The organism is Loktanella sp. M215 (assembly GCF_021735925.1).
Taxonomy (GTDB): Bacteria; Pseudomonadota; Alphaproteobacteria; order Rhodobacterales; family Rhodobacteraceae; genus Loktanella.
Genome location: NZ_WMEA01000001.1, coordinates 798,831 through 911,693, shown reverse-complemented (window position 1 = coordinate 911,693; position 112,863 = coordinate 798,831). Strand labels below are relative to the sequence as shown.

Genomic DNA, 112,863 nt, shown 5'->3' with positions numbered 1-112,863 from the left:
GAACTGCTGATCTGCGGCCACCGCGGCTGGAACAATGCCGACGTCTTTGCCCGCCTTGATGCCGGTGTGCCGCATGTGAAAGAGGTCGCCGGCCTGAGCGACGGCGCCGTTGCCGCCCTGTTGCGCGGCGCGACCGGTTTGCTGTTTCCGTCACTGGCCGAAGGCTTCGGCCTGCCCCCGCTGGAGGCCGCGGCCCTTGGCACGCCCGTCCTCTGTGCCGATCTGCCCGCCTGCCGGGAACTGCTGGGCAACTGGGCCGTTTACGCGGACACCCAAGATCGCTATCTTTGGGAAAACGAAATCAAAAGGTTGTTGCAGTCATCAGAGGCGGTTTCCCGGCCCGCATTTACGCCGCCGGTCTGGTCAACACATTTCCAGACCGTCTTAGCGAAGTGTTGAGGAGGCCGGGCCGATGATACGCGACAATCATAGGGGTAGTGGTGCGGGTCTGGCAATCCTATAGGCTGAGATTGCAGCGGCGGCGCTGGCTGGCGCGCGCGTTCCGCAAGCGCAACGAACTGTTCGTCGTCGCGGACCGGACGGACCGGATCAAGCCGAACGACATCCTCGTGTTTTCCACCTTTCGCAACGAAGACGTGCGGCTGCCCTATTTTCTCGAGTATTACCGCAAGCTTGGCGTAAACCACTTCATCATGGTGGACAACGACAGTACGGACGGTGCCGCGGCCTACCTCAAGGATCAGCCAGACGTCAGCCTGTTCCACGCCAGTGCCAGCTACAAGCGCGCGCGTTTCGGCGTGGACTGGCTGAACTGGCTGCAGCGCAAATATGCCCACGGTCACTGGACGCTGGTCGTCGACCCGGACGAGCTGCTGGTCTATCCGTTCTGCGACACCCGGCCCCTGCGGGCGCTGACCGACTGGCTGGACGCCTCCTCGATCAAATCCTTCGGGGCGATGCTGCTGGACATGTATCCAAAGGGCCGTCTGGACGACATGCCCTACCGCCGGGGCAGCGATCCGCTGCGGATCGCGGAATGGTTCGACAGCGGCAACTACGTCATCCAGCGCAATCCAAAGTTCGGCAACCTGTGGATTCAGGGCGGCCCGCGCATGCGCTCGTTCTTTGCCGCCACACCCGACCGGGCGCCCGCCCTGAACAAGGTGCCGCTGGTCAAGTGGGACAAGAAATACGCCTATGTCAGCAGCACGCATATGCTGCTGCCGCGCGGGCTGAACCTCGTCTATGACGAATGGGGCGGCGAAAAGGCCAGCGGGGTGCTGTTGCACACCAAGTTCCTGTCCACCTTCACCGACAAGGCCAAGGAAGAGCTGGACCGCCGCCAGCACTATGCGAACAGCGTCGAATATCGCGCCTATGCCGCCGGGGACGACGCCAACCCGGACCTGTGGTGCAAATGGTCCGAACGCTACATCAACTGGCGCCAGCTCGAGATTCTGGGGATCATGTCCAAGGGTAACTGGGCGTGACGGTCGGCGTCGTCATGCTGGTCCACACCGACTTTAACCGGGCCGAACAATTGGCGCGGCATTGGGTGGACGGCGGTTGCCCTGTGGTCATCCACGTGGACCGGAACGTCGCGACCGACAAGTTCTCGCGGTTTCGTGACGCGATGACGGATCTGCCCGAGGTCAAGTTCAGCCGCCGCCACCGCTGCGAGTGGGGCACATGGGGCATCGTCGCCGGCACCCAGTCCGCCTGCGAGCTGCTGCTGGGGTCCTTCCCGCAGGTGCGCCACGTCTTTCTGGCCTCGGGATCCTGCATGCCGCTGCGCCCGGTGCGCGAGTTGCGCCGCTATCTGGACAGCCGCCCGCGCACCGATTTCATCGAAAGCGCCACGACGGCCGACGTGCCCTGGACCGTCGGCGGTCTGGATCAGGAACGATTCACTCTGCGTTTCCCGTTTTCGTGGCGCAAGAACCGGTTCCTGTTCGACCGCTACGTGTCCTTGCAGCGGCGTCTTCGGTTTCGCCGCAGCATCCCCGACGGCCTCGTGCCGCACATGGGGTCGCAGTGGTGGTGCCTGACGCGCCAGACCCTGTCCGCGATCCTGCAGGACCCGGACCGGCCCTTGTATGACCGCTACTTCTCCAAGGTGTGGATTCCGGACGAAAGCTATTTCCAGACCCTCGTGCGCACCTATTCGCTCAGCATCGAAAGCCGGTCGCTGACCCTGTCCAAGTTCGATTTCCAGGGCAAGCCGCACATCTTCTACGACGATCACCTGCAATTGTTGCGGCGCTCCGACTGCTTTGTCGCGCGCAAGATCTGGCCGCGCGCCGACCGCCTATATCAGGCGTTTCTGGTCGAGGATGCCGCGACCATGAAGGGAGCGGAACCCAACCCCGGCAAGATCGACCGCATCTTTTCCAAGGCGGTGGACCGCCGGACCAAGGGCCGGCCGGGGCTTTACATGCAAAGCCGCTGGCCCAACGCCGACTGGGGCAACGGCATCACCGCAGCGCCTTATTCCGTGTTCGAAGGTTTTTCCGAACTGTTCGAGAATTTCGAACCTTGGCTGGCCAAGATGACCGGCGCGCGGGTCCACGGGCATCTTTACGCGCCGGAACGGGCGGAATTCGACGGGCGCCAGGGCATTGTCAACGGTGCGCTGTCCGACAGTGTGGCACAGCGCGACATGAACAGTCAGATGTTCCTGACGAACCTGATCTGGAACACGCGTGGCGAACGGCAGGCCTTTCAGTTCGGCCCGCGCGATACCCAGACCATCAGTTGGATGCTGGCCAAGGATCCCAACGCGCAGATTTCCGTCATCTCGGGCTGCTGGGCTGTCCCGCTGTTCCGGTCGAACCGCAATTTCGCCGATCTGCGTAACGAGGCGGCGCAGTTCCAGCGGGTCGAAAACGAACACCTGTCGGCCCTGCGGTCGCCGTGGGCCAAGGCGCGGGTGCGCATCTGGACGATGGCCGATTTCATCGAATCCCCGATGGAGGCGCTGCAGACCATCGTGGACGAGATGACCGGCAACACCAGCCGCCGCCTGACGGAGGTGCCGCGCATGTACGATCTGAGCGGCTTTGGCCAGTTCCTGCAGAACCTGAAGAATCAGGGAATGCACCCCTACCTCATGGGCGATTTCCCGGTGCAGACGGCGCCGCTGAACCAGTCGCCCAAGCCCCGAAAACCATATCTGGTCAAATAAAGTGTCAAAATTCGATTACTTCGTCGTCTTCGCGGAAATGCGGACCGGGTCCAATTTCCTCGAAGCGAACCTGAACATGTTCGACGGCCTTGCCTGTCTGGGCGAGGCGTTCAATCCACATTTCATTGGCTACCCCAACAGCAGCGACGTGCTGGGCGTGACTCAGCCGGACCGAGAGGCCGATCCCCAGGCCCTGATCGACCGGATCAAGGCGGCCCCTGGCCTGAACGGGTTCCGGTTCTTCAACGATCACGACAGCCGCGTGCTGGACATCGCCCTGACCGATCCGCGCTGCGCCAAGATCGTGCTGACCCGCAACCCCGTCGACAGCTTCGTCAGCTGGAAGATCGCCAAATCCACCGGCCAGTGGAAGCTGACCAACGTCACCCACGCCAAAAGCCATCAGGTGCCTTTCGACGCAGCCGAATTCGAAGGGCACATGGCCGCGTTGCAGGCGTTCCAGACCCTGATCCTGAACACCCTGCAACGCAGCGGCCAGACGGCGTTCTACGTCGCCTACGAGGATTTGCAGGACATCGGGGTGATGAACGGCCTCGCCCTCTGGCTGGGCGTCGACAGCCACATCACGGCGCTGAACAAAAAGCTGAAAAAGCAGAACCCCGATCCGATGGCCGACAAGGTCGCCAATTTTGCCCAGATGGAACAGGCGCTGGCGCGGATGGACCGGTTCAACCTGACGCGCACGCCCAATTTCGAACCCCGCCGCGGGCCGCTGATCCCCACCTATGTCGCCGCCGCACACAGCCCGCTGCTGTATATGCCGCTGAAATCCGGGCCGACCGACGCGGTGCAGGACTGGCTGGCCGCGCTGGATCAGGTGGGCGTCGCGGACCTGAAAACCGGGTTCAGCCAGAAGACCCTGCGCGACTGGCTGCGCCAGCACGCGGGGCACCGCAAGTTCACCGTGGTCCGGCATCCCGTGGTCTGGGCGCATACGGCGTTCTGCGACCGCATCGTCGCCAGCGGCAAGGGCAGCTTTGCCGAGATTAGGGCCACCCTGCGCAAGGTCCACGGGGTCGAGGTGCCGGACGGCGGCCCGGTGCCCGAAACCGATGTCGTCTACGACATGAAGGCGCACCGCACGGCGTTCCTGTCCTTCCTGAAGTTCCTGCGCAACAACCTGTCCGCCCAGACAGCGGTCCGCACCGATGCCGCCTGGGCCTCGCAGCTTTCCCTGTTGCAGGGGATGGCCGATTTCGGTCTGGCGGACGTCATTGCGCGCGAACACACGCTGCGCGGCGACCTCGCCCGGCTGGCCGGTCAGATCGGGCGCACGACGATGCCACCGCTGTCGGAACGGACGGACCCGCTGTCCGCCCGTCTGGCGTTGATCTACGATGATATGGTCGAACAGGCGGCACAGGACGCCTATGGCCGCGATTACGAGGCCTTTGGCTTCGGTCCGCTGCGCGCCTGAGGCGGCGGGGGTCAGGCCGCCTGCGACGACCGGTTTTCCGTCAGGATCGCATAAAGCGTGGATGGATCATTGTTGGCCCGCAGCTTGGCGCAGATGTCGGGGTTGCGCATCGTGCGAGACACCAGTGCCAGCGCGCGCAGATGTTCGACCCCCGCTTCTTCGGGGGCCAGCAGGGCAAAGATCAGGTCGACGGGCTGCCGGTCGACGGAATCGAAATTCAGCGGCTTTTCCAGCCGCAGAAAGATGCCGTGCACCTTGTCGACATCCGACAGGCGGGCGTGGGGCAGGGCGATGCCATGCCCCACGCCGGTCGGACCCAGACCTTCACGCTCGATCAGCGCGTCGATCACGTCACCGGCGGGCGTGAGATAGGATTGTTCGGCCAATGCACCCAGATCGTGAAACAGTCGCTTCTTGCTTGTACAGCCGCCGAGGATCTTGACGGCGCCTTGCTTGAGGATGTCGGCCAGTTGCATCAATCCGTCCCTGTGTCAGGTCTTCGGTGGTCAGGCCGCGTCGTGCGGGTCGATCCAGCCGATATTCCCATCGTCGCGCTTGTAGACCACGTTGATGCGGCCTTGCTTTTCGTTGCGGAAGACCATGACGTGACTATTGGCCAGCTCCATCTGCATCACGGCTTCGCTGACCGAGATCGAGGGGATCTTTGCCTCTGTCTCTGCCACGATCACCGGTGCGTCGCTGACCTGCTCGTCCTCGTCGCTGTCATCCTTTGTTGCTGCAAGGATATACGACCCACCGCCCGAAACTTCAACCGGGTCGGGGCGATCACGCTGGTGATCCTTCAGCCGACGCTTGTATCTGCGCAACTGTTTGTCCATCTTCTCGCAGCAGGCGTCGAAGGCGGCGTAGATTTCCGGGTCCTTGCCCGTGGCCTGCACGGTCAGGCCCGTGGACAGGTGCACCACGGATTCCGCCACATGTTCGTGCCCGGATTTGGAGAAGACGATATAAGCCTCGGTGGGTCGTCCGGCGTATTTCGCCAGCGTTTCGCCCATCTCGGTTTCAACGTGGGTCTGCAGGGCCGCGCCGATGTCGATCTGTTTTCCGCTGATCTGATACCGCATGATCTCTCCTGTTCTGCTGGTATTCACGCACACCGGATCAAGGCAGCAAAGGCGCTGCCGGTTCCACGGTGAGGCGTCTGAAAGGATGAAGCCGCGTTGGTTGCCAAAGGCTTAATATTCCCGCCGGGCGCAGGCGCCGCGTCAGCTTTGCGATGGAAAAACGCAGGTTTCATCCCTCATATTCAGCGCCACAACGCAGCGTCTGTCAATGCCGGGTCAATTGACGCGGAATCCCTTGCCCAGATAGACCCGCTGCACGTTCTCGTCGCGGATCACCTCGTCGGTGGTGCCGCTCATCAGGACCTTGCCGTCGTTCAGGATATAGGCCCGGTCGACGATCTGCAGGGTTTCCTGCACGTTGTGGTCGGTGATCAGCACACCGATGCCGCGGTTCTTCAGGTCCGCCACAAGGTGCCTGATCTCGGCCACGGCAATCGGATCGACACCTGCAAAGGGTTCGTCCAGCAGCACGTATTTCGGCCCCGCCGCCAGACAGCGCGCGATTTCCGCGCGCCTGCGCTCGCCCCCCGACAGCGCCACGGCGGGCGCGCGGCGCAGATGCTCGATCGAAAATTCGGACAGAAGCTGTTCCAGCCGGTCCCGCCTGCGCTTCTTGCTGGGTTCCGCGATTTCCAGCACGGCCTTGATGTTGTCCTCGACCGTCAATCCGCGAAAGATCGACATTTCCTGCGGCAGATAGCCGATGCCGCGGGTGGCACGGCGGTACATCGGCATCGTCGTCACGTCTTCGCCGTCGACGGTCACCTGACCGCCTTCCAGCGTGATCAGGCCCGCGATCAGGTAAAAGCAGGTCGTCTTGCCGGACCCGTTCGGCCCCAGCAGGGCCACGACCTCGCCCTTGCCCAGATGCAGGCTGACGTCGCGGATGACGGGGCGCTTCTGATAGCTTTTGCGCAGGTTGGTGACCCGCAGGCCGCCGGTATCGGCGTCCACGCCAACGTCGCGGGGCATCAGTTGTTGCCGTCCTGCTGGAACACCGTCTTGACCCGGCCTGACATCTGCGCAGTGCCAGTGTTCAGGTTGACCACCATCGAATCCGACGACAACGCGCTTTTGCCCTGCGTCAGCAGCACCGCGCCATCCAGTGTCAGCATCCCGTCGGCAAGGTTGTAATCCGCGGTCTCGGCCTCTGCCGCCTCGGTCGCCGTGGCAAAGGTCACGCCGCCGCTGGCCTGCAGGCGTGTGATGTCGCCGCTGGTCGCGGCATAGGTCACGCGGACCTCGGGTGCCGCCAGCCGCAGGTCGCCCTGCCCGATCTTGACGTTGCCGCTGAACACGGCTGATCCTGTGTCCTGATCGACCTTCAGGTTGTCAGCGGTCACCTCGACCGGCGCGTTCGGGTCGGCGCGGATACCGCCAAGGTCGATGTTCGTCTGCGCCAGCAGCGGTGTCGCGCACAGCGTCAGGACGATGGCAAGGAATCGGGTCATGTCAGTTGTCCTTCGGTGTGGCGGCTGACGGGGTATATACCAGTTTCACGCCTTGGGTGAAATTCATCTGCTGCCCGGCGCCATCCTGCCCGGCGGAAAACGTCACCTGCCCGGCCTGCAACTGGCCAAAGGGGGCATGCACCTCCAACGGGCCGTCAGAGGTGACGGTGCCGCTGGTCATATCCGCGACAAGCCCCGCAGTTTCCATCGTATAGCCAGAGGAGGTTTCCACGCGCGCAAGCCCCGTCAGATGCGCGACCCGGCTGGTGGTATCGACCTCGCCACTCCCGGCGGTGACCCGCAGCGTGGTGCCGTCGGTCGCATCCAGCGACAGGCTGGGGCGGTCGATGCTGACCTGCGGGCCGCCCTGCGCGTCCGGACGGGCGGCGGTCGCGGTGATCTGGATGGTATCGCCGGCGTTCGTTAGCCCGGAAAACCGGGGGGCCGCGATCCGTTGTTCGGCGGCAGCGGCGTCGATGTCGGCAAAGGGAATCGTCTGGCTGCCGCGGTCGCCGCGGGCGAACAGGAACAGCGTCGACAGCAGCATCAGGGCCGCCAGCGGCAGCAGGATCTTCAGCCAGCCGACCAGTTGCGAATGAAAGTTCGATGCGGCGGCCATGGCCTCAGATTCCCTCGCGCGGCATCAGTGCGCGAACACGTCAGGCTCGGCCCAGCCCGCAAGGTCGAGGCGCGCGCGCGTCGGCAGGAAATCGAAACAGGCCTGCGCCAGATCGGTGCGCCCCTCGCGGGCCAGACGTTCCTCCAGCACGGCTTTCAGGCGGTGCAGGTGCAGCACGTCGGACGCGGCATAGTCCAGTTGGGCCGCCGTCAGATCAGTTGCACCCCAGTCGCTTTGCTGCTGGTGCTTGCTGATATCCACACCGACCATCTCGCGCAAAAGCTCTTTCAGGCCGTGGCGGTCGGTATAGGTGCGGACCAGTTTGGACGCGATCTTGGTGCACCAGACCGGCGTGCACAGTACACCGTAGGCGTTGTAAAGTGCCGCGATATCGAAGCGGCCGAAGTGGAACAGCTTGGTCACCGCAGGGTCCGCCAGCATCCGGCACAGGTTGGGCGCGGGCGCACGGTCGGGGGCGACCTGCACCAGATGGCAGTGTCCGTCGCCGCCGGACAGCTGGATCAGGCACAGCCGGTCGCGGCGCGGGATCAGGCCCAGCGTCTCGCAGTCGATGGCGACCACGGAACCCAGGTCCAGCCCATCGGGCAGGTCATCGTGGTAAAGATGGTTGGTCATGGGACGCGGCACCTTGGTCTGCATCCCTGTCAGATAGGCCGGGCGGGTCATGCCCTCAACCCCCTACGGCGCGGCGTGCCGCAGGCGGACGGTGGCGCGGATCGGCAGATGGTCCGATGCGGCGCGGGTCATGGCGGTGTCGAGCATGTCGATCCGGTCCAGCGACAGATCACGCGACAGGCCGATCCGGTCCAGCGGCGCCAGCCGCCAGCGCGCGTGAAAGGAATGGCCCGGCGAATGCAGATCGAAGACCTGCGACAGCGGCCCCAGCCCCCGGCGCGCCGACCATTCGTTCAGATCGCCCGCGACCACCGTCGGGATGTCGTCACCCGCAGCCATCCAGTCGACCAGCGCGTGCTGCTGGCCCTGCCGGGACCGGCGCAGCAAACCCAGATGCGCCCCGATCACGCGCAGCGGCCCCATCGGCGTGGTGACGACCGCCGTGACGGCGCCGCGCGGCTCCAGCCCCGGCAGGATGATCCGGTCCACCGACAGCACCGGCCAGTCGGGGCGCACGAGGATCGCATTGCCATGCCAGCCCAGACTGACGGCGCTTGTCGCGACCTCGACCGCCGACAGGCCGGTATCCCCGATCCGGTCGCGCGGCAGGGCAGAGGGGCGCTGCCCCAGCCGCAGATCCGCCTCTTGCAGGATGACGATATCCGCCTGCGCATCCTTCAGCACACTCAGGATACGGTGCGGATCGCGACGGCGGTCGGTCCCGATCGCCTTGCGGATGTTATAGCTGACGATATGCAGTCCGGCCCCCGTCACAGCATGGGCGCCCCGATGCGGAACAGGCCCTCGCTGATGCGGCGCAGGGCGCGGGCGTCCGGAATCCCCGTCGCGCAGTCGGCGGTCTTGCCGTTGAACCAGTCCGCAAGGCAGGCCACGCTGTCCCGATCGTGCAGGATCAGCGCATCCTCGAAATTCAGCAGCATGCTGCGCACGTCAAAGTTCAGCGACCCCACGTAGGCCGTATCGTCGATGATTCCCGCCTTGGCATGCAGCATGCCCGGTTGATACAGCAGAACGCTGCATTTGGCCCGCTGCAATTCGCGCATATAGGCCCCGCGGGCGAAATCCGCGATCCGCTGGTTCGACTTGCGCGGCATCATCAGCTTTACATCCACACCGCGCCGCCCCGCGATGGACAGCGCCTCGGCCAGCGTGTCGGTGGGCAGGAAATAGGGCGTGGCGATCCAGACCCGGCGGTTCGCCCGGTGGATGGCGTTCACCAGCATGTCGTGCAGCCCGTCGTGCCGCAGATCGGGCCCGGAGGGGGCGAGTTGCGCCACCGTCTTGCCAGCCCCCTGCGGCGGAACGGGCGCGACCGCGATCGGATCACCGCCGGTCCCGTCCCAGTCCGACGCAAAGACATCGTCAAAGCTGCCGACCGCCGGCCCGGTCAGGGTAAAGGCAAGGTCCGCCCAGACATCCCGACCGGTGCCAAGGTATTCCTCGCCCACGTTCATGCCGCCGCCGAAGACCTTGACGTTGTCCACCACAAGGATCTTGCGATGGTTGCGCAGGTTCAGGTGGCCCCGCATCGGCGGCTGCACGAAGGGTGAAAAGAAATGCACTTCGCCGCCGGCGGCTTCCAGTTGCTTCAAGGCGCGGCGCGGCGGGAAAAGCGTGCCAAGACGGTCGATCACCAGCCTGACCTTGACGCCGTTCTGCGCCCGTTCCGTCAGCGCTGCGACGAAATCACGGCCAATGGCGTCGTTGGCCACGATATAGAACAAGGCGTCGATCCGGGTCTGTGCGCCGCGCACGATGTCGAACAGGGCGGCTTTTGCCGTCTCTGGCCGGTCGAGCAGCGTGAAATCGTGTCCCGGCAGCGCCCCCGGCAGGTGATAGGACCGCAGGATTTCGTCGATGTCGTTCAGCGGTGCGCCGTCGGTCGTCTCGCGCAGGGTCAGCGCGCCGGGACCAGAGGCGCGTTTGCGCACGCCCAGGCCGACAAAGATCGGAATGGCAAAATAGGGGGCCACGATCAGGAACAGCAGCCAGGCCGCCGTGGATTGCGGCGACCGGCGTTGCTGCAGCAGGTAAGCCGCCGCCGCCAGCACCAGAAAGCTGATCAGAACGATTTCGGCGTGGGTCGTCAGCCAGCTCATGTGCGGCACGGTCTCCGGTGGTGGGGGGACTGTGTCACGGGTTGCGACGTTTTGTCCATGTGGGGGCCTAACGCCGCATGTCGCAAACGGGTCCCGCCCGTTTTGCCCGATCCCGCGACAGCGCATGATTGCCAGAGGCAGCGCCATACGGGGCCGTTCGTATCATGTCTGAAATTTCGCCAGGGCGAGCCTTGGCATGTTCTGGTCGGGCTGAGAGGATTCGAACCTCCGACCCCCTGCTCCCGAAGCAGGTGCGCTACCAGGCTGCGCTACAGCCCGACCGTGGCCGCGTCGTAACCCCGCCAGCGGGGTTTGACAAGTCTAATCGCTGTCGGTCCTGCGCGGTTCCGCAACCGGTGGCACGCGGCCCGGCAGGCCGCGCATATGGGGCCGGGCGCGGGCCGAGGGTGCGGTATCCGGCACCTTGCGCGGTTCGGGTGCGGCTGCGTCCAGTTCGCGCGGGCGCGGGCGCAGGAACGTGCCCGTCTCGAACCGGCCGCGGGTGCGCAGGACGGGTGTTCCGCTGTCCGTCGACCGGCTTTCCCGCAAGACGATGTAAAGGCCGGATGCGATGATGATCCCCGCGCCCAGCACCGTCGCACCGTCCGGCGTCTCGTCAAAGAACAGCATGCCGTAGGCGGTGGCCCACAGGATCTGGCTGTACTGCATCGGTGCGACGATGACCGCCTCGCCCGCCTTGTAGGCGGCGATGACCAGCAGGCCCGCGATGAAGGCAAAGACCGAAATCACCGCCAGCATCCCGATATGGGCAATCGGCATCGGCTGATAGACGAAGGCCAGCGCCGATCCCATGACGACGAAGTTGCCCAGCATCGGGAACAGCATCAGCACGACGGGCCGCTCGTCCGCGCCGATCTTGCGCACGATGATTGACCCCAGCGACCCGCCGATGGCCGACAGCAGCGCCGCCCCATGCCCCAGTTGCAGCACGGTGCTGCCGGGGCGCAGGACGACCAGCACGCCGACCAGACCGACCAGCACCGCCAGCCCCCGCCGCAGGCGCACGGTTTCACCAAGGATCGGAACCGCAAGGATCGTGATCAGCAGCGGCGAGGCAAAGAGGATCGCGTAGACCTGCGCCAGCGGCAGCACGGTAAAGGCGTAGAAGGCGCAGAACCCGGTCACGATGGCGGCAATGGTGCGCAGCAGCATCCACCACGGATGGCGCGGCCGCAGGGTGCCGGGATTATTGTCCCGCATCAGCGATACGGTCGCCAATGGAAAGGCCAGCGTCACCGAAAAGAACACGATCTGGATGGGCGAATAGCTTCCGCCCAGCACCTTGATCAGAACGTCGTGGGTGGCAAAAATGCCGAAGGCCAGCAGGGCCAGCAAGGCACCGCGCGCGTTAGAAGACATGATGGTGTCCGTCGGTTTGAAAGCAGGCCCTTGGTCGACCCTGCCGCCGGAATGGTCAAGACCGCGTCAGGACAGGGCGGCGTCGCCCGCCACCCTGCCTGTTATTTGTGCGTCTGCCTACAGGCTTGCGTCCAGCGCTGCCAGAATCGCATCGCCCATTTCGGTCGTGCTGATCGGTGTGCCGCCATCGGGGCCCAGCAGGTCGGCCGTGCGCGCGCCATCGGCGAGCACCTTTTCAACAGCCGCTTCCAGACGATCCGCCTCGGCGCCCGCGTCAAAACTGTAGCGCAGGGCCATCGCGAACGACAGGATGCAGGCGATGGGGTTCGCCTTGCCCTGCCCGGTGATGTCGGGGGCCGATCCGTGGACCGGTTCATACAGCGCCTTGGGCCGCCCGTTCGCCATCGGCAGGCCAAGGGACGCGGACGGCAGCATGCCCAGCGAACCGGTCAGCATCGCGGCAGCATCCGACAGCAGGTCACCGAACAGGTTGTCGGTCACGATCACGTCGAACTGCTTGGGATTGCGCACCAGCTGCATCGCACCATTGTCCGCATACATGTGGGACAGCTGGACGTCGCTGTATTCCTTCTCGTGGATCTCGGTCACGACCTGCCGCCACAGCACGCCGGATTCCATCACGTTGGCCTTCTCCATCGAGCAGACCTTGTTGCTGCGCCGGCGCGCCAGCTCGAACGCCGACCGCGCCACGCGGGCGATCTCGGATTCCGTGTAACGCTGGGTGTTCACGCCGACCCGCTCGTTACCCTCGACATGGATGCCGCGCGGCTCGCCGAAATAGACGCCGGATGTCAGTTCGCGCACGATCATGATGTCCAGACCCGCGACGATCTCGCGCTTCAGCGACGAGAAATCCGCCAACGCGTCAAAGCACTGCGCCGGGCGCAGGTTGGAAAACAGGTCCATCTCCTTGCGCAGGCGCAGCAGGCCGCGTTCCGGCTTCACGCTGAAATCCAGATCGTCGTACTTCGGCCCGCCCACGGCGCCCAGCAGGACGGCATCGACCTCTTGCGCCTTGGCCATCGTCGCGTCCGCCAGAGGCGTGCCGTGCTTGTCGTAGGCGCAGCCGCCGACCAGATCCTCGGTCACGTCGAAGGGCATGTCGCGCTTGTCGCCGTACCAGGTGATGATGCGCTTCACCTCGTTCATGACTTCCGGGCCGATGCCGTCACCGGCGAGGATGAGGAGGGTAGGGTTCGACATGCAAGGTGTCCTTGGCTGATGCGGTTGACACCGCGTAACGCCAAGGCCGCCGCGTTTCAAGTCACCGCCTCAGCGCCGCAGATCGACCCAGACCAGCCGGTGCGGCCCCGCCGTCTGCGCCAGCGCCGCATCGGGATCGGCGGGGTCGGGCCAGAAGACACCGGCACCGGTCACGGTCCATGTTGCGGCGGGCAGGGCATAGTCGACCCGCAGATTGCCGGGTGCGCCGTCCGGCCAGTCGGCGGTATCCAGTGCGGGATCGCCGCTTTGGTCCGGGTCGGCGGCAGCTTTGCCACCGGGACTGGCAGGCCGGGGGTCCGTCAGGCGCGGATCGGCCAGAAACGCCTGCATCGCGTCGTGCAGGCCCTCTCCGTCCGCGGGGTCCAGATTGGCGTTGCCCAGCACGACGAAATCCTGCGGCGCAACCCCGAACGCACCCTCCAGCACCTGCGTCCACAGCCGCAATTCATCGCGGTTGCGCAGCCCGTTGCGATCCTCGGGTCCGTCAAAGACCGGCGGTGTCGCGGAAAAGGCCATGATGTCCACCGGCCCGCCCGGCGCCAGCACGGGCACGATCCAGTGCCCGGTGGTGGACAGGCGCTGCACCGCCGCGACCGCGTCAGACCACAGCGGACCCTGCGGCAAGGTTGCCCCCGGCACGTCGCGCCACAGCAGGGTCGACAGGTCCTGCACCGCGTCTGCATCAATCGGCCAGTGCGACAGCAGACCCATGCCGCCGTCGCCGCTGAACTTGCCCCATCCTTGGGCATCGCGCGCCTCGCCGATGCGGCCATTGCCGTCCAGATCAAGGCCGGTCGCCATGCCGGAGTTGGGCAATAGTGCAAAGCTGTGGGCAAACCCCATGCGATCGGCCGTCGCCTGCAGCGCCACACCGTCAAGGTCGTAATCCACGTCGGTCAGCAGCAGGATATCGGGGTCCACCTGCGCCACGATCGCCACGGTCGCGTCGATCTGCGCGTCATCGCGCCCCAGATCGCGCAGCATCAGACCCGGTCCGTCGCGCCCCAGCGCTGCGGCAAATGCCGCGACACGCAGCTCTTCCGCGGGGGCCGCAGTGGCCGCAAGGATCAGACCGGCAACAAGCCCTCTGCCGCAGCCCGTGCGTATTCGCGCTTGCGCTGCCGGTGGATCAGCTGGGCGACACGGCTGAGCGCGATGCCACGCATCAACAGGCTTGCCGGCAGAAAGGCCCATGCGCTTACCATCCAGATCAGGGTCTGTGGGTCGTCCACGGTAATCGGCGTGACCAGGATCGACACCAGCTTTCCGATTGCAGGAAACACGAAGGGCAGCAGAAAGCCAAGTATCAGGTTCGACTGGCTGTCACGGTGCAGCCGTTTGACCACATCGCCGCCGCCGGTGGGATCGAACATCGGCATATTGACCCAGACATTGAACGCGCCGCTGCGCCGGGGCCAGTGATGGAACCGCAGCAGCAGACCGAAGATGGCGATCGACAAGAGCGACACCAGATAAGCCAGCCCCGCCGAGATCCGGATCATGTGCAGTGTCGCGGGACTGGTATCCGCTGGCATCATCAGCATGATCAGCCGCACCGGAGAGAACGCGAAATCCAACGATTCGCCGATCCGTTCGCCCGTCAGTTGCAGCACCTGCGTCAGTGTCGAAGGCGCCTCGTTGCCCCGCATGATCAGCGACAGCGCCAGCACGGTGGTAAAGAGGGCAACGAACCGCAGCCGGTTGAAGGGCGGCGCGCTGCGGAACTCGATAAAGCTGGGGCTGGCGACGCTGTATTCGACAAGGGTGAAGGCGGCGGCAAAGATCGCGACCAGCGCCACAATCTGCGCACCGTCCTTGCTCTGGTCCGGCAACAGGATCGAGGGTAAGGCAACAAGCGCAACCACCCACATTGCACGCAATACCGCTCCGGGGAGGGTCGAACTGATCGTCATAATTGCCTCTGCCCGGTCAGCAAGGGTACTTTGCCCTCGCTTTTTCCCGTCATCCTGCCGCGATTGTGTCGCGAACTGCCACTTTGTTGCCACGAATTTGCCCCGATTCAGATGCGACTTGCAACGTCGGGTTAACATTAGCGAAATATAACAGGCCGTTTTGCGACGCAGGTGGTGCGCGGTTGCAACCGTTTTGTGGCGACACTGCGGCAGCGTTGTGCTGCCCACAAGATGATGGGGCCAGCTTGCGCCGACCCCATACACGCCATTCACCTTTTGGTCAGGCGGGGTGTCAGACCCAGGGCCGTGCTGTGGCGGCCTGCTCCTCGAACGTCTTGATCGCGCCGACCTTTTCCATGGTCAAGCCGATGTCGTCTAGCCCGTTCATCAGGCAATGCTTCTTGAAGGCATCGACCTCGAAGTGGAAGACCTCGCCATCGGACGACGTGATCGTCTGCGCCTCAAGGTCGATCTCGATCCGCGCGTTGGATCCCTTCTCCGCGTCCTTCATCAGCACGTCAACCTGCTCTTGCGGCAACACGACGGGCAGGATGCCGTTCTTGAAGCAGTTGTTGTAGAAGATGTCGGCATAGCTGGGCGCGATCACACAGCGGATGCCGAAATCCTTGATCGCCCAGGGCGCATGTTCGCGGCTCGATCCGCAGCCGAAGTTGTCGCCGGCGACCAGAATTTCGGCCTCGCGATACTGCGGCTTGTTCAGGACGAAAGACGGGATTTCATTCCGGTCGTCGTCATAGCGCATCTCGTCGAACAGGTTCACGCCCAATCCCGACCGCTTGATGGTCTTCAGGAACTGCTTGGGGATGATCATGTCGGTGTCGATGTTGATCAGGGGCAGGGGGGCGGCAATGCCGCTCAGCTTGTCGAAGGTGTCCATTACATCATCTCCCGAACGTCAGTGAGGTGGCCTGTGATCGCGGCGGCGGCTGCCATCGCGGGGGACATCAGGTGCGTGCGACCGCCGCGGCCCTGACGACCTTCGAAGTTGCGGTTGCTGGTGGCCGCACAGCGTTCGCCGGGGGCCAGCTGGTCGGGGTTCATCGCCAGACACATGGAACAGCCCGCCATGCGCCATTCGAAACCGGCGTCGATGAAGATTTGCGCCAGACCTTCCTCCTCGGCCTGTGCGCGCACAAGGCCCGAACCGGGCACGACCATCGCGCGCGTCACGGTGATCTTCTTGCCCTTCAGGATCGCTGCCGCGGCGCGCAAATCCTCGATCCGGCCATTGGTGCAGGACCCGATGAAGACCGTGTCGATCTTGATGTCCGACAGTTTCATTCCTGCCGACAGGCCCATGTAGTCCAGCGAACGCTGTGCCGCATCCACCTTGCCGCCGGTGAAATCGCTGGCCGCAGGCACGGTCGCGGTGATCGGCAGCACGTCCTCTGGCGAGGTGCCCCAGGTGACGGAGGGTGCGATATCCTCGCCCTTCAGCGTCACGACCTTGTCCCAATGGGCGTCGTCGTCGGAATAAAGCGTCTTCCACCAGTTCATCGCCGCTTCCCACTGGGCGCCTTTCGGTGCGTGGGGACGGCCCTTGCAGTAGTCGAAGGTCTTCTGGTCAGGCGCGATCAGACCGGCGCGGGCGCCGCCTTCGATCGCCATGTTGCAGACGGTCATGCGGCCTTCCATCGACAGGTCGCGGATCGCTTCGCCACAATATTCGATGACATAGCCGGTGCCGCCGGCAGTGCCGGTCTTGCCGATGACGGACATGGTGATGTCCTTGGCGGTCACACCGGGCTTCAGCTTGCCGGTGATCTCGACCTTCATGTTCTTGCCCTTGCGCTGGATCAGCGTCTGGGTGGCAAGGACATGCTCGACCTCGCTCGTGCCGATGCCGTGGGCTAGCGCGCCGAAGGCACCGTGCGTTGCGGTATGCGAGTCGCCGCACACGACGGTCATGCCGGGCAGGGTCCAGCCCTGTTCGGGGCCGACGATGTGGACGATGCCCTGACGGACGTCGGACACGGGGTAATAGTGGATGCCGAATTCCTTGGCGTTGGTATCCAGCGCCTCGACCTGGATACGGCTGTCCTCGGTCATCGTCGCGGCATTGGCGCGGTCCAGCGTCGTCGGCACGTTGTGGTCCGGCACGGCGATGGTCTTGTCCGGCGCATGGACCGTGCGACCGGCCATGCGCAGACCTTCAAAGGCCTGCGGGCTGGTCACTTCGTGGACCAGATGACGGTCGATATACAAAAGGCAGGTGCCGTCCTCGGCCTCGTCGGCGACGTGGGCATCCCAGATTTTATCGTAAAGCGTCTTGGGGGACATAGGTCCTCTCCCATGAATAATGTGTGTGGGGCAGGCGGAAACAGGGCGCAGCTGCGCCCGCGCGCATCATAGATGGGCGAGGATCGTACGCGTCGCGCCAAAGAACCGCCAAGGCAGCCGTGCGCGATCGTCCATGTCGAATACCGGTTTCATGGCCAGTCAGATATACCCACAGGCCCTGTCCCGCAAGCGGAGTCGCAACGGTCAGGCCCACCACCGCCGCGCTTTGCGCAAAGCAGGTCAGCGATCATGCCGCACACGCGGGGGTTTCTTGCCGCTGGCGGGCATTGCATCCTACAACGGACAGGGACGCGGGGGATAAATCCGAATGGCATTGCACGAAGACCTGCTGGACACGACGCCCGACGCGCCGCTCGGCACACTCGTCGGTGTGTGGCACAGCCTTCTGGCACAGGCGGACAACGTCCTCGGCACGCTCTGGCGGCCCTGGGTCGGGTATCAGGTGCTGATCGCGCTGGCGATCTTTGCTGTGGCGCATGTGCTGCGCATGGGGCTGGCCCCCCGCCTGCACGCGTGGATGCGCGCCCGCGAAGGCTGGCCGATGTGGCGCATCCGCTGGCTGGTCGTGCTGCACAAGCGGCTGCGCAGTATCATCTTCGTCCTGCTGATCTGGCTGGTGATCGCCGCGATGCGAGAGGTGACATGGAACAGCCGCACCTATCAGCTTGCGATCATCGCGAACCTTGCGACTGCCTGGCTGATCGTGGCGCTGACCACGCGGCTGATCGCCAACCCCCTGCTGCGCAAGACCGTGCGCTACGGGGCGTGGATTTGGGTCACCCTGCGTATCCTCGGCCTGACCGACGCGTTCGAGCGTCTGCTGGACAACATCGCCTTTTCCATCGGCACCATGCGGATCTCGGCGCTGCTGGTGGTGCAGGCGATCCTGATCCTTGGCGTGCTGTGGGTCGGCGCGCGGTTCCTGTCGCGGACCGTGCGCAACCGGATCACCGGGAACGAGGATATCAGCCCGTCCATGCAGGTGCTGGCCGTCAAGGTCATGCAACTGCTGTTCTATGGCCTTGCGGTCTTCATCGGGCTCAAGGCGATCGGCATCGACCTGACCGGCCTTGCGGTGCTGTCGGGCGCGATCGGCGTCGGCCTTGGCTTCGGTCTGCAAAAGGTGGTGTCGAACCTCGTGTCGGGCGTGATCCTGCTGCTGGACAAGTCGATCAAGCCCGGCGACGTCATCAGCCTTGGCGATACCTTCGGCTGGATCAACTCGCTGGGCGCGCGCTACGTCAGCATCACGACCCGTGACGGCAAGGAATACCTGATCCCGAACGAGGATCTGATCACCGGTCAGGTGGTCAACTGGTCCCATTCCAACGATTTCGTGCGCCTCGACATCTACTTCGGCACCGCCTACGCCGACAACCCGCACACGGTCCGCAAGATCGCGATCGAGGCCGCGATGGCCGTGCCGCGCGTTCTGCAACAACGGCCCGCCGTCTGCCATATCGTGGGCTTCGGCGACAGTTCCGTCGACTACATCCTGCGCTTCTGGATTTCGGACCCCACCGGCGGCCTGACGAACATCCGCGGCAACGTCTATCTGGCGCTCTGGGATGCCTTTGCGGAACACGGCATCTCGATCCCGTTCCCGCAGCGAGAGGTCAAGGTCCTGCCGGAGTCCACCTTGCAGACCCGGCCGCTGAAGTAGGCCTGGCGCGTTCTGACGACAACGTGATGACGCGGCGTCAATCACGCGTTGCTCCGTCGTGCGGCGCGGTTAACTATACATTTGTGTAATGTTTAAAGGGTTTCCAATATGTTTTCCCGTGGTTCAACCGCGTCTGCGACGCTTTTGACGACCGTCGCCTCCATCATCCTCATCGGCACGTCTCACGCGGCCTCAGCACAGGCCTATCCGGCTGGCGGCGGTGCCGCGACCGGCACCGATGCCGTGGGCATCGGGTCGGGCGCCAACGCATCCGGCAACAACACCGTGGCCATCGGCAATGACTCTCTGGCCTCTGGTCAGGATGCGGTTGCCATCGGCGGCGACGATGCCGGCACCGGGGCACAGGCCATCGCACCATCGACGACCGCCGTCGGCGGAGAGAGCCTTGCCCAGAACCCCGGCGACAGCGCCTTCGGCTGGGAAGCCATGGCGATCGGCAACCGCTCGACCGCGCTGGGTCACCAGACCACGGCCGCCGGTGCGCAATCGGTCGCCGTGGGCGAGGACGCCTCGGCCACGGGCATCAGCGCGATTGCCATCGGCGGCAACAATGATGCCGACAATAATGGTGTCGTGGACGATGGCACGGGTGCCGTTGCCAATGGCAACGACGCCGTCGCCATCGGTGCGGCAGCCAGCGCACTGGGCAATTCGACCACGGCGCTGGGCGGCGAAAGCAGTGCCAACGGGGCCGGGGCGACCGCGATCGGCTGGCAGTCGAACGCCGTCGGCGCGCAGGCGCAGGCCTTCGGTCACCAGTCCACGGCGACCGGCGATCTGGCGCTTGCCATCGGTGAGGACAGCCGCGCGCTGGGCAATAACGCCACCGCCATCGGCAACCTGTCGACCGCCAACGGCATCGACGCGCTGGCGCTGGGCGATCAGGCCAATGCGGCAGGGAACTCCACCACGGCGCTTGGCGGTGAAAGCAATGCCACGACGCCCGGTGCCACGGCGCTGGGCTGGCAGGCCCGGGCCACGGGTGCCATGGGCACGGCCGTCGGCCACCAGTCCACGGCCTCGGGTGACCAGTCCTTTGCGGGTGGCGAGGATTCGGTGGCATCCGGCGTGAATGGCATCGCCATCGGCAATACCGCACTGGCCAGCGGCGCGGATGCCGTGGCCATCGGCGGCAACCGCGACGGTGCGACCGGGATGCAGACGATCGCCTCCGGCACCTCCTCGACCGCGGTCGGCGGGCAGTCGCAGGCCACCATGGCAGGTGCCACGGCCATCGGCTGGCGGGCGCAGGCCACCGGCGTCCGTGCGCAGGCCTTCGGTCACCTTGCCGTCGCCAGTGGCGAGCGGTCGACGGCCGTGGGCGAAAACGCGACCGCCTCGGGCCTGACGGCCTTGGCCTTCGGCAATCTCGCCACGGCCTCGGGCGCGAACTCCGTCGCCATCGGCAACGGGGCGCAGGCCACGCGCGACAATCAGGTCGTGGTCGGCACGGCGACCAATACCTACACGCTGCCCGGTGTCACCTCCGACGCCAGCCGGGATGCACAATCCGGCAGCGTGCGCCTTGTCACCTCGGATGCCAACGGCAACCTTGCCGTCAGCGACACGGACGTGACCGCCTTCGCCAGCATCGGCCAGACGCTGGCGTCGCAGGGCAGTTCCATCGCGGCACAGGGTGCGCAGATCCAGCGCAACCGCAACGACATCCTGGACAACCGCGATGGCATCGCGATGGCCATGGCGCTGGAGGTGCCCTACGTCCCCGTCGACCGCCAGTACGCGGTTTCGGGCGGCTTGGGTGCATTCGACGGCGCGACGGCCTTTGCGATGTCCGGCGCGTTCCGGATCAACACCAACACGCAGGTCGATGCCGGCGTGACCTATGGCTTTGATCGTCAGAAGGTCGGCGGTCGTGTGGGTGTCAGCTACTCGTGGTAATCACAGACAAATTGCGAAACCGTGCAACGCCGTGGCTTCTGGCCACGGCGTTTGCCGCTGTCCTCACCCTGCCCGCCACGGCCCAGCAGACCCCGCAGATCGAGGAAAGCTTTGCCGTCGCCCTGATCCGCGACGCCCTGCTGGCGGTCAATCAGGCGAACTGGACCGGCAATTACACGACCCTGCGCGACTATGCCTCCACCTCGTTCCACGATGCCAACACGGCGACGGATCTGGCGATCCTGCTGCAACGGGTGCGGTCCGAGGCGCTGGACCTGCTGCCCGTCCTCTCCGTCGCTCCGGTGATCCAGCGCAGCGACGTGTCGCTGGATCAGCGAATCATCCGCCTGTCGGGCTATTTCCCGCTGGACCCGCGGTCCATCACCTTCGATCTGGAGTTCGTGAACGAAAACGCACGCTGGCTGATCTATGGCCTGTCCGTCGGCGCGTTCGAAACGTCGGCGCCACAGGTCACGGTTGACACGCCCCCCGCATCGGACTAACGCCCCGCCTTCGGTTGTTGAAATTTTGTGGGAGACCCCCTAGGTTTCAATCAGGCCTTGCACCGGGGCCACCCGTCCGGTGCTTTTCATCGGAGGACGATGCACTGTCTCTTTCCACCTCGGCAGCATCCGCTGCCACCCAAGGGGCCCACGCTGTGAAGGCGGCGGCTTCTTACGACAGCGACCAGCTGCTTGACGCAATCCTGACATCACTGGACGACGACAAGGCCGAAGAGGTTGTAAAGATCAACCTGCGCGGCAAGTCGGAAATGGGCGACTGGATGGTGATTGCCTCCGGCCGGTCCACGCGCCAGGTCTCGGCCATGGCCGAACATCTGACAGACAAGCTCAAGCAGGATTATGGCCTGATCACCAAGACCGAAGGCAAGGATACCGGCGACTGGGTCCTGATCGACACCGGCGACGTGATCGTCCACCTGTTCCGGCCCGAAGTGCGCGAATTCTACCAGCTGGAAAAGATGTGGACCCCGGGAAGCCAGGATTTCCTGACCGTGGATCCGTCCAAGGCCCCCTGATGCGCCTGCGCATCTGCGCGGTGGGCCGCCTGCGCGGCGGCCCCGAGGCTGCGCTGATTACCGACTACCTGACCCGATTCGACCGGACGGGCCGTGCGCTGGCGCTTGGCCCGGCAGAGGTCGTGGAGGTCGAGGACAAGAAGGGCGGCGGCATGGCCGGAGAGGCCGCTTTGCTGTCGAAAGTGGTGCCTGACGGCGCGCTGCTTTGCGTGCTGGACGAGCGCGGCAAGGTGATGACATCCCCCGATTTCGCGGCCCAGCTGGGCGGCTGGCGCGATCAGGGGCGGCAGGACGTCGCCTTCGTCATCGGTGGCGCCGACGGTATCGACCCCTCCTTGCGCGACCGGGCCGATGCGGCGCTGTCGTTTGGCAAGATGGTCTGGCCGCACATGCTGGTGCGGGTGATGCTCGCGGAACAGCTTTACCGTGCCGCGTCCATTCTGGCGGGATCGCCCTATCATCGGGTGTAGGAGCCTCCGGCGGGAGTATTTTCAGAAAAAGCGAGGCGGCTTCAGAGGCGCGCGACGGCTTTCGCGACTTCCAGTCCCAGCGTCTGATGTGTCGCTGCGTTGTAATGCACGCCGTCCTGCGGGCTGACGGCGATGTGCTGTCCGGCGTCCAGAAACCCGACGTTCCAGGTCCGGGCCAAGGATGCGTAAAGCGGCGGCAGCGCCAGTGATTTGGTCGCGCCGCCAAAAAAAACCTGTGCGATGGGACCTTGTTCCAGCACCGGCGGCGGGCAGATCAGCAGCACCTTGAACCCGCCGTGCCGGGTCTGCATCGGCTCGCCGCAGGCGATGGCAAGCAAGCCTGCGATACCCGCGGTGATCCCCTCTGGGGTCAGGCCAAAATGCGCCTTGCAGTCGTTGGTGCCCAGCATGATCGTCAGCCCGTCGATGGGGCCGTGGCTTTCCAGCGCGATGCGCAGGCCAAGCTGACCGTTCATATGGGCGCCCATTTCCGGGTCCGTCAGGGGGCAGGCGGTGCGGCCCGGCAGCCCTTCCTCGATCAACTCGCAGCCCAGTTCGGCCGCCATGACCTGCGGCCAGCGCGTTGTGGCATCGTGGCGGGCATAGACGCCCCGCGTCACGATGGGGGGGCGTGCCGTGGGTATTGCTGTCGCCGAAGGTCATTATGGTGCGCATCATGGCGCCGACGCTAGGCCTTGCGGCCAAGTCGGGCAATCCCCCTTGGCCTTTGCGCTGCGCGCCCACATATAGGGGACAACGACGGATCAAGGAGACAGCGATGCAAATTCTGGGCCAGACACCGGCAAAACCTGCCGCAAGCGCGCACATCAAGGACGGAACCGACGACAGCTTTATCGCCGATGTCGTGGAAATGTCGATGACGGTGCCTGTGATCGTCGACTTCTGGGCGACCTGGTGCGGGCCGTGCAAGACCCTCGGCCCGGCGATCGAGGCTGCCGTGACCAAGGCCGATGGCCGGGTGAAGCTGGTCAAAATCGACGTCGACGCGAACCCCGGATATTCCGGGCAGCTGCGCGTGCAGTCGATCCCCACGGTCTATGCCTTCTGGCAGGGCCAGCCGGTCGACGGCTTTCAGGGCGCCTTGCCCCCGTCCGAGGTGAACGCCTTCGTCGAGAAGACCGCCGCACTCGGTGGCGAGGCCGAGGACAACGGTCTGGCCGATGCAATCACGGCCGCGCAGGAGATGCTGGACGAAGGTGCGGCCGCCGATGCCGCCGAAACCTTTGCCGCGATCCTGCAGGAAGATCCCAATAGTGCCGCCGCCTATGCGGGCCTCGTGTCGGCGCATCTGGCGCTGAACGATCTGGGCCAAGCCGAAGCGATCCTGAACGGCGCCCCCGCCGAGATCAGCACCGATCCGGCCCTGGAGGCTGTTGCCGCCCGCATCGCCCTGCTGCGCGAAGCCGAGAGCGCCGGCCCCGTGGCAGAGCTTGAGGCGAAACTCGCCGCCGACGAGACCGATCACCAGACCCGCCTTGACCTTGCGACGGCCCTGCACGCCAGCGGGCGCAGCCAGGAGGCGGTGGATCACCTGCTGGACCTGTTCCGCCGGGACCGCGAGTGGAACGACGGGGCCGCCAAGACCCAGTTGTTCAAGGTTTTCGACGCCCTGCCGCCGAAGGATCCGATCGTCCTGACCGGACGGCGCAAACTGTCGTCAATGATATTTGCCTGATCCGCGGTGCGGGCTAGATGGAACGGCATCATGATATCATCAGCTGACCTTCCCGACGCCATCCCGATCTTTCCGCTTCCCGGCGCCTTGCTGCTGCCGCGGGGGCGGTTGCCGCTGCACATCTTCGAACCGCGATACCTGCAGATGATCGAGGATGCGATGAAGACGCAGACCCGTCTGATCGGGATGATCCAGCCCTATGATGCCCCCGGCCAGGCCGGCAAGCTGCACAGCATCGGCTGCGCAGGGCGGCTGAACGCCTTCACCGAAACCGACGACGGCCGCTACATGATCACGCTGTCGGGCGTGTCCCGGTTCCGCGTGACCGAAGAGGTCGAGGGGTTCACCCCCTACCGCCGCTGCAAGGTGAAATGGTCCGGGTTCGAACGTGATCTGGGCCGGCCAGAGCACGACGCCGACTTTGACCGCGCGGTCTTCATGGAAGCGCTGGGCCGCTTTTTCGAAGATCAGGGCCTGAAGACCGATTGGGAATCGCTGGGCGAGGCCGAGGACGAGTTGCTGATTAACTCGTTGTCCATGCTCTGCCCCTTCCCGCCAGAGGACAAGCAGGCCCTGCTGGAAGCGCCGAGCCTGTCGACCCGGCGCGAAACCCTGATGACGCTGATCGAATATTCCCTGCGTGGCGGCGATGACGAGGTGATGCAATGACCGAGACGCCTTTCGACCCCCGCATGCTGGAATCGCTGATCTGCCCGCGGACGCAGGGACCTTTGCGCTATGACGCCGAACGGCAGGAACTGGTCAGCAAGGCCGCCCATCTGGCGTTTCCCGTGCGCGACGGCATTCCCGTGATGCTGGTGGACGAGGCGCGGGTGCTGGACGACTAGCGCATCAGCCGCGGCAGATCGCCGGTTAGGCCCGCCGCTTCGCGGATGAACCGCCGCCGCAGTCCCGGCATCGCGTTGATCGCACCCATGCCAAGGTCACGCAATCCGCGCAGCACCGGGTTGTCGTTGGAAAACAGCCGGTTGAAAGCATCCGTGGCGATTGCCAGCCGCGTCGCCTCGAACCTGCGCCAGACCTGATAGCGGTCCAGCACGACCGCGCTGCCGATATCCTCGCCGCGCATCCGCGCATCCTCCATCACCTGTGCCAGCGCCGCGACATCGCGCAATCCGGCGTTCAGGCCCTGACCCGCGATCGGGTGGATACCGTGGGCGGCATCGCCCACCAGCGCCGTGCGCGGTGCGATCAGACTGTCCGCCAGCGTCAGGCCAAGGGGGTAGGAAAACCGCTGCCCGACCAGACGGATTTCGCCCAGGAACGACCCGAAGGCCGGTCGCAGCGCGGCCAGAAAGCCGCCATCGTCACGCGCCAGGGTGGCGCGGGCGCGGTCGGCCTGCTCGCTCCAGACCACGGAACTGCGGTTGCCGGTCAGCGGTAGGATCGCCAGCGGACCGCCGGGCATGAAGAATTGATGCGCCACGCCATGATGCGGCAGGTCGTGTTCCACCGCGCAGACCAGCGCGATCTGGTCATAATCCCAGCCGGTCCGCTTGATCCCCGCCCGCTTGGCCACGCCGCTGGTGCGTCCGTCGCAGCCGACCAGCAGCCGCGCGGCAAGGGTGTCGTCACCGTCCAGCGTCACCGTGACGCCGCCGCCGGTGACGGCCTGCGCCATGACGCTGCGCCCGGTCAGGTGGGTGATACGGTCCTGCGCCCCGATCGCATCCAGCAGGGCCGCGCGCAGATGGCGGTCTTCCACCAGCCAGCCCATCGGGCCTTCCTCGATTTCGGCGTGGTCGAAATGCATCATCCAGGGGCTTGCGCCTTCACCGGCGCGGCCGTCGGTCACCTTGATGTCCAGCATCGGCTGGGCGTCGGGTTTCACCGCGTCCCAGACCCCCACGCCGCGCAGCAGGCGCATGGACCCCAGCGCGATGGCATAGGCGCGCCCGTCGAAATCGCGGTCGCGGTGCGTGTCCGGCGTCACCGCGTCGATCACGGTCACCCGAAACCCGGACTGTGCGGCGGCCAGTGCCAGCACCGGGCCGTTCAGCCCGCCACCGACGATGATGATGTCTGTGTGTTCCATGGCCTGACATATGGGCGTCCGGGCGGGATTGTCCATGCGGTGCGGGGTCGCTAGCGTGGCGCTGCAATCCAAGGAGTGACGATGATGGACGACTGGCGCTGGATGACCGCAACCGCCCTTGGCGAAGGGATCGCCGATGGCACCATCGACCCGGTGACCCTGACCGAGACCTACCTTGACGCCATCGCCGCCCATCCGATGCGCGACCGCATCTATGCCCGCGTCACGGCGGACCGCGCCCGGGCCGAGGCGCAGGCCGCGTCCAAGCGTGCCAAGGCCGGTCTGCGGCGCGGCCCTCTCGACGGCGTGCCGATCAGCTGGAAGGATCTTTTCGATACGGCCGGTGTCGCGACAGAGGCCGGCACGCGCCTGATGGCGGGCCGCACGCCGGGTCGTGATGCAGAGGTGCTGCGCAACGCCACCGCGGCGGGCCTCGTCTGCCTTGGCAAGACTCACCTGTCGGAAATCGCCTTTTCCGGTCTTGGCCTGAACCCGATGACGGCGACGCCGCCCAATGTGAATGACCCCGACGCGGTGCCGGGCGGGTCGTCCTCGGGGGCCGCCGCGTCCGTCGCCTTCGGCCTCGCCGCCGCGGGCATCGGGTCCGACACCGGCGGGTCGGTGCGCATCCCGTCGGCGTGGAACGACATCACCGGCTTCAAGACGACCCACGGGCGGCTGTCGCTGGCTGGCACCGTGCCGCTCTGCCTGACCTTCGACACCGTCGGCCCGCTCTGCCGGTCCGTGCAGGACGCCGCCCTCTTGACCGCCGCACTGGAAGGGTCGCAAGCCCCCGACCTGCGCCACGCGACTGGCCCCCTGCGCCTTGCGATCCTCGATACCGTGGCGATGGACGATGTGCGGGACGCACCACTGGCAGGCTTCACTGCCGCCACCGACCGACTGCGCGACGCAGGTGCGCAGATCACCCACCTCAGCGTCCCCGACCTGACCGAGGCGTTCGCCTTCGCCGGCCCGCTTTACACCGCAGACAGCTGGGCGTGGTGGCGCGACCGGATCGCGGCCGACCCCGACGCGATGTTCCCGCAGATCTATGAACGGATCAGCGCCGGGGCGGATGTGAAGGCCGCCGATTACATCGCCGCATGGTCCACCCTGCGCCGCATCCGCGCAACATACGCCGCCGCCACCGCCGCCTTTGATGCCGTCATCATGCCGACCGCGCCGATCCTGCCGCCGCATGCGCAGCGCCTTCTGGACGATGCCGACTACTACAAGGCGGAAAACCTGCTGGCCCTGCGCAATACCCGCGTCGCCAACCTGATGGACCTGCCCGCCGTGACCCTGCCGACCGGCACGCCGTCCTGCGGCATCATGCTCTGCGGTCACACCGGGCAGGACGACCGCCTGCTGCGCGTCGCAGCGGTGGCAGAGGCGGCGCTGGCCTGATCACGCGGCGCAACCGAAATGACACAATTTGCACCGATCCCCCTTGGTTTGGGGGGTAACCCGCTGGACAGCCACATCACGTAGCGGCTACCCTGACCCCAAGCGGGGCGCTTTATGATCCCGTAACGAGGCAGTGATGGATTTCCCCAAGCGGTTTGCGAACCTTCCGGTTGCGACGTGGCCCCGACTCCGTGGCCTGCTGGACTCTGTCCAGCCCGGCGGCGATCCCATCAACATGACCATCGGCGACCCGCAGCACCCCATGCCGCCCTTTCTGGCTGACGCGATGGCCGCCCAGATCGCAGGCTTCGGCGGCTATCCCAACAACGACGGCAGCCCCGCGCTGCTCGACGCGATCTCGCGCTGGCTGCACCGCCGCTATGGCGTGACTGTCGCCACGACAGAGATCATGGCCCTGAACGGCACACGCGAAGGCCTCTACAACGCCGCCATGGCGCTGTGCCCCGAAACCAAGAACGGCCAGACGCCCGTCATCCTGACGCCGAACCCCTTCTATCAGGTCTACGCCGTTGCGGCCCTCTCTGTCGGTGCCGAACCCGTCTATCTGCCTGCCACGATCGACACCGGCCACCTGCCGGACTTCGACGCGGTGCCGGACGACGTGCTGGACCGCACCGCCATCGCCTATATCTGCTCTCCTGCAAACCCGCAGGGCGCCGTGGCGACCGAAGACTACTGGCGCAGCCTGATCGGCCTTGCCGAAAAGCACGATTTCAAGATCTTCGCCGACGAATGCTATTCCGAGATCTGGCGCGACACGCCCCCCGTGGGCGCGCTGCAGGTGGCACAGGCGATGGGCGCCGACCCCGACCGCGTGGTGATCTTCCACTCGCTGTCCAAGCGGTCGAACCTCGCGGGCCTGCGCTCCGGCTTCTGCGCCTCCGGCCCGCGCAACATCGCTGCGATCCGCGCCCTGCGCGCCTACGCCGGCGCGCCACTGCCCGGCCCGGTGCAGGCGGTCTCGGCCCTCGTCTGGGACGACGAGGATCACGTCACAGCCTCCCGCGCGCTCTACATCGAGAAATTCGAGATCGCCGACCGCATCCTCGGCAACGTGCCGGGATACCGCAGCCCAGAGGCCGGGTTCTTCCTCTGGCTGCCGGTCGCGGACGGCGAACGGGCGGCGCTGGACCTGTGGTCCAAGACGGGCGTGCGCACGCTGCCCGGCGCCTACCTGTCCCGCGACGCAGGCGGCGCGAATCCCGGCGCAGATTACATTCGGGTGGCCCTTTGCGGCCCCAAGGACGACGTAGAGCGCGGTCTGACCCGCCTGCGCGACACGCTTTACCAGTGAGGAACGGCAAGATGGCATCCTATCAGACACGGCACCGCGATCCGCTTCTGGACAGCGAGACCCAGGCCGCGCTTGAACGCCGCAGCCGGGAACTGCTGGGGATCGCCCTGATCGTGCTGGGCCTCGTGGTCGCGATGATCTGCTTCAGCTACTCGCCCACCGATCCGTCGTGGATTTCCGCCAGCGACGCACCGGTGCAGAACTGGCTGGGCCTCTTCGGTGCCGCCACCGCCGCCCCGCTGATGATGATCGTGGGCAAGGGCATCTGGACCCTGCCGTTCGTCCTGATCGCCTGGGGCACGCGCTTCGTGCTGCACCGTGGGTCCGACCGGGCCATGGGCCGCGTGGTCTACATCCCCGTCGTCATCGCCGCCGCCTCGCTTTACGCCGCCTCCTTACCGCGCGGCATCGACTGGCCCGCGAACTTCGGCATGGGGGGCCTCTTCGGCGACACCGTGCTGGGCATGGCGCTGACGATCCTGCCGCTGGGCCCCGTCATCGGCGTCAAGCTGCTGTCGCTGCTGCTGGGCGGTGCCACCGTGGCTCTGCTGGCCTTCGGTCTGGGCTTTACCCGGCCAGAGCTGCGCACCGGTCTGCGCTTCGTGCTGATGGGCACCGTGATGATCTACGACATGCTGCTGGGCCTGATCGGGCGCGGCACGGTCCGCGCCACGCAGGCCGCAGTCGCCGCCCGCAGCAGCATGGCGGCCCGGATGCAGGACCGCGCCGACGCCCGCGCCACGCGCCCGGTGGAACCGCCCGTCGATACCCGCGCTGTTCCCGCCGCGCGCCCCCGCCCGGTCATGGCCCACGATGGCCCCCGCAAGATGCCCCCGATCATCCGCGCCGATGGCAGCTACGTCGACCCGCAACCCGCGCCCCAGACTCCCGCCCCCGCGCCAGAGGCGCAGGCGCACCGCAAGATGCCGGGCATCGGCGGCATGCTCCGCCGCGCCGCGCCGGAACCGGAACTGGTCGAGGCTGACGTCTTCGATCACGACCTCGACGCACCGACCGACGACCGCGTGCGCAGCCGGATCACCGACGCCATCAAGTCCCGCGTCATGCCCAAGCCGCAGCCCGAACCGCATCCCGTCACCGGCATCCGGATCGAACCCTCGCTGACTGCCGGCAAACGCCCCCGCCCGCTGATCCTGCCGTCGGTCCCGCCGCTGACGGCGGCCGCCGCCCCGCAGCAGGTCTGGCAGGACGACGCAGACCTGCTGATCGACGACACGCCGGATGTCGACACACAGGAATTCGACGCGCAGGATTTCGCCGCGCAGGACGAAGACGACATGCCGCCGCCCGCAACCGCCCCCGCCGTCTATCAGCGCAGCCCCATGCCCCGGACAGAGGCACCGTCCCTGACCGCCGAACCCCTGTTCGACCCCGAGGCCCCGCGCCCCGCGATTCCCACGCAGGCCCCGAAAAAGGCCGTCGTGCAGCACGGCATGAACCGCGCCACGATGCCCAGCAAACAGGCGCGGGCCGAGGCGCAGCCCTCCCTCACCTTCGAGGAAAAATACGCCGACTACGAACACCCGCCGCTGAACCTGCTGACCAACCCGTCGGAAATCAAACGCCACGTGTTGTCCGACGAGGCGCTGGAACAGAATGCCCGCATGCTGGAAAGCGTGCTCGACGACTACGGCGTGAAGGGCGAAATCGTCTCGGTTCGTCCCGGCCCCGTCGTCACGATGTACGAACTCGAACCGGCACCGGGCCTCAAGGCGTCGCGCGTCATCGGTCTGGCCGACGACATCGCGCGCTCCATGTCCGCGCTCTCCGCCCGCGTGTCGACCGTTCCGGGCCGCACCGTGATCGGCATCGAACTGCCGAATGAAAACCGCGAAAAGGTCGTCCTGCGCGAAATCCTCTCGGCCCGCGATTTCGGCGACAGCAACATGAAACTCCCCCTGGCGCTGGGCAAGGACATCGGCGGCCAACCCATCGTCGCCAACCTCGCCAAGATGCCTCACTTGCTGATCGCAGGGACCACCGGCTCCGGTAAATCCGTGGCCATCAACACCATGATCCTGTCGCTCCTTTACAAGCTGACGCCGGAAGAATGCCGGATGATCATGATCGACCCCAAGATGCTGGAACTCTCCGTCTACGACGGCATCCCGCACCTGCTCTCCCCCGTCGTCACAGACCCTAAAAAGGCTGTTGTGGCCCTGAAATGGGTCGTGGGAGAGATGGAGGAGCGCTACCGCAAGATGTCCAAGATGGGCGTGCGCAACATCGACGGCTACAACGGCCGCGTGAAAGAGGCGCTCGCCAACGACGAACTCTTCAGCCGGACCGTGCAGACCGGGTTTGACGATGAAACCGGCGAACCGGTGTTCGAAACCGACGAGTTCAAACCCGTCGTGCTGCCCTACATCGTCGTCATCGTGGACGAGATGGCCGACCTGATGATGGTCGCCGGCAAGGAAATCGAGGCCTGCATCCAGCGCCTCGCCCAGATGGCCCGCGCCTCCGGCATCCACCTCATCATGGCGACGCAGCGTCCCTCCGTTGACGTCATCACCGGCACGATCAAGGCCAACTTCCCGACCCGGATTTCCTTCCAGGTGACTTCGAAAATCGACTCCCGCACCATCTTGGGCGAAATGGGCGCCGAACAGCTGCTGGGCATGGGCGACATGCTCTACATGGCAGGCGGCTCCAAGGTCACGCGCGTCCACGGGCCGTTCTGTTCCGACGAGGAAGTCGAGGAAATCGTCAACTTCCTCAAATCCTTCGGGCCGCCCGAATACATGTCCGGCGTCATCGAAGGCCCTGACGAGGATACCGAAAGCAGCATTGATGCGGTGCTCGGCCTCGCCGACGGATCGGATCTGGAAAACGCGCTTTACGACACGGCGGTCGCCATCGTCATCAAGGACCGCAAGTGTTCCACCTCCTACATCCAGCGCAAGCTCGCGATCGGCTACAACAAGGCCGCGCGCCTGGTCGAGCAGATGGAGGATCAGGGCGTGGTCAGCTCCGCCAACCACGTCGGAAAACGCGAAGTCCTCGTCCCCGAACAGCACTGACCGGTCCGTCTTCTTCTGGTCGAAAATACTTTCGGGGGGAGTCGCGGCACGCGGCGGGGGGCAGACAGCCCCCCTCTGCCCTTTGCCAAGACCCGCGAAAGGGTGTCTAACGATCCCGCAACAGGGACGTGACACATGACCGATTACTACACCCCCACCGGCGGCCTGCCGCCGCAGACCGATCTGCTGACCGACCGCGCCGTCTTCACCGAGGCCTATGCGGTGATCCCCAAGGGGACCCTGCGCGACATCACGACCAGTTTCCTGCCGCACTGGCGCAAGATGCGCATGTGGGTCATCGCCCGCCCGATGACCGGCTTTGCGGAAACCTTCAGCCACACGATCACCGAAGTCGCCCCCGGCGGCGGCTCTGATACTCCCGAAACAGACCCTGCGGCACAGGCCGTGCTCTTCGTCGTTGCGGGGCACGCCGAACTCACCATCGGCGATCAGACCCACCTGCTGTTCCCCGGCTCCTACGCCTATCTGCCCGCCGGTTGCGCATGGTCCTTCGCCAACGACCACGACGCGCCCTGCACCTTCCACTGGATCCGCAAGGCCTATGTCGCCGTCGACGGCATCGCCCCGCCGGAGCCTTTCGTGACCCAGGACGCCGACGCCCCGGTGATCGAGATGGCCGGCACCAATGGTGCGTGGTCCACGACCCGCTTCGTCAGCCCCGCGGACATGGCCCACGACATGCACGTCAACATCGTCAACTTCCAGCCCGGCGGCACGATCCCCTTCATGGAAACCCACGTGATGGAACACGGCCTTTATGTTCTGCAGGGCAAGGCCGTCTACCGCCTGAACCGCGACTGGGTCGAGGTCGAGGCGGGCGATTACATGTGGCTGCGCGCCTTCTGCCCGCAGGCCTGCTATGCGGGCGGGCCGGGGCCGTTCCGCTATCTGCTCTACAAGGATGTGAACCGGCAGATGCCGCTGACCCTGCGCTGACATGCGGATCCTGATCAACGGCTTCGGCCGCATCGGCCGCACGATCCTGCGGCAACTGCTGACGACCCGCACCGATACGGGCATCGAAGTCGTGGGCATCAACGACATCGCACCGCTGGACATCTGCGCCTACCTCTTCGGCTATGACAGCGTGTTCGGCCCGTTCCCGCAGGTCGTGTCCGCCGCCAGCGGTGCGCTGATGGTGGGCGACAGCACCTTTGCCTTCACACAGTCCCGGGACCTGTCGACCCTCGATCTGCGCGGCGTCGATCTGGTCCTCGAATGCACCGGCATCGCCCGCACCTCCGACATCGCCAGGCGCGGCCTGACGGCGGGGGCAGGGGCGGTCCTGATCTCCGGCCCGTCGCCTGCGGCAGAGGTGACGGTGGTGCTGGGCGCCAACGACGCCGCCTTAGGCGACGCACGCATCGTGTCGAACGCCAGCTGCACCACGAACGCTCTCGCCCCGATCGTCAAGCATCTGCACGCCGCACTGGGGATCACCGCGGCGCATATGACGACGATCCACTGCTATACCTCCAGCCAGCCGATGACCGACGCCCCCCGCGGCGATTTCGCCCGCAGCCGGGCGGGCGCGCTGTCGATGGTGCCGACCACGACCAGCGCGACGGAACTGGTGACTGAAGTGGTGTCGGAACTGGCCGGTCGGATCACCGGTGCGGCCGTGCGCGTGCCGGTCGCCAGCGTATCCTGCATCGACCTGACGGCGACGGTCAGCCGGGCGGTCACGACCGACGCATTACATGCGGTGCTGCGGCAGACCGATCCGGCGCTGATCGGGACGACGGACCTGCCGCTGGTCTCCTCCGACCTGCGCGCGCGGCCCGAATCGCTGGTTGTCGCGCTGCCGGAATGTTTTGCCACCACCGATCACCAGATCCGGGTGTTCGGCTGGTACGACAACGAATGGGGTTTTTCGGCGCGCATGATCGACATGGCCCTGCGCATGGGCGGGCGTTGACAGGGGCAGATTGAGGTGCCCCCGGAAAACGGGACACGGACGTCAGCGCCGATTTGCCGTCTGCCGAACTTCACCACGACAGCGATCGAAGATGTCGAACCGCATGCAACGGGGCCCTGAATTCAAGGTGAAGGTGGCGCTTGAGGCGCTGAAAGGCGGGGCGACCCTGTCGGAACTGGCGGTCCGGTTTGGTATTCATGCCTCCCTTCGTGCGCCGCCTCTTGTGATCTTGCTGCGCAAAACCCTGCCGGGCCGTGGATCGGACTGACCCGGCCCCCCGGTCATCCCTCGTTCAGACCGAGGGTCGGCCGGTTCGTGCCATGGTGCCCAATTTTGGACCGTCCGTGCCACTTCCCTTGGTCGCTTCAGACAACAGATCCCGTTGCCGCGGGCGGAAAACCGTAAAACCTGTTGACAGATCAGCGCCGCGACCGTCCTTTATCTTTTTGCACGGTCCTGCGTGCCGCAGGTTGCGATCCCCGGAGGAGGATCGCGCCATGCGTTATTATTGGGGGGAGATAAGATGGCCGATACCAAAGGCGGTGCGTTGGGCTTTTTGCACAAGAGCCACATCGTTGCGAAACCAGGCTACAACCGCTGGCGCGTCCCGCCGGCATCCATCGCCATCCACCTGTGCATCGGCTCTGTCTATGCATGGTCGGTGTTCAACCCACCCCTGACGCGGGAACTGGGCGTGGTGGCGTCGAGTGCCGACGACTGGAGCCTGAGTTCCGTCGTGTGGATCTTTTCCGTGGCGATCGTCTTCCTCGGGCTTGCGGCCGCCTTTGCGGGCAAGTGGCTGGAAGACGTCGGGCCGCGGATGGTGGGCGTGGTGGCAGCCTTTCTCTGGGGCGGCGGTTTCATCATCGGATCGTTCGGCATCTCGGCGCATCAGCTGTGGCTGGTCTATCTGGGGTACGGCGTCCTCGGCGGCTGCGGATTGGGGCTGGGATACGTCTCGCCGGTCTCGACGCTGATCCGCTGGTTCCCTGACCGGCGCGGTCTCGCGACGGGCATGGCGATCATGGGCTTTGGCGGCGGCGCGATGATCGCGGCACCGGTGCAGGGCTGGCTTCTCGCAAAATTCCAAAGCGCGCCGACGTTTCTGGGCGCACAGGACGCGATCCAGACCGTTGTCGAAAACGGCCGGGTCATGGCCGAAACGGCGGCGGGCCAGGTCGAGGTCGTGGTCGCATCGGCCGCACAGGCCGCATCCTTTGGCGGCGAGGCGGGACTGTATCAGGTTGGCACCGGCAATACCGGTGCAGCACAGACGTTCCTGACGCTGGGCGTGGTCTATTTCATCGTGATGATCATCGCCTCGTTCCAGTATCGCGTCCCCGCACAGGACTGGAAACCCGAAGGCTGGGTGCCCAAACCGGTCGCATCGGGCATGGTGTCGCGCAACAATGTCGACATCGATCAGACGCTGAAGACACCGCAGTTCTGGCAGTTGTGGGTCATGCTGTGCTTTAACGTCACAGCGGGCATCGGCGTGATCGGCGTGGCCAAGACCATGATGTCCGAAATCTTCGGGTCGGTGATGCCGCTGGTCGTGACGGCGGGTTTTGCATCGACCTACGTCCTGATGATCTCGGTCTTCAACATGGTGGGACGGTTCTTCTGGGCGTCGACGTCGGATTACATCGGCCGCAAGGCGACCTACATGTGCTTCTTCGTGTTGGGCACGGCGCTCTACCTGTCGATCCCGTTCTTCGCCACCAGCGTCGCGACGAATCCGTCGCTGATCTATCTGATCGGGTTCTATGCGGCGACGATGATCATCTTTTCGATGTATGGCGGCGGCTTCGCGACCATTCCGGCCTACCTCGCGGACATGTTCGGCACCATGCACGTCGGCGGCATTCACGGGCGCCTGCTGACGGCATGGTCCACGGCGGGCGTGCTTGGACCGCTTGCGATCACGTCCCTGCGGCAGATGTCCGTGACGAACGCGATCAACGACCTTGCGGCCCGGGTCGATCCCGCCAGCTTTACCCAGACGTTCGGTGCACCGCTGGCGCAATTGGACCAGCTCGTCGCGGCCAAAACCGTGACCATCGCAAGATTGATGGAGATCGCTCCGGCGGGCACCATCGACCCGACCTCGTCGCTGTATAATACCACGATGTATTGCATGGCGGCGCTTCTTGTGGTGGCGTTTTTCGCCAACCTGTTCATGCGGCCCGTGAAATCAGTGCACCATCACGAGGTCCGGACCGCAGAGGCTGTCCCCGGCGAATGACCTGACACCACCGGCATTCCCATGCCGGTGGTGCGCCAGCATCGGTCAATCGAAGGCGTCCCCTGACGGGTCCGGCGCGCGTCGGACCCAAACCTCGCCTACAGGGCTGAAGGGCGCGTCTTTCCCCTACACAATAGTCCTTCCGACGTAAGTTTGATTGACGCAGGACGGACGCTTCACGATAGTCGACGTCACGTAAACTTTTTCAGGAGACATCAGATGGCTTGGACGAAACCGATCATCCGCGAAATCGAATGCGGTATGGAAATCAACATGTATGGCCCCGACAGCGAAGAAGACGCCGGCGGCGTCTTGTTCTGAAAGACCGATGTGCGCGGCAATGTCTTGCGTGACGTTCCGCGCACATCTCATGACAACCGCCGGTCATGGCGGCTGCGGTAGATTTAGCGGCGCGACCTCATTCGAGGTGCGCGACGAAATACGACAGCGTCTGCATGTCCTCATCCGATAGGGCGGACGCCACTTCGACCATGGCGGCACGGTCGCCAATCCGGCGTTCTGCCTTGTAATCGCCAAGCGCCTTCAGGACGTATTGTTCGCGCTGATTGCGCAGCGGCGGCATCTGGTGGCCGCCCAGATAGTCCGCACCGTGACAGGTATTGCAGCGATGCTCTTCAGCCAAAGCGGCCCCGGCGTCCATCCGGGCCTGATCCGGCGTGTCCTCGGGTGCGGCCTGTGGCGGCAGTGATCCGATCCACTCGGATGCCGCACGCAGATCGTTATCGCTGAAATCCGCGACCATGCCGTTCATGATCTCGTTTTCACGCTGGCCTTCACGGAAGGCTACAAGTTGCAGCAACGCATAATAGGCATCGATACCGCCCAATGCGGGCACGTCGGCCTCGGCCTCGGCCTCTTCGCCGTGGCAGGCGATGCAGCTGTCTTTCATCGTCTCGAACTGATCCTGAGCGATGGCTGGCGTGACGAGGCCGGCGCAAAGCGCCGACCCCGCAAATGTGACAAGCCGCTTATTCATCGTGGCTGATACGCCAGATGGCGCCATTCCAGTCATCCGACACCAGCATCGATCCGTCCGGCATCGTGGCGACATCGACAGGGCGACCAACATACTGATTGTCGACGATGAAGCCGGTCAGGAACGGCTCGGTGCGCCCAATCTTGGCGTCGCCGTCCAGATAGGCCACGGCCACTTCGGCGCCGGCCTTTTCGGTCCGGTTCCAGGGGCCGTGCTTGGCGATAAAGATCTGACCCTTGTAGTCATCCCCGAACATGTCGCCCTCGTAAAAGCGCATGCCAAGCGGCGCGGTGTGCGGCCCAAGCAGTGCGACCGGATCGGTGAATTCACTGCACTCATGACCCCAGCCGAATTCCGGATCGGTAAACAGCCCGTTGTGGCAATAGGGGAAACCAAAGTCCTGACCTTCTTCGGTCAGCACGTTCAGCTCGTCCTGCGGGATGTCCTCTGACAGCCAGTCGCGCTGGTTGTCGGTGAACCACAGGTTGCCGGTCTTGGGGTTCCAGTCAAAGCCGACCGTGTTGCGCATGCCCGTCAGGATCGGCTCTGCGCCGGACCCGTCAAGCTCCATCCGGCGGATTTCGCCAAAGCCGTCCTCGCGTTCGCAGATGTTGCAGGGCGAAGAGTTCGAAACATAAAGCTTCTCGTCCGGGCCAACAGCCAGAAAGCGCCAGCCATGGGGGCGCGGCTCGCCCAGGTCCGCATAGATCTCCTCAAGCGCCGGGGCGCTGTCGAGGTGATTCATGATGTCTTTGGCGACCGAGATCTTCGTGTGCTCGGCGATATAAAGATCGCCGTTGTGCAGGGCGATGCCGTTGGGCCAGTCCAGCCCTTCATAAAGCTTGACGGCTTCGCCGCCGGGCGGAATGGCCCAGACCGCGTTGCCCTGCCAGTTTCCGACAAAAACGGTGCCGTCATCAGCGACGCGCAGCGTGCGCGCATTCGCGATGCCGCTGGCAAAGACCTCGACCTTGAAGCCGTCAGGAACGGTCAGGGTCGGCAAATCGGCTTCTGCGGTGGGCAGGGGTGGCGGGGTCTGCGGGGCAAGCTCCTGCGCCGCTTCGGTCTCCGGCCGACCTTCAAGCGGGCTGCCTTTTTCCGGGGCCTGCGCTGACGCCATCTGCGTGCCAAGCGCGAAAACGCTGAGCATCGACACAGCGGTTATCTGTCCGAATTTCATAATATCCTCCTGTTTTTCAGCGACACGAATTGCGGTGCTGACCTCCACAGCAACGCTAACATCACCATGTCCAAGGATGCCAGAAAAGCGTGCATGCGCAACTTGTAATTGAACGAACCCTTATGTTGCGACGGTTTGCCAGGCCGGGATGGCTCACACGCTGTCGCGACTTCGATTCGATAAATGTCTTGAAAGTGCAGGACATGATCCATCTGCATCGGCGCCAGCCAACACAGTCAATCTGCACTCCGCGGCAAAAATGACCGTCCTGCGAAATTGGGAGGGTGAGGCAGAGAGCCAGTGATTTGACCCTGCCACGACCGGACACCGTTTTTATGTGGCCATATCAAGTAACAAACCGTCTTTTGTCCGACGCTAACATACTTGCAAAGGACCGACATATGGTTTTACTTCGCGGCGATACGTCATTGCGCCCGAAAAATGTGCAAACACTGCAGTGACGATCACTCTGGGAGGAGAACCATGACACAATTGAAAAATTTCAATCGCCGATCTTTCCTGACGAAGTCCGCGCTGGCGGGCGGTGTCGCAACCGGCAGCATGCTGGCGGCACCCGCCGTTCTGGCCCAGTCGCCGCTTGTCGTGAAGATGCAGACATCGTGGAACGATGCGAATATCTGGCAGGACTTTGCCCGCGACTATGCCACCCGGGTCGAGGAAATGTCCGGCGGCCGCATGAAGATCGACGTGCTGCCCGCAGGCGCCGTCGTCGGTGCGTTTCAGGTGCTGGATGCCGTCAACGACGGTCTGATCGACGCCGCCCACTCGGTGCCCGTCTACTGGTACGGCAAGAACAAGGCCGCGTCGCTGTTCGGCACCGGCCCGGTTTTCGGCGGATCCGCCACGACGATGCTGTCCTGGTTCTACGCCGGCGGCGGCATGGAGCTCTATGACGAACTGACGCAAGAGATCATGGGTCTTGATGTCGTCGGCCGTCTGGGTTTCCCGATGTTCGCGCAGCCCTTCGGCTGGTTCAAGAACGAGGTCAACACCGTCGCCGACCTGCAGGGCCTGAAGTACCGCACCGTCGGTCTGGCCGCTGACCTGATGGCCAAGATGGGCATGTCCGTGGCCCAGTTGCCCGGCGGAGAGATCGTGCCCGCCATGGAACGTGGCGTCATCGACGCGTTCGAATTCAACAACCCGTCGTCGGACAAGGACTTCGGCGCGCAGGACGTGGCCAAGAACTACTACCTTTCGTCCTACCATCAGGCCTCCGAGAGCTTCGAATTCCTGTTCTCGCGCGCCTTCCTCGAGGATCTCGATCCCGACTTCCAGGCCATCCTGAAATATGGCGTCGAGGCAGCCTCGACCGCCAACACGGCCAAGGCCATGGACCGCTATTCCGCCGACCTGCAATGGTTGCAGAACGATGCGGGCGTCACGGTCCACCGGACGTCGAAGGAAATCCTCGACGCGCAGCTGGCGGCCTGGGACGAGCTGATCCCCGAACTGGAAACCGATCCCTTCATGAAGAAGACCCTTGATAGCCAACGGGCGTGGGTCGAGCGCGTATCGTATTACGAGCTCATGAACTCTCCTGATTACGGGTTGGCCTACGATCACTACTTCCCGGGCAAGGTGAAGCTGTAATCCGGTCAATTTGGCCGTTCTGAACCTCGGCGCAACCTGCGCCGAGGTTTTTTCGACGATCTGCGGGGATATCATGATCGCATTCATTCGGTTCGCCGACGGCCTTTCCGCATGGTTCGGAAAAGCTTTCGCCTGGCTTATCATCGTCATGGCGGTTGGCACGGGCTACGAGGTCTTCGTACGCTACGTGCTGAACGACCCGACCTCTTGGGCGCTGGACGTGTCGTTCATCATGTACGGTGCGCTCTTCATGATGGGCGGGGCCTATACCTTGTCACGTGGTGGGCACGTACGCGGCGACTTCCTCTACAGGCTGTTGCAACCGCGCACGCAGGCCAAGATCGACTTTGTCCTCTACATCATCTTCTTCTTTCCCGGCGTGACCGCCCTGATCTTCGCGGGCTGGAAATATGCCGCGCGGTCGTGGGGCTACGCCGAAGTGTCCGCGGCCAGCCCGGCGGGCGTGCCGATCTATCAATTCAAGACCGTCATCGTGGCGGCGGGTCTGTTGCTCTTCGTGCAGGGCATCGCGCAACTCATGCGCTGCATTATCGCCATGCGCACCAATGAATGGATCGAGGCGTCCGAAGACGTGTTCGAAACCGAAGACCTTCTGATGCGTGAAGCCAACAAGGCCGAGAAAGATCATCTGTCATGACTGACCCGCAAGTTGCCCTGATGATGCTGGGGCTGTTCATCGTTTTCGTCTTTCTGGGTTTCCCGATCGCCTTCACGCTGATGGCGATGGGCATCGGGTTCGGCTATTTCGCCTACTTCGATCCCAGCCGCATGTGGCGCGCGTTCGAACGTCTGGACGACACCGCCAGCACCTGGGACAGCTGGTCGACCTGGATCGAGGGGTTTCTGAACAACAGGATCTTCGACCTCTTCGTGAACCAGACCTTTACAGTCATGTCGAACGAGGTTCTGACCGCCGTCCCGCTGTTCCTGTTCATGGGCTACATCGTGGAACGGTCGAACATCGTCGACCGCCTGTTCACCACCCTGAACATCGCATCCAAGAACGTCCCCGGCTCGATGGGCGTCGCGGCGCTGATCACCTGCGCGCTCTTTGCGACCGCGACCGGCATCGTCGGCGCCGTCGTCACGCTGATGGGTCTGCTGGCGCTGCCCGCGATGCTCAAGGCGCGCTACGACCCGTCTTTCGCGGCCGGCATCATCTGTGCCGGTGGCACGCTGGGCATCCTGATCCCGCCGTCGATCATGCTGATCGTCTATGCGGCGGCGACGAACGTCTCGATCGTCCGGCTTTATGCGGCGGCCTTGCTGCCGGGCCTGACGCTGGTGGGCCTTTACCTGATCTACATTGTCGGTCGGTCCATCCTGCAACCCTCGTCGGCGCCAAAGCCCACGGAGGACGAAGTCCCGGACATGCCACGGATGCAGGTTCTGTGGCTGATCATCACGTCCTTCGTGCCGCTGGCCTTCCTGATCTTCGCGGTGCTCGGGTCCATCCTGTTCGGTCTGGCCACCCCGACCGAAGCCGCGTCCATCGGTGCGCTGGGGGGGATCCTGCTGGCTTTCCTCTACCGTGCGATGACGTGGCAACGGCTGCGCGAAAGCGTCTATCTGACCGTGCGGACGACGGCGATGGTCTGCTGGCTCTTCGTCGGCTCCTACACCTTCTCGGCCGTGTTTTCCTACCTTGGCGGGGAACAGGTCATCGGGGAATTCGTCTCCAGTCTGGACCTGACGCCGATCCAGTTCCTGATCATCGCGCAGCTGATCATCTTTCTGCTGGGCTGGCCGCTGGAATGGTCAGAGATCATCATCATCTTCGTGCCGATCTTCCTGCCGCTGCTCGAAGTCTTCGGGATCGATCCACTGTTCTTCGGCATCCTCGTGGCGCTGAACCTGCAGACCAGCTTCCTCACGCCGCCGATGGCCATGTCGGCCTATTACCTCAAGGGTATCGCGCCGCCGGAACTGCGTCTGACGCAGATCTTCAAGGGGGTCATGCCATTCCTGCTCTGCGTGCTCATCAGCATGGTGCTGATGTATATCTTCCCGCAGATCGTCTTCTATCTGCCGGACCTGTTCTATGGCCGCTAAGCCCAAGCAAAGCGAACAGCTCCTCGCCGCACCGGGCGCCTTGCTGTTGCGCGACAGGCTGGCCTCGGGCGCGCTCGATGCGCTGGCGCTCGTCGAAAGCTACATCGCCCGGATCGCGGAACGAGAGTCTCAGGTCGGGGCTTGGGCCTGGTTCGACCCAGAGTTCGCCCGCACCCAGGCGCGGGCGCTGGATGCGCACCGGCGTGCAGGCAAGCCGCTGGGCCGCCTGCACGGGCTGCCCGTCGGGATCAAGGACATCATCGACACCACCCGGATCCCGACGGAAAACGGCTGCGCCCTCGACGCGGGCCGCATCCCGTTCCGTGATGCCTGGGTCGTCGCGCGACTGAAGAAAGAAGGCGCGATCATCATGGGTAAAACCGTGACGACGGAACTGGCCTTTATGCAGCCCGGCAAGACGGCCAACCCGCACAACCTGTCCCATTCCCCCGGCGGATCGTCGCAAGGCTCTGCCGCCGCTGTCGCCGACGGCATGGTGCCGCTGGCGATCGGCACGCAGACCGGCGGATCGGTGATCCGCCCCGCGTCCTTCTGCGGCGTCACCGGGTACAAGCCGACGTTCGGTGCCATTCCCCGCACCGGCATCCTGCCCCAGTCGCCCTCACTCGATACGGTCGGCGTCTTCGCCGGCGACCCCGGCGGTGCGGCGCTTTTGGCCGAAGTCCTGTTTGGGTACGACGCCGAGGATCCGGCCATCCACCCGGAACCTTCGCCCGCGCTCGTGCGGGCCACCCGCACGCTGCCGCCGCTGCCCCCCGTCTTCGCCTTCGTCAAACCGCCCGGCTGGGCGGACGCGGACCCAAGCCTTCATGCGGCTTTCGACGAACTGGTGGCGGCCCTCGGCGATCAGGTCTTCGAGGTGACATTGCCGGACGTCTTCACCGCCGCGGCGGCACAGCGGCAGACGATCAATGCCTCCGAAATGGCCTATCACTACTACCGCTACTGGCGCGACGGCGCAGACCAGCTGGGCCCTCAAACGCGTGCCGGCATCGAAAAGGGCAATGCGACAGCCGCACGCGACTATCTGTCGGCCCGCGACGTGCCGCGTGTTCTGAACGCAGCGCTGGAGGAGATCTTCGACCGCTGCGACGCGATCATCTGCCCGGCCGCGACCGGACCGGCCCCAAAAGGCCTCGATACCACCGGCGATCCGATCTTCAACGGGCTCTGGACGTTCTGCGGCACGCCCTGCCTCACCCTGCCGTTGCTGATCGACGCGGACGACATGCCGATGGGCGTGCAACTGGTGGCGGCGCGTGGCAACGACACCCGCCTGCTACGCACCGCACAATGGCTTCACGACTGGGCCACTGGTGGCGACACCACGACAAAGGAAACATCATGAACCGCATTCTCGCCCTGTTCGCCTTCGTCATTCTCGCGGGCTTCCTTGGCATTCTGGCCTACAGGGTGCCAAGCCCGGACCTGCTCGTGGTGCTGGGCCTGACGATCCTGTTGGCCGGCTATGACTTCGCCACATCAAGCCGCGATAAAAAGGACTGATCACCGATGTCGAAACCGGTGATTTGGATCACGCGGACACTGTCCGCGGCGACGCTGGCGCGGGCGCGGCGCGATTACGACGTGATCTGGAACGATGCCGATACGCCGGGACGTGCCGCTGACATCATCGCGATGAGCGGGCAGATAGACGGGGTCATTCCGTGTCATTCCGAACACTTCACCGCCGACGTGGTGGCGCAGCTTGATCCGCGTCTGAAAATCATCGCAAACCATTCCGTCGGGGTCGATCATTGTGATCTGCCCGCGTTGCGATCACGCGGCATTACAGTCACGAACACGCCGGGTGTTCTGTCGGATGCCACCGCGGAACTGGCGATGATGCTGATGCTGGCCGCCGCGCGGCACGGAATCGCCGGCGACAGTCTCGTGCGGACAGGCGCTTGGGATGCCTGGTCCCCGGCCTTGCTGGTGGGCAAGCAGGTGACGGGCGCGCGGCTTGGGATCATCGGCATGGGGGGCGTCGGGCTCGCGATGGCGCGCAAGGCCCGCGGCTTTGACATGAAAATTCATTACCATAATCGCACACGACTTTCGCCGGACATGGAAGCCGGTGCAATCTACCATGATGACCTCGACGACCTCCTCGCCGCGTCCGATTTCCTGTCGCTTCACTGCCCGTCCACGCCCCAGACCAAAGGCCTGATAAACGCGCGGCGACTGGATCTACTGCCACCCGGGGCGGTTCTCGTGAATACGGCCAGAGGCAGTCTGGTCGATGAAGACGCTCTCCTCGCTGCAATTGAGACCGGCCATCTTGCGGCGGCAGGTCTGGATTGCTTCGATGTAGAGCCGGGTGGAAACCCCGCTTTCGCCAAGCATCGGAACATCGTCATGATGCCCCATGTGGGCAGTGCCACGATGCAAACGCGTGACGCCATGGGCGCCATGGCCCTCGACAATCTTGACAGTTTCTTTCGTGGCGAAACACCTGCCAACGTTGTCTAGAACCCCGTCCGTTATTTCCACGCTGGCATACCGCTGTCGAATAAACGATTCACGGGATCGCCTGCGTGGTGAAGATCACCAGACAGCAAATCGAAACTGACGTCCGTGTCCCGTTTTCGGAGGGCACCTCAGACACCCCCCCGCAGGTCTGTTCAATCCGAAGAAGGATGAACCGTGAAGGGCGTCACACGCACCTCTTGCAGGTTCGCACCGGTGCCGATGCGGTCGACCACGGCGAAAAGGCCAGGGGCGTGCAGCGGCGTCAGCACGCCGTGCCACGTGCCGCGGTGCAGGTTGATCGCCTGACCCGGGGCCGTGATGAAGGCCTGCGGGGCGCCGGGACGGCCATCGTCGTCGGGGGCCACGATGACGAGGAAGGGCGCGTGGCTCATCGGGATGAAGGCCTGCGACCCCTCCGGATGCCGTTCCAGCAGGTCGCAGGTATAGGGCAGGCTGCGGGGCTGCGCATCGAAGAGGCTGATCCCCGCACGTCCGTCGCCGAAATCAAGGCGGGCGCGGTCGTGATAGCGCCCGCAAAGGCCCGCGTTGATCAGCTTGTCGGGGTCTCCGCCCGTATCCAGCACGTCGCCGAAAGGGGCGAAGGCCGCGGCGGTCAGGGGGCGGGCGGTGATCACATCATCGCCCGCAGGCGCAGTTCCGCGATCCGCTCGACCTGATCGCAGGCGGTGGCGAACTCCACCTCGACGCTGTTCTGCAACCGGTCGCCAAAGGCGCGCAGGATGCTGTCCTTGGTGTGGTCGCGCACGGCGATGATGAAGGGAAAGCCGAACTTGGCGACATAGGCGGCATTGGCTTTCTGGAACGTCTCGCGTTCCGCGTCGGTCAGCGCATCAAGGCCGGCGGCCGCCTGTTCCGCCGTGCTGTCGGCGGTCAGGCGTTTCGCTGCCGCGAGCTTGCCCGCAAGGTCCGGATGGGCGCGCAGCACCTTCAGCCGGTCCTCGGTCGCGCTGGACCGGAACATGCGGGCCAGCGCGTTGGCAAGGCCGGTGGGCGTGTCATGCGCTGCCCCCAGTTCCAGACCGTGGGCGCGTTCGGCGATCCAGGGGGAGTGCTCGTAGATCCCGCCGAATTTTTCGACGAAGGCGGCCTTGGCCATCTGGCTGGGCCGCTCGCGGCGGACGTGGGGGAAATGCGTGCGCCAGTGATCGGCGATCTCGGCGCGCGTGGCGAACCAGACGCCCTCGTGGCCCTGCGCATAGTCGATGAACTGCCGCAGCGCTTCGATGCGGCCCGGCCGGCCGACAAGGCGGCAGTGCAGGCCCACGGACATCATCTTGGCCTGCCCTTCCTGCCCCTCGCGATACAGCGCGTCAAAGCTGGCCTTGAGGTAATCGAGGAACTGTGCGCCCGCGTTGAAACCTTGCGGCGTGGCGAACCGCATGTCGTTGACGTCCAGCGTATAGGGCACGATCAGCTGATCCCGCTCGCCCATCTCCATCCAGTAGGGCAACTCGTCCGCGTAGCTGTCAGCGAGGTAGTCGAAGCCTTCCTCTGCCGCCAGCCGCACCGAGTTGATCGAGGCACGCCCCTGATAGAACCCCCGCGGGCGCGATCCCGTCACTTCCGTATGCAGGCGGATCGCGCGCTGGATATGGGCGCGCTCGGTATCCTCGTGCGCGTCCTTATATTCGATCCACTTCAACCCGTGCGATGCGATTTCCCAGCCGGAATCCTGCATCGCGGCCACCTGTTCCGGCCCCCGCGCCAGCGCGGTCGCCACGCCGAACACCGTGACCGGCAAGTCCTTCAGCAGGCGGTGCAGCCGCCAGAACCCGGCCCGCGCGCCGTATTCATAGATCGTTTCCATGTTCCAGTGCCGCTGCCCGGGCCAAGCCGCCGCCCCCACGATCTCGGACAGGAAGGCCTCCGAGGCCGCATCCCCGTGCAGAATGTTGTTTTCGCCGCCTTCCTCGTAGTTCACGACGATCTGGATGGCGATTTTCGCGGCGTTCGGCCATTTCGGGTCTGGCGTCTGCGCGCCATAGCCGATCATGTCGCGGGGGTAGCGGGTCATTTCGGTCTTCCTTTGGGATCGGGCCGTTTATACCGTGATTGACGCGACTGGCGAGAGGGCAAAGCAGATGTACGACATGGCGATCCTGTGGGAATGGCTGGCCTTTGCCGTGCGCTGGACCCATGTCATCACCGCGATCGCCTGGATCGGGTCCAGCTTCTATTTCATCGCCCTCGACCTTGGCCTGAACCGCAACATCCCCGGCCCCGCCGACGGCGAGGAATGGCAGGTCCACGGCGGCGGCTTCTACTACATCCAGAAATATCTGGTGGCCCCCGACGCGATGCCCGCCCACCTGACATGGTTCAAGTGGGAGAGTTATTCCACATGGCTGTCCGGCTTCGCCATGCTGATGGTGGTCTACTGGGCGGGCGCGAACCTGTTCCTGATCGACCCGGCCAAGGCCGATCTGGCGATCTGGCAGGCAATTTTGATCTCGGCCGGGTCGCTGGCGGTGGGCTGGGTGATCTATGATTTCCTGTGCAAATCGCCACTGGGCGAGCGGCCCACGGTCCTGATGCTGCTGCTGTTTGCGATGCTGGTCGTCATGTCATGGGGCTACAATCAGGTCTTCACGGGCCGCGCGGCGCTACTGCATCTGGGTGCCTTCACCGCGACGATCATGACGGCGAACGTCTTCCTGATCATCATGCCGAACCAGCGCATCGTCGTGGCCGACCTCAAGGCGGGGCGCAAGCCGGATCCCAAGTACGGCAAGATCGCCAAGCTGCGCAGCACGCACAACAACTACCTGACGCTGCCGGTGATCTTCCTGATGTTGTCGAACCACTACCCGCTGGCCTTCGGGACGCAATACGCGTGGATCATCGCAGCACTCGTATTCCTGCTGGGGGTCACGATCCGGCACTATTTCAATTCCATGCACGCCCGCAAAGGCAAGCCCACATGGACCTGGGCCGCGACGGTCGTAATCTTCATCGTCATGGCGTGGCTGTCGTCGTTCCCGGGGTACGACACCATTGATGCGTCAGAGGCGCGCGCCCTGACACCCACCGAAGCACGCTTTGCCCAGGCCGAGGGGTTTCAGGACGCGGCCCAGATCGTGCAGGGCCGCTGTTCCATGTGCCACGCCCGCGACCCCGTTTGGGACGGCATCCGCTGGGCGCCCAAAGGCGTCTTCCTGGAAACTAAGGCCGACATCGCCAGCCATGCCCACCAGATCTATGTGCAGGCGGGCATCAGCCACGCCATGCCCCCCGCCAATGTGACAGAGATCAGCGACGCGGACCGGCAGGTGCTCGCCCGCTGGTTCCGCGCCGCATCCTGAGGTCACCGCTGCCGTGCGACCTCTGCGTCGATGTTGAAACGGTTGTCGGCGATGCTGCCGCCCTTCGCCAGATCGTTCAGGATCACCGTCGTCTTTTCGCCCACGTCGTCGGTCACGATCCACTGGCGCAGTTCCACCGGGTTTGCGGTGAACACCATCTGGATGTTGCCGTATTCCGGATGCGCCGGGTCCTGCGCCGTGATTGTCGTGGTCGTCCCGTCCGACGTATGGCCCGTCACCATCCGCGCCTGACCCAGATTGACGTTGCGATCCAGAATGATGCTCAGCGGGGTCTTGGACAGGGGATAGCGTTCGACCGGCTGGTTCGACTTGGGATCGAACACGCCGACCTCGCCCGCACCCGCCAGCACAAGGCTGTTGTCGGGGGCGTTGTATTCGAACCGGATACGGCCCGGCCGCTTGATGTACAGCTGCCCCGTGGACAGCGTGCCGTCACCGTTGATCTGCGTAAACCCGCCCTGGGCCGTCTGCATATTGTTGAGGTATGTCGACACCTCGTTCAGGGACAGCTGCTGCGCGCTGGCAGCACTGCCCGCCAGCACCAGTGCGGCGGCCGAAAGGAAAAGGGTGCGTCTGTTCATGGCATTCACCTTGCATTGCGTTACCCCCCAGATAGGGCCGGGGTGTTCGGTCTTCCATGCCGATATGGGCGCTGACATGCGATAACGCCACCGGGTCAGCGCCTAGCCGCCGCCGGGAACAAGCCCGGGGGTTGCCGCATTGTAAGGGCGAAGGGGCGGACCGACCCGCCTCATCTGAAGGAGAATTTACATGCCAGACGTTTTCGTCGCAGGCCTCGACGGCCAGACCCGCAAGAAATTCATCGACATCCTCAATGCCAATCTGGCAGAGGGCATCGCCCTGACGCTCGCCGTCAAGCAGGCGCACTGGAACCTCAAGGGTCAGGGCTTTATCGGCGTGCATGAACTGCTGGACGACGTCGCGGCCCGCCTGCGCGACGGCACCGACCTTTTGGCCGAACGCGCCGTCATCCTGGGTGGCTTCGCCCGCGGCACGCAGGAAGTTGTCGCCGATACCGCCAAGATGGAACCCTACCCGGTCGAGATCAGCAGCATCAACGACCACATCGCGGCGCTGAAAGAGCGTTTCCTGTTCGTCGGCGAAGCGGTCCGCAAGGGCATCGACGCCGCAGGCGAGGCCGGTGACGAAGACACCGCCGACATCCTGACGGAAGTCAGCCGCGCGATCGACAAGGACGCATGGTTCATCGGCGCCAACGCACCGGTCTGACCCATCACACCGGAACGCGCCGCGACCCCGCGGCGCGTTTTTCCCCTCAGCGCTTGCGGCAGGACCGCAGTTGGGTGTCGTACAAAAGCGCGCGCGCCTCGACCTCTCCGGCAATCCGGATCAGCCAGCTCTTGTCGCGCCATGTGCCACGCATGTAACCGCCCCGCCCGTCGTGATAGGCCAGATACTGGTTGCGCACGTCGTACAGCGGCACACCGGTCTCGCGCACCGTGGCGACCATGTACCAACCCATGAAATCCGACGCCGCGTCGATATCCTCGCGCTTGGCCCTCCGGTTGCCAGAGGCCTGCTGGTATTCCTCCCAGGTGCCGTCCAGCGCCTGTGAATACCCCATCGCCGACGACTGCCGGCCGACGGGAATCACCCCCAGCGCATACTGATGCGGCGGGCGGTTGTTCCCGATGAATTTCGATTCCTGATAGATGATCGCCATCATCGCCGGCATCGGGACGCCGTACTTCTTCTCGACCTTCTTGAAGGCGCGCCGGTACTCCGGCCGCTCGCTCAGGATATTGCACGCATTATCAAGGTCGCGCGGGGCGGAATACTCGCGGCTGCCGCAGGAACCCAGCAACGCAAGCAACACCAGTGCGCGAAAGAAACTGCTCATCTGCCTCTCGCTTTTCGTCTTTTATTTTTTTCCACTCTAGCCGGAAATGACCCGTTTGTGAACGGTTAAGGTGAAAGGGTCCGATCACGAAAAGGTCGGAACCCGCCGATCATTGAACCAAAGGTGGATGCACACAGACTGTTTCTGGTTTACAGACCCCTAAAATATGGACTTTTCCGGCAAGAAAGGTCTATTGAACCTGCGGGGGTAAGTGAATCCATGTTCAAGACGCGCGCGAAATATCATCTCGGCCAGGTGGTCAGACACCGCAAACACCCGTTCCGGGGTGTCGTCTTCGATGTGGACGCGATGTTTTCCAACACCGACGCCTGGTACGAAGCGATTCCAGAGGAATCGCGCCCGGCCAAGGATCAGCCCTACTATCACCTGCTGGCCGAGAACGACCAAAGCTTCTACGTGGCCTATGTCTCGGAACAGAACCTCGTGGCCGATTATTCCGGCGAACCGGTCGACCACCCAGACCTGCCGGACCTCTTCGGTCCGTTCGAGGATGGTCACTACCCCCTGCACGTCCAGCTTAACTAGGCGGGTCCGCGACCGCAGGCACCGCCTTCAGATAGGCGGCAATCGCCGCGCGGTCCGTATCGGGCAATTGTGCCGTGTTCTTCACGACTTCGGCCATCGCACCGCCCGCGGTATCGAAATCCGGGGTGAACCCGCTCGACAGATACTCCGCAATTTCGCCCTCTGACCACGACAACCCGCCCGGGGTGATGTTGGGGATGCGTCCCTTGCCGGACGGATTTGGCGCGCCCGACAGCCATGCGCCGCGGTCCAGCCCGCCCAGCGCGTCGCGCGGCGTATGGCATTCGCCGCAATGGCCCAGCGCCTCGGCCAGATAGCGACCCCGCGTGACTTCGGGCGAGGGCGCCTCTGCCAGCACCCAACCGTCCTTCAGATACAGCGCCTTCCACAGGCCCAGTCCCGCGCGGATGTTGAACGGAAAGCCCAGATCATGCGGCTGGCTGGGCGTCGGATCGGCGGGCAGGGTGCGCAGGTGGGCGATCAGATCCACCACATCCTGCAGCTCTGCCTTGTGATAAGCCGTATAGGGAAACGCCGGGTACAGATGTGCGCCATCGGCGCCGACACCCTGCGTGATCGCGTTGGCGATCTGCAGATCAGACCAGCCGCCGATGCCCTGATCTGCGTCCTGACTGATATTGGGCGCATGAAAGGTGCCGAAGGCGCTGACAAACGCCTTGCCACCCGACAGCACATTCGCCGGGCCATCCGCCGCGGCATGGCACGACGCACAGCCTGCCGCCGCATAGATCACGGCACCCTGGCCCGCGTCCGGCGTCAGGTCGATCAGCGCATCGTCAGCCAGCGGCTGGGGCCGTGTCGCCACAGCCCCGCCGATCAGCACCACGATACCCGCCAGCGCCAGCCCGCTTAGCGCGCGCCGCATCCTATTTGTCAGAGACGCGGTAATCTTCGTGGCAAGAGCCGCAGGCCTTGCCCACATCGCCAAAGGCCGCCTTCAGGCTGTCCAGATCGGTCCCGGCGACCTCGGCCAGTGCAGCCGTCGCCGTGGCCAGCGTCTGCTCGTGCTCTTCGAAATCGGCCATGTTCGACCAGATTTCGGCCTTGGCCTTGGTGCCTTCGATCGTGCCCGCATCGGTGCCCTCGACCCAATATCCGGTCTGGTCGATGCTCGCGAGTGCTGCGAGGTTCGTGGCCGCCCGTCCGGCGGCTTCGGCGTCATAGGGCATCTTGTCCTGCGCCATGCCGCCCAGCGTGGCGATGTTGAAGGAATAGAGCGTCATGTGCGACTGCCGCGCCTTCACGGCCTTCTCGGCGGCCGGGTCCATGTGGCTGGCCGCAAAGGCCGCCGTTGCCATCAGGGCCGTGCCCGCCAGAACCGTGCCGAAACGCTTGAAAAGTGCCATGTTCGCCTCCTGTAAGATTCCTGTCCACGGACAGGCTACAGGACGTTTTTCAGAATCCATCGGACCAAGGTCGCGCCATCACGCAAAAGTGCGCGCGGCGCGACCGTCGCCTTAGTAGCCCAGCGCGCAGCCGTCCTTGCGCGGATCGGACCCGCCCTGCAGCACGCCGTCGTCGCGCATCAGGATCGCCTGCGCGCCGCCGATTGCCGTGTCCGGCGTCACGACCTCGTGCCCCATGTCGGTCAATTCCGCCCGCACCGTGTCGGCATAGCCGCGCTCCAGCTTGACATGCCCCATCTCGGCAAAGCTGCGCGGCCCGTCGATCGCCGCCTGCGGGTCCAGCCCGAAGTCGGTGACGTTCGACACGAATCGCGCGTGACCGGTGGACTGATACGCCCCGCCCATGACGCCGAACGGCATGATCGTCTTGCCGCCCTTCTGCAACATGCCCGGAATGATCGTGTGCATCGGCCGCTTGCCGGGGCCGCCTTCGTTGGCATGCCCTTCGGTCAGGCTGAAGCCCGCGCCGCGGTTCTGGAACAGGATCCCGAACTTGTCAGACGCGATCCCCGACCCGAAGCCGTGAAAGATCGAATAGATCAGCGACACGGCCATCCGGTCGCGGTCGACGACGGTGATATAGATCGTCTCCTTGTGCACCGCCTCGGCGCCCGGCAGATGACCGGGCAAAGCCTTGGCCGGGTCGATCAGCGCGGCAAGCGCCTTGGCCGTGTCCATCGACAGCATGTGATCCAGCCGCGTCATGTGGTCCGGGTCCGACAGGAACCGGTTGCGCGCGTCATAGGCCAGCTTCGTCGCCTCCGCCTCGATATGCACGCGCTGCGCCCCCCAGGGGTCCATGCTGGCAATATCGAACTGCGACAGGATGTTCAGGATCAGGATCGCCGTCGCGCCCTGACCGTTTGGCGGATGCTCGTACAGATCCAGCCCGCCGTAGCCGCCCTGCACCGGATCGCCCCATGTGCTTTGCGTCTGCGCGAAATCGTCCAGCGTATGCACGCCGCCCATCGCGTTCAGCGACGCGACCATATCCTCGGCCACTTCGCCCTCATAGAACCCGGCGCGGCCTTCGGTGGCGATGCGGGTCAGCACCTCGGCCTGATCGGGTGCGCGGAACATTTGCCCGGGCTGCGGCACGCGGCCGTTCAGCATGAACCGGTCGCGCGCCGCCCCCTGCAGCACGCCTTCGTCCATCGCCCAGTCAAACGCCACGCGCGGGCTGACCGGCACACCGGCGCGGGCATAGTGAATGGCGGGCGCCAGCGACGCCTTCAGCCCCAGCTTGCCCCAGTCCTTGGACAGCGTGCAGAACGCGTCGATCGCCCCCGGCACGGTCACGGCAGCGGGATCGCTGACCGGCACGACGGTGTGCCCTTTCGCCCGCAGATCGGCGGCGGAATAGGCGGCAGGCGCGCGGCCCGATCCGTTCAGCGCGTGAATCCTGTCCGACCCCGGCGGCGTCATCAGGACAAAGCAGTCGCCCCCGATCCCCGTCATCTGCGGCTCGCAGATGCCCAGCAGCACGGCGCCGGCAATGGCGGCGTCGACGGCGTTGCCGCCCGCCTCCAGTATCTGGATCGCGACCTTGGCGGCCAGCGGGTGCGACGTGGCGCACATGCCGTTTTCGGCAAATGTGGCCGACCGGCCCGGTATCTGAAAATCGCGCATCAACCCTCTCCCTGTTGTCCGGACGCAACGTCCGTCATTCATCCGGGAAAGACAATCACACATTTGGGAAAAGCCGGGGTCCGGCACCGCGCTACTGGGTGGGGGCTTCGAAAGCGCGGTGCCGATGAAGCTTTTGCAGCTACCCCACATTGATGCCTCACAAAAATGGCGGCAAGTGGGCGGGCCGCCGCTGCTTTCGGGGCTTTTTCGGGCGCGAATAAGGCGCTAGGTCATGACCTATGAAACATGTCGATTATCCCCTGCTGACGCAGACCGTCGCCGCCCTGACCGAAGGCGAAACCGATGCCGTGGCCCTGATGGCGACCCTCGCGTGCGAGGTGCATCACGCCGACGACCGCTTCGACTGGACCGGCTTCTACCGCGTCACCGCGCCAGAGCTGTTGAAGATCGGCCCCTACCAGGGCGGTCACGGCTGCCTTGTCATCCCGTTCAGCCGGGGTGTCTGCGGCGCTGCCGCCCGCACCGGTCAGGTCCAGCTCGTGCCGGACGTCGATGCCTTTCCGGGCCACATCGCCTGCGCTTCGTCCACCCGGTCGGAAATCGTGCTGCCGGTCTTTGACGGACAGGGCGCCCTGCTGGGCGTCTTCGATATCGACAGCAACCAGCCCGACGCCTTCACGTCAGCCGATGCGGACGCCCTGACAGCGATTCTGGCGGCGACCTTCTCTCGGGCGCGCTAGTGGATTTCCACGCCTGGACCGTCTTCGCGCTGTTCTGGATCGTCTTCGTCACCACGCCGGGGCCGAACGCGGTGAACTGCATCACGACGGGCATGGCGCTGGGGTTCTGGCGCGCGCTGCCGGGGGTGGCGGGCATCCTGACGCAGGCCTGCCTGTTCCTGACCCTGTCGGCGCTGGGCGTGACGGCGCTGCTGACGGCCTCGGCCGCGGCCTTTACGGTGGCCAAGCTGGTCGGCGCCGCCTTCCTCATCTGGACCGGCATCCGCGGCTGGATGCGCGCGGGCACGCCCGTGGCAGAGGATACGCGCGCCGCAGGCTCCGTCTATCTGCGCGGTTTCCTGATCGCCACGATCAACCCGAAATCCGTGGCGGGCTACCTTGCGGCCTTCACGCAATTCGTGCAGCCCGACGTGCCGATCCTGGCGCAGATGGGGGTGATCGTGCCGACTGCCCTGACCCTGACCGCCGTCAGCTATACCACCTATACAGCTCTCGGTGCCGGTCTGGGCCGTGCGGCGCTGGGGGCCGTGTTCAACGTCTGGTTCCGCCGCCTGCTGGCCCTGTGCTTCATCCTCTATGGCGTGCTACTGGGGACAGCCCACACACCGGGCCGCGGCTGACGCTTTGAAAGGGACGATCCATTGACCGATATCACGCTTCTGGACGGCGGCCTCGGGCAGGAACTGGTGCACCGCGCCGGTGACACGCCGACAAACCTGTGGTCGACACAGGTGATGATCGACCATCCCGGCCTCGTGCAACAGGTCCACGCCGACTACTTCGCCGCCGGCGCGACCGTCGCCACGACCAACACCTACGCCATCCACCGCGACCGCCTGACCGGCGAGAATGAAAGCCGCTTTGCCGACCTCCACGCGCTGGCCCTGGCCGAGGCGACTGCCGCCCGCACGGCCCACGGCACCGGCCGGATCGCCGGCAGCATCGGCCCGCTGATCGGAAGCTACCGTCCGGATGTCCACCCGCCCCACGCCAGGGCCGCGCCGCTCTACGCCGAGGTTGCCACGTTGCTTGCATCCGCCTGTGATCTGCTGATCTGCGAAACCGTGGCCTCGCTGGCCCACGCCCGCGCGGTGCTGGATGGCGCCAAACAGACTGGCCTGCCGGTCTGGCTGTCGATCACCGTCGACGACCGCGACGGCCGCCGCCTGCGGTCCGGCGAACCCGTGGGTGGCATCCTGCCCATCGCGCACGAAGGCGCCGCCGCCGTGCTGGTCAACTGCTCTGCACCAGAGGCGATCCACGCCACGCTCGCCATCCTATCCCGCGGCACACTGCCCTGCGGCGCCTACGCCAACGGGTTCGAGCGGATCACGGCAGACTTCCTCGCAGACAAGCCGACCGTCTCCTCCCTGACCGCCCGCGACCTGTCGCCCGCGTCCTACGCCACCCACGCGATGCGCTGGATCGACGCCGGCGCCACCATCGTCGGCGGCTGCTGCGAGGTCGGCCCGGCCCATATCGCGGCACTGGCACAGGCGATCACCGCCGCAGGTCATCGCATCGTCTGACGCACCCTTTCTCGGTCCGGTCAGTCGCGATTAAAATGCGGCGATCCGGGTCCCGCGACTCGGCTTGAGGAGAAGGACCCGATGCCGTCGATCTATGACCACGTCACCTTGGGTGTCTCCGACCTCAAGGCAGCGCGCCGGTTCTACGATGCCGTCATGGCGCCCCTCGGCCTGCCCCTGCTCTGGGAAAATCCGACGATGCTGACCTATGGCGCCGGGGACGAGGATTTCGGCCTGCAACTGGACACCGGGCAGGCCCGCCACGGCACCCATGTCGCGTTCCGTGCGCCCGACCGGGCCAGCGTCGACCGGTTTCATGCCAGCGCCCTGAACGCCGGCGGCACCGACGACGGCGCGCCCGGCCTTCGCCCGGCGTATGCCGCCACCTATTACGCCGCCTTCGTCCGTGACCCCGATGGCAACCGGATCGAGGCGGTCTGTCACGAGGCAAAGGCAGACGCCTGACGCTGCGCGCACCAACAGACCCCACCCCGGTCCCACTCACCGCCAGCCCCCCAAACGCAAAACGCCCCGCCAGATGGCAGGGCGTCTGTCGCAAAGCTGCGAAGGATCAGTTGTTCGCAGGGGCCGCCGTGTCGCCGTCCGCCGGCGTATTCGCGTCGGTCACGGTCACGTCGACCTCGACCTGCGGCCCAAGCGCGTGCAGGCCCTTGAGGATATCGATGGCATAGGCCAGCTGGTAATCCTCGTCCCGCAGCTTGGCCGCATCCTCGGCCCGCGCCCGGTCGTCCTCGATCTGCTTGATCTCGTCTGCGGTCAGGCTGTCATTGGACAGGGTACCGCGCAGATCGGCCTCAGACCGCATCTTGTTGGCCGATGTATCCTCTTCCTCTGTCGCATCGGCGGGCAGGGGGGCAGGTTGTTCGACAATGATATCAGGAGAGATGCCAAGGTTCTGGATCGACCGGCCCGACGGCGTGTAATAGCGCGCCGTCGTCAGGCGCATCGCGCCGTTGCCCTGCAGCGGCACGACGGTCTGCACCGACCCCTTGCCGAAGGATTTGGTGCCGACCACGATGGCCCGGCGATGATCCTGCAACGCACCCGCCACGATTTCAGAGGCAGAGGCCGACCCGCCGTTGATCAGCACGACCATCGGCAGACCCTGCGCAAGATCGCCCGCGGTTGCATTGTAACGGTCGCTTTCGGCAGAGTTGCGGCCCCGGGTCGACACGATCTCGCCGCCCTCAAGGAAGGCATCCGACACGAAGACCGCCTGATTCAGCAGACCGCCCGGATTGTTGCGCAGATCCAGCACGATCCCGTCGACGTTCGCGACGCCACCGGCCTCGTCGATCTGCTTTTTCAGACCCTCTTCAAGGTTCGGGAATGTCTGCGCGTTGAACGTGGTCACACGCAGCACCACGGCCTTGCCTTCGGTGCGCGCCCGCACGGCGGTCAGCTTGATCGTGTCGCGCACGATGGACACGTCAAAAGGCTCCGGCTTGTCGCCGCGCACCACGGTCACCACGACCTCTGACCCGACCGGCCCGCGCAGCAACTTCAGCGCCTCGTCCAGCGTCAGACCCAGCACGTTCTCGCCATCGACGGCCGTGATATAGTCGCCGGCCATCATCCCGGCCGCAGCCGCGGGCGTGCCGTCGATGGGCGACACGACCTTGACCCAGCCTTCTTCCTGCGTGACCTCCAGCCCCAGACCGCCGAATTCGCCCTTGGTCTGGACCTGCATGTCCTTGGCGTCGTCTTCCGACAGATAGGACGAATGCGGATCCAGCGATGTCAGCATCCCGTTGATCGCAGCCTCGATCAGCTTCTTGTCATCGACGTCCTCGACATAGCCTTGCCGGATCCGCTCGAAGATATCGCCGAACAGGTCAAGCTGCTCGTAAACGCTCGACTCGCTGCTGGCGGTCTGCGCCAGCAGCGGGCCCGCGAATTGGGTGGTGGCCACAAGGCCCAGCACGGTGCCGCCGGCGGCTGCCATCAGAATTTTCTTCATGCGTGTTCCTATCTAGTCCAGCGCAAACCAGGTGCCTGGGTTGACGGGACTTTGCCCGTCTCTGACTTCAAGATAAAGGGTCTGTGTTGCCGCAACAGCCGATCCGGGCGCCGGATCGGTCAAAATCGCGTCAACGTCGGGCGAATCCCCGCCCAGCAGCCCCAGCGGCGCACCCGCGGGCAGGACTTGTCCCGCCTCGCCGTAAACCTCTGCCAGCCCGCCGATCACGAACAGCACGTCCTGCGCCGGTTCCAGAATGACCACGTTGCCGTAATCCAGCAGCGGCCCGCGGAACAGCAGCGTCGCCGCGACCGGCGTCGTCACCAGTGCCCGGGGCCGGGCGGCAATCACGACACCGGGCCGCGCGATCCCTGCCGCATCGGGTGCGTTGAAGGCGCGCAGCACGGTCCCGCGCACCGGCAGCGGCAGATCGCCCTGCGGCGCCAGCTCTGGCGCGGCCACATCGACGCTGCCCGACAGCGCATCGGCAAAGGCCGCCAGCGTGTCGGTGCTGGCCAGCAGCAACGCCGTCTGCACCGAATCCTCGGTATAGCGCTGCGGCAGGTCGGTGCGGTCCGACACCGCCGCCGACAGGGCCGCCCGCGCCTGCTGCGCCCCCTGCAATCCGTCGCGCAGCGTATCCGCGGCAGTCTCCTGCAAGGACTGCAGCAGGGCCAGTTCCTGTAACTGCGCGCGCAGGGCGTCCGCCTGCGTCTGCAACGCGGGCGTCACATCCGCCACCAGCAGCCCCGACCGCACGGTCCCCAGCGGCCCCGCCGGGTTCAGCAGCAACAGCGGCGCTGGTGCCTTGCCGATGGACGCAAGCACGCCCAGCAACTGCGACACCTCCGCCTGCCGCGCATCCAGTTGCACCTGCAGCGTATCCTGCCGGATCGCCACCCGGCGCAACCCGTCGCGCAGGGCGACCAAGCCATCCTCATAGGCGCGCACCGTCTCGGTCAGGGCGGCCACCCGGTCCCGCGACCCTGCCGCCGCCTCCAGCTGCCCCTTGGCGGCGCGCAGCCGTTCTGCCGCCTGCGTCGCCGCATCGCCGGGCGACTGCGCCGCCAGCGGCCCGGCGATACACAGCGCCAACAGGATCGCGACAAGGCGCATCAGTCGATCAGGCTCCGGCCCGTCATCTCGGCGGGCTGCGGCAGGCCCATCAGCTGCAACAGCGTCGGCGCCAGATCCGCCAGCCGCCCGTCGTGCACGCGCGCCCCTTCCGGCCCACCGAACAGGATCACCGGCACGAGGTTCGTGGTATGCGACGTATGCGGCCCCCCGGTTTCGGGATCGACCATCGTCTCGCAGTTGCCGTGGTCCGCACAGACCACCATCGCGCCACCGGCCTTTTCCAGCGCCGCCAGCACCCGCCCAAGGCCCCGGTCCACCGCCTCGCAGGCCTTCATCGCGGCCTCCAGATCGCCGGTATGCCCCACCATGTCCGGATTGGCATAATTCGTCACGATCAGGTCGTAGCCCTTCTCGATCGCCGCTACGAAATCGTCGGTGACTTCGACCGAGGACATCTCGGGCTGCAGATCATAGGTCGCGACCTTCGGCGACTTCGGCATCTCGCGGTCTTCGCCTTCCTCTGGCGCTTCCTTGCCGCCGTTCAGAAAGAAGGTGACATGCGGATACTTCTCCGTCTCCGCCAGCCGGAACTGGGTCTTGCCATGATGCGCGACCCATTCCCCCAGCGTGTTCCGGATGTCTCGCTTGGGAAACACCGCATCATACCACGCGACGTGCCGGTCGGAATATTCGACCATCCCCAACCGCACCGCCAGATCCGGCATCTCTCGCGCAAAGCCGTCAAAGTCGGGATTGCCGATCGCCTCCAGAATCTCCCGCGCCCGGTCGGACCGGAAGTTCAGACAAAAGAGCCCGTCCGCAGGCCGCATCCCGTCGTAATCGCCGATCACCGTGGCCGGGATGAACTCGTCGGTCTTGCCATCATCGTGCGCCGCACGGATCGCCGCCTGCGGCGTCTCCGCCCGCGTACCCTTGCCGTTGACCATAGCATCAAAGGCGGTCTCGACCCGCTCCCACCGGTTGTCGCGATCCATCGCGTAATAGCGCCCGGTGACGGTCACGACCGCAACCCCCTCGGGCAGCTTCGCCAGCATGTCGTCCATGAACGTAGGCGCAGAGCTTGGCGCCACATCCCGCCCGTCGGTGATCGCATGAATGACGACGGCAATGCCCTCTGCGGCCAGCAGCCGCGCGGTCTCCACCAGATGCGCCACATGGCCGTGAACGCCGCCGTCGGACACGACCCCCATCAGATGCGCCCGCCCGCCGGTGTCCTTCAACCGCGCCGCGAACCGCTGGATCGCCGCCTGCTCGGGATAGCTGCCATCCTCGATCGCCAGATCGATCTGCCCTAGATCCATCGCCACCACCCGGCCCGCGCCGATATTGGTATGCCCGACCTCTGAATTGCCCATCTGTCCCTTGGGCAGCCCCACGTCGGGACCAAAGGTCACCAGCGTCGCATGCGGACACTCCGCCATCAGCCGGTCAAAATTGGGCGTGTCCGCCAAGACGGGCGCATTCGCCTCGCGGCTGTCGCGCAATCCCCACCCGTCAAGGATGCACAGCACGACGGGTTTCGGCACGGGCTGGGTCAGCGGCATGGCAACTCTCCTGAAATTTCGCGTACCCTAACGCAACGGCCGATCATGTAAAACGACCGCGTCCTCGCTTTTTCCCCAAATACTCCCGCCGGAGGCATCCTGTCCCAAGGGGACAGGATCTGCCCCAAACCGCGGTCACGCGCTACAGATCGAATGTCGCAAACACCGGCGCATGGTCGCTCGGCTGCTCCCACCCGCGCACGTGGCGCAGGATGCGGCTGCCGTGGGCGGCGCCGGCGATGTCGGGGGTGGCCCAGATGTGATCCAGCCGCCGGCCCTTGTCGGCGGCATCCCAGTCCGGCGACCGGTAGGACCACCAACTGTACAGGTTGCCCTGCGGAATGTCCTGACGCGTCACGTCCACCCAGTTGCCCGCATCCTGCGCCTGCGCCAGATGCTCGACCTCGACGGGCGTGTGGCTGACCACGCGCAACAGCTTCTTGTGATCCCAGACGTCATCCTCGCGCGGCGCGATGTTCAGGTCGCCCACCATGATCGCCCGTTCGGGACGATCCGCGTGAAAGGCGTCGCGCATCTCGGTCAGGTAATCCAGCTTCTGGCCGAACTTGTCGTTGATCGCGCGGTCCGGCTTGTCGCCCCCCGCGGGGACATAGAAGTTGTGGATCGTGACACCATTCTCCAGCCGCCCGGCGATATGCCGCGCGTGACCCAGGCTCGCGTAATCCGCCGCCCCCGTCTCGACGATCGGCAGCTTGGACAGGATCGCGACCCCGTTATAGCCCTTCTGCCCGCGCCCGATCATATGGACGTAGCCAAGCGCCTGAAACTGCTCCAGCGGGATCTTGTCCAGCGGGCTCTTGCATTCCTGCAGGCACAGCACGTCCGGGGCCTCGTCCCGCAGCAGCGTCACCACAAGGTTTTCGCGCAGCCGGACAGAGTTGATGTTCCATGTCGCAAGGGTAAAGGTCATGGTCAGTCCTTACAGCAGCGCGGCGCTGGGCGTGATATGGCCGCACAGCGTGCCGCGCCAGTTGCGGATCTCGGGTTCCATCCGCGCGCGCGCGGCGGGGTGCGCGGCATCCAGCACCCCCAGTTTCACGAGGATCGCCGCAATCGCGGATTCCGACGCCCGCGTCGCCCCGTCCGCTATCTTCAGCGCCACACCCAGCCGCTTTTCGGGGATGATCGCGACAAAGACACCCTCCGCCCCGGTCTTGATCGACACCCGACCGTCCATGGCGCGCATCAAGTCGGTGCAGGCGCGGGTCTCTCCGGCCACCAGTTCAGGAAACGTCGCCATCGCATCGCGCAGACGCACGGCGGCCTTCGACCGCGCATCGCTGCGGTCATGGGCAGTGGCAAAAAAGCTCATCGCGCGGGCCAGACCATGAACGGACGTGGCAAAGTTCGGCGCCGAACACCCGTCGATCCCGTACCCGGGGGACGTCTCGCCCGTCACCTCCTCGAACGCGGCCTTGCAGGCCTGCTGCACCGGATGATCGAGCAACTCGTAATCCGCACCGCCACCCAGATGCTTGTTCAGCGTCAGGAATCCCGCGTGCTTTCCGGAACAGTTGTTGTGGATCTGGCAAGGCGCCGCATGGGCGCGGATGATCTCGTTGCGGGCGGGGATGTCGTTCGGCCACTGCGGCCCGCACCGGAAATCCCCGTCCGCCAGACCCAGCTGGTCCAGCCAGACCTGCACCCGGTCCGTATGGATATGCGCGCCCTGATGCGACGCACAGGACAGCGCCAGCTGCTCGACCCCCAACCCATGCGCATCCGCCGCACCGCTTTCGATCAGCGGCAGCGCCTGGATCATCTTGCACGACGACCGGGGATAGATCGTGGCCGTGGCATCGCCCCAGCTGTGAACGATCTCTCCATCCGCGCCGCAGACGACGGCATGACCCTGATGGCGGGATTCCAGAATGTCGCCGCGCCAGACGTCGACCAGATCTACGGATGCGTTCATCGGCATGTTCCTTCTTGTCACACCCGCCCCACGGGTTTGTGCATGGATCGGGGCTTTGCAGTTTGGGCGATTTTTTGCTAGGGACATGGCTATCGCGTTGAACACCGACCCGCCAGACGAAAAGGTTGTGAAAACCCACACGGCGGGCAGGACAGAGGCAAGGGCAGCTTGGAGGCCTATATACAATGATCACGACGACATTTCGCAGTCTGACACTGGCGATCGCCACACTGATGGCGACACAGGCGGGCGCACAGGCGACGACCGACAACCTCGTGGCGGCGAACACGGACTGGAGCACGTTCGAGGCGGAAAACCCGCGCGAATGCATCAGCACCTCGGCGCCCAAGAACAGCACGCTGACCGACAGCTCCGGCAATCCGACGACCGGCAACCGTGGCGATATCTACCTGATGGTCTTCTACCGCCCGTCCGAAAACGTGAAGGGCCAGATCATGTTCACCGGCGGCTATCCCTTTGCCCCCGGCTCGACCGTCGACATGAGTGTCGGCGGCACGGCGTTCCAGATGTTCACCGAAGGCGAATATGCCTGGCCCGCCACGCCAGAGGATGACGCCCGCGTCATCGCCGCGATGAAGCGCGGATCAGAGGTAGAGCTGAAGGCCCGCTCCGGTCGCGGCAACATCACCACCGACACCTTCTCCCTGCTCGGCTTCACCGCCGCCGTGGAAGAGGCCGCCAACCGCTGCGCCGGATAACGGTTTTTCTGCGGAAAAATCACCCCTGCACCGCTCTGGCCCCGGTTTTCGCTTGGAAACCGGGGCCTTTTTCCTATATGAGGCTCGCTTCACCGTCCGAAAGGTCCCGACCCATGACCGCCACCGCCCCCATCACGCAAGACGTCCACACCATCCCCCGGAAGGTGCCCGACGGTCCCGTCAACCTAATCGGCCTGACGCGCGACCAGATGCGCGCGGCGCTCATCACCGCCGGCACGCCCGAAAAGCAGGCCAAGATGCGTGTGAACCAGCTGTGGCAGTGGCTTTATCACTGGGGCGTGCGTGATTTCGCGGCGATGACCAATCTGGCGAAAGACTACCGCGCCATGCTGGCCGACACCTTCGTCATCCAGCTGCCCGAAGTCGTGACCCGTCAGGTCAGCACCGACGGCACCCGCAAATACCTCGTCCGCATCGCCGGCGGCCACGAGGTCGAGGTCGTCTATATCCCCGAGGAAGACCGCGGCACGCTCTGCATCTCGTCCCAGGTCGGTTGCACCCTGACCTGTTCCTTCTGCCACACCGGCACGCAGAAACTGGTCCGCAACCTGACCCCTGCCGAAATCGTCGGCCAGATCCTGATCGCCCGCGACGACCTTGGCGAATGGCCGCAGCCGGGGCAGGGGACGGGCGACAACGGCCCGCGCATGTTGTCCAACATCGTGCTGATGGGCATGGGAGAGCCGCTTTATAACTTCGAAAACGTCCGCGACGCGATGAAGATCGCGATGGATGGCGAGGGCATCGCCCTCTCGCGCCGCCGCATCACGCTCTCCACCTCCGGCGTGGTCCCCGAAATTGCCCGCACCGCGCAGGAAATCGGCTGCCAGTTGGCCGTCAGCTTTCACGCGACCACGGACGAGGTCCGCGACAAGCTGGTCCCGATCAACAAGAAATGGCCCATCGCCGACCTGCTCGACGCCCTGCGCGTCTATCCCAAGGTCTCGAACTCGGAACGGATCACCTTCGAATACGTGATGCTCGACGGCGTGAACGATTCCGACGCCGACGCCCACCGTCTGGTCAAACTGATCGAGGGCATCCCCGCCAAGATCAACCTGATCCCGTTCAACGAATGGCCCGGCGCGCCTTACAAACGCTCCTCCGGCAACCGCATACACGCTTTCGCCGACATCATCTACAAGGCCGGCTACGCCTCTCCCGTCCGCAAACCGCGCGGCGAAGACATCATGGCCGCCTGCGGCCAGCTGAAGTCCGAGACGGAACGCGCCCGCAAATCGCGAAAAGAGATCGCGGCGGACGCGGGGCTGTAATTCACCTCTCGTCAACCTGCGATAACCAAGTCTTACCGCCCGCCCGGGCCCTTATGCACCGTGCGGAGGCTTGCAAATGGGCGCGTGCGAAAGATCTTTAGCAAATAGTCGACTCCTTGCCTATGTCTGGTCAGCGGACGAAGCGGCCGTCGAGACGTTCTTCAAGACCAGCAAGGCCGAGCTGATCTAGCGTCGGTCATGGGCAACCCGGCGGCAGGCTGAGGTGGCGATCTCCGAGGTCATCAGCGGCTTTTGAAACCCGCGCCGTCAACATTCAGCAGTGAGAGGGAAAAGCCCCTTGGCCTTCGAACGCCAAGGGGCCAAAACGAGCACACCGAGCGGTGCAAATATGCGACAAGACCATTCCGCATTCTCAAACACCGGGAGTTCCGCCAAAGTCATACCGGCTGAATTTGTTCTATCTCTCGAGAGCGGAAACACTGAGGGTCACCATTGACCAATCAGGACTTTATGACGAATGACATCCGATCTCACGAACCACTTTTCGTAAAACCTTTGCCTTCCTGCCACTCACGAAAATATCTGGGGTAAGATCGGTTCCATATCCGCTGACTACAATTTCCACGTCACATCCCCCCCGCAAAGCGTCAAACAGCTTCTCCCTGCGATCGAAGAAGGAAAACCCGCTTGGCGGAAGCTCAAAGTATCCGAAGTTTGAATAGACGTATCCACAGAAGCTACCCGGCGATTTTACAGGAGTTGAAGACCTTCTTGATAAGCTAAGAAGCCCGCTATCCCTGGTTGTACACTCACGGGCAGCATCAATATACTCAATCGAAACTGTAACCGTCTGGCGACCTACCAAGGGTTCGACTGCAAAAACAGCAGACAGCGAAATCACAATAAAGAACATAAAAATAAAAGTTTTCAGGGCTTTTGTCCTCTATCTGATGACCTTCTATTTGAGGCGCCATAAGCTCAACGTAAAGAGATGATCGGCTTTGTTGACGGCGTGGATGGCGTCGCGAGAGGCATCCACGCCGTCAACAGAATCGGGCGTGTCAAAAACACCTGTCTTCGCGTTGCCAAGAAACCCACCCGAAACCCGGGGCGTCGTTCAAGATATCTTGCCACCGACTACCAGCTGACGTTCGCTGCGAAGCTGAATCTTCGGACGTTGGGCTCAAAGCGGACATTGCGGAAATGCATGAGATTTCAAGAATTCGTTAACCAATCCTAACAAACCACCCTCGTTTTACATAATATGTATCGCACGCGAAACATTTGGTTTTTGTGATGTATTTCCGCGCGCCCGCGTCAGAGACCCGCGCAAAGCCACCTCGGCCGCCAAAACGCCACCCTTCCGACCTTATCCCGCCACAGTCTCCCGCGATGTTGGTTAAGCCTCATTAAGGTCGATTCGATGAAAACCCTGTTTGCCGCCCTCTTCAGCCTGTCACTCGCCACCTCCGCCTCGGCGGCCACTGTGAGTGTCGACAACACCACCTACGAAGTGACGACGCTAACAGGCCGTTTCAACGACAACCTGGGCGTTCTGCAAAGCCAAGTCTGGTGGAATAAATCGAACGTCGCAACCTCGTTCGCGGCTCTCGTCCTCAACCTGTTCGGCCAGCCGAACAAGAACAATTTCGTCCCGCTCTTCGCGACATCTCTCGTTAATAACACGGTCAACGGCACGGCCTTTTCCCTGCAAGCAATCCCTGGAAGCGTGGCGACCGCGACGGTCAGCGCCAACAACAAGAACGCCGTTTATGCCATCGCAACTGTCGTGCCAGCCGTCGTGCCAGCCGCCGTGCCGGTGCCTGCCGCGGGCCTGCTGCTGATGTCAGCCCTCGCCGGAATCGCAGCCCTGCGCAGCCGCAGGCGCCGCATCGTCTGACCCTGCCGCCTCGGGCCTCGCGCGGGTTCTTCACGCCGAACCGCAGCAGGATCAGGCTGACCGGATAGGCCGCGATCCGCCCGCAGGACAGCGACAACAGCCCAGCAATCCGTGCTGTCAGCGCCCCGGAATATCCCGCCGCTTTGTCCCCTTGCCGTCCCAGTCGTCCAGCGCGGCCAGGGCCTCCTCTGCCGTTTCGACATAGCGGAACAGATCGAGGTCCGCCTGCGCGATGGTCCCCGCGTCGGCCAGCGCCTGCCAGTTGATGATACCTTCCCAGAAAGACCTGCCAAACAGCAGGAACGGCACGCGCGCCATGCGGCCGGTCTGGATCAGGGTCAGCGCCTCGAACATCTCGTCCAGCGTGCCAAAGCCGCCTGGAAAGACACAGACCGCAGAGGCGCGCATCAGAAAGTGCATCTTGCGGATCGCGAAGTAATGGAAGTTGAAACACAAATCCGGCGTGACGTATGCATTGGGCGCCTGTTCGTGCGGTAGCACGATGTTCAGGCCAATCGACTGGCCGCCCGCATCCGCCGCCCCGCGATTGCCCGCCTCCATCACGCCCGGACCACCGCCCGTGGCGATGATGTTCTCGCAAGGATCATCGGCCAGCGCCCGCTCGGTCACCATCCGGGCAAAGGTCCGCGCCTCGGCGTAATACTTGGTCAGGTCCGCCAGAGTCTCGGTCCGCGCCTGCGCCTTGTTGACGGGATCGGGGATCCGCGCGCCGCCGAACAGGACGACGGTGGATTTCACCCCGGCCTCGTTCATCAGGATCTCGGGCTTCATCAGTTCCAGTTGCAGCCGGATCGGGCGCAATTCCGGACGGGCCAGAAAGTCGTCGTCGGCAAAGGCGAGCGCATAGGACGGGGCGCGGGTCTGGGCTGTGTCGGGCACCTGCTGCGCGGTGGCACGGTCCTCGCCAGAGCGGCGGAACTTGTTTTCGTGGTCTTCGGGCATGAAACGTCCTTGAGATTGCGCGGCAAAGCTTGCGCGTCTATAGCCCTTGCGAACCCGCAGAACCAGCCAAGAGGTCCGTCGCCATGTCGAATGCAGCACTTGAAACCGCCATCGAATCCGCCTGGGACGCCCGCGACCAGATCACCCCTGCCACGACGGGAGAGACCCGCGAGGCGATCGAGGATACGCTGAACGCGCTGGACTCCGGCACCCTGCGCGTCGCTGAAAAGCAGGCGGACGGGTCGTGGCACGTCAACCAGTGGGCCAAGAAGGCGGTCCTGCTGTCGTTCCGCCTGAACGACATGGAGCCGATCTCTGGCGGCAACGGCGGCAGCACCTGGTGGGACAAGGTGCCATCCAAGTTCGACGGCTGGGGCGAAAACCAGTGGCGCGAGGCCGGTTTCCGCGCCGTCCCGGGCTCCATCGTGCGCCGGTCGGCCTATATCGCCAAGGGTGTCGTGCTGATGCCGTCCTTCGTGAACCTTGGCGCCTATGTCGACGAAGGCACGATGGTCGACGGCTGGGCCACGGTCGGCTCTTGCGCGCAGATTGGCAAGAATGTCCACCTGTCGGGCGGTGTCGGCATCGGCGGCGTGCTTGAACCGATGCAGGCCGGCCCCACGATCATCGAGGACAATTGTTTCATCGGCGCCCGGTCCGAAGTCGTCGAAGGCTGCATCATCCGCGAAGGCTCTGTCCTTGGCATGGGCGTCTTCATCGGCCAGTCCACCAAGATCGTCGACCGCGAGACCGGCGAAGTCACCTATGGCGAAGTGCCGCCCTATTCCGTGGTCGTCGCAGGCACCATGCCGTCCAAGAACGACATCTCGCTCTATTGTGCTGTGATCGTAAAGCGGGTGGACGAGCGCACCCGCAGCAAGACCGGCATCAACGAGCTGCTGCGCACCTGATGATCCTCAGCCGGACCCTGGCCCGCAGCCGGATCGCTGCGGGCACGCGGCCCGGCTGGTGGGCGGCCTGGGGTCCGGTGATGATCGACGCCCTGAGTCTGGCGGCGGTGCTGGGCGTGGCCTTCCCCCTGCTGATCGGGCCCCTGTCGGCGCTGAACCTGCCGCTGCCGGTCACGATCATCGTCTTCTTCCTGATCTTCTTCATCCCGATCCAGATCGTGCTGGTGGTCTCCTCCCTCTGGGCCACGCGATCGCGCTGGGTGGAATCCGATGCCCCGCCTTCACAAAGCGATCACGATGGCGGGAACATTCCCCGGACATGAGGCGTTCTGTCGCAGAATGCCCTGTTGGAGGGCTAATCGAGACAAAGGAACGTCGTATGGGCTGGCTTGCAGCAATTATCGTCGGTGGCATCGCAGGATGGCTCGCCGAACAATTCATGAAATCGAACATGGGTGTTCTGATGAACATCATTCTGGGCATCGTCGGTGCCTTCGTGTTCAACCTGATCTTCGGCAGCCTGCTGGGCCTCTATGCCGCCGAAAGCTGGATCAGCTACCTGATCGCGGGTTTCATCGGTGCCTGCCTGCTGATCTGGATCGCCCGTCTGGTCCGTCGCAAGACCTGATCGTCTGATCGCAGACCACGCTACATGACGGCGCGCAGACCCCTGCGCGCCGTTTTTCATTGACCCGACCCCAGAGGAGACCGCCCTCATGATTGCCAGCCTGTCGCTCCTGCCGCTGCTTGGCGTCTTCGCCGTGGCGGTGGTCGTGGTCGTGCTCGCCTCGATCAAGGCGACGGGGCTGGCCGATGTCATCGCGGACCGCACCCGCATGGGCGAGGCGCTGGTGGGCGGCCTGATCTTGGGCGGTGCCACGTCGCTGGCGGGGGTGGTGGTGTCCGTCAACGCAGCCCTGTCCGGCGACGCAAGCTATGCCTTTTCCAACGCGGTCGGCGGCATTGCGGCGCAGACGCTGTTCCTGGCGCTGGCCGACATGATCTATCGCCGCGCCAATCTGGAACATGCCGCGGCAGAACCTGCGAACCTGTTCCAGGCCGTCCTGCTGATCGGCCTTCTGACGCTGCCTTTATGCGCCGTGGCTGGCCCCGCGGTGTCGATCTTCGGCCTGCACCCGGTCTCCCTCATCATGTTCGCGGCCTACCTCGGCGGGATGAAGATTGCGTCGACGGTGGTCGACCAGCCCATGTGGCGCCCGGTCCAGACCGACGCGACCCGCGCGGATACGCCAGACGACCCCGACGCCGCCGACAAATCCGCCCTGCGCCCGGCGCTTTACTTCGCGGGCCTCGTGGCGCTGATGGGCCTTGGCGGTCTTGCGATTTCCCAGGTCGGCGGCGTGCTGATCGACCGTTTCGGGCTGGCGTCCTCGCTGGTCGGGGCCGTCATCACGGCGGTCGTCACCTCCCTGCCGGAACTGGTGACGACGCTGGTCGCCGTGCGCCGCGGTGCGCTGCAACTGGCGGTCGGCGGGATCATCGGCGGCAATACGTTTGATACGCTGTTCCTCGTCGCCTCTGACGCCAGCTATCGCGACGGGTCGCTGTTTCACGCCATCGGCGACAACGACCTGTACTGGCTGACGACGGGCCTGCTGATGACCGCCGTCCTGCTGGGCGGGCTGATCGTGCGGCAACGGGCGGGGCCGGGCCGGATCGGCATCGAAAGCGTGCTGATGATCGCGGTCTACGGTGCTGCGCTGGGTCTGGAACTGGCTTGACAGGCGCGGGCCAAGGCGCGATGCCAGCCTCCATGAACAAACGCACGCAACAGGTCTATACACTGCTGGTCGAGGTTGGCCGGTCCACCGACGACGGCCTGCCCAAGGGCGCCACCGGGGCCGCCCTGATGTGCTACGCCTCCGGCGTGGACGAGGCAGAGGCCGTGCGCGAAACCGTTGCGATCCTGAAACAGGCGGATCTGTCGCCGCTGGATGTCTCGGGCTACGGCACGCTGGACGAACGTCTGGCCGAAGGCCACGACATCGACGACGCGGAACGCGCCCTGATGCAGCGCGCGCTAGATGAAAACAGCGTGATCGTGGCGCAGATGACGCCCTTCTTCGGCGACGAGGATGACGCAACGCCGGTCCAGTAACCGCGGCATTTGCATGCGCCGCAGCCCCGCGCTACCTCTCGGTCAACCGAAAGGATCGCCCATGCCCCTCGACCCCGTCGACCTCACCGCACAGCTGGTGCGCTGCAATTCCGTCACCCCCGCCGAGGGCGGCGCGCTGGTCCTGCTGGAGCGTGTCCTGACCGAGGCCGGTTTCGCCTGCACCCGCGTCGACCGGGGTGGCATCGCAAACCTCTACGCCCGCTGGGGCCGCAAGGGTGCCAATCGCAGCTTTGGCTTCAATGGCCATACTGACGTGGTCCCCATCGGCAACCCCGACGACTGGACCGTGGACCCCTTCGGGGCCGAAATTCGCGACGGTTTCCTCTACGGACGCGGATCCACGGACATGAAATCCGGCGTCGCCGCCTTCGCCGCCGCCGCCTGCGATTTCGTGACCGACACGCCCCCAGACGGGGCCCTGATCCTCGCCATCACCGGGGACGAGGAAGCCGACGCGCTGGACGGCACCACCGCCCTGCTGGACTGGATGGCCGCCAACGGCGAGGCGATGACCGACTGCCTTGTGGGCGAACCCACCAGTCCCAACCACATGGGCGAGGCGATGAAGATCGGCCGTCGCGGGTCCATGACCGCCTGGTTCACGTTCCATGGGCAGCAGGGTCATTCCGCCTATCCGCACCGGGCCAAGAACCCGTTGCCCGCCATGGCCCGCCTGATGGACCGGCTCGCCAGTCATACCCTCGACGATGGCACCGATCACTTCGACCCCAGCTCGCTTGCCATCGTCACGATGGACACCGGCAACCCCGCCACCAACGTGATCCCCGCCACCTGCCGCGCCGCCGTGAACATCCGGTTCAACGACGATCACACCGGCGCCGCCCTGACCGACTGGATGCAGTCCGAACTGGACACCGTCGCCGCCGACACCGGCATCCGCATCGACATGCGCGTCAAGATCAGCGGCGAAAGCTTCCTGACCCCGCCCGGTGCGCTGTCGGACCTGATCGGCAAGGCTGTCCACGCGGAAACCGGCAAAACGCCCGAACTCTCCACCTCCGGCGGCACCTCGGATGCGCGTTTCGTCAAGGATCACTGCCCGGTCGTGGAATTCGGCCTCGTCGGCAAGACCATGCACATGGTCGACGAACGCGTCCCCGTGGCCGACATCATCACCCTCAAATCCATCTACACCCGCATCCTGCGCGACTACTTCGCCTGAGGTCCTCGCTTTTTTCCAAATACTCCGGGGTCCGGGGCTGGCCCCGGTCCGACATAAAACATGACGACCGCCCCGTGCCGTGCTAGGTGCCCCGCCATGACACAGATCCCCTCCAAGACCGACATCCTCGCGTTCATCGCGGACAACCCGACCCAAAGTGCCAAGCGCGACATCGCGCGCGCCTTTGGCATCAAGGGGTCCGACCGCGTTCTGCTGAAACAGCTTCTGCGCGAGATGGAGGCGGACGGGCAGTTGGCCAAGCGCCGCTCGTCCTACCGCGATGCGCAGAAGCTGCCCCCCGTCAGCGTGCTGGAGGTGCTGGCGCCCGACGCCGACGGCGATCTGCATGCCAAGCCGATGGAGTGGAACGATACCCTGCCGCCGCCCCGCATCCTGCTGACGCTGCGGTCCTCCGACCCGGCACTGGGTGCGGGTGACCGCATCCTTGCGCGGCTGACGGAAACACCGGGCGAGGCGCATGCCTACATGGCGCGGATGATCCGGCGGATCGGCAGCAATCCCGAACGCATCCTCGGCGTTTATCGCGCCGCCTCCGAAGGCGGGCGCGTCATGCCGATCGACAAGGGGTCCGACCGGCAATACGTGATTGCTGCGGGTGCCACCGGTGGCGCCAAGGACGGCGAGCTGGTCGAGGCGGAACAGACCGGCCCCAAGGGCCGCATGGGCCTGCCCAAGGCGCGCATCGTCACACGGCTGGGCGATCCCACAGGTCCCCGCGCCGTCAGCCTGATCGCGATCCACCAGCACGGCATCCCGGACCATTTCCCCGATGACGTGGTGGCCGAGGCGGACGCGGCGAAACCCGCGCCGATGAAGGGCCGCAAGGATCTGCGCAAGATGGATCTGCTGACCATCGACCCCGCCGACGCCCGCGATCATGACGATGCCTGTTATGTCGATGCGCACGACGACGGCAGCTTCACGATCTGGGTCGCCATCGCCGACGTCGCCTATTACGTCACACCGGGGTCGGAACTGGACCGCGAGGCGCGCAAGCGGGGCAATTCCAGCTATTTCCCCGACCGTGTCGTGCCGATGCTGCCCGATACGCTGTCGGGCGATCTGTGTTCGCTGCACGAAGGTGTCGACCGCGCCTGCCTTGCCGTCGAAATGCAGGTCGATGCAGAGGGCAACAAGACCGGCCACACCTTCCACCGCGCCGTGATGAACTCCGTCGCGTCCCTGACCTATGAACAGGCGCAGGCGGCGATGGACGGCCTGCCCGATGCGCAGACAGCGCCATTGGTCGAGACGGTGATCAAGCCGCTTTACGCTGCCTACGCCGTGCTGGCGCGCGCGCGGGAACGGCGGCAGCCGCTGGACCTTGATTTGCCGGAACGGCGGATCGAATTGGATGACGATGGCAAGGTGGTTGGCGTCAACTTCAAGGATCGCCTCGACGCGCACCGGCTGATCGAGGAATTCATGGTCCTCGCCAACGTCTGCGCCGCCGAAACGCTGATCGCAAAGAAGACGCCGCTGCTGTTCCGGGTCCACGAAGAACCCAGTCCGGAAAAACTGGACGCGCTCCGCGAGGTGGCGGAAGCCTCTGGCCTCGTGCTGGCCAAGGGTCAGGTGCTGAAGACCATGCACCTGAACCGGCTGCTGGCGCAGGCGGAGGGGACGGACGCGGACGAGCTGATCAACCTTGCCACCCTGCGCAGCATGACGCAGGCCTATTACAACGCGGAAAACTTCGGTCATTTCGGGCTGGCGCTGCGGAACTACGCGCATTTCACCTCGCCGATCCGGCGCTATTCCGACCTGATCGTCCACCGCGCGCTGATCGCGGCCCACGGCTGGGGCAAGGACGGGTTGTCGCCTTGGGACATCGAGCATCTGGACGAGACGGCCAAGATGATCTCTGACACCGAGCGCCGGTCGATGGCGGCGGAGCGTGACACGACGGACCGCTATCTGGCCGCCTTCCTCGAGGATCAGGTCGGGGCAGAGTTCACGGGCCGCATTGCCGGAATCGCGCGGTTCGGTGTCTTCGTGAAACTGGACGGGACCGGGGCCGACGGGATGATCCCGATTCGCAATCTGGGGCGTGAATACTTCCACTATGACGCGGACACCCAGACCTTGATGGGCAGCGAGTCCGGCCAGATCATCGGTCTGGGCCAGCGCGCCCGCGTGCGGCTGGTCGAGGCGGCGCCGGTCACCGGTGGCCTGATCGTGGAACTGCTGGAGTTGGACGGACGGAGCCAGCCCAAGGGGCCGCCCGCCGGGCGCGGCAAGCCGCCGCGGTTCAGGCAGGGTGCGGCCAAGAAGAAATCCGCCAAGACGGCGCGCAAGGTCAGCCGGGTGCGCAAGGCGCGCTGAGGGGGATATCCGGCTGTGCCGGATGCCTCCGGCGGGAGTATTTGGTAAAAAGCGAGGACGGCGGTTGGCGGCCGGTGGAAATGTGCCGGCTGCGGCGGACCGGGGGTGGGCTGAGCGGTCGGTGCCGTTATGGTAGGTCAAAACGATATCGGACACTGAGATATGCGCCTTGCCCTGACCTTTTGCCTTTCGGTTGCGACGGCCGCCAGCGCCGCACCGGAGCGTAGCATGCGCCCGTCCGTGCGGCCTGCGGCGGCCACCGCCCCTGCTGCGGTCGCACCACCTGCGCGGACTTATGCGCAGGTACCCGACGCGGGGTTTGACGCCTGGGTGCGGGGCTTTCGCAAGCGGGCGCTGGGGCAGGGGGTGTCGGGGGCCACGTTCGATGCGGCCTTCGCGCGGGCCGGGTTCATTCCGGACAGCATCGCGCTGGACCGCAATCAGGCGGAGTTCGTCAAGCCGCTGTCGGAGTACATGGCGACGGCTGCGTCGGACGAGCGGGTGGCCACGGGCCGCGCGATGCTGGTGCAATTTGGCGGCCTGCTGGACCGGATCGAGGCAAAATACGGTGTCGATCGTCAGGTGGTGCTGGCGGTCTGGGGAATGGAGAGCAACTTTGGCCGCAGGCGCGGGGCGGTGCCGCTGATCTCGACCCTCGCCACGCTGGCCTACGAGGGGCGTCGGGGGCGGTTCTTTGAAGGGCAGCTGGTGGCGGCGCTGCAGATCCTGCAGCGGGGCGATACGACGCCCGCAAATATGACCGGGTCGTGGGCCGGGGCGATGGGGCATACGCAGTTCATGCCGACGAGCTATGCCGCCTATGCGGTGGATTTCACCGGCGATGGGCGGCGTGACATCTGGTCGGACGATCCGAGTGACGCGCTCGCCTCGACCGCCGCCTATCTGGCGCACTTTGGTTGGACAAAGGGCCAGCCCTGGGGGGTAGAGGTGCGGTTGCCGGTGGGGTTCGATTACAGCCTTTCGGCGCACAGCGTGTCGCGGACGACGGCGGACTGGGCGGCGTTAGGCGTTGTCGGGACCGGCGGCCGGGCCGTTGCGGGGCAGGGCTCGGCCAGCCTAATCACGCCGACCGGGGCCGGCGGGCCCGCGTTTCTGGTGTTCAAGAACTATGATGCCATCAGCCGTTACAACAACGCCGAGGCCTATATCATCGGTGTCGGGCATCTGGGCGACCGGATCGCGGGGGCGGGGCCGCTGGTGCATCCTTTCGTCGCGGGCGAACGCAGTCTGAAGCGGGCAGAGCGGGTGGAGTTGCAGCAGCGTCTGACGGCGGCGGGGTTCGGCACCGGTGGGGCGGACGGCAAGATCGGACCGGCCTCGCGCCGGGCGATCAGGGCCTATCAGGCGCGGTTGGGCCTGCCGCAGGACGGCTATGCCAGTCTGACGTTACTGGAGCGGCTGCGCTGAGCAATCGGCGCCTGACATGCAGGCGGCGAGGCGGTCGGTCGTGGCCGCATCCGGTGCGGCAAAGGTCCAGCCACCGCAGGCGCCCATGGTCAGCACCGGGATTTCGCCGTCGATCTGCACGAAGGCGAGCAGCGGGTCCGGCCCCGGAAAGCCGCCGCACCACGGCCCGGCGCAGGTGACGTTCACGATGACCTGTCCGTCGAAGGGGACGGTGAAGCCGTCGGGCGTCAGGCCCATACCGGTCATGTGCGCGGTGGCCTGCGTCGGTTTTTCGATCTTGCCGGTGGCTGGCAGGTCCGTGATCGTACCGGTCAGCACCAGATAGGGCAGGTCGCTGGCCGCGGCTGCGGCGTAGCTGGTCATCAGGTCCGGCGCGCGGCAGGACAGGGCCTGCGCCTGACCGGCCGCCAGCAGGGCGGCGCCGGTCAGAAGGCGCCTCACAGGCGGTCGCCCAGTTCGGCCAGCACCTGCGTGTAGACGGCGCGCTTGAACGGGACGATCGCGTCGACCAGCTGGTCCTTGGGTATCCATTTCCAAGAAGAGAACTCGGGGTGTTCGGTCGCGATGTTCACGTCCGCATCGGTGCCGTGAAAGCGGAACAGGAACCACTTCTGTTCCTGACCGCGATACTTGCCGCCCCAGGCCTTGCCGACCAGATCGTGCGGCAGGTCATAGCGAATCAGACCGCGGGTTTCCGCCTCGACGCTGACCAGCTTCTCGGTGACGCCGGTTTCTTCCCACAGCTCGCGCAGGGCCGCGTCCAGACATTTCTCTCCCGCATCGACGCCGCCCTGGGGCATCTGCCAGGCGGGGGTGTCGCTATCGCGGCGCTGACCCACGAAGACATGCCCGCGGGTGTTCGCAAGCATGACGCCCACGCAGGGGCGGTAGGGCAGCTGTTCGATCTGGTCGAGTGTCATGAAATGGCCTTGGGTTTTCATCGTCTGGTCCTTTCGTTTGGAAGCTTTTTGCCCCAAACGTCCAGCGCTAAGCGATAACAAGCCGAGTGTTATACATAATCCTTGGGGCTATCCATGCCAGATGCCGCCGCGACAGGCCGATACAGCCTGCAGTCGGGCGTCCCGGTCCCCGCCACTGGTGGATAAAGATCGCGGAACCACGGCCTTTCACCGGATACGGCCAGTTCCAGTCGGTGAGAATCACCAGATCATACATCGGGTCGGCGCGGCGCAGATACTCGTGGCGATTCGGGTGCGGCACCCGCACCATCATGTTGTAATCGGGATCGGTCACGTCGTCGGACCACAGATCGCCGGGCCAGATCGGCACAGCCCAATCGGCGGGCGGCCCCAGTCGGTCGGGCCGGTAGAGCATCCCGACGATTCGGTGCGTGCCGCGTGGCGTCGCCCCGTCGCCTTCGCGTTTGGCGTCCGTCAGACCGCCGCGCCCGATGGTGCAGGCAAACCGCCGCCCGAGAAACCGCAGATGCGTGGGCATCACCACAAGGTCAGTCGCTTTCACACGCTCGTCCTCGCTTTTTCTGAAATACTCCCCGCGGAGCGTCCGATGGTCAAAGCAGATGCCCCGACTTTGCCGCCTTCGTCGCCAGATAGGCATGGTTGTGGGCGTTTTCGCCGACCTTCAGCGGAACGCGTTCCACGACCTTGATGCCCGACGCTTCCATCCGGGCGATCTTGGCGGGGTTGTTGGTCAGCAGGCGGACGGCGCCAAAGCCCATCTGCCGCAGGATCGCGGCGCCGATGCGGAAATCGCGTTCGTCGTCGTGAAAGCCGAGGCGGTGATTCGCCTCGACCGTATCGAACCCCTGATCCTGCAACCGGTAAGCGCGCATCTTGTTGGCGAGGCCAATGCCGCGGCCTTCCTGGTTGAGGTAAAGGAGGACGCCGTGCCCCTCTGCCCCCATCTGGCCCAAGGCCGCGCGCAATTGCGGGCCGCAGTCGCATTTCAGCGATCCCAGCAGGTCGCCGGTGAAACAGGCGGAGTGCAGACGCGCCAGTACCGGCTGACTGCGGTCGGGCTGGCCGATTTCGACTGCATAGTGTTCTTCGCCACCGTCGGCGGGGCGAAAGACGTGCAGGCGGCCGGCCTCTGACACGGACATGGGCAGGCGGGCGCTGACGACGCCGTGCAGGGGTGACATGTCGGTGGCGCGGGCGGCGGTGCCGTCGATCACGGTCAGACCGTGTTGCGCGGCAAAGCCGTCCGCTTCGTCGAGCGGTGCGATCACGGCCGCAGGCAGCAAGCGGGCGGATTTGCACAGGGCGACGGCGGCGCGCGCGAGGTCGGCTGACCCGTCGCGCAAGGCCCGCAGCGGCCCTTTCATCGGGCTGCGCAGGTCGCCTGCGGGGTCGGCCAGCGCACGGACCCATGCGGCATCCGCGTCGCGCGGGATCACGATCCGGGCGATGTCGCCGTCGTAGGCCGCGACCTTCAGCGTCTGGGCGCGCCAGTCGGTGATCGCCACGGCGGCGCCAAGGTCGCGCAGCACGGCCAGCCGGTCGGGCTGCAATGTCTCTGCCGCGAGGATGACACCCTGTCCCGCCACCACGACGGGCACCCCCATGCGCAGATCGGCGCGGGCGCGGGCGAGTCGTTCGGTGCTGTCGGGTGCGAACCCCATGGGTCAAGGCCTTTGCAATCGTCAGCCCGACTTAGGCGTTGCCTGCGGCAAATGAAACATTTGTATATGAAATCACACGTCCGTGTGAACCTTTTGCAGCACAACTTGTTGAACACGTGAGTGCATCACACTTGCTGTGAAAGAGTTCTGGAGGTTGTCATGGCCCAATTGAAAAAGATTTTGCTGGTGGACGACGACGACGACCTGCGCGAAGCGCTGGGCGAGCAGTTGTTGATGACCGAAGATTTCGACGTGTTCGAGGCCGATGATGGCGCGACCGCGATGACGAAAGCCAAGGAGCAGCTTTACGACCTGATCATCCTTGACGTCGGCCTGCCCGATACGGATGGCCGAGAGCTGTGCCGCCTGATGCGCAAGCAGGGCGTGAAATGCCCGATTGTCATGCTGACGGCGCAGGACAGCGACGCGGACACGATCTATGGCCTCGACGCCGGCGCCAACGATTATGTCAGCAAGCCGTTCAAGTTTCCGGTCCTGCTGGCCCGGATCCGCAGCCAGCTGCGCACCCACGAACAATCCGAGGATGCTGTGTTCCAGCTGGGGCCGTATACCTTCCGCCCGGCGCAGAAGATGCTGGTGACCGAGGACGACAAGAAGGTGCGGCTGACCGAGAAGGAAACGAACATCCTCAAGTTCCTGTATCGTGCCTCTGACGGTGTGGTCGCCCGCGACGTGCTGCTGCACGAGGTCTGGGGCTATAACGCCGGAGTCACGACGCATACGCTGGAAACGCACATCTATCGCCTGCGTCAGAAGATCGAGCCCGATCCGTCCAATGCCCGGCTGCTGGTGACGGAACAGGGTGGTTATCGGCTGGTAGCGTAAACGGTCGGGAACCAAACCTGTTTAGCCTTCGTTACTAGATCAGAATCCCGCGTCACCGGGTTATGTGACACCCTCCCTGTTGGACTGCGCCCGGGCCTTGTGCCCGGGCTTTTTTTTGGCCGCCGCGCGGGGGTGCGCCGGGCGCTGCGTTGCGCGGTTTTCACGGCGGCCCCGGCGCGGTAGACTTATCGCAAAAGAAGCAGAGCAGGAGCATTGCCATGAAGACGATTATCGCCGCAGCACTGGCCGCGGGTCTTGCCGGGTGCGCCGTACCGGAAGTCGTGCAGGGCCGCTATGTCGTGCAGGGCGTCGAGGCGGACGACATGCTGAAGCTGCGGGCCGGGCCGGGCACCGGCTATATCGCCGTGCTGGGCCTGCCGAACGGCACGGAGGTCCTAGTCGACAGTTGCGATCCGAACGGCAACACGTCGTGGTGCCGGTTGACGCTGGACGACGGGCAGGGTGTGACGGGCTATGCCTCCAAGGCGTACCTTCGCAAGCTGTGAACGCGACTGGACGTGCGGCGGATCGCGCTAGATTGAGGGCCGCAACGCACCAACAAGGAGAGCGCGTATGAAAACCGCAAAAGACTACCTCGCAGAAGCCAACGAAGTGATCACCCGGATGCCGACCGCCGATGCGATCAAGGCCCATGGGTCCGACGACGGCGGCATCTGGATCGACGTGCGCGACAGCGGCGATATCGCCAAGACCGGCACCATCAAGGGCGCCAAGCGCGTGCCGCGTGGGTTCATGGAATTCGCGGCCGACCCGGCCTCGCCCTATCACAAGGATTTCCTGAAGCCCGACGGCAAGTACTACCTTGTCTGCGGTGCCGGCGGTCAGGCGGCCCTGGCCGGCAAGACGCTGAAAGAGATGGGTTACACCGACGTCACCAACGTCGGCGGCGTGCCGGACTGGAAAGAGGCCGGCGGTCCAACCGAAGAGGCGTAATCAGCCCCACATCTGCCAAAGCAGCCGCACGGCAAGCGCCGTTGCGGCTGTGACCAGCACAGGCTTGATTAGGCGCGCGCCGATCCGCATGGCAAGGCGCGACCCGACCCAAGCCCCCGCCATCTGGGCGGCCCCCATCGCGAGACCGACGCTCCACCACGGGTGGGCCACCAGCGCATAGATGGTGATGCCGCCAAGGTTGGACGCAAGGTTCAGCAGCTTGGTATGCGCGGTGGCGCGCAGCACGCCGTAGCCTGCAAGGGCCACGAACCCCAGCATGTAGAACGCCCCGGCCCCCGGTCCGATCAGCCCGTCGTAGAAGGCGACGAGCGGCACGATGGTCAGCGCAAAGACGCCCGGCGCGATCCGCTGGGCGCGGTCGATGTCGTTCAGGCCGGGTTTCAGCGCAAAGAACAGCGCGATCCCGATCAGCAGGACCGGCAGGCCCAGCCGGATCACGTCGGTCGGCAGGTGCGACGTCAGCAGCGCACCGCCCATGCCCGCCCCAAGCGCCAGCAGCGCCGGTTTCACCTGTTTGCGCGGATCGACGTGGCCGCCGCGGGCATAGCTGATCGCGGCCATCCCGGCGCCGAAGACGCCCTGCACCTTGTTCGTGGCGATCGCCGTCACCGGCGGCGCACCGGCCAGCACCAGCACCGGCAGGGTGATCAGGCCGCCGCCGCCGGCAATGGAATCGACCATGCCGGCGATGAAGGCAGCCAGCATCAGCCAGATCAGGACGTCATTCGCGACTTCGAACATGGTCAGGTTGCAAATTCGCTGCGGGCGTAGCCTTGGACGAACAGCAGGGCGGTCAGGTCGCCGTGGTTGATCCGCACGTCGCATTCGGCCTGTACTGATGGTTTCGCATGCAGTGCGACCCCGATCCCGGCGCGGCCCAGCATGCCGAGGTCATTCGCGCCGTCGCCCACGGCGATGACGTCGTCGGGCGTGATGCCGAGGCGAGTGGTAATCTCCTCCAGTGCCGTGACCTTGGCCTGACGGCCAAGGATCGGGCGGGCGACGTAGCCGGTCAGGCGGCCGCCGTCGACCAGCAGCGTGTTGGCGCGGTGTTCGTCAAAGCCGAGCGCCGACGCAATTTTCTGCGTAAAGGCGGTGAAGCCGCCGGAGACGAGCGCCGCGTGGCCGCCGTGCGCCTTCATCGTCTGCACGAGTTCATAGCCGCCGGGCATCAACTGGATGCGGGTGTCGAGGACGTGCTGGATGATCGTCTCTGGCAGGCCCTTGAGCAGGCCGACCCGTTCGATCAGGGCGCCTTCGAAATCGAGTTCGCCGTTCATCGCCTTGGCGGTGATGGCGGCGACGCGTTCGCCCACGCCCGCCTCTGCCGCGAGTTCGTCGATGCATTCCTGACGGATCATCGTGGAGTCCATGTCGGCCAGCAGCATCCGCTTGCGGCGGTTGGCGCTGGGCTGCATGACGAGGTCGATGCCGCGCGGTTGCAGGTCGTCCCAGACGCCCCAGAAGCGGTCCGGCGCGCCCTGCACGACGAAGGCCGCCGCCTCTGTCGGAGAGAGCCACTGGACCGGGCCACCGGCCCAGGCCTTGCGCAGCGTCTCGGCCACGGTGGCGTCGAGCTGGCCGGGCTTGGCGATCAGGGTGATGGTGAACATCGGGCAAGACCTTTCGCGGGCGGATTTGCGGTCCTGCTAGCCTGTTTCCGGGGCCGGTGAAAGGGTGTGCCGCCGCAACGCAAAGGTGCGACAACATGGCATCTGGGCGTGGCCTGCACAAAATTAGATCGCGGATCGACGGGAATGTGATGGACCGCCGTATCAACGTGGCGGGACGCGGCGTTCCGTGGCACTAACTTGCAGCAAGATGGCCACGGCTGGCCCGCGACCTGATAGGAAAACGCATGTCCCTGTTCAAGCAATGCCTGATCGGTCTGGTGGTTCTGGGCATCGCCCTGGCCGCGTGGATCGCCTACGTCCCCTCGGCGCGGGGCCTGCTGGAGCGTGCGGGCGTGACGGACCTGCTGGGCATCGCCCCGCAAGCGGCAGCGGCAAGTGCCGCCCCCGCCGGTCCGCGCGGTGGCGGCGGCGCGGCGCGGGTCATCAGCATTCCCGTGGCGATGGGCGTGCTGGACGACCGGGTCAGCGCCATCGGCGACGCACAGGCGATCCGGTCCGTGACCGTCCGGTCAGAGGCCGCGGGCCTTGTCCGGCGTGTGGCGGTGGACGACGGCGGTGTGGTGGCACAGGGCGACATTCTGGCAGAGCTTGACGACGACGCGCAGCAGATCGCGGTGTCCACCGCGCAGGTCATGCTGGACGATGCGCAGGCAGAGCTGGCGCGGCAGACGCAGTTGCGCCAGACCGGTGCGTCGGCGGCGGTGACGTTTCAGGCGGCACAGCTGGCTGTGCAGACGGCGGAACTGGCGGTGCGGCAGGCGGATTATGATCTGTCGCAGCGCACCGTCCGCGCCCCCATCGCGGGCCGGATCGGTCTGCTGTCGGTCGAGGAAGGGGCCCGCATCGCCACGCAGGATCCCATCGGGGTCATCACCGACCAGTCGCAGATGCTGATCGCCTTCAGCCTGCCGGAACGGGTGATCGGGCAGCTGTCCGTGGGCCAGACGATCCGCCTGACGCCGCTGGCCCGCCCCGATCAGACGCTGGAAGGGCGGATTCGCGCCATCGACAACGTGGTGGATCTGGCCAGCCGCACCCTGCGGGTGCAGGGCGTCGTGGCCAATGACGACGACATGCTGCGGTCGGGCATGTCGTTCCGCGTGGACCTCGCGTTCGAGGGCGACCCCTATCCGGTGATCGACCCGCTGGCGCTGCAATGGTCGAACGAAGGGTCATACGTCTGGGCGGTGCGCGACGGCAAGGCCGCGCGCGTGCCCGTGGTGATCCGCCAGCGCAATGCCGATAGCATTCTGGTGGAGGCTGAATTGACCGAAGGCGAGGACGTCATCACCGAAGGCGTGCAGACCCTGCGCGACGGTGCGGCGGTGGATATCGTCCCCTCTGACGCCGCGCGCGCCGCTGCCGCCCCGGCAGAGACCCCGCCCGCCGCCGACTGACCGTCGTCCCTTTCCTGACCGAGGCCCAGCCATGACGCAGACCGGACCCCAGCCTGACACCGATACCGACGCCACCGCCCCCGGCGGCACCGCGCTGTTCGTGCGGCGGCCGATTCTGGCCTTTGTGCTGAGTGCTTTGATCATCATCGCAGGCGTCGCGGGGCTGCTGGGGGTCGAGGTGCGGGAATTGCCCGACGTCGACCGGCCCGTGATTACGGTGCGGACGGATTTCGAAGGCGCCTCGCCCGAAACCGTGGATCAGGAGCTGACCGGCCGGATCGAGGGCGCACTGGGCCGGGTGTCTGGCATCCGCAGCATTTCATCAAGTTCGGAGTTCGGCGAAAGCCGCGTGACGCTGGAATTCGGCGACGACGTCGATCTGGATGTGGCAGCGACCGACGCGCGCGACGCGGTGGCGCGGATCGTCAACAACCTGCCCGAAGGCGCGGACGAGCCGCGGATCGTCAAGGCGGATGCGAATGCGCAGCCGGTGATCCGGGTGGCCGTCACCTCTGCCACGCGGTCGCCGCAGGACCTGACCAATATCGTGCAGGAGCAGGTGGAGGATCGCCTGATCTCTGTCGCCGGGGTGGCGGATTTGCAGATCTACGGCGACCGCGCGCCGATCTTTCGCGTCGATATCGACATGGCGGCGCTGGCCAGCCGGGGGCTGACGCTGGCTGATATGCGCAATGCGCTGTCCGACGTGGCCTTTGACGCGCCCGCGGGCGATCTGTCTGGCAGCCGTCAGACGATCAACGTGCGGACCACCGCGACCGTGGCGACGCCAGAGGCGTTCGGCGATCTTGAACTGGCCGACAACGTCTTTATCCGCGATGTGGCGACCGTGACCCTTGGCCCCGCGCCGAATGAGACGGTGCTGCGGGCGAACGGGCAGACCGGCCTTGGCCTTGGCGTGATCCGGCAGGCGACGAGCAACACGCTGGAGATTTCCAAGGCCGTACGCGCGGTCGTGGCCGAACTGGACCGGACCCTGCCGGATGATGTCAGCATCTTTGTCACGTCCGACGACGCCGTGTTCATCAACGGCGCCATTACCGAGGTGCTGAAGACGCTGGGGCTGGCGACGCTGATCGTGGTCATCATCATCTATGTCTTTTTGCGCGACTGGCGGGCAACGCTGATCCCGGCGCTGACGTTGCCGGTGTCGTTGATCGGGACGCTTGCGGCGGTCTATATTGCCGGATTCTCGGTCAATATCCTGACTTTGCTGGCCTTGGTGCTGGCGACGGGGATGGTGGTGGACGACGCCATCGTGGTGCTGGAAAACATCGTGCGGCGCCGGTCCGAAGGGATGGGCGCGCGGGCGGCCGCCGTGCTGGGCACGCAGCAGGTGTTCTTTGCCGTCGTCACGACCACCGCGACGCTGGCCGCCGTGTTCGTGCCGCTGTCGTTCCTGCCGGGACAGGCGGGCGGGCTGTTCCGCGAGTTCGGGTTCACGCTGGCCATCGCGGTCATGCTGTCGTCGGTCGTGGCGCTGACCCTGTGCCCGGTGCTGGCCAGCCGGTTGCTGACCCGCGACATGACGCAAGCGCCGCGCGGGCCGATGGTCTGGCTGGGCGATCGGTTGGGCGGATTCTATGCCGCGACGCTGAAGGGGGCGCTGGCCGCCCCGCTGGTCGTCGTGCTGGTGGCGGCGCTGTTCGGGGCGACGGCGTTTCTGGTCGCCGGTGGCATCCGCAGCGAGCTGACCCCGCCGGAGGATCGCGCCGTGGCGCTGTTGCGCGTGTCGGTGCCGCAGGGGGTGTCGGTAGATTACACCAATGCCAAGATGAAAGAGATCGAGGGCATCATCGACCCGCTGCGTGCCAGCGGCGAGGTCACGAATGTCTTTGCGATCAGCGGCTTCGGCGGTAACGGCGGGTTCATGGTCATCAGTCTGGCCAAGTGGGAGGATCGCGCCCGCAGCCAGCAGGAGATCGTCGGCGAAATCAACGGCAAGCTGCGCGGAATCGTGGGCGTCCGGGCCTTTGCGATCCAGCCGAACTCGCTTGGGATCCGGGGCGCTGGTGAAGGTCTGCGGTTCGCGATCACCGGCGACAATTATGCGCAACTGGCCGAGGTGTCGGCGGCGATGGTGGAGCGGATGCGGCAGGACCCGGCGCTGGGGCAGATCGACCTTGGCTACGAGACGACGCAGCCGCAATTGTTCATCCAGATCGACCGGACGCGCGCTGCCGATCTGGGGATCGATATCACCGGGTTGGGGCAGGCGTTGCGGGCCGTGCTGGACGGCGCGCCGGTGGGGTCGGTGTTCATCGACGACACGAGCTACGATATCGAGATGCTGTCGACCCGCGATCCGGTGAACGATCCGGGCGATCTGGAGAATGTCTTTATCCAGTCGGGCGACGGGCAGATGGTGCCGATGTCCAGCTTCGTCACGCTGGAGGAACGTGCCGTCGCACCAGAGCTGACCCGCGAGGGGCAGAACCGCGCGGTCGAGATCACGGCAGGCCTGACGCCGGAGCTGGCGCTGGGCGCGGCACTGGATCAGGTGCAGCAGATCGGGGCCGAGGTGCTGGCCGAGCAGAACCGCATCGTGCCGCTGGCCGAGGCGGCGACGCTGGACCAGACGGCGGGCGGTCTGGTCGTGACGTTTGGTTTCGCGATCCTGATCGTGTTCCTCGTGCTGTCGGCGCAGTTCGAAAGCTTCATCTCCGCCATCGTGGTCATGTCCACCGTGCCGCTGGGGCTGGCCTGCGCGATCTTTGCGCTGCTGCTGTCGGGGCAAAGCCTGAACGTCTACAGCCAGATCGGGCTGGTGATGCTGGTGGGGATCATGGCCAAGAACGGCATCCTGATCGTGGAATTTGCTAACCAGTTGCGCGATGACGGGCAGGATATCCGGTCGGCGATCTTCGATGCCTCCACCATCCGGCTGCGGCCGGTGATGATGACCATGGTCTCGACCGTGTTGGGCGGCGTGCCGCTGATCTTTTCCGCAGGCGCCGGGGCAGAGGCGCGCGAGGCGCTGGGCTGGATCATCGTGGGCGGGCTGGGGCTGGCCACGATATCGACCCTTTACCTGACGCCGGTGGCCTATCTGCTGCTGGCGCGGTTCACGACGCCCAAGGCGGAAGAGGAAGCGCGGCTGGTGCGCGAGTTGCGCGAGGCGAAGGCGCTGGGGGCCTAGGTGCCCAGCAGCGCCTTGGCCATCATCATGTGCACACCCTTGCAGCCATTGACGGTCTGCGTGATGTGCAGGTCGCCCGCGAGCGAACAGAGCATATAGGCCTGCGCCCGGGTGATCCCGGCGCGGTCCGACACCAGCGCGATCATGTCGCGCAGGGCCATTTCGGTGCAGCGTTCAAGGTCGGGGTCCATGCCCATCGTGATGACATGGGTCGGCGTTTCCGCCTGCGGATAACTCAGCGCCAGATCGCGGCGCAGGGTCAGGCGGAAGCGGCCGGTCAGCGCTGTTTCGATCGCGGTGATGCAGACTTCGCCGTCGCCCTGCGCGCCGTGGCCGTCGCCGCAGGAAAAGAGGGCACCGGGGGCGTGGACGGGCAGGTAGAGGGTCGTGCCAGCGACCAGTTCCTTGTTGTCGATGTTGCCGCCGTGACGGCGGGGTTCGATGGTGGAAATCCGGCCCCAGTTGGGCGGCGGGGCGACACCCATGACACCGAAGAACGGGGCGAGGGGCAGTTCCAGACCCCAGGGCATCGTGGCAATGCCGCGGTCCGCGTCCAGCGGCAGGATCGTCAGGTGGGATTCCTCGAAATCATAGGGCAGCGTGCCGGCCAGCGGGCGGATCACGTTGTAGCCCCAGTCCTGACGCAGCTGCACATCAAGGATGTCGACCTGAAGGACGTCGCCGGGCATGGCGCCTTCGACGGCGACGGGCCCGGTGAGGATGTGACCGCGCATCGTCTCGCCCTTGTCGTGGATGGCGTAGAGTTCGGGGGGCACATGGAACCCGTCACCCGGCAGCATCTGCGGCCCGCCGGAAACGGTGTGGATCGTAACCTCCTCGCCGCTTTGGATCGTGACGGCGGGGGGCAGTGTCGCGTCGAAGAAGCCCCAGTGGCATGTGTCGGGACCGGCGTTCAGGATGGTCATGCGGGCAGCCTTTGTTCAGCGAGTTCGACCCAGTAGGACGCGCCGACGGGGATGATCGCATCGTTGAAGTCGTATTCCGGGTGGTGGAGGCCCTTGGAGGGGCCGTTGCCGATCTGGATGTAGGCGCCGGGGCAGGCATTCAGCATATAGGCGAAGTCCTCTCCGCCGGTAGTGCGGGGCGCCTCGGTGTTGCAGTCGCCTGCGACCGCGCGGGCGGCGGCGGCGGCGAAATCGGTTTCTTCGGCGTGGTTGGCCATGACCGGGTAGCCGTCTTCGGGCCAGTCGACGGCGGCGCGTGCGCCGTAAGTTTCGGCGGTGAGGGCTGCGATGGACTTGATCCGGTCCTCGATATTCTTGCGCACGGCGGCGTCAAAGGTGCGGACCGTGCCGCGCAGGGTGACGGTTTCGGGGATCACGTTGAAGGCGTCGGATTCCGTGCGGAACGACGTCACCGTGACCACGGCGGCCTGCTGCGGGTCGGTGTTGCGGGACACGATCTGCTGCAGGTTCATCACCAGCGCCGCCCCCGCCAGCGTCGTGTCGATGCAGTTGTTGGGCCGTGCCGCGTGGCCGCCCTTGCCGGTCAGTGTGATCTCGAACAGGTCGACGGCGGCGTAGAAGGGGCCGGGGCGGATGGCAAAGGCGCCTTCGGGCAGCAGGGGGGAATTGTGCATCCCGTAGATCTCGGAGATGCCGAAGCGGTCGATGAGGCCGTCCTGCACCATTTCCAGCGCACCGGCGCCGCCTTCTTCGGCGGGTTGAAAGACGACGGCGACGGTGCCGTCGAAATTGCGGGTCTCGGCCAGATATTGCGCAGCACCCAGCAGCATCGCCGTGTGGCCGTCGTGGCCGCAGGCGTGCATCTTACCGGGGACGGTCGAGGCGTGGTCCGCTCCCGTCGCCTCGAAGATGGGCAAGGCGTCCATGTCGGCGCGCAGCGCCACGGTCTTGCCCGACGCGTTGGACTTGCCGCGGATCAGGCCGACGACACCGGTGCGGCCCATGCCGGTCACGACCTCGTCACAGCCGAAGGCGCGCAGCTTGTCAGCGACGATGCCAGAGGTGCGGTGCGTGTCGTAAAGCAGTTCGGGGTTCATGTGAAAGTCGCGCCGCCATGCGGTGACGTCGGCGTGCAGGTCAGAGATGCGGTTGCGGATCGGCATGGAGGTGGTCCTTATTGCGGAAAGGTCGGGCGGCGGCTGGCGACGTCGAGTTTTGATTCCAGCGCCATGCCGAGGGTCAGCAGGGGGCCTTCGTCGAAGAGTTGCCCCCACAGGGAGATGCCCTGCGGCACGGTGAAGGTGGTGGCGCCCGTGGCCTCTGGCGTGCGGTTGTCGAGGGTGCCGCGGCTGCGTGTGGCCAAGTCGGAGAACCCTGCGCGCAGGTGCAGGCAGGGGTGGCCGGTGAAGTTCGAGGCGACCAGCATCGGGCCGGTCTGGAACGGGCCGATCAGCGCGTCGACCTGTCCCATGGTGTCGCCCAGCGCCTGCATCACGCGGTAGCGCAGGCGGTCGGCCTGCACGTGGTCGACGGCGGAGAGGAAGCGCGCCTTGCGCATCGTGTTGGGCCAGGCGCCCTCGTCCTGCCAGCGCAGGGTGTCGTCGGCGTCCGACAGGGTCAGATCCTCGAAGGCGGCGGCGGCTTCGGCGTAGAGGATGGCCATGAGCGAGGCGTAGGGCAGGTCCTCCAGCGTGACCTCCTTCACCGTGATGCCAAGGGTCCGGGCGGCGTCGAGGGCGGCGCGGTCGATGTCGGTGGCGCCCTCTTCGAACGCCGCGGGCAGGTAGCCGAGGGTCATGCCGGAGATGGTGGCCTGCGCGTCGAAGTGGAAGGGGGCGGCGATGGAGCCGCGGTCGGCGGGATCGCCGCCGTTGATCGCGGCGAGGACCAGGGCCGTATCCTCCACCGAGCGGCAGATCGGGCCGACCTTGTCGAGCGAGCCGGAGAGCGTCATGCCGCCTGCGCGGCTGACCCGGCCGAAGGTCGGGCGCAGACCGGTGGTGCCGCAGCGCTGCGACGGCGAGGTGATGGAGCCGAGGGTTTCCGTTCCGATGGAAAACCCGCAGAGGCCCGCGGCGGTGGCCGAGGCGGATCCGGCGGAGGAGCCTGAGGAGCCTTCGTTCAGGTTCCAAGGGTTGCGGGTCCAGCCGCCATACCACAGGTCGTTGTAGGCCAGCGCGCCCAGCGTCGTCTTGCCCAGCAGGACCGCGCCCGCTGCGCGCAGCTTGCGGGTGACGGTGGCGTCTGTGTCGGGGATGCGGTGGGCATAGGGTTCGGCGCCCCAGCCGGTGGTGATGCCGCGGGTGTCGAACAGATCCTTCAGCCCGTAGGGGATGCCGTGCAGGGGGCCGAGCCAGATGCCGGCAGAGGTCAGGCTGTCCATCGCGTCCGCCTCGGCCCTTGCCAGATCGGCGGTGACGGTGGCGTAGCATTCCAGCCGGGGGTTCAGGGTGGCGATGCGGTCGAGGTAGAGGTCGGTCAGCGCGCGGCTGGTGATCTGGCGGGTTCTGATCCAGTGCGAGAGGTGGGTCAGGGGCGCGAAGGCGATATCTTCGGCGTTGTCGGGCAGGGCGGCGGTGACGGGCGACAGGTGCAGCGCGTCCATGCCGTGCGGCATCGCGAAATCGGGCAGGCGGGGATCGAAACGGGTGGCGGTGGGCGTGGCGTTATCGAGCCTTACGGCGCGGCGGGCCACGGCGAGATCGCGCTGTCCGTCCAGATTGCCGACCATCTGCGCGCGTTCCTGCGCGGTATAGGCCAGACCCAGCATCCGCTCGGTCGCGGCGATGTCGGCTTCGGTAATGGGGTCGGTCATGGGGTCGGCCTTTTCAGGGGTGGCGCGTCACCGCGCAACAGACTGCCTTGGCGACGGGGGGTCAAGGCGATCCTGCACACTGCCCAAAATATGGAACAAGCGCGCACGACGTCGCGTTGGCCCCTTAACATGAAGGAGATAAATCATGACCGGCCAGACAAACGACAGCACGACGGGCGGCGGCAAGGCCGTGGATGCCAATGAGCGTCAGAAGAACAAGCCAGAGGGCGCGGATCACATCCCCCTCAAGGACGACAAGGCCAAAGAGGCCGACGACAAGTAAGCAAAAAGGCCGCCGGATCAGGCGGCCTTTTCATTTGTGCCGGCACCCGTGGGATGCCGGTGGGGCCGGTCTTTACCAGCCGTTTTCAATGACCAGCTTGTCCTTCGGCACGCTCAGATCGGTCAGCGCGTCGCGCATCGCATCGACAAACGGGCCGGGGCCGCAGATGTAGAACGTCTGGTCGAGATCGCTGAGCAGATCCTGCAGCATTTCGCGGTCGATCTGGCCCTTGATGTGGTCGGTGTCCGGCTGGTCGCTGATGACATAGATGGCGCGCAGCCCGTCCATCGCGTCCCACTTGTCCTTGAGGATGATGTCACGGTCGGTCTTGTTGGCGAACAGCAGATGATCGCCGGTCACACCCTCCTTGGCATGCTTGTCCAGCAGCGCAATGAAGGGGGTCACGCCGGCTCCTGCGGCCAGAAACACGCCCGTACCGTGGTCGGTGATCGCGCCGGCGGGATCTTCGGCGATGAAGGCGTCGCCGGGTTTCAGGTCGGGGATCTGTTCGGTGACGCCGTCGTGGTCCGGGTAGGACTTGATGACGAATTCCACGGCCGCATCCTCGGGCTGGGACGTCATGGTGAAGGGGCGGTCCTCGTCCCGCCAGCCATCCTTGTCCAGCGCCATGTGCGTCGCCTGACCGGCCTTGAAGTCAAAACCTGCGGGGCGGTCGCAGACCAGATGCCATGTGTCGTGGGTGACGGGGGACAGCGCGGTGATCGTGAGCGTATGGGTCATCGGAATTCTCCTGCATGTGTTGCAGGGAAAACCCGGCCAAGCGGCGGGGGTTCCAGCGACATGCTGTCAGATGACGATCTGCTGACCCAGTTCGATGACGCGGTTCGGCGGCAGGTGGTAATAGGCGGGCGCGTTGGAGGCGGTCTTGGTCATCGCCGTATACAGCCGCTGCTGCCATCCGGGCATGACGCCGTTTTCGGCCATCTTGAAGCTGCGGCGGTTGATGAAGAACGAGGTCGACATGATCTCGAACTTCACGCCGAGTTTGCGGGCCATCGCCAGCGCGCGCGGCACGTTGGGGTCGTCCATGTAGCCGAAGGTGACAAAGACGCGGGTGAAGGCGTCGGTGATCGTCTCGGTCACGACCTGATCGGCGGGCAGGACGTAGGGGGCGTTCGTCGTGGTGACCGTCACGATGTAGTTGCGGTCGTGCAGCACCTGATTGTGCTTGAGGTTGTGCAGCAGGGCGGGCGGCGCGACGACCGGTTCCGCCGTCAGGAACATGGCCGTGCCGCGCACGTGGCGCAGGTTTTCGGATCCTTCCAGCGACATGATCAGCGTGGACAGCGGGATGGATTCCGACCGCGACTTGTCCTGCACGATGTGGTTGCCGCGCACCCATGTCACCATGATGACGATCAGCAGCGCGGCGACGGTCAGCGGCAGGTAGCCGCCTTGAAAGAACTTGGTCATGTTGGCGGTAAAGAGGCCGATTTCGATCACGGCGAGGGGGGCGAGCATGGCCAGCGCCAGCGGGACCGACCATTTCCACAGGTAGCGGTAGACGACGAAGGCGAGGATGGTGGTGACCAGCATCTCTCCGGTCACGGCGATGCCGTAGGCGGTGGCGAGGTTTGCGGAGGACCCGAAGGCCAGCACGAGGACCACGACGCACATCAGCAGGATCGCGTTCATCCGCGGGATGTAGATCTGGCCCAGTTGGGTTTCAGAGGTGTGGTGCACCTCCATCCGTGGCAGCAGGCCCAGTTGAACCGCCTGATGCGCGACAGAGAAGGCGCCGGTGATGACGGCCTGCGAGGCGATGACCGTGGCGACGGTGGCGAAGGCCACGAGGACCGGCAGCGCCCATTCGGGGGCCATCAGAAAGAACGGATCGCGTGCGGCGGAGGGGTCGGACAGCACCAGCGCGCCCTGACCCAGATAGGACAGCGCAAGGGCCGGAAACACGACGAAGACCCAGGCGAGGCGGATCGGCTTGCGCCCGAAGTGACCCATATCGGCATAAAGCGCCTCTGCCCCGGTGATCGCGAGGAAGACGGAGCCCAGGACGGGCAGGGCGGAGGCGCCGTGGGTCAGCAGGAAGCGCAATCCCGGCACCGGGCTGAACGCGCCCAGGATATGCGGATCGTCGGCGATGTGGATCAGGCCCATGATCGCCAGCATCGCGAACCACACCAGCATGATCGGGCCGAACAGGCGGCTGATGCCTTCGGTGCCGCGGCGTTGGGCGGCGAACAGGGCGATCAGGATGCCGATGGTGACGGGAATGACGTAGGGGCCGAAGGAGGGGACGATCAGCGTGACGCCCTCGACCGCCGAGAGCACGGAAATCGCGGGCGTGATCATCGCGTCGCCGAAAAAGAGCGATGTACCGATGATGCCCAGCATCAGGAGCGCGCGCTTTTTCCCCAGCGCGCGCTGGCCCAGCGCCAGCAGGGACAGGGTGCCGCCTTCGCCCCGGTTGTCGGCGCGCAGGATCAGGACGACGTATTTGAAGGTCGCGATCAGGATCAGCAGCCACAGCAGCAGGGACACGATGCCCAGCACGTCACCGGCCTGCGCCTCGCTGCCGCGGGTCGCGGCGGCCAGACCTTCGCGCAGGGCGTAAAGGGGACTTGTGCCGATATCGCCGTAGACGACACCCACCGACCCGACCGCAAGGGCAAGGGTGCTGGCGGGTTTGGCAGCATAACCGGACGGGCCGGCGTGGACAGGGGACATGGCAGTGGCCCAGATGATGGCAGCAAGCGGCGACCTAGCCCTGTCGGTGGGTCTTTACAAGGGCGCGTCTTTTGCGGGTTCCAGAACGCTGCGGAACAGCTGGTCGATAAAGCGTTCGGCCCCGGTGAACGGGTCCGCGTCGCCCAGCACCGCGCGCACCTGCACGTCGAAATCGGCGTAATGCTGGGTCAGCGCCCAGATCGAGAAGATCAGGTGATGGGGGTCACTGGGCCTGATCCGCCCCGCGTCCATCCAGCCGCGCAGGACCTGCGCCTTTTCGTCGACAAGGGTGCGCAGGGGGCCGGACAGGACCGCGCCGATCTGCGGTGCACCGGCGAGGATCTCGTTGGCGAAAAGGCGGCTTTCGCGGGGATAATCGCGGCTCATCAACAGCTTGCGGTGGGCGTAGGCGAGGATTTCGGCCACGGGGTCGCCGTCGGCGTCCAGTGCGTGCAGCGGGTCGAGCCATGTGTCCAGCAACCCTTCCAGCAGGGCCGTGTAGATCGCGTCCTTGGAGGGGAAGTAATAGAGCAGGTTGGGTTTCGACAGGCCCGCGGCCTCGGCGATCTGGTCGAGGGTCGCGCCCTTGAAGCCCGCAGACGAGAAGGCGTCGAGGCCACCGGACAGGATCGCCGCGCGGTTGCGGGTCTGGATGCGGGTCAACGGCGGGGCCTCGGTCATCACATTCTCCTTGCGCCGCAAAATACGGCAGGGTTCGGCGGCTTCACGGTCGTCTGCCCGATTGTTGGGCGTTTGCCGCATGAATGCGCGTGACGCTTGACTGACCCTGACCCTCTGATAGCGTTTGTTTTACCGAACGGTCAAATCGAGAATGTGCAGGAGAACCGCCCATGGCAGCCCCCGGAGAAAATCTGCGGATCAATCCCGATCGCCTGTGGGATACCTTGATGGAGATGGCCAAGATCGGCCCCGGGGTCGCGGGCGGCAACAACCGCCAGACGCTGACGGATGCCGACAGTGAAGGGCGGCACCTGTTCGCCAGCTGGTGCGCCAAGGCCGGGCTGAAGATGGGCGTCGACACGATGGGCAACATGTTTGCGCGGCGCGAGGGGACGGACCCGGACGCGCTGCCGGTCTACGTCGGATCGCACCTCGATACGCAGCCGACGGGGGGCAAATACGACGGTGTGCTGGGCGTGCTGGGCGGGCTGGAGGTGATCCGGTCGCTGAACGACCTTGGCATCAAGACGAAGCATCCCATCGTCGTCACCAACTGGACGAACGAAGAAGGGACGCGGTTCGCCCCCGCGATGCTGGCGTCGGGTGTGTTCGCAGGAGAGCATACGGAGGACTGGGCCAAGGCGCGCACGGACGCCGACGGCAAGACCTTTGGCGACGAACTGCGCCGCGTCGGCTGGGAAGGTGACGAGCGGGTGGGCGCGCGCAAGATGCACGCCTTTTTCGAGCTGCACATCGAACAGGGGCCGATTCTGGAGGCCGAGGGCAAGCAGATCGGTGTCGTCACCCACGGGCAGGGCCTGTGGTGGCTGGAGGTGACGCTGACCGGCAAGGCCGCGCATACCGGGTCCACGCCCATGAACATGCGGGTCAATGCGGGGCTGGGCATGGCGCGGATCACCGAAGCGGTGCACCGGATCGCGATGGATCACCAGCCCGCCGCCGTGGGGGCCGTGGGGCAGGCCAACGTCTATCCGAACTCGCGCAACGTGATTCCCGGCAAGGCGGTGTTCACCATCGACTTCCGTTCGCCGGACCTCGCGAAGCTGACGTCGATGCGCGAAAAGCTGGAGGCGGAGGCGGCGGAGATTGCCGCCGATCTGGGGTTGGAGATTGCGATCGAACCCGTTGGGCATTTCGACCCCGTCACCTTTGACGAAGGCTGCGTGACCGCGATCCGGGACGCGGCGGAGCGGCTGGGGTATTCCCACATGAACATCGTGTCCGGCGCGGGCCACGACGCCTGTTGGATGAACCGGCTGTTTCCGACGGCGATGGTGATGTGCCCCTGCGTGGACGGGCTGAGCCACAATGAGGCGGAAGAGATCTCGAAAGAGTGGGCCGCGGCGGGGACGGATGTGCTGTTCCATGCGGTCGTCGAGACGGCGGGAATCGTGGCGTAAGGGGGCTCTGCCCCCGGCGCTATGCGCCTCCCCCGAAGTATTTTTGACCAGAAGAAGGTCGGACGAGGAGAAATGTGATGAGCAAGGTGATCAAGAACGGGACGGTCGTGACTGCCGATCTGACCTACAAGGCGGACGTGCTGATCGAAGGTGATGTGATCGTCGCGATCGGGCCGGACCTTGAGGGGGACGAGGTGCTGGACGCAACCGGGTGCTATGTCATGCCGGGCGGGATCGACCCGCATACGCACCTCGAGATGCCCTTCATGGGCACCTATTCGGCGGACGATTTCGAGAGCGGGACGCGGGCGGCGCTGGCGGGGGGGACGACGATGGTCGTGGACTTTGCCTTGCCAAGCCCGGGGCAGGGGCTGCTGGACGCGTTGCAGATGTGGGACAACAAGTCGACGCGGGCGCATTGCGACTATTCCTTTCACATGGCGGTGACGTGGTGGGACAAGCAGGTCTTCGATGAGATGCCGAAGGTCATCGAACGGGGTATCACGACGTTCAAGCATTTCATGGCCTACAAGGGCGCGCTGATGGTGAACGATGACGAGCTTTTTGCTTCGTTCTCTCGTCTGGCCGAGCTGGGCGGGATCGGCATGGTCCATGCGGAGAATGGCGATGTCGTGGCGGAGTTGTCGGCGCGGCTGCTGGCGGCGGGCAATACCGGGCCAGAAGCGCATGCCTATTCCCGCCCCACGCAGGTCGAGGGCGAGGCGACGAACCGGGCGATCATGATCGCCGACATGGCGGGGATGCCGCTGTATGTCGTGCATACGTCCTGCGAGGAGAGCCACGAAGCGATCCGTCGGGCCCGGATGCAGGGCAAGCGGGTCTGGGGCGAGCCGCTGATCCAGCATCTGACGCTGGACGAGAGCGAGTATTTCGACACCGACTGGGACCACGCGGCGCGGCGCGTCATGTCGCCGCCGTTCCGGAACAAGCAGCATCAGGACAGTCTGTGGGCCGGGCTGCAGTCGGGGTCGCTGTCGGTCGTGGCGACGGACCATTGCGCCTTTACCACCGCGCAGAAGCGCACAGGCGTGGGCGATTTCACCAAGATCCCGAATGGCACAGGCGGGCTGGAGGATCGGCTGCCGATGCTTTGGACCCATGGGGTCAGCACCGGGCGGCTGACGCCGAACGAATTCGTCGCCGTGACCTCGACCAATATCGCCAAGATCCTGAACTGCTATCCCCGCAAGGGGGCCGTGCTGGTGGGGTCTGATGCCGATCTGGTCGTCTGGGACCCGGAGGCTGCCAAGACGATCACGGCGGGTGCCCAGCAGTCGAACATCGATTACAACGTCTTTGAGGGGAAGGAGGTAAAGGGCCTGCCGCGCTATACGCTGACGCGGGGCCGCGTGGCCTTTGCCGATGGTGCGATCATTCCCGAGCCGGGGCATGGGCAGTTCGTGGCGCGAGAGGCGAAGGGGTCGGTCAACCGGGCGCTGTCGACGTGGAAAGAGCTGACTGCGCCGCGCCCGGTGGAGCGGTCGGGGATTCCGGCGACGGGGGTGTGAGCTTTGGCCAAAATCGCATCTGAGTGGATGAGCCTAGGATCATCAATCACCGCCAGTGATGGTTGGGCAACAGTCAAAGCGCATCTAAAAGCTGTGGATGAGCAACTTCCGAATGAAGGGGTTTATGTGATTAGAACGGTGAGGCCGTTTTCAATTGCTTATCCAAAAAAGCCTTCGCCAGTTCTGTATATTGGGGAAGGGAATACAAAACTAAGATTGCGTAAGCATTTAAAGACCTGGGTGGTAGATTTAGCGAAGGACTTTCCATCGCTCAAAATAGAAATTCGCTATACTAGACCAGTTACAAAGAAAAACAAGGCAAGACATAGGGATGTTGAGGCCGACCTGCTGTGGCGCTTTTGCAAGGATTACGGCGCTTTGCCATTGCTTAATAAGCAGAATGAATACCATGATCGGATACACACATACGCAAGTGGTTTTATGAACATATTAAATCCAGGTTCAGGGAGGGGATTCAAATGGGCTCTCATGCCTATATCTTCAAACCATAATTATATTCGCAAAGTGGACGTGGAAGATTGACCGCCATCTCAGCAACTGGTGTGGACCTGACCTTCCAGACCAACGACGGCCCGGTTCACGCGCTGAAGGACGTCACGCTGGACATCAACAAGGGCGATTTCGTCAGTTTCATCGGGCCTTCGGGGTGCGGGAAGACGACGTTTCTGCGCTGCATCGCGGGGCTGGAGACTCCGACGGGCGGCACGCTGACCGTGAACGGGATGTCGCCGGAGGCGGCGCGCAAGGCGCGGGCCTATGGCTATGTGTTTCAGGCGGCGGGGCTTTATCCGTGGCGGACCATCGGGGGCAACGTGAAGCTGCCGCTGGAGATCATGGGGTTTTCCAAAGCCGAACAGGCGGAGCGGGTAAAGCGCGTGCTGGACCTTGTGGACCTGGCGGGGTTCGAGCGGAAGTTTCCCTGGCAGCTTTCTGGCGGGATGCAGCAGCGGGCGAGCATCGCGCGGGCGCTGGCGTTCGATGCGGATATCCTGCTGATGGACGAACCTTTCGGGGCGCTGGACGAGATCGTGCGGGACCATCTGAACGAGCAGTTGTTGCAGTTGTGGGCGCGGACGGACAAGACCATCGGCTTCGTCACGCACTCGATCCCCGAGGCGGTCTATCTGTCGACCAAGATCGTCGTGATGAGCCCGCGTCCCGGGCGGATTGCGGATGTGATCGAGAGCACCCTGCCGAAGGAGCGGCCCCTGGACATTCGCGACTCGGCGGAATTCATCGCGATCGCGCACCGGGTGCGGGACGGGCTGCGGGCGGGGCATTCGTATGAGTGAGCTTTGCGGTCTTGGCCTTTGCCGGACGCTCCGCGGGGCGTATTTCGAAAAAAGCGAGGACGCCGGCGGTGATGCGTAACGTGCTGCCGGTTCTGACGGTTGTGGCGGTGTTGCTGGGCCTTTGGGTGCTGGCGGTGGTGCCGATGAACATTCATCTGGCGGTGGATCAGGCGCAGCGGGACGGCGTGGTGGTGGTGCCGGAGACGCCTGTCGCGCGGCAGGAGGTGGGGGCGCTGGCGCTGGCCGCGCGCAATCCGGGGGTGATCGGGGCCACCTATACGCTGGACAGGCCGCGACTGCCGGGGCCGCAGCAGGTCGTGGCGGAGCTGTGGAAAACGACCGTGGGGACGCGGATTTCGTCGAAACAGAGCCTTGTCTATCATGGCTGGGTGACGCTGTCGGCGACGCTGCTGGGGTTTGCCATCGGCACGACGCTGGGGATCGCTTTGGCCGTCGGAATCGTGTTTTCGCGGACGATGGATCTGAGCGTCATGCCCTGGGCGATTGCCAGCCAGACGATCCCCATTCTGGCGCTGGCGCCGATGATCATCGTGATCATGGGGTCGCTGGGCATTCAGGGCTTGCTGCCGAAGGCGATCATCAGTGCCTATCTGTCATTCTTTCCCGTGGTGGTCGGCATGGTGAAGGGGTTGCGCAGCCCCGACGCAATGCAGCTGGACCTGCTGCGGACCTATTACGCGAGCCCGGCGCAGGGGTTCTGGAAACTGCGGTTGCCGGCGTCATTGCCCTATCTTTTCGCCTCGTTGAAGATCGGGATTTCGGCAGCGCTGGTGGGGGCGATCGTGGGTGAATTGCCGACCGGCGCGCGGGCCGGGTTCGGGGCGCGGATGCTGGTGGGGGATCAGTACGGCCAGCCGCTGGTGACCTGGGCGGCGCTGTTCGCCGCTGCGATCACGGCAGCGGTGCTGGTCGGGATCTTCAGCGCGCTGGAGCGGGCGTCGCTGAAGCGTATGGGGATGGTGCGATGATGGCGCTGGCCGCCGTCATGGTCGTCTGGGGCGCGGGCTGGGTCATCAACCTGATGCTGGCACGGAGGGACCACCGGGCCGCCGGATGGCTGGCGCCTTTGGTCTTTGGCCTGACGCTGTTGGTGATCTGGGAGGTGGGGGTGCGGCTGGGCAATGTCAGTCCGATCATCCTGCCGCCGCCCAGTGCCATCGCTGTCCGGTTCATGGACAGCCTGCCGATCCTCTGGGCGGATTTTGCGCAGACGATCCTGAAGGGGGCGTTGACGGGATACGTGCTGGGCGCGCTGGCGGCCTTTGCCGTCGCGGTCATGGTCGACCGGTCGGATTTTCTGACGCGGGGCATCCTGCCCGTGGGGGCCTTCATGGCGGCGCTGCCGATCGTGGGCACCGCGCCGATCTTCGTGAAGTGGCTGGGCAGCGACTGGCCGTCGAAAGCCGCCGTCGTGGGCGTCATGGTGTTCTTTCCGATCCTCGTGAACACGGTCGCGGGGCTGCGCGATACCACGGCAATGCAGCGCGACCTGATGCGGACATATGGCGCCGGCTACTGGCCCAGCCTGTTGAAGCTGCGGGTGCCTGCGGCGCTGCCTTTCGTGTTCAACGGGTTGAAGATTGCCACGACGCTGGCGCTGATCGGGGCCATCGTTGCGGAATTCTTCGGCTCTCCTACCGTGGGGATGGGCTTTCGCATCTCGACCAGCGTGGGGCAGCTTGCGCTGGACCTCGTCTGGGCGGAGATTGTCGTCGCAGCCCTTGCCGGCAGTGCCTTTTACGGTGCGATGGCGCTGATCGAGAAACGGCTGACCTTCTGGCATCCGTCGCAACGTACATAAAAAACAACCAACAAGGAGAGAGACATGAAGCATCTGATCACCGCCGCCACGCTGGCCTTTGTCGCCAGTGCGGCGACCGCGCAGGACAGCGACGTGAAACTGCAGCTGCAGTGGGTCACGCAGTCGCAGTTCGCGGGCTATTACGTGGCGCAGGACAAGGGCTATTACGAGGAAGAGGGGCTGAACGTCACCATCCTGCCCGGCGGTCCCGACATCGCGCCGCCGCAGGTGCTGGCCGGTGGCGGTGCGGACGTCATGCTGAACTGGATGCCCTCTGCCCTCGCCGCCCGGGAAAAGGGGCTGCCGGTCGTGAATATCGCGCAGCCGTTCAAGACATCGGGCCTGATGCTGACCTGCTGGAAGGACACCGGCATCACGAGCGTGGAGGATTTCAAGGGCAAGACCATCGGCGTCTGGTTCTTTGGCAACGAATATCCGTTCCTGTCGTGGATGAGCCAGGCCGGTATTTCCACCGACGGCGGCGATGACGGTGTCACGGTGTTGAAGCAGGGGTTTAACGTCGATCCGCTGTTGCAGCGGCAGGCGGACTGCATTTCCACCATGACCTATAATGAATACGGTCAGGTGCTGGATGCGGGCGTGACACCGGAGGAGCTGGTGACCTTCAAGTATGAAGACCAGGGCGTCGCCACGCTGGAAGACGGCATGTGGGTGCTGGAGGATAACCTCAAGAACCCGGAATTCGTCGACAAGATGGTGAAGTTCGTCCGTGCGTCCATGAAAGGCTGGAAGTACGCTGAAGAGAATCCCGACGAGGCGGCGCAGATCGTGCTGGACAACGACGAGACCGGTGCCCAGTCGCTGGCGGCGCAGGAACGCATGATGGGCGAAGTCGCCAAGCTGACGGCCGGATCGAACGGCACGCTGGACGAGGCCGACTATCAGCGCACCGTCGACACGTTGCTGGCGGGCGGGTCTGACCCGGTGATTTCCAAGGCACCTGAAGGCGCCTGGACGCACGAGATCACCGACAAGGCGTTGAACTGAGATAAGACCGGCGTCGCGGTGTGAACCGCGGCGCCCCCCTTCGGACCGGCGCGGTTCATGACGCGCGCTGCGGCAGGTTCAGCCTGCGTCACACCATCCCTGACAGCATCAAGCGCGCGCGGCGCGCCCTGACGGGACCGCCGGGCTGGTGGCTGGGCGGCACCATCTGTTGCGGAAACGGTCAAATGGCTGGCGGTGACGGGCGACATGGCGCCGAAACACGCAGGCCGCCGCCGCAAAATTCAGCATAGATCAGGTTTTGCCACATTCTCCTTTAGGTTGACCCAAGGGAACAGAATACCTGCTACAAATGCGCGGTAGATTTTTTTATCAAATGGAAAAATCTGTGGCGGGGACTGCGCAACATGACGAAATTCTTCAAGATCGGGCTGTTTTTCGGGGGCTTCGGCGCTGACACGATCGAGGGATCGGACACCGGCGGCATTCTGTTCGGTGGTTTTGGCCGCGACCGGATCGACGCCGGGGCCGGTGACGACATCATCTTCGGCGGATTGGGTGACGACACGATCCTGGGGGCGGCCGGCAGCGACCGGATCTTTGGTGGGTCCGGGCAGGACACGGCCGTCTACGAGGGCGGGGTCGAGGATTACCGGATCGCGTTCACCCCGGCGCGCGGGTTCAGTCCGGTGCAGGCGACGGTCACGGACCTGACCGGTGGCCGGGACCGGCTGCACAGCGTCGAGCGGCTTTATTTCGCCGCTGACGATTATACTGCCGATCTGACGGGGCGGAACAACGCCGTGCTGGCGCGCGACGATGCCGCCACTGTCACGGCCGATGCGCCGGGGGTGCTGACGGGGCTTGCCGCCAATGACTTTGACTTTGACCGCGATAGCCTGCGGATCACCTCGATCGACACGACCGATCTGGTGGGTCGCGCCACGCTGAATGCGGACGGCAGTATCGCCTATGACGCGATGGGAGCCTATGCCGGCCTGAAGGCGGGTGAGACCGCGACGACGACGCTGTCCTATACGGTGACCGACGGGCGCGGCAGCAGCGACACCGCGACGGTGACGATCACGGTGACAGGGGTGAACGATGCGCCTGTGCTGACGCTGGCCGATGCGCAGGTCTTTGAAAACAGCGTCGATGTGCTGATGGCCGCGGCGACGGATGTCGACGGCGATGCGGTGACCTACAGCATTTCCGGCACCGATGCGGCGCTGTTCGTGATCGACGCGGCGACAGGCGCGCTGTCTTTTGCCACTGCGCCGGATGCCGAGGCACCGACGGATGCAGGTGGCGACAATGTCTATGACCTGTCCGTGACGGCGACCGATAGCGGCGGGTTGTCCGCCACGTCCGACGTCAGCATCACCGTGGCCGACGTGGATGATGCGACGCCCTTCATCAACGAAATCCACTATGACAACGCGGGTAACGATGTCGGAGAGTTCGTGGAAATCGCAGGCCCGTCGGGCGGCGATCTGACCGGCTGGACGCTGGTGGCCTACAACGGGAGCGGGGGCGCGGCCTATGGGACAGTCGCCCTGACCGGCACGCTGTCCGCCGATCCGGGGCAGGGGTATGCCGTCTTCGATATCGTGGGGCTGCAGAATGGCGCCCCTGACGGTCTGGCGCTGGTCGATCCCAACGGCACGGTCACCGAATTCCTGTCCTACGAAGGGACCTTGACCGCGACCAGCGGCCCGGCAGCGGGCATGACGTCTGTCGATATCGGTGTGGCCGAGACAAACAGTGACCCCGTGGGCCTGTCGCTGCAACGGCAAGCGGACGGCACCTGGATCGGCCCTGTGGCACAGACCCCCGGTGCGGCGACCGTTGACATTGCGCCGCCGCCGCCGCCGACCGAGACGACGCTGATTTCGACCATCCAGGGCGACGGTTTTGCCAGCGCGCTGGTGGGGCAGGTGGTGCAGGTCTCTGCCGTGGTCACGATGATCGCGGCCAACGGGTTTTACCTGCAGGAGGAAGACGCCGACGCGGACGGCAATGCGGCGACGTCAGAGGGGATCTTTGTCTTTACCGGCGACACGCCGAATGTGGAGGTGTCCTATGCGGTGTCGGTCATCGGCACGGTGGCGGAATTCAACGGATCGACCCAGCTGAGCGATGCGACCTTCGACATCATCGGGCCGCTGGCCAATTTGCCGACGGCGGCAGATATTTCATTGCCCTTCGGCGATGATGCGACGCTGGAGGCGGTCGAGGGCATGCGCGTTTCGCTGGATATCGGCACGTCGGATGCGCCGTTGCAGGTGATCGAGACCTTCGAACTGGGACGTTATGGCGAGATCGTGGTGTCCGAAGGGCCGCAGTTCCAGCCGACGCAAATCTACGACGCCCAGACGCAGGCCGAAGAGATCGCAGCCCTGCAGCAGGCGAATGCGGCGAATCGGCTGACCATCGACGACGGAATCTTTGCGCAGAACCAGACGGGCTTTGCCTATATCCCCAACGTGACCGACGGGGACAATGGCAACGGCTATCTGGATATTGGCGACGATCTGTCCGCCGGTGGAACCCTGCGGATCGGGGCAGAGATCACTGCCCCGGTGACCGGCGTGATGACCTATGCCTTTGGCGAATACAAACTGGTGGCCGACAGCGTCCTGCAGATCGACGAGGCGACCAATACGCTGGCCCGCGATCCGGCGCCGGAAGACGTCGGCGGCACGCTGAAGGTGGCCAGTGTGAACACGCTGAACTACTTCACCACGCTGAACGAGCGGGGCGCCACAACGGAGGCGGATTTCCTGCGCCAGACCGACAAGCTGGTCACCGCCGTCACGGCGCTGGATGCGGATATCATCGGCTTGCAGGAGATCGAGAACAACGGCTTTGGTGACGGGTCCGCCATCGCGACGCTGGTGGATGCGCTGAACGCGCGGGCGGGTGGCGACGTCTATGCCTTCGTCGATCCGACGGGTACCGGGTCCACCATCGGCACCGATGCGATCACGACCGGGTTGATCTACCGCGTGGATGCGGTGACGGTGCTGGACTCAGGCATCCTTGACTACACGCCGGAGGGCGAGCAGCAGCAGAACCGGCCCACCGTCGCCGCCGCTTTCGAGGATGCGACCGGAGAGGTCGTGACCATCGCGGTCAACCACTTTAAGTCCAAGGGCGGGTCCGGCACCGGCGGGGACGCGGACATCGGCGACGGTCAGGGCAATTTCAACGAGACCCGCACCGCCGCCGCCGAGAAGCTGACCGCGTGGCTGGCGAGCGATCCCTTTGGCCTTGGCGATCCGGATTACCTGATCATCGGCGACCTGAATGCCTACGGCAAGGAAGACCCGGTGCAGGCGATCGAGGCGGCAGGGTATACCAGCCTGCTGGACAAACTGATCGGTGCGGATGCGTTCAGCTATACCTTCGACGGGCAGCGCGGTGCGCTGGATCAGGCGCTGGCCAGCGGGGCGCTGGAGGGGCAGGTGACGGGGATCACCGAATGGCACATCAACTCGCTGGAGCCGAGTTTGCTGGGCTATTCCTCGCAGTTCGACGATCCGGGGTGGTTCAACGGCAGCGATCCCTATTCGGCGTCGGACCACGATCCGTTGCTGATCGGCCTTCAGCTTAGCACCTATGCCGATGTGGAAATGGCCTGATCGCAGTCGGACCAGCCGCGTTGTGCATCGACCCCGCGCGCAAGGGCGGGGTCGTTGCATGGGCGGGGTCGTTGTATGGGACAGACCTAAGTTTGCTTGTCGGGATCGAAGGTCAGCAGGCGCAGGGCGTTCAGCGTGACGAGGACTGTCGCGCCCGTATCGGCGAGGATCGCGAGCCAGAGGCCGGTCAGGCCCAGAATGGTGGTGATCAGGAAGACCCCTTTCAGCCCGAGCGCGATGGTCACGTTCTGACGGATGTTCGCCATGGTCGCCCGGGCGAGCCGGATCGTGCCTGCGACATCGCTGACCCGGTTGCGCAGCATCGCGGCATCGGCGGTTTCAAGGGCGACGTCCGTGCCGGACCCCATCGCCACGCCCACATGGGCCGCGGCAAGGGCGGGCGCGTCGTTGATCCCGTCGCCGACCATCATCACGCGGCCCCGGTCCGTCATCTTGCGGATCGCCGCGACCTTGTCTTCCGGCATCAGGTCGGCGCGGTGATCCAGCCCCAGTGTGCTTGAGATCGCAGCGGCGGTGCGGGCGTTGTCGCCGGTCAGCATGACGGCCTTGATATCCAGCGACTTGAGCTGGCGGACGGCGTCGGCGGCGTCCGGGCGGGGTTCGTCCCGCAGGGCCATCAGGCCGATCAGCTGGTCCTTGCGGAAGACGGCGACGACCGTCTTGCCATCCTCCTCCAGTGTTGTGGCCCTGCGCTGGGCCGTGTCGTCGAGCACACCAGAGGCTGTGGCAAACCGGGGCGAGCCGACCCATGCCAAGGCATCGTCGACCATGGCCTCTGCCCCCTTGCCGGGGAGGGCGCGGGCGGCGGTCGCAGGCAGGGGCGCGATCCCGTCCGCCGCCGCGCGGGCCAGAATCGCTTGCGCCAGCGGATGGCTGGCACCTGCCTCGATCCCGGCGGCGAGGGCCAGAACCTCTGCCTCTGTGCCGTTGACGGGCACGATATCGGTGATCCGGGGCCGACCGACGGTCAGGGTGCCGGTCTTGTCGAAGGCGACATGGGTCGTGCGGGCCGCAGCCTCGATCACGGCGCCGCCTTTCATCAGGATGCCGTGCCGCGCACCCGCCGAGTGTGCCGACGCGATGGAGGCCGGGACCGAGATGACGAGGGCGCAGGGGCAGCCGATCAGCAGAAGCGCCAGCGCGCGGTAGACCCAGGTGTCCCAGGGCTGGGCTGCGGCGAGGGGCGGCACGATTGCCACCAGCAGGGCGACGCCCACCACGGCAGGCATGTAGATGCGGCTGAAGCGGTCGATGAACCGCTCTGTCGGCGCGCGGGCGCTTTCGGCTTCCTCGACCAGCCGCACGATGCGGGCGATGGTGTTGTCCTCTGCCGCCTTGGTCACGCGGACCCGCAGGGCGGCTTCGGTGTTGATCGACCCGGCATAGACGGGGTCGCCGGGTTCCTTGAGGTGCGGCACACTCTCACCGGTGACGGGGCTTTCGTCGACACCGGACACGCCTGCGATGACCTCTCCGTCCGCGGGCACGCGGTCGCCGGGGCGGACCAGCACGGTCTGGCCGATCGTCAGGCTGTCGGCGGGCACTTCCTGCGTGCGACCGGAGATGTCCAGCAAGGCCGTTTTCGGCACCAGTTGCGCCAGCGCCCTGATCCCGTCGCGGGCCTTGTTGGCGGCCACGCCTTCCAGCACTTCGCCCACGGCGAAGAGGAAGACGACCAGCGCGGCCTCTTCTGCGGCCCCGATGATCAGCGCACCGGTGGCGGCAATGGTCATCAGCATTTCGATGGTGAACGGCATGCGCGCCCGCGCCGCGTTCACGGCGCGCCGGGCGATGGGCGCGATGCCGATCAGCGTGGCGATCACGAAGGCGCCCTGTGCGATGCCGGGCGATGCGAGCAGTTTGACCGCCCAGGCGGCGACCAGCAGAAGGCCGGTGCCGATCACCAGCCGCCCCTTGGCGGTCTGATGCCACGCGGGGTCAGGCGTTTTGACGGGGGGTGGCGTCGTGTCCGGGGCGTGATCCGCGTCCGGCGTTTGCGCCGGAAAGGCCCCACCCGGCAGCACGAACCCCTTGCGGGGCGCTACCTGACCCTTTGGTGCGATGCCGAACCCCAGCTTTTGCACCGCCGCCTCTACCCCACCGCGGGGTGTCTGCGTTTCGTCCAGCGTCAGGCGCAGGCGTTCGGCCATCAGGGCGACGTCGACGTGGCTGACGCCGGGCAGGCGTTCGACGGCACCCCTGACCTTGCCTGCGCAAGAGGCGCAGTCCATCCCCGTGACGGTCCATTCGCAACTGGTCGTATCGGTCATCTTCATCACGCCTTCCGTGCCGCAGGGAGCGGCGATTGTCTCGCTTTGACGGACAACCTAATGTCTCTAGCAGCTATAGCTTCAAGAGGTTTCTTATGCTGACGATCGGAAAACTGGGCGAGGCGGCGGGGGTGAAGGTGCCGACCATCCGCTATTACGAACAGATCGGGCTGTTGCCGGAGCCCGAGCGCAGCGCCGGGAACCAGCGCCTTTACGGGGCGCAGGCGCGCGAACGGCTGGCGTTCATCCGTCATGCGCGCGACCTTGGCTTTCCGCTGGAGGCGATCCGCGACCTGTTGAGCCTGTCTGATACGCCCCACCAGTCCTGTGCCGCCGCCGACGTCATCGCCACAAAACAACTGGTTGCGGTGAAAGAACGGATCGCGCGGCTGACCGCCTTGCAGGCGGAGTTGGAGCGGATGCTGTCGCAATGTGCGCAAGGCACGATCGCGGATTGTCGTGTGATCGAGGTGCTGGGCGATCATGGCCTTTGCGCCAGAGACCACCGCCTGCCGACCGATGGTGGAGGCGTCGCATGACGGCCTTTCCGACCTTTGCGATCTATGCCGCCGCTGCTTTGGCCGAGATTGCCGGATGTTTCGCGGTCTGGGTCTGGATGCGGCAGGGCGCGTCCGCCGTCTGGCTTGCGCCCGGCCTTTTATCCCTTGCCGCCTTTGCCGTGTTGCTGAGCCTGTCGCCGTCGGAGGCCGCCGGCCGCGCCTTTGCGGCTTACGGCGGGGTCTATATTGCGGCCTCTTTAATCTGGCTTTGGCTGGTCGAAGGACGGCGACCCGATACATGGGACGTGACCGGAGCCGTCGTCTGTCTTGTCGGTGCTGGGATCATCCTGCTGGTGCCGCGCGGCAGTTGACGCCGCAGCGTGTTGTCCGCGCGGGACGCGACCGCCGTCACCGATAGAGCAAGACCGGTATCCTGACGGTCTGGATCATGGCCGTCGTGGTGGACCCGATGACCAGATTGCGGATCCGGCTGTGGCCATAGGCGCCCATGACCAGCAGGTCGTAACCGCCCGTCACGACAAGATCGTCCAGCACCTTGGCCGGTTCACCCGTTGCGGTGCGCGCCTGCGCGGTGATGCCAGCATCGTGCAGCCTTGCGACCGCCGCTTCGGCTGTCGATAGGGCCTTGCCGGTGTCCTGACCGATGCACAGCACCGTCAGGTCCAGAGCCGCAAAGACCGCGCTGGTCGCCATGCGATCGATCGCGACCTTGGCGCTGGCGCTGCCGTCGTAGGCGACCAGCACCTGCGTGATCGGCCTGTAGCTGCGCGAGGCGACGAAGACCGGCACGCGGGACGCCCGGATAAGCCGTTCAAGGTTCGACCCCAGATGCCCGGAGGCAAAATCGGCCCCTTCGCCGCGCTTGCCGATGGTGATGGCGCGGATGTCAGGCTCTAGGTCCTTCACGGCGTCCAGCAGATCGCCTTTGCGCAGGTGCAGCCTGACCGCTGGGACACCGTCCTGATCCAGGATCGCCTGCGCGTCCTCGAGGATGGCGTGGCCTTTGGCTTGTGCGAGCCGGGCGCGCTGCGCGTCGAGCGAGGACAGCTCTTGCAGCAGCGCGGACCGTGCGCCCAGTTTCAGGGCGCCTGACAGGTCGGTGGATGCGGCCCCTTCGCGTCGTCCCAAGACGTGCATCGCATCGACGCCGGCGTTCAGCTTTTGCGCGATCCACGCGGTGTGGTGGCAGACGCTTTCGGAATAGGCGGACCCGTCCAGCAGTGCGAGTATCTTGTCCATGTCGTCTCCTCCGTCTCAGTGGGTTGTCAGCGTGTCCATCGCGCCGGGCTTGTCGTGGATGGCAAGCCTGTCGACGATGGTTTCCGAGGCTGCGTTCATGCCGATGACCTCGACCTCTGCCCCTTCGCGGCGGAACTTGAGGATCGCCATGTCCAGCGCCTGCACCGAACTGATGTCCCAGATATGGGCGCGGCTGACGTCGATGATGACCCGGTCGGGGGCCTCTCTGAAATCGAAGGCGTTGATGAAATCCTCGGCCGAGCCGTAGAAAAGCTGCCCTTCCATCACGTAGGTGCGGGTGCGGCCGTCGTCCGACAGGGTGGAGGTGACGCGGAACAGCTGGGCGATCTTGGCGGCAAAGAAGATGCCTGACAACAGCACGCCCACCAGCACCCCGATGGCGAGGTTGTGGGTGTAGACGACCGTCGCCACCACCGACAGCATCACCACGGTCGATGAGCGTGGGTGCACCCGCATCGCGGCGATCGAGGACCACGAGAAGGTGCCGATCGACACCATGATCATGATCGCCACAAGGGCCGGCATCGGGATGCGGGCGACCAGATCGCCAAGGCCCACGACAAGGATCAGCAGAACGGTGCCGGCGGTGAACGACGACAATCGCCCGCGGCCGCCGGATTTCACGTTGATGATCGACTGGCCGATCATGGCGCAGCCTGCCATGCCGCCGATGAACCCGGTGGCCGCATTGGCAATTCCCTGCCCGATGCATTCCTGATCGCGGCTTGACCGCGTGTCGGTCAGGTCATCGACGATGTTCTGCGTCATCAGGCTTTCCAGCAGGCCCACGACGGCCACGGCAAGGGCGTAGGGCAGAATGATGAACAACGTGTCGAGCGTCAGCGGGATCTGCGGGATCAGGAACATTGGCAGCGTATCCGGCATGGCGCCCATGTCGCCCACGGTGCGCACGCCTTCCCACCCCATGCCGACGACCAGCGCCGTCAGCACGATGATCGTCACCAGCGGCGACGGCACCGCCGTCGTCAGGCGCGGCAGCAGGTAGATGATCGCCAGCCCCAGGGCCACCAGCGCATAGGTCAGTGCGGTGACGCCGGGGGTGGCCGGGTTCAGTTCCGGCAGTTGCGCCATGAAGATCAGGATCGCCAGTGCGTTCAGGAACCCGGTCATCACGGATTTCGAGACGTAGCGCATGAAGCGTCCCAGCTTCAGCCCGCCCGCCGCGATCTGGAACAGGCCTGCCAGCACGGTGGCGGCCAGCAGGTATTCCAGCCCGTGTTCGCGCACGAGGGTGATCATCAGCACGGCGGTCGCTGCCGTGGCCGCGGAGATCATGCCGGGCCGGCCGCCGACAAAGGCGGTCAGCACCGCGATCGAGAAAGAGGCGTAAAGACCCACCTTGGGATCGACGCCGGCAATGATCGAGAAGGCAATCGCCTCTGGGATCAGGGCCAGTGCGACGACGATGCCTGCAAGCACGTCACCGCGGATGTTGCCAAACCATTGTTGGCGGTAGTCGAAAAGTGTCATGAGAATTCCGCGACCCCGCAGCGAGACGTCCTGCGCGGGACGGTTCGGCCATCATGTTCAGGGTTCATCAAAAATGATCCGGCGGATCGGCGGCCGGAAGAGCCACCCGGGCTTTCACCGGGTCCTTGCGCTTGGACGTCTTCTAAGCAGGTCACGGGCAAAAGATCAACCAGAGCAAGGCCGGGCATGCTGGAAAATCGCGCAAAGACGCGGTGCAACCGCATCACGGGCAGTTTACCTCTTGTGCAAAATATAATCCTGACTAAAAGACTTTTTAACCTGACTGTTTTTGTAAGATACTGGAGATGCCGTGCCCCTTGATCAATCCAGGCCAGATGGTCCCTGTTCGCATGTATGGCTTCTTCTTGGCTGTACCGCTTTGACTTTAATGCCCATTTCCGCCGCGGCGCAGGATATGGCGACACCCTACCGTCTGTCGCCGATCATCGTGACCGGAGAGGTCGCAGCGGACGATGATGCTGCGACCGTCGTGGCACGAGAGCTTTGGGTCGGGGGCAAGGTCGCAACCAGTATCCTCGACACGCCTGCCTCTGTCTCGGTCGTCACGGCGAAAGAGATCGAGGCGCGAAACGCGGATACGCTGGAAACCGTCCTGCAGTATACCCCCGGCATCCACACGGATTACTACGGGTCGGACGATCGGAACGATTACGTGTTGGTGCGTGGGTTTCAGGCGACCAGCTACCGCGATGGCATGACGCTGGGGTCGATGCGCGGCGTGCGCGAAGACCCCTTTGCCTACGAACGGGTCGAGGCGATCAGGGGTGCGAATTCCACGCTGTTCGGCGTGTCCGATCCGGGCGGGTCGATCAACTTTGTCAGCAAGACACCGCGGTTCGCGCAATTTGGCGAAGCTTACACGACCCTCGGGTCAAACGATCACACCGAGGTGGGCGTGGATGTCGGCGATACGCTGGGTGACGGCGCAACGCTGGCCTACCGCCTGACGGCAAAGGCGCAAAGCAGCGGTCTGGACTACGACACGTCGCGCGATGACGACCTGTTGCTGATGGGCGGGCTGACCTGGCAGCCGTCGGAGGGGACGGCGCTGACCGTTGTCGTCGACCGCCTGACACGGGACGGCACCCCCAACAGCGGCGGCTATCCCAAGGACGGCCTGTTCGACCGGTCCGACTTCTTTGGCGAGCGGGATTACAACGATCATGACGTGGCCCGGTCGACAGTGTCCGCGCTGTTCCGCCATGAATTCGCGGGCGGTTTGAATCTGCGGGCGAACCTGCGCTACAGCGATCTGAGCGACGATTTCGGGTATGCCTACATCGTTGATACCGGGGCAGATGACGGGACCGTCTTTGACCGCGCCTACTACGGGTCAGACAGCACGGCGCGCGAGCTGATCGGGAACGTGATGCTGCAATACGATGGGCAGTTCGGCGGCATCGCCAGCAGCACGCTGGCCGGGATCGAATGGCGCGACGCGGAAAGCGACAGTGCGTCCTATTATACCAATGCTCCGGCCATCGACGTGGCTGATCCGGTCTACGCCGGCGCGCCTGCGGGCCTGACAGCTTACGCGACATCGCGGCAGGATGACGCGACCACGTCGTTGCTCCTGCAGCAGAATCTGTCCTTCAACGATCGGATCATCGTGACCGCCGGGGTGCGCCGCGACTGGCTGGCGCTGTCCAGCACCGGTCAGACCTATGGTGCGGGTTTCGACGACAGTGACGAGTTCGCGGAAACGTCCTGGCGCGGGGCGCTGACCTATAAGGTCACCGACGCGATTTCGGCCTATGCCAGCTATGTCCAGTCCGTGGCGCCGCCGCAGATCGGCGTCGCACCGGAACGCGGCCACCAATACGAGGCGGGCGTAAAGGTTCAGCCGGCGGGGATAAACGCGCTGGTCTCGGCCGCGGTGTTCGATCTGGAAAAGAACGACATCACCGTGGCGGTCGTGCAGGAAGACGGGTCCATCCGTCAGGAGCTGGTCGGCAAGACCCGCGCCCGCGGCGTCGAGGTCGAGGGCAAGGCCGAACTGGCCAACAACCTGAGCATCATCGGCGGCTATTCCTACATCGACGCGACGGTGGATCGTGCCGTTGTCCGTGGCACGGATGTGTCCGGCCAGTCCTTCGCCAATGTGCCGCATCATACGGCGTCCCTGTGGCTGAGCTATGCCATGCCGGCGCGCGGGGCTGTGGGCGCGCAGACCTTTGGCGTCGGGGCCCGCTATATCGGCGCGTACGATTACGGATTGCCCAATGACAGAAAGGCGGACGCCGCCGTGCTGGTGGATGCGGCCTATACCTATGCCTTTGACGACAGCACCGAGATCGCGTTGAACGTCAGCAACCTGTTCGACGAACAGCACGTCGTGGGGTCCGGGACGGCGAACTATTACAACCCGGCCCGCAACATCGCCGCCACCCTCCGCAAAAGCTGGTGAATGGGGCTGCACCCGCTGCGCAGTACCCCTCACGACATGAACTGGATCTGTCCGATGTTGACTTTGATACGCTGCGGCCTTGGCGTGACACTTGCCGCAGGCCTGTTGCTGGCGGCCCAAGGGGCACTGGCGCAGGAGTATCCCCTGACCATCACCCATGCCTTCGGGACCACGACGATCGCGGCAAAGCCCGAACGGGTCGCCACCGTGTCCTGGGGCAATCAGGACGTGCCTTTGGCGCTGGGCGTCGTGCCCGTCGGCTTTGCCCGGGCGAATTTCGGGGACGATGACGGCGACGGGCTGTTGCCCTGGGTCGCCGCGCGGCTGACCGCACTGGGCGCCGCGACGCCGCCGCTGTTCGATGAAGGGGACGGCATCGATTTCGAGGGCGTCGCCGCCGTGCAGCCCGACGTGATCCTAGCCGCCTATTCCGGCCTTAGCCAGGCGGACTATGACACGCTGCGCCAGATCGCCCCGGTCGTGGCCTACCCGGACCAGCCCTGGGCCGCGGACTGGCGCGAGATGATCCGTCTGAACAGCGCGGGCATGGGCATGGTGGACGCGGGAGAGGACCTGATTGCGGACCTTGAAGACGACATTGCGCAGGCCGTCGCGGAATATCCGGTGCTTGCGGGCAAGACGGCGATGTTCATCACTCATCTTGATGCGCGCGACCTGAGCAGGTTGTCTTTCTACACCGCCAACGACACGCGGGTCCGGTTCTTTGACGATCTGGGCCTGTCGTCGCCCGCGCGTGTGCGGGCGGCCTCTGCCGACGGGCGATTTTCGGCGCAGGTGAGCGCGGAGCGGATCGACGATTTCGCGGATGCGGATATCGTCGTGACCTACGGTACGGAGGCGCTGCGCAAGGCGATGGCCGAGAACCCGCTCGCCGCGCGGATGGCGGCGGTGCAAACCGGGTCGGTGGTGCTGCTGGGCAATGACGCCCTTGGGACGGCGGCCAATCCGACGCCGCTGTCGATCCCATGGGTCTTGGACGATTACCTGGCCTTGCTGGCCGACGCGGCCGGCCGCTTGGAATGACGGCGCGGCTGCATCTGCAAGGGCCGCGGATCGGGCGGCCCGGCTGGCTGATGCTGACGCTGGTGGCGCTGTGTCTGGCCGCGGTGGCGTCGGTGACGATCGGCACGCGGGCCGTGGGCTGGGCGGATATCGGCGCGGCCCTG

General features: G+C 65.1%; 109 protein-coding genes, 1 tRNA gene, 1 pseudogene and 1 other annotated feature (2 of these 112 running past the window's edge). Of the genes and pseudogenes, 64 read left to right on the top strand and 47 right to left on the bottom strand.

Annotation, left to right across the window (positions count from 1 at the left end):
* From GLR48_RS04430 to GLR48_RS04415, 4 genes are all read left to right on the top strand, one after another.
* On the top strand, positions 1-399 hold the end of the coding sequence (locus GLR48_RS04430; RefSeq protein WP_237059061.1) for a glycosyltransferase family 4 protein. 792 nt of this gene lie to the left of the window's left edge; 399 of the gene's 1,191 nt are visible here — the last part of the coding sequence; its start codon lies beyond the left edge, outside the window; its stop codon occupies positions 397-399.
* Between the two features lie 65 nt (positions 400-464).
* Positions 465-1,451: a glycosyltransferase family 2 protein gene (locus GLR48_RS04425; protein ID WP_237064370.1), complete on the top strand. Its 987-nt coding sequence runs from the start codon at positions 465-467 to the stop codon at positions 1,449-1,451.
* Entirely contained in the window at positions 1,448-3,145 is a 1,698-nt protein-coding gene (locus tag GLR48_RS04420) for a DUF5927 domain-containing protein (protein ID WP_442915753.1), read from the top strand. The genes GLR48_RS04425 and GLR48_RS04420 overlap by 4 nt, the downstream gene beginning before the upstream one ends.
* A 1-nt stretch (position 3,146) precedes the next feature.
* Positions 3,147-4,583, top strand: coding sequence for a sulfotransferase domain-containing protein (locus GLR48_RS04415; protein ID WP_237059059.1), 1,437 nt, complete (start codon positions 3,147-3,149; stop codon positions 4,581-4,583).
* 11 nt (positions 4,584-4,594) lie between these two features.
* Here GLR48_RS04415 and GLR48_RS04410 read toward each other — a convergent pair whose 3' ends face one another.
* The 15 genes from GLR48_RS04410 to leuC form a co-directional block, all read right to left on the bottom strand.
* On the bottom strand, positions 4,595-5,059 hold the full coding sequence (locus GLR48_RS04410) for a PTS sugar transporter subunit IIA (protein ID WP_237059057.1): 465 nt from the start codon (positions 5,057-5,059) through the stop codon (positions 4,595-4,597).
* Positions 5,060-5,089: 30 nt separating this feature from the next.
* Complete coding sequence (hpf, locus tag GLR48_RS04405; RefSeq protein WP_072856792.1) at positions 5,090-5,668, bottom strand: ribosome hibernation-promoting factor, HPF/YfiA family; 579 nt, start codon at positions 5,666-5,668, stop codon at positions 5,090-5,092.
* Between the two features lie 216 nt (positions 5,669-5,884).
* Positions 5,885-6,640: an LPS export ABC transporter ATP-binding protein gene (gene lptB, locus GLR48_RS04400; protein WP_237059054.1), complete on the bottom strand. Its 756-nt coding sequence runs from the start codon at positions 6,638-6,640 to the stop codon at positions 5,885-5,887.
* Positions 6,640-7,119, bottom strand: coding sequence for an LptA/OstA family protein (locus GLR48_RS04395; protein WP_237059053.1), 480 nt, complete (start codon positions 7,117-7,119; stop codon positions 6,640-6,642). The genes lptB and GLR48_RS04395 overlap by 1 nt, the downstream gene beginning before the upstream one ends.
* Before the next feature lies 1 nt (position 7,120).
* Positions 7,121-7,738, bottom strand: a complete 618-nt coding sequence (locus tag GLR48_RS04390; RefSeq protein ID WP_237059051.1) for a hypothetical protein — start codon at positions 7,736-7,738, stop codon at positions 7,121-7,123.
* Between the two features lie 24 nt (positions 7,739-7,762).
* Positions 7,763-8,374, bottom strand: coding sequence for a ribonuclease D (locus GLR48_RS04385; RefSeq protein WP_237064361.1), 612 nt, complete (start codon positions 8,372-8,374; stop codon positions 7,763-7,765).
* A 63-nt stretch (positions 8,375-8,437) separates the two neighbouring features.
* Positions 8,438-9,148: an endonuclease/exonuclease/phosphatase family protein gene (locus GLR48_RS04380; protein ID WP_237059049.1), complete on the bottom strand. Its 711-nt coding sequence runs from the start codon at positions 9,146-9,148 to the stop codon at positions 8,438-8,440.
* Entirely contained in the window at positions 9,145-10,494 is a 1,350-nt protein-coding gene (locus GLR48_RS04375) for a phospholipase D-like domain-containing protein (protein ID WP_237059043.1), read from the bottom strand. The genes GLR48_RS04380 and GLR48_RS04375 overlap by 4 nt, the downstream gene beginning before the upstream one ends.
* A gap of 202 nt (positions 10,495-10,696) precedes the next feature.
* A tRNA-Pro gene (locus tag GLR48_RS04370) sits at positions 10,697-10,773 on the bottom strand.
* A 42-nt stretch (positions 10,774-10,815) separates the two neighbouring features.
* Positions 10,816-11,874, bottom strand: a complete 1,059-nt coding sequence (locus tag GLR48_RS04365) for a DMT family transporter (RefSeq protein ID WP_237059041.1) — start codon at positions 11,872-11,874, stop codon at positions 10,816-10,818.
* 117 nt (positions 11,875-11,991) lie between these two features.
* Positions 11,992-13,098 carry a 3-isopropylmalate dehydrogenase gene (gene leuB, locus GLR48_RS04360; protein ID WP_237059039.1) on the bottom strand — a complete coding sequence of 369 codons (1,107 nt, stop codon included), beginning with the start codon at positions 13,096-13,098 and terminating at the stop codon, positions 11,992-11,994.
* Positions 13,099-13,167: 69 nt separating this feature from the next.
* Positions 13,168-14,103, bottom strand: coding sequence for an endonuclease/exonuclease/phosphatase family protein (locus tag GLR48_RS04355; RefSeq protein WP_237059037.1), 936 nt, complete (start codon positions 14,101-14,103; stop codon positions 13,168-13,170).
* An 83-nt stretch (positions 14,104-14,186) separates the two neighbouring features.
* Complete coding sequence (locus tag GLR48_RS04350; RefSeq protein WP_237059027.1) at positions 14,187-15,032, bottom strand: hypothetical protein; 846 nt, start codon at positions 15,030-15,032, stop codon at positions 14,187-14,189.
* A 292-nt stretch (positions 15,033-15,324) separates the two neighbouring features.
* Positions 15,325-15,930: a 3-isopropylmalate dehydratase small subunit gene (gene leuD / locus GLR48_RS04345; RefSeq protein ID WP_237059025.1), complete on the bottom strand. Its 606-nt coding sequence runs from the start codon at positions 15,928-15,930 to the stop codon at positions 15,325-15,327.
* Positions 15,930-17,333 carry a 3-isopropylmalate dehydratase large subunit gene (gene leuC, locus GLR48_RS04340; protein ID WP_237059023.1) on the bottom strand — a complete coding sequence of 468 codons (1,404 nt, stop codon included), beginning with the start codon at positions 17,331-17,333 and terminating at the stop codon, positions 15,930-15,932. Before leuC ends, leuD begins: the two co-directional genes overlap by 1 nt.
* A 328-nt stretch (positions 17,334-17,661) precedes the next feature.
* On the opposite strand from leuC, the gene GLR48_RS04335 reads away from it, so the two are divergent.
* From GLR48_RS04335 to rlmH, 5 genes are all read left to right on the top strand, one after another.
* Positions 17,662-19,017, top strand: coding sequence for a mechanosensitive ion channel family protein (locus tag GLR48_RS04335; protein ID WP_237059021.1), 1,356 nt, complete (start codon positions 17,662-17,664; stop codon positions 19,015-19,017).
* Positions 19,018-19,125: 108 nt separating this feature from the next.
* Positions 19,126-20,937, top strand: a complete 1,812-nt coding sequence (locus tag GLR48_RS04330) for a YadA-like family protein (RefSeq protein WP_237059018.1) — start codon at positions 19,126-19,128, stop codon at positions 20,935-20,937.
* Between the two features lie 11 nt (positions 20,938-20,948).
* A complete protein-coding gene (locus GLR48_RS04325; RefSeq protein WP_237059016.1) occupies positions 20,949-21,440 on the top strand; it encodes a hypothetical protein in 492 nt (163 codons plus the stop codon).
* 155 nt (positions 21,441-21,595) lie between these two features.
* On the top strand, positions 21,596-21,976 hold the full coding sequence (rsfS, locus tag GLR48_RS04320; RefSeq protein WP_442915752.1) for a ribosome silencing factor: 381 nt from the start codon (positions 21,596-21,598) through the stop codon (positions 21,974-21,976).
* Entirely contained in the window at positions 21,976-22,446 is a 471-nt protein-coding gene (rlmH, locus tag GLR48_RS04315; RefSeq protein ID WP_237059014.1) for a 23S rRNA (pseudouridine(1915)-N(3))-methyltransferase RlmH, read from the top strand. Before rsfS ends, rlmH begins: the two co-directional genes overlap by 1 nt.
* Before the next feature lie 41 nt (positions 22,447-22,487).
* Here rlmH and GLR48_RS04310 read toward each other — a convergent pair whose 3' ends face one another.
* Positions 22,488-23,066, bottom strand: coding sequence for a GDSL-type esterase/lipase family protein (locus GLR48_RS04310; RefSeq protein ID WP_237059012.1), 579 nt, complete (start codon positions 23,064-23,066; stop codon positions 22,488-22,490).
* A 158-nt stretch (positions 23,067-23,224) separates the two neighbouring features.
* Between GLR48_RS04310 and GLR48_RS04305 the strand changes: the two genes are divergently transcribed.
* From GLR48_RS04305 to GLR48_RS04295, 3 genes are read left to right on the top strand one after another with little or no spacing between them, the layout of a single operon-like run.
* Positions 23,225-24,142, top strand: a complete 918-nt coding sequence (locus tag GLR48_RS04305; RefSeq protein WP_237059003.1) for a thioredoxin family protein — start codon at positions 23,225-23,227, stop codon at positions 24,140-24,142.
* A gap of 30 nt (positions 24,143-24,172) precedes the next feature.
* Positions 24,173-24,811 (top strand): LON peptidase substrate-binding domain-containing protein, encoded by a 639-nt coding sequence (locus GLR48_RS04300; RefSeq protein WP_237059001.1) that lies wholly within the window; start codon positions 24,173-24,175, stop codon positions 24,809-24,811.
* On the top strand, positions 24,808-24,990 hold the full coding sequence (locus tag GLR48_RS04295; RefSeq protein ID WP_237058999.1) for a Trm112 family protein: 183 nt from the start codon (positions 24,808-24,810) through the stop codon (positions 24,988-24,990). Before GLR48_RS04300 ends, GLR48_RS04295 begins: the two co-directional genes overlap by 4 nt.
* On the opposite strand, the gene GLR48_RS04290 is transcribed toward GLR48_RS04295, so the two are convergent.
* Positions 24,987-26,234, bottom strand: a complete 1,248-nt coding sequence (locus GLR48_RS04290; protein WP_237058997.1) for a UbiH/UbiF/VisC/COQ6 family ubiquinone biosynthesis hydroxylase — start codon at positions 26,232-26,234, stop codon at positions 24,987-24,989. The two genes, GLR48_RS04295 and GLR48_RS04290, sit on opposite strands and share 4 nt — an antisense overlap.
* 48 nt (positions 26,235-26,282) lie before the next feature.
* On the opposite strand from GLR48_RS04290, the gene GLR48_RS04285 reads away from it, so the two are divergent.
* The 8 genes from GLR48_RS04285 (at position 26,283) to pqqA (ending at position 36,472) form a co-directional block, all read left to right on the top strand.
* Positions 26,283-27,608: an amidase gene (locus GLR48_RS04285; protein WP_237064357.1), complete on the top strand. Its 1,326-nt coding sequence runs from the start codon at positions 26,283-26,285 to the stop codon at positions 27,606-27,608.
* A gap of 136 nt (positions 27,609-27,744) precedes the next feature.
* Positions 27,745-28,923, top strand: coding sequence for an aminotransferase class I/II-fold pyridoxal phosphate-dependent enzyme (locus GLR48_RS04280; protein WP_237058995.1), 1,179 nt, complete (start codon positions 27,745-27,747; stop codon positions 28,921-28,923).
* Positions 28,924-28,934: 11 nt separating this feature from the next.
* On the top strand, positions 28,935-31,967 hold the full coding sequence (locus GLR48_RS04275) for a DNA translocase FtsK (protein WP_237058993.1): 3,033 nt from the start codon (positions 28,935-28,937) through the stop codon (positions 31,965-31,967).
* A gap of 135 nt (positions 31,968-32,102) precedes the next feature.
* Positions 32,103-32,924 (top strand): bifunctional allantoicase/(S)-ureidoglycine aminohydrolase, encoded by an 822-nt coding sequence (locus GLR48_RS04270; RefSeq protein ID WP_237058991.1) that lies wholly within the window; start codon positions 32,103-32,105, stop codon positions 32,922-32,924.
* A 1-nt stretch (position 32,925) separates the two neighbouring features.
* Complete coding sequence (locus GLR48_RS04265) at positions 32,926-33,906, top strand: type I glyceraldehyde-3-phosphate dehydrogenase (protein ID WP_237058989.1); 981 nt, start codon at positions 32,926-32,928, stop codon at positions 33,904-33,906.
* A gap of 103 nt (positions 33,907-34,009) precedes the next feature.
* Positions 34,010-34,174, top strand: a complete 165-nt coding sequence (locus GLR48_RS04260; protein ID WP_237058987.1) for a hypothetical protein — start codon at positions 34,010-34,012, stop codon at positions 34,172-34,174.
* Positions 34,175-34,429: 255 nt separating this feature from the next.
* A complete protein-coding gene (locus GLR48_RS04255) occupies positions 34,430-36,151 on the top strand; it encodes an OFA family MFS transporter (RefSeq protein WP_237058985.1) in 1,722 nt (573 codons plus the stop codon).
* Between the two features lie 219 nt (positions 36,152-36,370).
* Positions 36,371-36,472 carry a pyrroloquinoline quinone precursor peptide PqqA gene (pqqA, locus tag GLR48_RS04250; RefSeq protein WP_072858477.1) on the top strand — a complete coding sequence of 34 codons (102 nt, stop codon included), beginning with the start codon at positions 36,371-36,373 and terminating at the stop codon, positions 36,470-36,472.
* Positions 36,473-36,569: 97 nt separating this feature from the next.
* Here pqqA and GLR48_RS04245 read toward each other — a convergent pair whose 3' ends face one another.
* Both GLR48_RS04245 and GLR48_RS04240 read right to left on the bottom strand, forming a co-directional pair.
* Entirely contained in the window at positions 36,570-37,148 is a 579-nt protein-coding gene (locus tag GLR48_RS04245) for a c-type cytochrome (RefSeq protein ID WP_237058982.1), read from the bottom strand.
* Positions 37,141-38,328, bottom strand: a complete 1,188-nt coding sequence (locus tag GLR48_RS04240) for a PQQ-dependent sugar dehydrogenase (RefSeq protein WP_237058980.1) — start codon at positions 38,326-38,328, stop codon at positions 37,141-37,143. The genes GLR48_RS04245 and GLR48_RS04240 overlap by 8 nt, the downstream gene beginning before the upstream one ends.
* Before the next feature lie 483 nt (positions 38,329-38,811).
* Between GLR48_RS04240 and GLR48_RS04235 the strand changes: the two genes are divergently transcribed.
* The 6 genes from GLR48_RS04235 to GLR48_RS04210 all read left to right on the top strand — a co-directional run bounded on the left by GLR48_RS04235 (position 38,812) and on the right by GLR48_RS04210 (position 44,508).
* On the top strand, positions 38,812-39,942 hold the full coding sequence (locus tag GLR48_RS04235) for a TRAP transporter substrate-binding protein (RefSeq protein WP_237058978.1): 1,131 nt from the start codon (positions 38,812-38,814) through the stop codon (positions 39,940-39,942).
* Positions 39,943-40,015: 73 nt separating this feature from the next.
* Positions 40,016-40,600, top strand: coding sequence for a TRAP transporter small permease subunit (locus GLR48_RS04230; RefSeq protein WP_237058976.1), 585 nt, complete (start codon positions 40,016-40,018; stop codon positions 40,598-40,600).
* A complete protein-coding gene (locus tag GLR48_RS04225; RefSeq protein WP_237058974.1) occupies positions 40,597-42,015 on the top strand; it encodes a TRAP transporter large permease in 1,419 nt (472 codons plus the stop codon). Before GLR48_RS04230 ends, GLR48_RS04225 begins: the two co-directional genes overlap by 4 nt.
* A complete protein-coding gene (locus GLR48_RS04220; protein ID WP_237058972.1) occupies positions 42,005-43,384 on the top strand; it encodes an amidase in 1,380 nt (459 codons plus the stop codon). The genes GLR48_RS04225 and GLR48_RS04220 overlap by 11 nt, the downstream gene beginning before the upstream one ends.
* Positions 43,381-43,542, top strand: a complete 162-nt coding sequence (locus tag GLR48_RS04215) for a hypothetical protein (protein WP_237058970.1) — start codon at positions 43,381-43,383, stop codon at positions 43,540-43,542. The genes GLR48_RS04220 and GLR48_RS04215 overlap by 4 nt, the downstream gene beginning before the upstream one ends.
* Positions 43,543-43,548: 6 nt before the next feature.
* On the top strand, positions 43,549-44,508 hold the full coding sequence (locus tag GLR48_RS04210) for a 2-hydroxyacid dehydrogenase (RefSeq protein ID WP_237058961.1): 960 nt from the start codon (positions 43,549-43,551) through the stop codon (positions 44,506-44,508).
* Between the two features lie 152 nt (positions 44,509-44,660).
* Here GLR48_RS04210 and GLR48_RS04205 read toward each other — a convergent pair whose 3' ends face one another.
* Both GLR48_RS04205 and puuE read right to left on the bottom strand, forming a co-directional pair.
* Positions 44,661-45,143 carry an ureidoglycolate lyase gene (locus GLR48_RS04205; protein ID WP_237058959.1) on the bottom strand — a complete coding sequence of 161 codons (483 nt, stop codon included), beginning with the start codon at positions 45,141-45,143 and terminating at the stop codon, positions 44,661-44,663.
* Positions 45,140-46,543, bottom strand: coding sequence for an allantoinase PuuE (gene puuE, locus GLR48_RS04200; RefSeq protein ID WP_237058957.1), 1,404 nt, complete (start codon positions 46,541-46,543; stop codon positions 45,140-45,142). The genes GLR48_RS04205 and puuE overlap by 4 nt, the downstream gene beginning before the upstream one ends.
* 67 nt (positions 46,544-46,610) lie before the next feature.
* Here puuE and GLR48_RS04195 point away from each other — a divergent pair, with 67 nt between their 5' ends.
* Entirely contained in the window at positions 46,611-47,831 is a 1,221-nt protein-coding gene (locus GLR48_RS04195; RefSeq protein WP_237064354.1) for a urate hydroxylase PuuD, read from the top strand.
* 2 nt (positions 47,832-47,833) lie between these two features.
* Here the strand turns inward: GLR48_RS04195 and GLR48_RS04190 are convergent, their stop codons facing one another.
* Positions 47,834-48,433: a LolA family protein gene (locus GLR48_RS04190; protein WP_237058956.1), complete on the bottom strand. Its 600-nt coding sequence runs from the start codon at positions 48,431-48,433 to the stop codon at positions 47,834-47,836.
* Between the two features lie 190 nt (positions 48,434-48,623).
* On the opposite strand from GLR48_RS04190, the gene dps reads away from it, so the two are divergent.
* Entirely contained in the window at positions 48,624-49,103 is a 480-nt protein-coding gene (gene dps, locus GLR48_RS04185; RefSeq protein WP_237058955.1) for a DNA starvation/stationary phase protection protein Dps, read from the top strand.
* Positions 49,104-49,149: 46 nt separating this feature from the next.
* Here dps and GLR48_RS04180 read toward each other — a convergent pair whose 3' ends face one another.
* The gene (locus GLR48_RS04180) at positions 49,150-49,734 is read right to left on the bottom strand and encodes a transglycosylase SLT domain-containing protein (RefSeq protein WP_237058954.1); all 585 of its coding nucleotides are present in this window, start codon (positions 49,732-49,734) and stop codon (positions 49,150-49,152) included.
* Positions 49,735-49,953: 219 nt separating this feature from the next.
* Between GLR48_RS04180 and hspQ the strand changes: the two genes are divergently transcribed.
* Positions 49,954-50,280: a heat shock protein HspQ gene (gene hspQ / locus GLR48_RS04175; RefSeq protein WP_237058952.1), complete on the top strand. Its 327-nt coding sequence runs from the start codon at positions 49,954-49,956 to the stop codon at positions 50,278-50,280.
* On the opposite strand, the gene GLR48_RS04170 is transcribed toward hspQ, so the two are convergent.
* The 3 genes from GLR48_RS04170 to GLR48_RS04160 form a co-directional block, all read right to left on the bottom strand.
* A complete protein-coding gene (locus GLR48_RS04170) occupies positions 50,273-51,166 on the bottom strand; it encodes a cytochrome c (RefSeq protein WP_237058951.1) in 894 nt (297 codons plus the stop codon). The two genes, hspQ and GLR48_RS04170, sit on opposite strands and share 8 nt — an antisense overlap.
* 1 nt (position 51,167) lies before the next feature.
* Positions 51,168-51,647 (bottom strand): c-type cytochrome, encoded by a 480-nt coding sequence (locus tag GLR48_RS04165; protein WP_237058949.1) that lies wholly within the window; start codon positions 51,645-51,647, stop codon positions 51,168-51,170.
* Between the two features lie 111 nt (positions 51,648-51,758).
* Positions 51,759-53,336, bottom strand: coding sequence for a gamma-glutamyltransferase family protein (locus tag GLR48_RS04160; RefSeq protein WP_237058947.1), 1,578 nt, complete (start codon positions 53,334-53,336; stop codon positions 51,759-51,761).
* A 239-nt stretch (positions 53,337-53,575) separates the two neighbouring features.
* Between GLR48_RS04160 and GLR48_RS04155 the strand changes: the two genes are divergently transcribed.
* From GLR48_RS04155 to GLR48_RS04140, 4 genes are all read left to right on the top strand, one after another.
* Positions 53,576-54,037 (top strand): GAF domain-containing protein, encoded by a 462-nt coding sequence (locus tag GLR48_RS04155; RefSeq protein WP_237058945.1) that lies wholly within the window; start codon positions 53,576-53,578, stop codon positions 54,035-54,037.
* The gene (locus tag GLR48_RS04150; RefSeq protein ID WP_237058943.1) at positions 54,037-54,657 is read left to right on the top strand and encodes a LysE family translocator; all 621 of its coding nucleotides are present in this window, start codon (positions 54,037-54,039) and stop codon (positions 54,655-54,657) included. Before GLR48_RS04155 ends, GLR48_RS04150 begins: the two co-directional genes overlap by 1 nt.
* A gap of 21 nt (positions 54,658-54,678) precedes the next feature.
* Positions 54,679-55,566: a homocysteine S-methyltransferase family protein gene (locus GLR48_RS04145; RefSeq protein ID WP_237058941.1), complete on the top strand. Its 888-nt coding sequence runs from the start codon at positions 54,679-54,681 to the stop codon at positions 55,564-55,566.
* Between the two features lie 81 nt (positions 55,567-55,647).
* Positions 55,648-56,031, top strand: coding sequence for a VOC family protein (locus GLR48_RS04140; RefSeq protein WP_272911367.1), 384 nt, complete (start codon positions 55,648-55,650; stop codon positions 56,029-56,031).
* Between the two features lie 106 nt (positions 56,032-56,137).
* Here GLR48_RS04140 and GLR48_RS04135 read toward each other — a convergent pair whose 3' ends face one another.
* The 5 genes from GLR48_RS04135 to GLR48_RS04115 form a co-directional block, all read right to left on the bottom strand.
* Complete coding sequence (locus tag GLR48_RS04135) at positions 56,138-57,547, bottom strand: S41 family peptidase (RefSeq protein ID WP_237058939.1); 1,410 nt, start codon at positions 57,545-57,547, stop codon at positions 56,138-56,140.
* Between the two features lie 12 nt (positions 57,548-57,559).
* Positions 57,560-58,663, bottom strand: coding sequence for a murein hydrolase activator EnvC family protein (locus GLR48_RS04130; protein ID WP_237058937.1), 1,104 nt, complete (start codon positions 58,661-58,663; stop codon positions 57,560-57,562).
* Positions 58,663-60,189: a 2,3-bisphosphoglycerate-independent phosphoglycerate mutase gene (gene gpmI / locus GLR48_RS04125; protein WP_237058935.1), complete on the bottom strand. Its 1,527-nt coding sequence runs from the start codon at positions 60,187-60,189 to the stop codon at positions 58,663-58,665. Before gpmI ends, GLR48_RS04130 begins: the two co-directional genes overlap by 1 nt.
* A 142-nt stretch (positions 60,190-60,331) precedes the next feature.
* Positions 60,332-61,120 (bottom strand): exodeoxyribonuclease III, encoded by a 789-nt coding sequence (locus GLR48_RS04120; RefSeq protein WP_237058933.1) that lies wholly within the window; start codon positions 61,118-61,120, stop codon positions 60,332-60,334.
* A 9-nt stretch (positions 61,121-61,129) separates the two neighbouring features.
* The gene (locus tag GLR48_RS04115; protein ID WP_237058931.1) at positions 61,130-62,125 is read right to left on the bottom strand and encodes an asparaginase; all 996 of its coding nucleotides are present in this window, start codon (positions 62,123-62,125) and stop codon (positions 61,130-61,132) included.
* Between the two features lie 185 nt (positions 62,126-62,310).
* Between GLR48_RS04115 and GLR48_RS04110 the strand changes: the two genes are divergently transcribed.
* The 4 genes and pseudogenes from GLR48_RS04110 to GLR48_RS04095 all read left to right on the top strand — a co-directional run bounded on the left by GLR48_RS04110 (position 62,311) and on the right by GLR48_RS04095 (position 66,000).
* Complete coding sequence (locus GLR48_RS04110; RefSeq protein ID WP_237058929.1) at positions 62,311-62,844, top strand: invasion associated locus B family protein; 534 nt, start codon at positions 62,311-62,313, stop codon at positions 62,842-62,844.
* Positions 62,845-62,957: 113 nt separating this feature from the next.
* Entirely contained in the window at positions 62,958-64,139 is a 1,182-nt protein-coding gene (gene rlmN / locus GLR48_RS04105; RefSeq protein WP_237058927.1) for a 23S rRNA (adenine(2503)-C(2))-methyltransferase RlmN, read from the top strand.
* Positions 64,140-64,275: 136 nt separating this feature from the next.
* Positions 64,276-64,461 (top strand): annotated as a pseudogene (locus GLR48_RS04100) (IS3 family transposase); the annotation flags it as partial.
* Between the two features lie 1,062 nt (positions 64,462-65,523).
* Entirely contained in the window at positions 65,524-66,000 is a 477-nt protein-coding gene (locus GLR48_RS04095) for a hypothetical protein (RefSeq protein WP_237058925.1), read from the top strand.
* A gap of 117 nt (positions 66,001-66,117) precedes the next feature.
* Here GLR48_RS04095 and GLR48_RS04090 read toward each other — a convergent pair whose 3' ends face one another.
* Positions 66,118-66,963 (bottom strand): LOG family protein, encoded by an 846-nt coding sequence (locus GLR48_RS04090; protein WP_237058916.1) that lies wholly within the window; start codon positions 66,961-66,963, stop codon positions 66,118-66,120.
* An 83-nt stretch (positions 66,964-67,046) separates the two neighbouring features.
* Here GLR48_RS04090 and dapD point away from each other — a divergent pair, with 83 nt between their 5' ends.
* The 8 genes from dapD to GLR48_RS04050 all read left to right on the top strand — a co-directional run bounded on the left by dapD (position 67,047) and on the right by GLR48_RS04050 (position 74,971).
* Positions 67,047-67,874, top strand: coding sequence for a 2,3,4,5-tetrahydropyridine-2,6-dicarboxylate N-succinyltransferase (gene dapD, locus GLR48_RS04085; protein ID WP_237058914.1), 828 nt, complete (start codon positions 67,047-67,049; stop codon positions 67,872-67,874).
* Positions 67,874-68,197, top strand: coding sequence for a hypothetical protein (locus GLR48_RS04080; protein WP_237058912.1), 324 nt, complete (start codon positions 67,874-67,876; stop codon positions 68,195-68,197). The genes dapD and GLR48_RS04080 overlap by 1 nt, the downstream gene beginning before the upstream one ends.
* Before the next feature lie 56 nt (positions 68,198-68,253).
* On the top strand, positions 68,254-68,502 hold the full coding sequence (locus tag GLR48_RS04075) for a GlsB/YeaQ/YmgE family stress response membrane protein (RefSeq protein WP_237058910.1): 249 nt from the start codon (positions 68,254-68,256) through the stop codon (positions 68,500-68,502).
* An 88-nt stretch (positions 68,503-68,590) separates the two neighbouring features.
* Positions 68,591-69,616, top strand: coding sequence for a sodium:calcium antiporter (locus GLR48_RS04070; RefSeq protein ID WP_237058908.1), 1,026 nt, complete (start codon positions 68,591-68,593; stop codon positions 69,614-69,616).
* A 32-nt stretch (positions 69,617-69,648) separates the two neighbouring features.
* On the top strand, positions 69,649-69,993 hold the full coding sequence (locus GLR48_RS04065; RefSeq protein WP_237058906.1) for a hypothetical protein: 345 nt from the start codon (positions 69,649-69,651) through the stop codon (positions 69,991-69,993).
* Positions 69,994-70,054: 61 nt separating this feature from the next.
* A complete protein-coding gene (gene dapE / locus GLR48_RS04060; RefSeq protein ID WP_237058904.1) occupies positions 70,055-71,197 on the top strand; it encodes a succinyl-diaminopimelate desuccinylase in 1,143 nt (380 codons plus the stop codon).
* A gap of 96 nt (positions 71,198-71,293) precedes the next feature.
* On the top strand, positions 71,294-73,543 hold the full coding sequence (rnr, locus tag GLR48_RS04055) for a ribonuclease R (protein WP_237058896.1): 2,250 nt from the start codon (positions 71,294-71,296) through the stop codon (positions 73,541-73,543).
* Positions 73,544-73,771: 228 nt separating this feature from the next.
* Positions 73,772-74,971, top strand: a complete 1,200-nt coding sequence (locus GLR48_RS04050) for a lytic murein transglycosylase (protein WP_336886614.1) — start codon at positions 73,772-73,774, stop codon at positions 74,969-74,971.
* Here the strand turns inward: GLR48_RS04050 and GLR48_RS04045 are convergent.
* From GLR48_RS04045 to ribA, 4 genes are read right to left on the bottom strand one after another with little or no spacing between them, the layout of a single operon-like run.
* Positions 74,951-75,412 (bottom strand): hypothetical protein, encoded by a 462-nt coding sequence (locus GLR48_RS04045; protein WP_237058892.1) that lies wholly within the window; start codon positions 75,410-75,412, stop codon positions 74,951-74,953. The two genes, GLR48_RS04050 and GLR48_RS04045, sit on opposite strands and share 21 nt — an antisense overlap.
* Entirely contained in the window at positions 75,409-75,912 is a 504-nt protein-coding gene (locus GLR48_RS04040) for an RNA pyrophosphohydrolase (RefSeq protein ID WP_237058890.1), read from the bottom strand. Before GLR48_RS04040 ends, GLR48_RS04045 begins: the two co-directional genes overlap by 4 nt.
* A gap of 46 nt (positions 75,913-75,958) precedes the next feature.
* Positions 75,959-76,453, bottom strand: a complete 495-nt coding sequence (locus GLR48_RS04035; RefSeq protein WP_237058888.1) for a L,D-transpeptidase family protein — start codon at positions 76,451-76,453, stop codon at positions 75,959-75,961.
* Between the two features lie 49 nt (positions 76,454-76,502).
* Entirely contained in the window at positions 76,503-77,573 is a 1,071-nt protein-coding gene (ribA, locus tag GLR48_RS04030) for a GTP cyclohydrolase II (protein ID WP_237058886.1), read from the bottom strand.
* Between the two features lie 159 nt (positions 77,574-77,732).
* Between ribA and GLR48_RS04025 the strand changes: the two genes are divergently transcribed.
* The 3 genes from GLR48_RS04025 to GLR48_RS04015 all read left to right on the top strand — a co-directional run bounded on the left by GLR48_RS04025 (position 77,733) and on the right by GLR48_RS04015 (position 79,373).
* Positions 77,733-78,419 carry a response regulator transcription factor gene (locus tag GLR48_RS04025; RefSeq protein ID WP_072856738.1) on the top strand — a complete coding sequence of 229 codons (687 nt, stop codon included), beginning with the start codon at positions 77,733-77,735 and terminating at the stop codon, positions 78,417-78,419.
* Positions 78,420-78,637: 218 nt separating this feature from the next.
* Entirely contained in the window at positions 78,638-78,925 is a 288-nt protein-coding gene (locus GLR48_RS04020; protein ID WP_237058884.1) for an SH3 domain-containing protein, read from the top strand.
* Between the two features lie 67 nt (positions 78,926-78,992).
* A complete protein-coding gene (locus GLR48_RS04015; RefSeq protein ID WP_237058882.1) occupies positions 78,993-79,373 on the top strand; it encodes a rhodanese-like domain-containing protein in 381 nt (126 codons plus the stop codon).
* Here GLR48_RS04015 and GLR48_RS04010 read toward each other — a convergent pair whose 3' ends face one another.
* Positions 79,374-80,135, bottom strand: coding sequence for a TSUP family transporter (locus GLR48_RS04010; RefSeq protein ID WP_237058879.1), 762 nt, complete (start codon positions 80,133-80,135; stop codon positions 79,374-79,376). It abuts the gene before it with no gap.
* A gap of 2 nt (positions 80,136-80,137) precedes the next feature.
* Positions 80,138-81,007, bottom strand: coding sequence for a phosphoserine phosphatase SerB (serB, locus tag GLR48_RS04005; RefSeq protein ID WP_237058877.1), 870 nt, complete (start codon positions 81,005-81,007; stop codon positions 80,138-80,140).
* A 245-nt stretch (positions 81,008-81,252) separates the two neighbouring features.
* Here serB and GLR48_RS04000 point away from each other — a divergent pair, with 245 nt between their 5' ends.
* Together GLR48_RS04000 and GLR48_RS03995 are read left to right on the top strand one after the other, a co-directional pair.
* Complete coding sequence (locus GLR48_RS04000; RefSeq protein WP_237058869.1) at positions 81,253-82,425, top strand: efflux RND transporter periplasmic adaptor subunit; 1,173 nt, start codon at positions 81,253-81,255, stop codon at positions 82,423-82,425.
* A 31-nt stretch (positions 82,426-82,456) separates the two neighbouring features.
* On the top strand, positions 82,457-85,582 hold the full coding sequence (locus GLR48_RS03995) for an efflux RND transporter permease subunit (RefSeq protein WP_237058867.1): 3,126 nt from the start codon (positions 82,457-82,459) through the stop codon (positions 85,580-85,582).
* Here the strand turns inward: GLR48_RS03995 and GLR48_RS03990 are convergent.
* The 3 genes from GLR48_RS03990 to GLR48_RS03980 are packed head-to-tail and all read right to left on the bottom strand — an operon-like array spanning position 85,579 to position 89,323.
* Positions 85,579-86,508: an acetamidase/formamidase family protein gene (locus GLR48_RS03990; protein ID WP_237058865.1), complete on the bottom strand. Its 930-nt coding sequence runs from the start codon at positions 86,506-86,508 to the stop codon at positions 85,579-85,581. The two genes, GLR48_RS03995 and GLR48_RS03990, sit on opposite strands and share 4 nt — an antisense overlap.
* Positions 86,505-87,671, bottom strand: a complete 1,167-nt coding sequence (locus GLR48_RS03985; RefSeq protein ID WP_237058864.1) for a M20 aminoacylase family protein — start codon at positions 87,669-87,671, stop codon at positions 86,505-86,507. Before GLR48_RS03985 ends, GLR48_RS03990 begins: the two co-directional genes overlap by 4 nt.
* A gap of 11 nt (positions 87,672-87,682) precedes the next feature.
* Complete coding sequence (locus GLR48_RS03980; RefSeq protein WP_237058861.1) at positions 87,683-89,323, bottom strand: amidase; 1,641 nt, start codon at positions 89,321-89,323, stop codon at positions 87,683-87,685.
* A 145-nt stretch (positions 89,324-89,468) separates the two neighbouring features.
* Here GLR48_RS03980 and GLR48_RS03975 point away from each other — a divergent pair, with 145 nt between their 5' ends.
* Positions 89,469-89,606 carry a hypothetical protein gene (locus GLR48_RS03975; protein ID WP_237058859.1) on the top strand — a complete coding sequence of 46 codons (138 nt, stop codon included), beginning with the start codon at positions 89,469-89,471 and terminating at the stop codon, positions 89,604-89,606.
* 72 nt (positions 89,607-89,678) lie between these two features.
* Here the strand turns inward: GLR48_RS03975 and GLR48_RS03970 are convergent, their stop codons facing one another.
* From GLR48_RS03970 to GLR48_RS03960, 3 genes are all read right to left on the bottom strand, one after another.
* Positions 89,679-90,347, bottom strand: coding sequence for a flavodoxin reductase (locus GLR48_RS03970; protein WP_237058857.1), 669 nt, complete (start codon positions 90,345-90,347; stop codon positions 89,679-89,681).
* A gap of 66 nt (positions 90,348-90,413) precedes the next feature.
* Positions 90,414-92,309 (bottom strand): potassium transporter Kup, encoded by a 1,896-nt coding sequence (locus GLR48_RS03965; protein WP_237058855.1) that lies wholly within the window; start codon positions 92,307-92,309, stop codon positions 90,414-90,416.
* 54 nt (positions 92,310-92,363) lie between these two features.
* Positions 92,364-92,990, bottom strand: coding sequence for a TetR family transcriptional regulator C-terminal domain-containing protein (locus GLR48_RS03960; RefSeq protein WP_237058854.1), 627 nt, complete (start codon positions 92,988-92,990; stop codon positions 92,364-92,366).
* Positions 92,991-93,160: 170 nt separating this feature from the next.
* On the opposite strand from GLR48_RS03960, the gene GLR48_RS03955 reads away from it, so the two are divergent.
* The 8 genes from GLR48_RS03955 (at position 93,161) to GLR48_RS03920 (ending at position 103,685) form a co-directional block, all read left to right on the top strand.
* Entirely contained in the window at positions 93,161-94,411 is a 1,251-nt protein-coding gene (locus GLR48_RS03955; RefSeq protein WP_237058853.1) for a Zn-dependent hydrolase, read from the top strand.
* Positions 94,412-94,488: 77 nt separating this feature from the next.
* Positions 94,489-95,940, top strand: coding sequence for a dihydropyrimidinase (gene hydA / locus GLR48_RS03950; RefSeq protein ID WP_237058852.1), 1,452 nt, complete (start codon positions 94,489-94,491; stop codon positions 95,938-95,940).
* A gap of 3 nt (positions 95,941-95,943) precedes the next feature.
* Positions 95,944-96,483 carry a hypothetical protein gene (locus GLR48_RS03945; protein ID WP_237058851.1) on the top strand — a complete coding sequence of 180 codons (540 nt, stop codon included), beginning with the start codon at positions 95,944-95,946 and terminating at the stop codon, positions 96,481-96,483.
* A complete protein-coding gene (locus GLR48_RS03940) occupies positions 96,480-97,253 on the top strand; it encodes an ABC transporter ATP-binding protein (protein WP_237058850.1) in 774 nt (257 codons plus the stop codon). Before GLR48_RS03945 ends, GLR48_RS03940 begins: the two co-directional genes overlap by 4 nt.
* Positions 97,254-97,324: 71 nt before the next feature.
* Positions 97,325-98,242, top strand: a complete 918-nt coding sequence (locus GLR48_RS03935) for an ABC transporter permease (RefSeq protein WP_237064349.1) — start codon at positions 97,325-97,327, stop codon at positions 98,240-98,242.
* Positions 98,239-99,075 (top strand): ABC transporter permease, encoded by an 837-nt coding sequence (locus tag GLR48_RS03930; RefSeq protein ID WP_442915750.1) that lies wholly within the window; start codon positions 98,239-98,241, stop codon positions 99,073-99,075. Before GLR48_RS03935 ends, GLR48_RS03930 begins: the two co-directional genes overlap by 4 nt.
* Before the next feature lie 24 nt (positions 99,076-99,099).
* Entirely contained in the window at positions 99,100-100,083 is a 984-nt protein-coding gene (locus tag GLR48_RS03925; RefSeq protein WP_237058849.1) for an ABC transporter substrate-binding protein, read from the top strand.
* A 365-nt stretch (positions 100,084-100,448) separates the two neighbouring features.
* A complete protein-coding gene (locus tag GLR48_RS03920; protein WP_237058848.1) occupies positions 100,449-103,685 on the top strand; it encodes an ExeM/NucH family extracellular endonuclease in 3,237 nt (1,078 codons plus the stop codon).
* An 86-nt stretch (positions 103,686-103,771) separates the two neighbouring features.
* On the opposite strand, the gene GLR48_RS03915 is transcribed toward GLR48_RS03920, so the two are convergent.
* Positions 103,772-105,982 (bottom strand): heavy metal translocating P-type ATPase, encoded by a 2,211-nt coding sequence (locus GLR48_RS03915; RefSeq protein WP_442915747.1) that lies wholly within the window; start codon positions 105,980-105,982, stop codon positions 103,772-103,774.
* Between the two features lie 89 nt (positions 105,983-106,071).
* Here GLR48_RS03915 and GLR48_RS03910 point away from each other — a divergent pair, with 89 nt between their 5' ends.
* Entirely contained in the window at positions 106,072-106,515 is a 444-nt protein-coding gene (locus GLR48_RS03910; RefSeq protein ID WP_237058846.1) for a MerR family transcriptional regulator, read from the top strand.
* On the top strand, positions 106,512-106,847 hold the full coding sequence (locus tag GLR48_RS03905) for a YnfA family protein (protein WP_237058844.1): 336 nt from the start codon (positions 106,512-106,514) through the stop codon (positions 106,845-106,847). The genes GLR48_RS03910 and GLR48_RS03905 overlap by 4 nt, the downstream gene beginning before the upstream one ends.
* 37 nt (positions 106,848-106,884) lie before the next feature.
* Here the strand turns inward: GLR48_RS03905 and GLR48_RS03900 are convergent, their stop codons facing one another.
* Both GLR48_RS03900 and GLR48_RS03895 read right to left on the bottom strand, forming a co-directional pair.
* Positions 106,885-107,736, bottom strand: coding sequence for a universal stress protein (locus GLR48_RS03900; protein WP_237058842.1), 852 nt, complete (start codon positions 107,734-107,736; stop codon positions 106,885-106,887).
* A gap of 15 nt (positions 107,737-107,751) precedes the next feature.
* Positions 107,752-109,248 (bottom strand): SulP family inorganic anion transporter, encoded by a 1,497-nt coding sequence (locus GLR48_RS03895; protein WP_237058840.1) that lies wholly within the window; start codon positions 109,246-109,248, stop codon positions 107,752-107,754.
* A 72-nt stretch (positions 109,249-109,320) separates the two neighbouring features.
* Positions 109,321-109,376: a sequence feature (sul1 is cis-regulatory element that is thought to sense ions involved in sulfur or methionine metabolism; They are found in Alphaproteobacteria), on the bottom strand.
* 260 nt (positions 109,377-109,636) lie between these two features.
* Here GLR48_RS03895 and GLR48_RS03890 point away from each other — a divergent pair.
* The 3 genes in view from GLR48_RS03890 to GLR48_RS03880 are tightly spaced (at most 54 nt apart) and all read left to right on the top strand, a layout consistent with a single transcriptional unit that may run on beyond the window.
* Entirely contained in the window at positions 109,637-111,676 is a 2,040-nt protein-coding gene (locus GLR48_RS03890) for a TonB-dependent siderophore receptor (RefSeq protein WP_237058838.1), read from the top strand.
* A gap of 54 nt (positions 111,677-111,730) precedes the next feature.
* Positions 111,731-112,720, top strand: coding sequence for an iron-siderophore ABC transporter substrate-binding protein (locus GLR48_RS03885; RefSeq protein ID WP_237058836.1), 990 nt, complete (start codon positions 111,731-111,733; stop codon positions 112,718-112,720).
* Positions 112,717-112,863 carry the beginning of a FecCD family ABC transporter permease gene (locus GLR48_RS03880; protein ID WP_442915746.1) on the top strand. The gene runs 873 nt beyond the window's last position, so the window shows 147 of its 1,020 coding nt (coding positions 1-147); it begins with the start codon at positions 112,717-112,719; the stop codon falls past the right edge of the window. The genes GLR48_RS03885 and GLR48_RS03880 overlap by 4 nt, the downstream gene beginning before the upstream one ends.

What these genes read in the sequence shown, in the direction of transcription:
- GLR48_RS04410 (WP_237059057.1), bottom strand. Translation starts at nt 5,059, where the DNA reads ATGCAACTGGCCGACATCCTCAAGCAAGGCGCCGTCAAGATCCTCGGC.
- hpf (WP_072856792.1), bottom strand. Translation starts at nt 5,668, where the DNA reads ATGCGGTATCAGATCAGCGGAAAACAGATCGACATCGGCGCGGCCCTG.
- lptB (WP_237059054.1), bottom strand. Translation starts at nt 6,640, where the DNA reads ATGCCCCGCGACGTTGGCGTGGACGCCGATACCGGCGGCCTGCGGGTC.
- GLR48_RS04395 (WP_237059053.1), bottom strand. Translation starts at nt 7,119, where the DNA reads ATGACCCGATTCCTTGCCATCGTCCTGACGCTGTGCGCGACACCGCTG.
- GLR48_RS04390 (WP_237059051.1), bottom strand. Translation starts at nt 7,738, where the DNA reads ATGGCCGCCGCATCGAACTTTCATTCGCAACTGGTCGGCTGGCTGAAG.
- GLR48_RS04385 (WP_237064361.1), bottom strand. Translation starts at nt 8,374, where the DNA reads ATGACCAACCATCTTTACCACGATGACCTGCCCGATGGGCTGGACCTG.
- GLR48_RS04375 (WP_237059043.1), bottom strand. Translation starts at nt 10,494, where the DNA reads ATGAGCTGGCTGACGACCCACGCCGAAATCGTTCTGATCAGCTTTCTG.
- GLR48_RS04365 (WP_237059041.1), bottom strand. Translation starts at nt 11,874, where the DNA reads ATGTCTTCTAACGCGCGCGGTGCCTTGCTGGCCCTGCTGGCCTTCGGC.
- leuB (WP_237059039.1), bottom strand. Translation starts at nt 13,098, where the DNA reads ATGTCGAACCCTACCCTCCTCATCCTCGCCGGTGACGGCATCGGCCCG.
- GLR48_RS04355 (WP_237059037.1), bottom strand. Translation starts at nt 14,103, where the DNA reads ATGCTGCGCGATCTGGGGCGCGATGACGCGCAGATCGACGCGACCGTG.
- GLR48_RS04350 (WP_237059027.1), bottom strand. Translation starts at nt 15,032, where the DNA reads ATGACGATCAGTTCGACCCTCCCCGGAGCGGTATTGCGTGCAATGTGG.
- leuD (WP_237059025.1), bottom strand. Translation starts at nt 15,930, where the DNA reads ATGGACACCTTCGACAAGCTGAGCGGCATTGCCGCCCCCCTGCCCCTG.
- leuC (WP_237059023.1), bottom strand. Translation starts at nt 17,333, where the DNA reads ATGTCCCCCAAGACGCTTTACGATAAAATCTGGGATGCCCACGTCGCC.
- GLR48_RS04335 (WP_237059021.1), top strand. Translation starts at nt 17,662, where the DNA reads ATGGCATTGCACGAAGACCTGCTGGACACGACGCCCGACGCGCCGCTC.
- GLR48_RS04330 (WP_237059018.1), top strand. Translation starts at nt 19,126, where the DNA reads ATGTTTTCCCGTGGTTCAACCGCGTCTGCGACGCTTTTGACGACCGTC.
- rlmH (WP_237059014.1), top strand. Translation starts at nt 21,976, where the DNA reads ATGCGCCTGCGCATCTGCGCGGTGGGCCGCCTGCGCGGCGGCCCCGAG.
- GLR48_RS04305 (WP_237059003.1), top strand. Translation starts at nt 23,225, where the DNA reads ATGCAAATTCTGGGCCAGACACCGGCAAAACCTGCCGCAAGCGCGCAC.
- GLR48_RS04300 (WP_237059001.1), top strand. Translation starts at nt 24,173, where the DNA reads ATGATATCATCAGCTGACCTTCCCGACGCCATCCCGATCTTTCCGCTT.
- GLR48_RS04295 (WP_237058999.1), top strand. Translation starts at nt 24,808, where the DNA reads ATGACCGAGACGCCTTTCGACCCCCGCATGCTGGAATCGCTGATCTGC.
- GLR48_RS04290 (WP_237058997.1), bottom strand. Translation starts at nt 26,234, where the DNA reads ATGGACAATCCCGCCCGGACGCCCATATGTCAGGCCATGGAACACACA.
- GLR48_RS04285 (WP_237064357.1), top strand. Translation starts at nt 26,283, where the DNA reads ATGGACGACTGGCGCTGGATGACCGCAACCGCCCTTGGCGAAGGGATC.
- GLR48_RS04280 (WP_237058995.1), top strand. Translation starts at nt 27,745, where the DNA reads ATGGATTTCCCCAAGCGGTTTGCGAACCTTCCGGTTGCGACGTGGCCC.
- GLR48_RS04275 (WP_237058993.1), top strand. Translation starts at nt 28,935, where the DNA reads ATGGCATCCTATCAGACACGGCACCGCGATCCGCTTCTGGACAGCGAG.
- GLR48_RS04270 (WP_237058991.1), top strand. Translation starts at nt 32,103, where the DNA reads ATGACCGATTACTACACCCCCACCGGCGGCCTGCCGCCGCAGACCGAT.
- GLR48_RS04265 (WP_237058989.1), top strand. Translation starts at nt 32,926, where the DNA reads ATGCGGATCCTGATCAACGGCTTCGGCCGCATCGGCCGCACGATCCTG.
- GLR48_RS04260 (WP_237058987.1), top strand. Translation starts at nt 34,010, where the DNA reads ATGCAACGGGGCCCTGAATTCAAGGTGAAGGTGGCGCTTGAGGCGCTG.
- GLR48_RS04255 (WP_237058985.1), top strand. Translation starts at nt 34,430, where the DNA reads ATGGCCGATACCAAAGGCGGTGCGTTGGGCTTTTTGCACAAGAGCCAC.
- pqqA (WP_072858477.1), top strand. Translation starts at nt 36,371, where the DNA reads ATGGCTTGGACGAAACCGATCATCCGCGAAATCGAATGCGGTATGGAA.
- GLR48_RS04245 (WP_237058982.1), bottom strand. Translation starts at nt 37,148, where the DNA reads ATGAATAAGCGGCTTGTCACATTTGCGGGGTCGGCGCTTTGCGCCGGC.
- GLR48_RS04240 (WP_237058980.1), bottom strand. Translation starts at nt 38,328, where the DNA reads ATGAAATTCGGACAGATAACCGCTGTGTCGATGCTCAGCGTTTTCGCG.
- GLR48_RS04235 (WP_237058978.1), top strand. Translation starts at nt 38,812, where the DNA reads ATGACACAATTGAAAAATTTCAATCGCCGATCTTTCCTGACGAAGTCC.
- GLR48_RS04230 (WP_237058976.1), top strand. Translation starts at nt 40,016, where the DNA reads ATGATCGCATTCATTCGGTTCGCCGACGGCCTTTCCGCATGGTTCGGA.
- GLR48_RS04225 (WP_237058974.1), top strand. Translation starts at nt 40,597, where the DNA reads ATGACTGACCCGCAAGTTGCCCTGATGATGCTGGGGCTGTTCATCGTT.
- GLR48_RS04220 (WP_237058972.1), top strand. Translation starts at nt 42,005, where the DNA reads ATGGCCGCTAAGCCCAAGCAAAGCGAACAGCTCCTCGCCGCACCGGGC.
- GLR48_RS04215 (WP_237058970.1), top strand. Translation starts at nt 43,381, where the DNA reads ATGAACCGCATTCTCGCCCTGTTCGCCTTCGTCATTCTCGCGGGCTTC.
- GLR48_RS04210 (WP_237058961.1), top strand. Translation starts at nt 43,549, where the DNA reads ATGTCGAAACCGGTGATTTGGATCACGCGGACACTGTCCGCGGCGACG.
- puuE (WP_237058957.1), bottom strand. Translation starts at nt 46,543, where the DNA reads ATGACCCGCTACCCCCGCGACATGATCGGCTATGGCGCGCAGACGCCA.
- GLR48_RS04195 (WP_237064354.1), top strand. Translation starts at nt 46,611, where the DNA reads ATGTACGACATGGCGATCCTGTGGGAATGGCTGGCCTTTGCCGTGCGC.
- GLR48_RS04190 (WP_237058956.1), bottom strand. Translation starts at nt 48,433, where the DNA reads ATGAACAGACGCACCCTTTTCCTTTCGGCCGCCGCACTGGTGCTGGCG.
- dps (WP_237058955.1), top strand. Translation starts at nt 48,624, where the DNA reads ATGCCAGACGTTTTCGTCGCAGGCCTCGACGGCCAGACCCGCAAGAAA.
- GLR48_RS04180 (WP_237058954.1), bottom strand. Translation starts at nt 49,734, where the DNA reads ATGAGCAGTTTCTTTCGCGCACTGGTGTTGCTTGCGTTGCTGGGTTCC.
- hspQ (WP_237058952.1), top strand. Translation starts at nt 49,954, where the DNA reads ATGTTCAAGACGCGCGCGAAATATCATCTCGGCCAGGTGGTCAGACAC.
- GLR48_RS04170 (WP_237058951.1), bottom strand. Translation starts at nt 51,166, where the DNA reads ATGCGGCGCGCGCTAAGCGGGCTGGCGCTGGCGGGTATCGTGGTGCTG.
- GLR48_RS04165 (WP_237058949.1), bottom strand. Translation starts at nt 51,647, where the DNA reads ATGGCACTTTTCAAGCGTTTCGGCACGGTTCTGGCGGGCACGGCCCTG.
- GLR48_RS04160 (WP_237058947.1), bottom strand. Translation starts at nt 53,336, where the DNA reads ATGCGCGATTTTCAGATACCGGGCCGGTCGGCCACATTTGCCGAAAAC.
- GLR48_RS04155 (WP_237058945.1), top strand. Translation starts at nt 53,576, where the DNA reads ATGAAACATGTCGATTATCCCCTGCTGACGCAGACCGTCGCCGCCCTG.
- GLR48_RS04140 (WP_272911367.1), top strand. Translation starts at nt 55,648, where the DNA reads ATGCCGTCGATCTATGACCACGTCACCTTGGGTGTCTCCGACCTCAAG.
- GLR48_RS04135 (WP_237058939.1), bottom strand. Translation starts at nt 57,547, where the DNA reads ATGAAGAAAATTCTGATGGCAGCCGCCGGCGGCACCGTGCTGGGCCTT.
- GLR48_RS04130 (WP_237058937.1), bottom strand. Translation starts at nt 58,663, where the DNA reads ATGCGCCTTGTCGCGATCCTGTTGGCGCTGTGTATCGCCGGGCCGCTG.
- gpmI (WP_237058935.1), bottom strand. Translation starts at nt 60,189, where the DNA reads ATGCCGCTGACCCAGCCCGTGCCGAAACCCGTCGTGCTGTGCATCCTT.
- GLR48_RS04120 (WP_237058933.1), bottom strand. Translation starts at nt 61,120, where the DNA reads ATGACCTTTACCCTTGCGACATGGAACATCAACTCTGTCCGGCTGCGC.
- GLR48_RS04115 (WP_237058931.1), bottom strand. Translation starts at nt 62,125, where the DNA reads ATGAACGCATCCGTAGATCTGGTCGACGTCTGGCGCGGCGACATTCTG.
- GLR48_RS04110 (WP_237058929.1), top strand. Translation starts at nt 62,311, where the DNA reads ATGATCACGACGACATTTCGCAGTCTGACACTGGCGATCGCCACACTG.
- rlmN (WP_237058927.1), top strand. Translation starts at nt 62,958, where the DNA reads ATGACCGCCACCGCCCCCATCACGCAAGACGTCCACACCATCCCCCGG.
- GLR48_RS04095 (WP_237058925.1), top strand. Translation starts at nt 65,524, where the DNA reads ATGAAAACCCTGTTTGCCGCCCTCTTCAGCCTGTCACTCGCCACCTCC.
- GLR48_RS04090 (WP_237058916.1), bottom strand. Translation starts at nt 66,963, where the DNA reads ATGCCCGAAGACCACGAAAACAAGTTCCGCCGCTCTGGCGAGGACCGT.
- dapD (WP_237058914.1), top strand. Translation starts at nt 67,047, where the DNA reads ATGTCGAATGCAGCACTTGAAACCGCCATCGAATCCGCCTGGGACGCC.
- GLR48_RS04080 (WP_237058912.1), top strand. Translation starts at nt 67,874, where the DNA reads ATGATCCTCAGCCGGACCCTGGCCCGCAGCCGGATCGCTGCGGGCACG.
- GLR48_RS04075 (WP_237058910.1), top strand. Translation starts at nt 68,254, where the DNA reads ATGGGCTGGCTTGCAGCAATTATCGTCGGTGGCATCGCAGGATGGCTC.
- GLR48_RS04070 (WP_237058908.1), top strand. Translation starts at nt 68,591, where the DNA reads ATGATTGCCAGCCTGTCGCTCCTGCCGCTGCTTGGCGTCTTCGCCGTG.
- GLR48_RS04065 (WP_237058906.1), top strand. Translation starts at nt 69,649, where the DNA reads ATGAACAAACGCACGCAACAGGTCTATACACTGCTGGTCGAGGTTGGC.
- dapE (WP_237058904.1), top strand. Translation starts at nt 70,055, where the DNA reads ATGCCCCTCGACCCCGTCGACCTCACCGCACAGCTGGTGCGCTGCAAT.
- rnr (WP_237058896.1), top strand. Translation starts at nt 71,294, where the DNA reads ATGACACAGATCCCCTCCAAGACCGACATCCTCGCGTTCATCGCGGAC.
- GLR48_RS04050 (WP_336886614.1), top strand. Translation starts at nt 73,772, where the DNA reads ATGCGCCCGTCCGTGCGGCCTGCGGCGGCCACCGCCCCTGCTGCGGTC.
- GLR48_RS04040 (WP_237058890.1), bottom strand. Translation starts at nt 75,912, where the DNA reads ATGAAAACCCAAGGCCATTTCATGACACTCGACCAGATCGAACAGCTG.
- ribA (WP_237058886.1), bottom strand. Translation starts at nt 77,573, where the DNA reads ATGGGGTTCGCACCCGACAGCACCGAACGACTCGCCCGCGCCCGCGCC.
- GLR48_RS04025 (WP_072856738.1), top strand. Translation starts at nt 77,733, where the DNA reads ATGGCCCAATTGAAAAAGATTTTGCTGGTGGACGACGACGACGACCTG.
- GLR48_RS04020 (WP_237058884.1), top strand. Translation starts at nt 78,638, where the DNA reads ATGAAGACGATTATCGCCGCAGCACTGGCCGCGGGTCTTGCCGGGTGC.
- GLR48_RS04015 (WP_237058882.1), top strand. Translation starts at nt 78,993, where the DNA reads ATGAAAACCGCAAAAGACTACCTCGCAGAAGCCAACGAAGTGATCACC.
- GLR48_RS04010 (WP_237058879.1), bottom strand. Translation starts at nt 80,135, where the DNA reads ATGTTCGAAGTCGCGAATGACGTCCTGATCTGGCTGATGCTGGCTGCC.
- serB (WP_237058877.1), bottom strand. Translation starts at nt 81,007, where the DNA reads ATGTTCACCATCACCCTGATCGCCAAGCCCGGCCAGCTCGACGCCACC.
- GLR48_RS04000 (WP_237058869.1), top strand. Translation starts at nt 81,253, where the DNA reads ATGTCCCTGTTCAAGCAATGCCTGATCGGTCTGGTGGTTCTGGGCATC.
- GLR48_RS03995 (WP_237058867.1), top strand. Translation starts at nt 82,457, where the DNA reads ATGACGCAGACCGGACCCCAGCCTGACACCGATACCGACGCCACCGCC.
- GLR48_RS03990 (WP_237058865.1), bottom strand. Translation starts at nt 86,508, where the DNA reads ATGACCATCCTGAACGCCGGTCCCGACACATGCCACTGGGGCTTCTTC.
- GLR48_RS03985 (WP_237058864.1), bottom strand. Translation starts at nt 87,671, where the DNA reads ATGCCGATCCGCAACCGCATCTCTGACCTGCACGCCGACGTCACCGCA.
- GLR48_RS03980 (WP_237058861.1), bottom strand. Translation starts at nt 89,323, where the DNA reads ATGACCGACCCCATTACCGAAGCCGACATCGCCGCGACCGAGCGGATG.
- GLR48_RS03975 (WP_237058859.1), top strand. Translation starts at nt 89,469, where the DNA reads ATGACCGGCCAGACAAACGACAGCACGACGGGCGGCGGCAAGGCCGTG.
- GLR48_RS03970 (WP_237058857.1), bottom strand. Translation starts at nt 90,347, where the DNA reads ATGACCCATACGCTCACGATCACCGCGCTGTCCCCCGTCACCCACGAC.
- GLR48_RS03965 (WP_237058855.1), bottom strand. Translation starts at nt 92,309, where the DNA reads ATGTCCCCTGTCCACGCCGGCCCGTCCGGTTATGCTGCCAAACCCGCC.
- GLR48_RS03960 (WP_237058854.1), bottom strand. Translation starts at nt 92,990, where the DNA reads ATGACCGAGGCCCCGCCGTTGACCCGCATCCAGACCCGCAACCGCGCG.
- GLR48_RS03955 (WP_237058853.1), top strand. Translation starts at nt 93,161, where the DNA reads ATGGCAGCCCCCGGAGAAAATCTGCGGATCAATCCCGATCGCCTGTGG.
- hydA (WP_237058852.1), top strand. Translation starts at nt 94,489, where the DNA reads ATGAGCAAGGTGATCAAGAACGGGACGGTCGTGACTGCCGATCTGACC.
- GLR48_RS03935 (WP_237064349.1), top strand. Translation starts at nt 97,325, where the DNA reads ATGCGTAACGTGCTGCCGGTTCTGACGGTTGTGGCGGTGTTGCTGGGC.
- GLR48_RS03930 (WP_442915750.1), top strand. Translation starts at nt 98,239, where the DNA reads ATGATGGCGCTGGCCGCCGTCATGGTCGTCTGGGGCGCGGGCTGGGTC.
- GLR48_RS03925 (WP_237058849.1), top strand. Translation starts at nt 99,100, where the DNA reads ATGAAGCATCTGATCACCGCCGCCACGCTGGCCTTTGTCGCCAGTGCG.
- GLR48_RS03920 (WP_237058848.1), top strand. Translation starts at nt 100,449, where the DNA reads ATGACGAAATTCTTCAAGATCGGGCTGTTTTTCGGGGGCTTCGGCGCT.
- GLR48_RS03915 (WP_442915747.1), bottom strand. Translation starts at nt 105,982, where the DNA reads ATGAAGATGACCGATACGACCAGTTGCGAATGGACCGTCACGGGGATG.
- GLR48_RS03910 (WP_237058846.1), top strand. Translation starts at nt 106,072, where the DNA reads ATGCTGACGATCGGAAAACTGGGCGAGGCGGCGGGGGTGAAGGTGCCG.
- GLR48_RS03905 (WP_237058844.1), top strand. Translation starts at nt 106,512, where the DNA reads ATGACGGCCTTTCCGACCTTTGCGATCTATGCCGCCGCTGCTTTGGCC.
- GLR48_RS03900 (WP_237058842.1), bottom strand. Translation starts at nt 107,736, where the DNA reads ATGGACAAGATACTCGCACTGCTGGACGGGTCCGCCTATTCCGAAAGC.
- GLR48_RS03895 (WP_237058840.1), bottom strand. Translation starts at nt 109,248, where the DNA reads ATGACACTTTTCGACTACCGCCAACAATGGTTTGGCAACATCCGCGGT.
- GLR48_RS03890 (WP_237058838.1), top strand. Translation starts at nt 109,637, where the DNA reads ATGCCCATTTCCGCCGCGGCGCAGGATATGGCGACACCCTACCGTCTG.
- GLR48_RS03885 (WP_237058836.1), top strand. Translation starts at nt 111,731, where the DNA reads ATGTTGACTTTGATACGCTGCGGCCTTGGCGTGACACTTGCCGCAGGC.